Raw genomic sequence first — 113673 nt, forward strand, 5'->3', positions numbered from 1 at the left:
AGGTACGCAAGAAGGCCCGCGCGATCGTGGAGGTAGCCGATCGAGAAGTTGCCGACCCAGATCGCGTCGACGCTTGACGACTCATCGAGCACGTCGCCGACGCGGGCGTGCAGGCGCGGCGTCGCCGAGCAGCGTTCGAGCGCGTCGGCGTCCTTGTCGACGCACCACGCCTGGTGCTGGTCGCTCAGCCCGACCCAGGCCCGGCTCACGGCACCGCTGCCCGCGAAGTCCTCGCCCAACCGACGCGGCTCCCGGCCGTGGATCGCGCGGAGCAGGTCGACCACGTGCCGCGGGCTCTGGACGCAGGTCTCGTAGAGGTCCTGGGCGGTGGGGGCCTTGGCCTGCTCGCTCACGCCATGCGCACCCAGCGGACGAGCGTGCGGAAGTTCGGTGGCTTGCCGAACATCAGCATGCCCACGCGGAAGATCTTGCCCGCAAGCCAGATGGCAACGACGGCGCCGACCGCCGACACGATCAGGCTGAGCAGGATCTGCCAGAGGGGCGGCGGATCGTTGCTGGCGATGCGGAGCATCATGATGAAGGGATTGATGGGCGGGATGAAGCTCAGCGTGACCGACAGCGTCGAGTTGGGCGCCCGCGGCACGACGATCATCATGAAGTAGGGGATCATCATGAACATCATGATGGGCGTCATGAAGGCCTGGGCCTCGCGTAGGTCGTTCACCGCGGCGCCCGCGGCGGCCATGAGCGAGGCGATCATGCCATAGCCGGTCAGGAAGAACAGGAACATCCAGACGAGGTGCATGGGCGTGATGAGGTCGCCAAGCGCAAAGGCGATGAGCGCGGCGATGCCCACGCCCGAGTAGATCGCCAGCATGGACAGGCCCACGAGCATCTGCCCCAGGATCTTGCCGGCCATGAGCTGCGTCGGCGAGACGGCGCTGAGCAGCACCTCGACGACGCGGTTGGACTTCTCTTCGATGGTCGTGGTGAGCAGGTACTGCCCGCCGGTGAACACGGCGCCAAGGACGAGCAGCATCATGACGACGGGCAGGATGAAGCTCATCGCGCTCGTGGAGTCTCGCTCGCCCTCTTCGGTGACTTCGGTCGTGCGTGGGGCGGCGACGGTGGTGAGCGCCTCGATGGCATCGCTCTCGAAGCCGTTGGCCGCGTACCGCGCTTCGAGGACGCTCTCCCGGAGCCCGCCCCGGATCTCGTCGATGATGCGGTCGTCCAGCCGCGGCATGACGGTGAGATTGAACGCACCGAAGCGCTCCGCCTCGTCGGCCTTCATCACCGAGTCCGGTTCGATGAGCGCGACGGCGATCGTCGACTCGGGATCGTCTTTTACCGCTTCGCGGATGCGTTCCTTGGCGACCTCGAAGTCGGTGTCGGGCGGCAGCACCTGCACCGTGAGGTTCGGGGCTTCTCCGAGCACCATGTCCATGCCACGTTGCGTGGCCTCGGGCGAGCTTCCGGGAACCGATGGCATGATCTCGCTCGCGCGATCGGCGAGTTCGCCGCGGCGCTCGGCGATGGCCTCGGGCGCGAGGTAGTCGACCAGCCGCGGCGCGACCTGGCCGGTCGGATCGATCACCGCGACGGTGCCGACGATCGCCGGCGCCTTCTGCTGGCTGATGATGAAGATGATCACCGGGATCGCCACGGCCAGCACCGCCGGCACCACCACGGCGCCGATGATGAAGCCCTTGGTCAGCACCGTCGAGGCGAACTCGCGGCCGGCGATGTGCAGGATGCGGATCATGCCGACGCTCCTTCCAGGGCCTCGCTCTCGTCGCCCGAGCCCCGCAGCGAGTCGCGGACCTCGGCTTCCGTCGCGTCGCTGCCGCCGGCGACCTGCTCCACGAACACGTCCTCGAGCGTCACGCGCTTGGCCGCCACGCTGCGGACCGGGAGCGCCACCGCGATCTCGCGAACGGCGTGCGAGGCCGGCAGTCGATCGGGATCGACGTGGGCCGCCCACCCCTCGCGGGTTTCCTCGACCCGGACCACGCCGTCGATGCGCTCGACGACCCTCGGGTCCTCGCCCTCGACGGGCTCGAACAGCACCAGGCTCGATTCGTGCGTGGCGCGGATCTCCTCGATCGAGGCATCGAGCACCTTCTGCCCGTTGTTGATCATCACGATGCTCTCGCACATCTGCTCGGCCTGGAACATCACGTGCGTGCAGAGGATGACCGTGCGGCCCTGCTGGTGCTGCTCGGTCATCAGGCTCTGGAGCAGGCGGAGGTTGACCGGGTCGAGCCCGCTGAAGGGCTCGTCCAGGATGATCAGCTCGGGCTCGTGCAGCACGGCCGAGATGAACTGCACCTTCTGCTGCATGCCCTTGGAGAGTTCCTCGCACCGCTTGTTGGCTGCGTCGGAGAGCTCGACGCGCTCGAGCCACTCGCCGACGCGGGTGGAGAGGTCCGGGTCGGTCAGGCCCTTGAGCTTGCCCATGTACTTGAGGAAGTGGGTGACCTTCATCTTGCGGTACACGCCGCGCTCTTCGGGCAGGTAGCCGATGCGGTCCTTGCTCTGCAGAGCGCTCTTCTTGCCGAGCACCTGCAGGGTGCCCGAGTCTGGGAAGAGGATGGACATGAGCATGCGGATGGTCGTGCTCTTGCCCGCGCCGTTGGGGCCGATGAGGCCCGTCAGACTGCCGGCCTTGACGCGAAGGTCGAGGCCCTCGACGGCTACCTTCGGCCCGAAGGTCTTGCGCAGGTTCTCCATCACGACGGCGTCTTGCACGAGCGCGGCTCCTCTCCGGCTGGTCCGGTTTGGGCGGCAACTGTAGGGGCAGGCGGCCGCTCGCTCGTGTTGTTGGGGTTCGGCGGCGAGGGATTTACCCGTTGGGCGTCGAGCGCGGGCGATTCCAGGGCATCAGGCCAAGCAGCCGGGCCATGCCGCAGTGCCCGCTGATGCCCGCGAACACCAGGCCGCACCCGACGAAGGCGGGCACGATGAAGAGCCACGGGGTGAGCGCGATGCCCAGCAGCGTGCCGCCGGTGACGAGCGAGCCGGCCACGATCTGGACCTGCCGCATCACGTCGAGCTTGGGGCCGCCGATGGGATGCTCGACCGGATGGCCGAGCGACTTCCAGGCCTCGATGCCGCCGTCGAGGTGGAACGCCTGGATCCCCGCGGCGGCGAATGCCTCGTCGCAGCGTTCCAGGGCCTTGCCCGAGCGTGCGCCGCTGCGGCAGTGGAACACCACACGCTGGGCCGGAGACTCGGCCTTGAGCCGATCGGGATCGACCTGCGCAAGCGGCACGTGGCGGGCGCCTTCGATGCGCTCGGTCGCGTGCTCGAATGATTCGCGGACGTCCACCAGCACGGCGCAGCGCGAGTCGAGCCACGTTCGCAGCGTGCTGGCATCAACCGTCCGGTTGCTGCCGTCCATTTCTTGAAACTCCCCTATCGATCCGTAGACGTTCGGGCGATGCGTGCCTGGTCCTCTTGCCAGGCCGCGAAGCCGCCCTTCAGATTCACGACGTCGAACCCGAGACGCTGGAGATAGCCGCAGGCCCTGGCGGAGCGGACCCCCGCCTGGCAGTGGACCAGCAGCGTTCCGTTGGTTGGCAGTTCATCGAGCCGCGAGGCCAGCCGCGTGTGGGCGATGTTCTGCGCCCCCTTGATGTGGCCCGCGTCGTACTCGGTCGCGCGGCGTACGTCGAGCACCGACACGCTCGCTTCGGCTATGAGATCGGCGGCCTCGCTCGGCTCGACTTCGCGGACCTTCACGAGGTTGTCTTGCGAGGCGACGTCCTCCGGGTCGAGCCATCCGCGTACGCGGTCGAGGCCGACCCGGGTGAGGTCGCGCAGGATCTCGGGCAGGTCCTCAGCGGCCGCAATGACGTAGATGTCCTCGTCCTCGCGCACCATCGAGCCGACGTCGGTGGTGAACGAGGCCTGGACCGGGAAGCTCATGGACCCCGCGAGGTGTCCGTCGCGGAACGCAGGCCACGGCCTCGTATCGACGATGGCAATCTGGTGCGGGTCGAGCTCGGCGACGTCCGCGACGAGCGCCCGGCGAACCGGCGTGGGCTCGCCCAGCACCGGCGGTCCGTCGCGGTTGATGCGCTTCATCCTGGCAAAGTACAGCGGGGGCTCGGGCTGGCCCTCGAGGATGAGATCGACGAACCGGCGCTCGTCTGCGTCGGGGCCGATGGCCGAGCGCAGCGGCGCATTGAACCTCGTCTCGTAGCCGACGGTGCTCATGGGCACGGCCCCGAGCGCCTTGCCGCAGGCGCTGCCCGCGCCGTGGCCGGGCCAGACCTGGACGAATTCGGGCAGGCTGGGCAGCCACTTGGCGCTCGAGAAGAGCTGGCGTGCCCCGGGCTCGCGGGCGCCGACCTGGCCGGCGGCGGTTTCGAGGAGGTCTGGCCTGCCCAGGTCGCCCACGAACACGAAGTCGCCCGTGCACACGCCGATGGGCTCGCTCGCGCCCGAGCCGGTGTCGGTCACGACGTACACCATGTGCTCGGGCGTGTGGCCCGGCGTGTGGACGGCCCGGAACTCGATGTTGCCGATGCGGAAGGTCTCGCCGTCGCGGAGCGCCACGTGGTTGTACGCGCGGGCCCAGGTGCTCTGCCAGTCGTCGCCGCCCTCGCCCGAGACGTACACCGTGGCGCCGACGCGCTCGGCCATCTCGCGGGCGCCGCTCACGAAGTCGGCATGGATGTGGGTCTCGGCGACGGCCGTGATGCGGAGGTTGTTCTCGCGCGCCACCTCGAGGTACCGATCGACGTCGCGCTGCGGATCGATGACGATGGCCTCGCCGGTCCGCTGGCAGCCGATCAGATAGGCCGCCTGGGCCAGCTTGTCGTCGTAGATCAACCGCATGAACATGGGAACTACCTCTGCCGCGGATTGTAGTGGGGCGCCGTCGCGGGCGGTCAGGCGTCGGCCGGCGTGGCCGTCGAGCCGGCGGCCTGGCCCCACCGGTCGAGGGCGGGCGTATCGGTCAGGTCGTAGCGCAGGGGCGTGACGGTGACCGCCCGGCGGAACAGCCAGTCGACGTCGGTGCCGCTCTCGGTGTCCTGGAAGTCCATGCCGCCCGCGGCCGCCCAGTAGTAGGCCCGACCGCCCGGGCTCACGCGGCCCTCGAAGCGGTCGACGTGGCCGTAGGTGTTCATCGGGCACGCGACGATCGGCAGGCGTTCGTCGGGATCGGCCTTGTGCACGGTCGCGTCGTGTCCCTGGCGGGTGACGCGCGTGTCGGACTGGTCGAAGTTCGTCGGCAGGCCCGCGCTCGTGCGCTGGCGGCTGGCCTTCTCGCGCGCCTCGGGCGTGTCCTCGATCGGATCCTCGCAGCGCGGCACGTTCATGTTGAGCACTTCGTGGGGGCTCGGGAGCCCGCCCGCGAGCAGCGTCTCGATGGCCCGGCGCGCGTGGATGGCGCCGACGTCGAAGCGCGTCGATGCACGGCCCAGGTGCAGGCTGACCGCGATCGACGGGATGCCCAGGAACGCCGCCTCGATCGCCGCGGCGACGGTGCCGGAGTAGATGACGTTAATGCCGCAATTCGCCCCGGCGTTCATGCCGCTGATGACCAGGTCGGGCCTCGAGCCCTTGCCGAACTGCCCGGGCCAGATCTCGCTCAGCGCCAGCTTCACGCAGTCGGCGGGCCGGCCATCGACCGCCGTCCCGGTCATGCGCCCGCGGATGCGGCTGGGCTCGACCATGAGCGGCTCGTGGAAGGTCACGCCATGGCTCGTGGCGCTCTGGACGGTCGCCGGGGCCACCGTGTAGATCGTCTCGACGGGCGTGCCGGCGATCGAGACGGGCCCGCCCAGCGTGCCCTCGTGGCCCGGGATGGTGTCCATCAGCGCGTCGTAGAGGGCCACGATGCCGGGGGCCCGGATGCCGTCGTCGTTGGTGAGCAGGATCCTCATTGCGAGAGCGTAGGGCTTGGTGCGTGCGGCACGCGTACCCTTGCGGCTGATGACCGTCTCGGCCTGAACAGGTTTCTCGGCCCATCCGGGGCTCCCCGCCGCGCTCGAGCAGCGCCGGCGTGGTGCCGCTGCGCCCTGCCCGCGCGTTGGATGGATCGACCCCGCGGGCGACGTACCAGCCTGTTCATGACGGCCCCGCCGGACGCGCTTCGGCGAGACGGATCTACGCACACATGCCACGAGCACACCGCACCGGCGGCGAACGCGCCAGCCGTAGGGCTGATGAAAGCCACGACCGCGACGACCACCCGCCTCGCGCCCGCGGCAGCCACCACGGCCGCCGGAACGAATCGGACGGATTCACCTGCATCTGCTGCAGGGCCCGCGTGAGCGGCCGAGCCTGGGGCACGAAGCAGCGCAACCACTGCCCGGCCTGCCTGCACAGCAAGCACGTCGACGACCAGCCCGGCGACCGCGCGAGCGCGTGCGGCGGCGCGATGGAGCCCATCGCCGTCGCCGTGCGATCGAGTGGCGAGGACGCCGGCGAGTGGGTGCTTGTGCACCGCTGCAACCGCTGCGGCGTGCTGCGCGTCAACCGCATCGCCGGCGACGACAGCGAACGCGCCCTGCTCGCGCTGGCCCTGAGACCGCTCGCGCGGCCGGCGTTCCCGATCGATGACCCGAGGGACGCTTAGTCGCAGCCGGCGTCGAACGCATCCTGGAACGCCAGAAAGTCGAAGATCGTCAACTCCCCATCCCCGTCGAAGTCGGCGAGGGGGTCGCCGTCCTGGAAGAGGTTGAAGAAGGCGAGGAAGTCGAAGATGGTGAGGGCGCCGTCGGCGTCGAGGTCGGCGGGGCAGAGGATGCAGCCGAGGTCGTAGGCGTGGGCGACGCCGGTGGCGAAGCCGCCGGAGAACCCGTCGGGGGCACCGACGATCACCCGGTCGCCGTCGGTTGCCGTGGCGGCTCCGAATCGTCCGCCGCCGCCGGGCCCGGCTTCGGGGAAGCGGGCGACCTGCCGCCACACGCCGTCGGCGTCTTCCTGGAAGGCATACGCCGCGAGTTCGCCCACCGCACCAACCGTCATGAGGTCGCCAGACAGGCTCAGCCCGAAGCCGAGACGATCGCGTGCCTCGGGCTGGGCGTGCCCGATCGTTTGCGTGAGCGCCCACCGTTCGCCGTCGAATCGGTATGCGTACACGGCGCCCTCGCCGTCGTACTCGCCATCGGCGATGGGGCCGCCGGCCAGCAGCGTGCGGCCGTCGCTGGCCAGCGAGCTTCCCAGCCGGGGCCTGTTGACGCCGGCATCGGGCGGGACGATCTTCTGGGTGAAGGTCAAGTCGGCGCCGTCGCGCTGGTACACGTAGATCGAGCCCACGTTTCCGGCGATCATGTCATCGAGCGGCGCCCCGATGAAGGCCCAGTGCTCGGTCAAGACCATGGTCGCGCCGAACGCGCGAACGCCCCCGGGGGCATCCGGCGGCACCAGTCGATCCCGCAGCACCCACTCGCCGCCGTCCTTCTCGAACACGTACGCATCGAAGTCCTGCTCGATGAGCGCCACGTCGCCGTGGAGGGCGACCGTGGCACCGAACTCACGACCAAACCCAGGCGACGGCGGAAAGAACCGCCACGTCTCCTGCCACCGTCCGTCGATTTCCTCATAGATGTATGCGCCGCCCGCGCCCGGGACCGCGTAATCGGCGCTCGTCGCTCCAACGATGAGCCGCCCTCCATCTACATCAAACGATCGACCAAATCCAGCTCCAAACGAGATGTCTGGTGGCACCACGACTTGGTGATGCTTCCACGCTCCATCTTTGATGTCGAATTGAAGTACGTACAGCGCACCCGTCGCACATCCAAACGACCCGGAGCACAGCGTGGGCGCCTGGAAATCGGCGATGATTGCCCGATCACCGTCGAGATCTACCTCGATGCCAAAACTGCTGCCTGCTTCTTGTGGGGGCGGTGCGAGCATCTGCGGCTCGCACTGAGCCACGGCCGCGTGGCACGCAAGTCCAACGAAGGAACCGAATGTCGTCGCTCGTACCATCGTTCTCAATAGTATTCCAAGGCACGCCGTCCACAACGCGCTGGTGCACGACCCTAGTGACACGACCGCCGCGAACGAGGAGCGCGACGTCTGGCTCATCGACATAACCATGTTCAACGACTTGTTCGCTACCGGCGCCCGCCGCGTGGACATGAACACCGACGGCACGACCGACGCCATCCTCTACCAGGACGCTAACGACGCGGCGACCTGGCCGTAAGCGAAGCCGTCAATACGGTCAGAGCAACACGCTTGCCGCGCGGGGCCCGGATATCCGGGCCCCGCGTTCGTTCGTGATTGGATCATCGGGTGAGCGCGTCGCCAACGACCGAGAACCGCACTCGACGCACGTCCGGATACGGAAGCCGCCCTGACGCCCCCGAGAAGAGTTCCGAGCACGCCAGGAACTCTTCCGAGCGCGTCAGGAGCTCCTCCGGGCGCGTCCGGAACTCCTCCGGGCGCGTCAGGAACTCCTCCGGGTGCGTCCGGAATTCCTCCGGGTGCGTCCGGAACTCCTCCGGGCGCGGCAGGAACTCCTCCGGGTGGGTCCGGAACTCCTCCGGACGCGACGGGAACGCCTCCCGGCACGCTAGAACATCTTCCGGGCCCGCCGAGGATCGTCCATCCAGCGGTTCCCGGACGTTCCGTGGCCCCTAAGGGCAGCCGATATCGAACGCGTCGAAGTACCGCAGGAAGTCGAAGATCGTCAGCACGCCGTCGCCGTCGAAGTCGGCGCGCAGGTCGCCGTCCTGGAAGAGGTTGGTGAACGCCAGGAAGTCGAAGATCGTTACCTCGCCGTCGCCGTCGAAGTCGACCGCGCAGGGCGGGGCCGGGTCGAGCACGGCCAGGTAGGCCTCGGTGTCGCCATCGGGGTTCACGCCCGCGCCGACGACGACGACGCGGCCCGTGTCGGCGTGCACGCTGGCGTCGAGCGCGAGCGTGAGCGTCCAGCCGGTCAGGTCGAGGCCGAAGTCATCGACCAGGACGTCTTGCAGGGGGCGCATGCCGTCGGCCTCGGTCCAGATGAACGGGCGCAGGTCGGCGCCGTCCTGGGCCCAGCCGACGATGACGCCGCCGTCCTCGCTCACGCTGCGCGCGAAGATGCGGTCGCCCTCGAACTCGGTCGCGGTCGCGAGGATCTCCAGGCCGCCCTCGGTCCACCGGACCGCCGACTGCCCGTCGGCGGTGCGCACCCAGCCGACGATGATCGATCCATCCAGCGACATGCCCTGGGCCTCGCCCGTGACGAGCGACCCGGGCGGCACGGGGAGCTGCTGGAGGCCCTCGGCCTCGCTCCAGCGGAACGGCTGGCCCCGCTGGCCGTCCGGGCTGCCGTAGCCGGCGACGATCGTGGCGTCGCCGCTGATGGCGGTCGCGAGCGTGGAGGTACCCGGGCTCAGCCGCCCGAGCCCGGCCATGCCGCCCGAGGGCGTCCAGAGGAACGCCTCGTCGCCCAGCGGTCCGGAGATCGACCGGCTTGCGCCGACGACCGCGTCGCCGTCGGCCGACACGCCCCCCGCCTCGCTCTGGAACGGGCCGCCCGGCAGATCGCCCAGCGACTCCATGCCAGTCGCGGCGCGCCAGCGCATCGCCACGATGCCGCCGGGCGCCGACGCGCCACCGATGATGGTCGTGCCATCGGTGCTGATGCCCGCCGCGCTGCTGAAGAAAAAGCTCCCGCCGAGGTCGCCCAGGCCCTCGATGCCCCCGGCCTGCGTCCAGCGGAACGCTTCGGGACCGTTCGCGCCCTCGGCGTTGCCCGATACGACGAGGTTCGCGACGTCGCCGCCCGCCAGGTCGAACGAACTCACGCCGCTCGCCGACGACACGACCTGGCCCCCGGCCAGGTCGCCCAGCGGCACGAACGCGGACTGGCCGCTCGCTGCCTGCCACGTCGCCCCGGCGGCGATCGCTGCCGCGAGCGCGGAACGGTTGGATCCAGAAAAGACGCTGGCGCGCTTCATCGACATGGTCGCTCCCCCTCGATCGGCCGACGCTCCCGCGCCAGTCCTGAGCCAACGGTATCGTAACCGGGACGGCGGGATTCCGAGCATGAATGGGTATTCATGCCTCCCCCAACGGGGTCGCTCGCCTCAGGCCTTGGCGACCTCTTGGAGGAAGGCCCGGTGCTTGCCCAGCCGGAGATCGGCGACCATGGCCTTCGCGATCGTGCCGTCGGAGCCGAGCAGGTAGGTCACGCGCCGCGGCATGCCCAGCAGGCCGAGGGCGTCGATGGCCTTGAGGATCGTCTTGTCTTCGTCGGCGATGATGGGGAAGGGCAGCTCGTGCTTCTTCTTGAAGCGCTCGTGGCTCTCGCGGCCCTGCGGGCTGATGCCGACGACGCGCAGGCCCGAGCCCTCGAGCTCGGCGGCCAGCTCGCCCATCGTGTCGCGCATCGCGCAGGCCTGGCGGGTGCACATGGGCGTGTTGTCGGCCGGATAGGCGTAGAGCACGATCGGGCCCTCGGCCGCGAGGTCGGCGAGCTTCGTGGGCTCGTCGCAGAGCCCGGGCGTGGGGGGGATCGTGACGTCTGGGATCGAAGAGCCTTCGGCAAGCACGGGCGAGTTTAGGTCGATATCCTGCGGGCGATGATCGCCTCCAACGCCGTTGCAGACCGGTTGAGCGACTTCGGCTCGACCATCTTCGCCGAGATGACCGCCCTCGCGGTGCGTCATAAGGCCGTAAACCTGTCCCAGGGCTTCCCCGATTTCGAGGGCCCCGCCGCGATGCTCGAAGCGCTGGGCGAGGCCGCGGGCTCGGGCTTCAACCAGTACGCCCCGCTGGCCGGCGTGCCCGAGCTGCGCCGCGGCGTGGCCAAGTGGTTCAACGAGTTCGGCGGGTTCGAAGTCGACCCCGATACCTGGGTTACCGCAACCTGCGGCTGCACTGAGGCCATCGCCGCGAGCATGCTGGGGCTCATCAATCCGCGTGACGGCGTGGTCGTCTTCCAGCCCTGCTACGACAGCTACCAGGCGACGGCGTCGATGGCCGGCGCCACGCTCCTGCCGGTGACGCTCGAGCCCGACGCCGACGGGCGATTTGCCTTCGATGTAGACGGCTTGCGGGAAGCCTTCGAGCAAAAGCCCAAGGCCGTGCTGCTCAACACGCCGCATAATCCGACGGGCACGGTCTTCGACGAGGACCAGCTTGCGCTCATCGCCGAGCTGTGCGTGCGGCACGACGCCATCGCGATCAGCGACGAGGTCTACGACCACTTGGTGTACGAGGGCCGACACCACCGGCTCGCGGGCTTCGAGGGCATGGCCGAGCGCACGATCACGCTGGGCAGCATCGGCAAGCTGTTCAGCGCGACGGGCTGGAAGGTCGGCTGGGCGGTTGCGCCGCCGCGCTTGGGCCAGGCCGTGCGCAGCGCCCACCAGTTCCTGACGTTCTGCGCCAACGCGCCGGCCCAGGCCGCCTCGGCGAAGGCGTTGCTCGAGCACCTCGACAGCACGATCGAGCTGCGCGACAACATGGAGGCCAACCGCGACCTGCTGTGCGACGCGCTCGAGCGCGTCGGATTCAGGGTCTTCCGGCCGGCGTCGGGCTACTTCGTGATGTGCGACCACACGCCGGTGTCCAAGCGGCTGGGCATCGAGGGGCCCGATGCGGACGTTGCGTTCTGCAAGCACCTGGTCGAGCAGGTCGGCGTCGCGGCCATCCCCCCGGGCTCGTTCTACGTCGATCGGTCGATGGGCGCCAAGTACGTCCGATTCGCGTTCTGCAAGAAGCGTGCGACGATCAAGCGGGCCATCGAGCGGCTCGAGGCGCTCAGCGAATAAGGGCCTGGGCCTCGTCCAAGAGCGCGTTGGCCCGTGCTTCGTCGGGCGCCTCGGCGATCAGCCGCACGATGGGCTCGGTGTTGCTCGCGCGCACGCTGAGCCACGCCTTCTCGTCGTCCAGGTCGATCCGCACGCCGTCCTGCAGGTCGACCCGGCCGCGACCCTCGAAGGCCTTTCGAACCGCGTCGATGGCGGGCGTGGCGGCACCCTTGCTGGCGATGTCCTGCTTGCGCTTGACGATGGCGTAGCTCGGCAGCCCGTCCACGATCTGGCTCAGCGGCTTCTCGTGACGGGCCATGAGTATGAGCGTGAGACCCATCGCGACGACCGAGTCTCGCACGAACGAGACCGAGGGCCAAATGACCCCGCCGTTGCCCTCGCCGCCGAGCACGACGTTCTTGCCGTCGGCCAGCAGCTCGAGCACCCGGCCGACGACGTGGGCCTCGCCCACCGGCGTGCGCTCGACCCGCGCCCCGAACCGCTCGGCCACGTCGTCGATCATGCGGCTGGTCGAGAGGTTCGTGACGATAATCGCCTCGTCGCCTTCGTCTTCTTCGAGCTCGAGCAACGCGAGCGCCGAGAGCACGAGCGTGTACTCCTCGCCGACGTAGCGGCCGGTTTCGTCGACGATTGCGAGCCGGTCGGCGTCGGGATCCTGCGCGAAGCCGACGTCGGCGCCCACGCCCGGCACCACGCCGCACAGCCCGCCGTCCCCCGACAGGTTCTCCCTCGTCGGCTCGGGCGTGTGCGGAAACACGCCGCTGGGCGAGCAGTTGATCGGCACGATGTCGGCCAAATAGTCAAGGAACGGCACGCCGACGAGCGCCCCAGAACTGTTGACCGCGTCGAGCACGCACCGAAGCCCGATCGAGCCCGAATCGTCCCACCGCTCGAGCGCCCCGTCGGGCAGCATCGAGATCACGCGACCGGCCACGCCGGTCCAGTGGTGCTGCGAGGCCTTGCCCTCGTCGGCCAGGGGCTCGAAGGCGGTAGGCTCGGCCCACTCCGGGCCACGCTCGTACTGCTCGATGATCTCACGCGCGAGCTCGGCGGGCGGGGCGCACGCGAAGTCGAACTCGTGCTCGCCGCCGCCGGCGATGCCCGCGATGAGCAGCTTCAGCCCGTTCCACTGCTGGGGGTTGTGGCTCGCTGTCACGATGACCGCGCCGTCCACCTCGTCGAGCGCCGCCATGCCGATGGTGGGGGTGCTCGCAACGCCCAGCCGCGTGACCGAGCAGCCCGAGCCGAGCAGGCCCGCGACGGCCGCTTCGTAGATCGCCTCGCCGCCCCGCCGGCCGTCGCGGCCGATGATGACGTGCGGCGAGGGGCCCTGGGCGCCCAGGAACGTACCGAACGCCGCGGCGTATCGGAGGGCGACCTCGGGCGTGAGGCTCTGGCCCGTGATGCCTCGCATGCCGCTGACGCCGAGCATGAGGGGGGCGGAGGCTGAGTTCTCGGTCGAGCTTGTGGTGTTCTGGGCCATGGAGGCGAGGCTAGGCCCCGGACGGTGCGGCCTTCGGCGGTGTCTACTGGTATGAACCACCCGAGCAGGTCCGTGCAGACCGAGGAGACCTCCATGCGACACCGAGCGATCGCCGTCCTGGCCCTGAGCGGCTTGGCCCTTGCCTCCCACGCCACCGCGGCCGCCGCGCCGTCACCATGGTTCCTGTCACAGGCGGCCGGCCTGCAGCAGACCGCCGACCGCAACGCCGCCCTGGATTACTGGCGGCTCGTGAACACGACGTCGTACGCCGACGACCTGCCCGCGCGAGCCGGCGAGGCGTTCAAGCTCCTGCACCCGGATCCCGAGGGCGAGGACCAGGCGATCGAAGCGCCCGCCACGCTCCTGCCGGGCGGCGAACTCGCCGCGGAGCTCGCCGAGATCGCCGACTTCATGGACGACCTCGAGCGTGCCAGCCGAGAGACGCACTGCGACTTCCAGGTCCGCTACGAAGACGGCTACGCGGCCTTGTTGCCCCACCTGGGCCACATGCGCAACTTTGCCCGCCTGCTCGTCACCGATGCTCGGAGACTCGCGCTCGCTGGAGATACCACGGGCGCAGCCGATCGCCTGGCGACGTCGCTGCGCATGGCCCGTCACATCACCGGCGATCGAATCCTGATCAGCTCGCTGGTCTCGGCTGCCATCACCGACATGACGATCAAGGAAGCCTACTGGCTGTTCCAGCGCACGCAGGACGCACCCGAGATCAGGCAGATCCTGGGCAAGGCCGCCGATCGCTTCCCCGCCGATGATCCCCACAAGGTGGAGCTCGCCCTGCGAACCGAGCGCGACCTGGTAGCGTCGCTGGCACGGCAGTTCCGAGGGCCGACAGCCGGTCGTGAGTTTGCGAGCTTGTTTCTCCCGATGACCGGAGACAGCGAAGAACAGTCGGTCGAGTCCGAGCTCCAACGCCTGGACGGCGGGCAGTTCAAGTCCGAGGTCGAGAAGGCCGTCGACGCGTTCGATCTGGTGTTCGAGGCCTGGAACGCCGCCGACCCGCCGGCCGAGCTGCGGATGCTCGGCGAGCACTTCGCGAGCGGCGACTTCGGACCGGTAGCCGTCGTCGTGGTTCCTGCCTTCGGTCGTGCCTACAAGTCGGATGCGAGGGCGAGAGAGACACTCGAAGCGTTTCGAGCCCGTGTCAATGACGATGGCTGAGCACGCATCACACCAGAGCGACGAGCGCGACCGGATCGCGGAAGATCGGTCGCTCTTGCTTGCGTTCCACGCCGGCAGCGAGCCGGCGGCGCGAGAGCTCTGGGATCGATACGGGGGGCGGCTGCGGACGTACGCCCGAACATTGACAGACGACGGGTTCGCGGAGGACGTTGTCCAGGGCGTCTTCCTCGGCGTGCTGCGGCTCCGCCGCGGGAAGGTTCGATCCGTGCGTGATCCCGCGGCGTGGCTCTGCACGCTCACTCGACACGCCGCTCTCAACGCCAGGCGCGGCGAAGCGCGGCGTGAGAATCGCGAAAGGGCGGCGATCCGCGATCGTTCGGAAACTGCCACGGATTCGTCGCAGAGCCGGGATAGAGCCGAAGTCCTGCTCGAGCGGCTGCCGCAGCCGTGGCGCGAGGCCATCGTGCTGCGTCACGCGTACGGATTCACGCTCGAGCGTCTGGCCGATGCGCTCGGCGTCTCGCGCTCGACTGCCGCCGATCGCTATAGCCGCGGCCTCTCCATGGCGCGTGCATTGGCCGAACCGAGGTCAGCCCCGGTCCACGTTCATGAGGAGCAGGCAAGCCATGCTCGGTGATCACCAGTTCGATTTCTCTGCCGGACCATTGCCCGAGTCGATCACGCGTGCGGTTGCCCGGCGTCGCGTTGCCGTCCGCCTGCGCCGGGCGGGTGCCGTGGGCGCCGTGTTGATGGTCGCAGGCGTGGGAGCGTGGTTTGCTCGGCCAGGCCAAGCACCCTCGGCAGGCCGTTCCATGGCCCAGCATGACCTACTCACCGACGAACCCGTTGCGACGCGACTCGACTCGGCCTCGGTTCTCGCCCTCAGGCTGGCTGGCCCCGAGCACGCGACGGCGACGCCGGTTGCCAACCACCCGCGCGCCAACGAGACCGTCTTCGGTCTCCGGCAGAGGGAATTCGAGCGACTGCCGTCCCCGGCCTCATGAAGAACCCCCCCGCACCGGGCCGATAAGGCCTGGAGATGACCCCTCGGCCCATCCAACTCGCGATCATGGGCTTCGTGAGCCTCGTCGCGGCGTCGTTCGGTCAGATCCCCGAGGATGTCGCTGGCGAGTCCGTGGAAGCGGACAACTCGCCCTCGATCGGTCGCATCGTCCGCCACTTCGACTTCGAGGAGCGCGGCTTCAACGCTCTGGACATCCCGCTGTATTGGATCCGGGCCCAGCACGACCCGGAGGTCCGGGACCGGCCGGGCTTCCCCATTACGAACCTCGGTCGCCTCGATTACAAGGCGCCCACCACGAGCGGGTTCGGTGTGGTGCGGCTCGACACGACCGGAGGCAGCACCAGCCTCCGGCTCGAACCCGGCGTGGCCACGACCTTTCCGTCGGTGAAGTACGCCGTCGGTGCAATGGTCCGGGTCGAAGGGCTCACGCATGCCCGCCCCCGGCTCGCGGCTCGGCTGCTTGACGAGGAAGGCCGGCCGATCGACGGCACGTCAGCGCAAGCGGTGGTCCATCCCGATGTCAACGGGTGGTCCGACGGGTTCGTGCCCGTGCTCATCAAGCTTCCCTCGGCCCCCGCGCAGGCCGTTTCGCTGCAGATCGACCTCGAGCTCGTCCAGCCGCAGGAGTTCGCCCGTCAAGGCGAGCGGGCGTATGAGCTTTGGAGTGAGGACTACGCCGGCACGGTGTGGTTCGACGACGTCGTCATCGTGCAATTGCCGACCGCTTCGCTCGCGACGACGCGGCAGAGCAACACCTTCGTTGCCGATGAATCGCCCGAGCTGCTCGTCGCGGTGCGCGATCTGTCCGGTGACCCGATCGACCTCGAGCTTCGCGTACGCGACATCGACGGCGTCGTGGTTGCCGAGCGGAGCGACCAGTTCGGAGCAGGTGCGCGGGAGATCCGCTGGCGCCCCGATCTCGAGCGCCTGGGCTGGTACGAAGCCGAGTTGCTGTTGCGCGTTGGGTCGATCCCGATGCTCCGCCTCCGGGAACGATTCGTCTGGTTGCCCGGCGTCTCGGGCGCCCACCTCGCGCTACCGGTATCCGACGGGATCGCTCCAGATCGTGTCGCGCTGAGTGCGCTGAGCGATCGACGAAGGCTGGCCATGGTGGTCCCGCCCCACGACGACGAGCCGCTTACGAGTGCCGCGCGCGAGGCATTCGAGCGCAGCGGCTCGCGGACGCTGCTGGTCACGGTGCCGGTTTCGGGCTCTGGGGGGCCCGAGACCCAAGGGTGGAGCGAGCTTGCTCGAACCTTCACATCGCTCCGGTCTCGGCTTGGTGCGCAGAGCACGGTCGTCCTCGATGTAGCGGCCCACGAGGACGACGAGGCAGTTGGTCGGTCGAGCAGGGGTGACCTCGCCCTGGCCGCGTTCGACGACGGTGCACTCTGGGACGACGTGCTCGTCCCGCTGATCGATCGCCTCGCCGAGGGCGTTACCCGCTGGCACGTCGGTCCGATTGGCAGCGATGCGCTGGCGGCGACGCCATCGAGCGCGAACACGCTCAAGCGGATCGGCGAGCGATTGCATCGACTGGCGCCCGATCCCATGATGGGGGCCCCCTGGTGGGGCGAGTTCGACCCGGCAGCCGCGATGCTTCCCGATGGCCGATCGCAACGTCGTTCAGGGGGCACGATCGAGTGGTCACTGACCGTGCGCGCTCCGCAGGAAGCCAGCGGCGACTGGATCGAAGAAGCCACCGGAAAGATCGCAGCGTTGCTGGCATCGGGCTCAGCCAGCGAGGGCGTCCTCGTGCTCGAGCCTCTGGACGAATCGCTCTTTGGGCGTCACGCTGCCGTCGCGCGACTGGCAGAGCAGATGCTGGCGTTCTGGAGTGCGCTGCCGCAGCCCGAGTTTCCGCCGCTCGGAGCGACGCCGGCGTCGGAGTTACGGCTGGCGCTCACAGATGGCTTCCGGTGGAAGGCAGAGAACGAGCACGAGGATCCGGCGGGAACCGGCGAGCACTACCACCCGATCGAGGCGAGCGCGCAGCTTGCCGCGTGGCGAGCCATCGGCGACCGACTCGTCGGCCGGCGACGTGTGCATCGATTCGAAACTGCAGACGGCGTCGAAGCAAGCGTTTATCACGCCGTCGTGCCAAGGACAGCGGGCAGCGGCGGGCTCCTCGTACTCCACCCGCCCTCGACGCAAGGGCATGACGGCCACACGCCCTCGGTCTTCGAGTTCTACTTAGGTGAAGAGCCCGTCCGCGTGTTCGATGTATTCGGCAACGAACACGTCGTCGAGGCGATCGAAGCGCACGACGCCGCATCCGACGTCCCTCGGCTCGTCCACCGCATCGAACTCGGCGACTGGCCCGTGTTCGTCGAGGGCGTCGACGTGGACCTGCTCCTGTTCATCGCTTCCCTTCGACTCGAGCCTGGTCGCCTGCCCGCCATCGACACCGAGCACCAGGCCGCGCTGGTCATGCGAAATCCGTGGCCGGGCGTGACGAGCGTCCGCGTGCGAGTCGTTTCCCCCGGCGGCTTCGGTGGCCAGCCCGTTACGCAGCGATCGTGGGAGATCTCGCCGCGGCTGACGGAACTGCTGCTCGAGGGCGGCGTCGAGCGGCGCACTCCGATCAACATCCGGTTCCGTCGGAGCGAGCCCGCCGGTCGCAAGAACCTGGGTCTTGAGCTCGACATCCGAGGCGAGCAGGCGGCCCGCCGGGTCCGAGTCGACGTGCCCTTCGAGATCGGCCTCGAGTACCTGAGCGTGGTCGCTTCGGCAAGGCGGACGCCCGAAGGCCTGCTGGTGCAGGCCGAGGTCCGCAACCTGGGCGATCGGCCCATTACGCTCGAGGTCACCGCCATCGCCCAGGGCGCCCGACGCGAGCGGGCCATCATCGCGCGGCTGCCCGCGGGCGCGACGGCTCGGCGCGACATCCTGATTCGGGCCGCGAATGGCGTCGATCGGGTCCTGCTCGCGGTCGAAGATACCGACGTCGGCGGCCGGCTGAACTACGAGGTCGAGGTACCCTGATCGACTTGGGTCGCTGGATCAGGCCCGTCGGAGTAGCCAGATCGCGTACCCCGGTGCACCCTCCGCCAGTGGCTCCATCGACTCGCCCGTTTCGTCGGCGCAGCCAATGAGCTCGAAGCCAGATCGCGAGACGAGCGTGTCCCACTGCGTTCGGTCGTAGCTACGCAAGCCATAGCCGCTGGGGATCACCTGCGTGCCGCTTGGACGGGTGACCTCGAGCACGTTGTGCACGAGTTCGAAGCGGTCTCGTCCGCCGCGCGGAGGTGTGTACTGCACCACCTGCTTCACGCGGAGCGTGCCCCGTGCTCCTTCCCACACGTCCTCGCTTGGCTGCTCGACCCCGTAGACGCTCATGCTCAGGCCGACCGCGTAGACGCCACCAGGCCGCAGTGCCGCCCGTACACGCTCCAGGTGGGCGAGCATGGCCGCGTCGCTTTGGAGATGCCGGATCGAGTTGATCGGATTGAAGGCCAGCTCGAAGCGCCAGTCGGGCGCGAGCGTCTTGGCGTCGAAGCTCTCCATCGCTCCGACGCCGACGCGCCAGAGCGCCGAGTCGAAGCGCTCCAGCCCCTGGCGAGCATATTCAACCATCGCCTCGCTCTGGTCGAAGCCCGCGATGCGCACCCCGCGCGCCGCCGCGACGCGGAGGTACCGCCCGCTGCCACTCGCAGGCTCGAGCCACGGGCCGGTCGGGTCCAGCTCCAAGCGGTCACCGAGGCGTTGCAGCCCGGTCACCTCGGCGGCAGTGCCGGCGCCGTGCAGCACGTCGTAGAGCACCGGCTCGTCGTAGAATCCCCGCGCGACGTTCGCCATCGAGCCAGACTAGCACCACGGAGGAACTCGAATGATCGCACGCGTCTGGGGATTGCTTGCCGGGAGCCTGTTCTTGTTGCTCAGCGCCACGACCCTCGGGCAGGAGTCGACCGAGCCCGTGCACCTGTTCGACGCGTTCGGGGCCGAGGTCCTGATCGACGCCTCGGGCGAGGTGTTTTTCGAGGGGCAGCGTCTCGCGGTCGAAGGCCAGCCCGTTCGGCGGGCGGTGGGTGCGGTTGAACTCGGCGGGCATCTGCTGGTTGCCATCCGCGACGGCGCGATCCTCGTGTTCGAGCCCTCGGGTACGGACGATCTGCCACGGCTGGTTCAAGTGCTCGACGGGCTCGGCCGCGAGCTGCGGGCCATCGAGGTCGACGGGCGACTCGGTCGCGCGATCCTGCTCGCCGCGGGCACGACCGAACTCTTCGGCGTACACGTCCACGACGAAGAGGTCTGGCGTGAGGACGATCCGACGCGCCGCGCCTTCGTCGACCACGCGCGATTCCTCGAGGTGCTCCGCGACGATGAGGGAGGCGAGACCTCGGCGGCGGATGCACGCACGTTTGCCATCGGCCCGCGGTCGATCCTGCTGGCTACGGACCGTGGCCTGCTTGAGCTCCTGCACCTCAACCGCAGCTACGCCGTCCTCGCTCGCGCATCGCTGCCTGAGGGCGTTGCACGCATCGAGTCCCTCGCATTCGCACCCGATGCCGGCAACCAAGACAGCGTTGATCCGCGCAACGCGACGGGCCGTTGGCTCTTGGCAGGCTTGAGCAGCGAGGCCGAGTGCGTGCTCAAGTGGGCCGAGCACCCCGCCGGCCCGTGGCAAGATCTCGGCGTGGCAACGCTTGATGCCGCGCTCGCGGGTGAAAGCGAGCCCATTGCGTGGTTGCCCGGTGGATTCACGGTGGCGGAAGGAGTCGCGACGCTCTGCATCAGGGGCGAACGCGGCGCTGCCGTGAGCTGGGATGCTGGGGCGACCTCTCTCAACGACAAGGCGCTGACCATCCGCTGGCTTGATGACAAGGATGCAGATGATTCCAAGGCCGACAAGGCGGAAGCCGTCGATGCCAGCCGATAGCGACCGGCTGATCGAAGACGACATGATTTGAGCCGGACCCACGATGACCCGCAAGGGAAACAATCCGAAAGACAAGACCGGGTGCGCCGGCTGCGTCTCGTCGATCTTGCTGGCCACGTTCGCCATCGGCGTGGGGACGGTGATCGTGTTCTTGATCTCGGTGGTCGTGTTCTAGGGTGACGCTATGGGACGGATTCCGATCAAGGGCTGGCTGCTGCTCATGCTTGGGGCATCAAGGGCGCCGCTGTCTGCCGAAGAGGCACGTGCCATGCGGAAGTCCAAGACCCCCACAGATGCCGTCGAGAAGAAGACCGTGGTCGTGCCGCCGCCGCGACCAAAAGAGGGCGACGTGACTGGTCCCTCCGAGCAAGACGCCCGGTAGCCGCGAGGACGGTTGGTCCGGCGATCAGATTGTCGGCATGCCCCCGAAACCCCGGCCCGCTCCCGAACGTACCGAAGGGAAGCCGGGCCGGCCGGAGCCTCCAGCAACTGGGGGCCAATGACCCCACCGGGCCCAAACACTGCCACGCCGGAGCATGACAATCCGGGTCGGCACCAATAGACTTGAGGCCCAGCGGGGACCGGGCGTCCGGACCCCCATGCGGCTTGCCATGCCGGCAGGCCGCCCGACAGAACCCGATTCTTGATCTCCGGCCGTACGTCGGCCGGCAAGGCGACTCCGTCCGGAGCGCGACGAGAGAGCCCTTTCGACCAACCAGTCCGAACCAGTTACAGAGAAGGAACCCACTTCCATGGCCGAGAACCCCCAGCAGCAGCAGGTCCAGCTCCGCATCGACGAGAGCAAGATGCAGACCACCTATGCCAACACGATCCGCAGCAGCACGACCAACGACGAGGTCGTGCTCGACTTCGGCATGAACCTGCCCATGCAGGGCAATGACGGCAAGCCCGTGCTCAACTTCAGCGTCGGCAGCCGCATCGTGACCAACTGGGCCGGCGCCAAGCGCCTGGCGATCTCGATGGGCCAGATGGTCCGCCAGTACGAGGAGCGAAATGGCGAGATCCAGATCAACCGCGGCCAGCCCCAGCCCGGCGCCGAGGGCGGCGATGGCCCGCGCCTGAGCGAGTAACCCAGCCGGGGCGCACGCCGCGCCCCGCACGGAGGGCACGAGCCCTCCTCCCCGGAGGCCCGGCGACCGCATGAGCGCCTCGACGTCCGCATCATCCAACCCGTCGCTTCCCGGCAGGTCCTCGCCCGGTGGTTCACCCGCCGAGCGGGTCGCGGCTCCGGGTGCGCCCAGTGCGCACGAAGCCCTGAGCGACTACCTCGATCGGCTGCTCGGACAGCTCTGCGCGCTCTCGCGCGCCCAGGCGGGGTTGGCGTTCATCAAGCCTGGGCAGCAGCGGGCCGGCGGGCTCGCAGCGATGCACGTGCCGGGCGGCGAGCGATTGGCCGAGCAACTCAAGAATGATGCGCAGCTCCTCGCGCGGCTCTCGAAGCTCGCCGATCGAGCGGCCGAACTCGCACAGTCGCAAGCCCGTTCGCAGGTGCAGCCTGAAGCGTTGGCCGAGAGCGTGACCGTCGGCGGTGGAGCGCTCTACCACGCCCAGGCTACGCACCGAGCGACCGCCGTGCCGCTCGTGGCACTTGGCCACGCCGAGGGCGCGTGCGTCGTGCTCACTCCGATGGGCGAGCAGAGCAATGGTCTCGCCGATGGCGCATTGGTCGCGGCCGCGGGCGGATTCGAGGGGTTCCTCTGGAGCCAGCGCGCGATGGCCGAGGCCGAACGCACGGCCCGCCTGCGCGAGACGCTTGAGATGCTGGACGCCGCCCAGCGCGGTGCCTCGGCCAGGAGCATGGCGAGCCTCTTCTGCGACGAGCTCCGCCGGCGGTTCGGCTGCTCGCGCGTCTCGGTCGGGTTGGTGCAGGGCCACGACATCAAGGCCGTCGCCATCAGCGGAGCCGACACCATCGACCGGCGCAATCCGGCGGTCGAGGCGCTCGAGGCCGCGATGGACGAGTGCGCTGATCAGGACATCGAGGTGATGTTCCCTCAGAGCGACGAGCTGGCCCCCGCCGAGCGCCGCGTCGTACGCGCTCATGGCGAGCTCTCTCGGAGCTTCGGCCCTTCGAGCGTCGTAAGCCTGCCGCTGCGCGTGGATGGCGACCTAGTCGGCGTCGCCGTGCTGGAGCGCGACGCCGACGACCCGTTCCCGCCCGGCTCGCTCGGCTTGCTCCGCCTCGTCGCCGAATTTATCGGGCCCGCGGTGTGGACGAGGCGCCTGGCCGACCGAGGCATCCTGGCGGTCTCGCGAGATCGCGTGCGCGACCTGGGCTCGGCGATCGTCGGCCCGCGGCACACGCTGCTGAAGCTGGTCGGCGTGCTGGCGATCCTCGTCTTCGTCGTACTCGCGGCGCTTCCGATCCCCGACGTCGTGGGCGCTGAAGCCGAGACCAAGGCTTCCGTGCAACGGGCCCTGACGCCGCCGTACCAGGGCTTCCTCGCCTGGGTGGGCGTGAAGCCGGGCGACGAGGTCGTCGCCGGCCAGCTCTTGGCGCGAATGGACACGACCGAGCGCGAGGCGCAGCTCACCCAGCTCGACGCCCAGTATGCGGCGCTCCGCACGAACCGCGAGAACGAGCTCTCTCGCGGCCGCATGGAGGAAGCCCAGGTCTTGACCGAGCGGCTGCGCGAGATCGACGCCCAACTGGGCCTGCTCCGCCACCAGATCGACAAGGCACGGATCGTCGCCCCCATCGACGGCCGCGTCGCCGGCTCGGACCTCGAACCCTGGCTCGACGCCCCGATCGCTCCCGATACGCCTCTGCTGCGGATCGTGGGCGACCAGAACGTCGTCGTGCTCCGCGTGCCCGAGCGCGACATCGCCGCGGCGCAGCGCCGGCTCGGCGACGACGCCGAGCTGCTCGACGGGACGTTCGCGGCCCGCGCCCGCCCGGAGCAGCGCCTGCCGATGCGGCTGGTCCGCGTCAATCCGCAGGCCGAGCCGGTCAGCGGCGGCAACGTCTACCTGGTCGAGGCCGAGATCGACGGCCAGGCGCCGGCGTGGCTCAAGCCGGGCATGACTGGCCGCGCCCGCATCCGCGACGGCTGGACCACGCCGCTGGCGCGCCTCGTGCGGCCGCTGGTCGACCGGGCCCAGATGGCCTGGTGGTGGTAGGAGCGCAGCATGGCGGGCCAGCGCGGGCGTGACATCGCCTCGACATTCAGCGACCTGTGGTATCGCATCGGCCCGACCACGCCGCGGCTGAGCGCCCACGCCCGCGTCGTGCGCCAGCACTATGGCCCGACCATCGCCTACATCGTTGAGGACCCAGCCAGCGGCCAGTTCTACCGCATGAGCGAGAGCGCCCACTTCTTCCTGGGCATGCTCGACGGCAAGACGACCGTCGACCAGGCGTGGGAGGCGTGCAACGACCAGCTCGGCGACGCCGCGCCCACGCAGCGCGAGGTGCTCGATCTGCTGAGCCGGCTGCAGCTCTTCGGACTTGTGCTGGGCGAGAGCGCCCTCGACGCGGAGATGCTCGAGCAGCGGCTGGCCAAGGCAAGCCGCCAGCGCACGCAGAAGCGCACCGGCCGCTGGATGTTCCCGCACGTACCCATCGTCAATCCCGAGCCCTGGCTGCGCCGGCACGAGAAGATCTGCCGGGCCCTGTTCAGCCCGGTGGCCGGCGTGAGTTGGGCCATCCTCGTCTCGGTCGCGCTCGTGCTCGTGTTTGCCAATGCCGACCGCTTCGGTGATGCGCTCAACTCCGTTGCGCAGCTCGCGCCCTCCACGCTGATCACCATCGGTCTGATCTTCCTCGGTCTGCGCATCGTCCACGAGCTGGGCCACGCGATGGCATGCAAGGCCTTCGGCGGGCGGAGCACCGAGATCGGCGTCATCCTGATCGCCTACGTGCTGCCATTGCCCTACTGCGAAGCCAGCAGCGCCTGGCGGTTCGCACGGGTCTGGCCCCGGGTCTGCGTGTCGCTGGCCGGCGTGCTGGCCGAGACGGTGATCGCCGCCGTCTGCGCCATCTACTGGGCCATCGGCAGCGACGCGGTGCTGCAGAGCGTCGCGTACCAGGTCATGCTCGTGTCGGGTGTCAGCACGTTCGTCTTCAATCTCAACCCGCTGCTTCGCTACGACGGCTACTACATCCTCAGCGACCTGACTGGCACGCCCAACCTCGCGCAGCGTTCCCGCGAGATGCTGAAGTATCTCATCCAGCGATACCCCTTCGGCCTGAAGGGCGCCCGCGGCCCGGCCATCCGTTCGCTGGGCGAGGGCTGGCTGCTGGCGATCTATGGGCTCTTGGCAACGCCCTACCGCATCTTCGTTGCCGTCGCGATCCTTTTGGTCATCGCCAGCAAGTACCTGACCTTCGGCGTCGCGCTCGCGGTGGCGATGGGGGCGATCTGGCTGGTGTACCCCGTGCTCAAGTCCGCTGGCTTCGTGCTCAGCGACCCGAAGCTCGAGGGTCACCGAGGGCGGGCCATCGCGGTCTCGCTCGCGGCCCTCGCGCTCGTATTCGGACCGATCCTTCTTATCCCGCTCCCGACGCCGACCTATGCGGTCGCGACCGTCGAGCCCGCACGCCTGGACGGCCTCCGGACCCTGGAAGAGGGCACGCTCGCCGAGCTGCTCGTCGAGCCCGGCGATCGCGTCGAAGAAGGCCAGCTCGTCGCGCGGCTCGAGAACGTTGCCCTGAAGAGCGAGCTCGAGGCGGCGCTGGCACGGCAGGAGCAGGCGCGCACGCAGTATCGCGCCTCGCTGCAACGACCGCCCGCCGAGCAGGAGGAGTACCGCCAGGCCATCCGCGTGGTCGATGCCCAGGTGGCTCGGTTGCAGCGGCGGATCGAGCACCTGGACGTCCGTGCACCGGTCGCGGGCGTCGTCTCGCCGATCAGCGGGCAGACGTCGGCGGACCTGCGCTCGGTGATCGGCAGCTTCGTACCCCGCGGGACCGCCCTGGGCATGGTCGTCAGCGAGGACGACCTGCTGGTCCGCGCGATGGTGCCCGACCGCGACCATGCCTTCGTCTTCCGGGGTCAGAGCCAGGAAGACGTGCAAGCCGCCGTCCGCCTTGAGAGCGCGCCGGGGAGAGTGATCCAGGCCGACGTCCGCCGCGTCGCGGCCCTGGGCTCGAAGGAACTCACCAGCGCCTCGCTCGCGGCCGAGGCGGGCGGCGGCGTCACGACCGACCCGCGTGAGAGCGAGCGTTCCATCGCGTTGACGCCCAGCTTCGTCGTCGACCTGACCATGCAGCAGGCAACGCCCGCGGCCGCCCCGGGCGTGCGCGCATCCGTGCGGCTGGAGGGCCCGAGCAGGCCGCTGGGGGCGCGCTGGTGGCGGCGGGCCACGCAGTTCTTCGAAGGACGCTCGTGGTGGTAGGCCAGGCCGCCAGCGGCTCGGGCGCCGACCGACTGTGGCCCGCGCTCGTGCGCGGCGAGCGGCGTGAAGAACCCCTCGAGGGCCTCGACCGCATCGCCGCCAGCATGCAGGGCCGCGTGATCCGTCGGCGCATCTCGGCACAGGAGCGCACGCTCGCCGATGCGATCCTCGAGTCGGCCGCCGCCCTGTCCGACCTGACCGAAGCGGCCCTCGACGAGCGCGTCGTCGCCATCCGCGAGCACGCCCACCGCGTCGCTCGCCAGAACACCGACCTCAGGAGCGACGCGCTCCGCGAGGCCTACGCCGTGGGCGTCGAGGCCGTCCGGCGAACCACCGGGCTGACGCTCTACCCCGAGCAGGTCATGGGGGCGCTCGTGCTGCGGGGCGGGGCCGTCGCCGAGATGGCCACCGGCGAGGGCAAGACGCTCACGGCCATCCTGCCCGCCGCGCTCGCGGGGTGGACGGGCCGGGGCGTGCACGTGGCGACCGTGAACGACTACCTCGCACGGCGAGACGCCGACCTCTGCCGCCGCGCCTATGCCAGGCTGGGCCTGCGCGTGGGCGTGCTGCAAGACGGCATGAAGAAGGCCGATCGCCGTGCGCAGTACGACCTGGACATCACCTACGGCGCCGACAAGCAGTTCATCTTCGACTTCCTCCGCGACCGGTTGGTCCAGCCGCTGGCCCCCAGCGTGACCTCGAGCGTGCTCGACGTGGTCACCAAGGGCGAGCAGGACGACGCGTGGACGGGCGAGGTGGTGCAGCGCGGCCTGCACGCGGCGATCGTCGACGAGGCCGACAGCGTGCTCATCGACGAGGCCGCCACGCCCGCCATCATCGCCCTGCCCGCCGGCGAGGGCGTGGGCGTCGACGCGGCCGAGCGCTACGCCGCGGGCATCGAGCTCGCCCGCGCCCTCGAGCCGGGCCAGCACTACGCCGCCGACGTGCGCACGCACCGCGTGAACCTGACCCGGGCCGGCCGCGAGCGGCTGGCCGAGCTCGTGCAGGACCCCGCCCGCGAGCTGCCGCCCTTCTGGGCCGGTCCGCGCCGGCGCGAGGAGCTCGTCGTCCAGGCGCTCAGCGCCATCGTGCTGCACCGTCGCGACGACGACTACATCGTCCGCACCAACGACAAGGGCCAGCGCGAGGTCGTCATCGTCGACCGCTCGACCGGCCGCGTGCTCGAGGGCCGTCAGTGGCAGCTCGGCCTGCACCAGGCCGTCGAGGTCAAGGAAGGCCTCCAGCCCAGCGAGCGCCGCCACACCGCCGCCCGCGTCAGCTACCAGCGGTACTTCGCACGCTACAAGAGCCTCTCGGGCATGACCGGCACCGGCTGGGAGGTCGCGCCCGAGCTCTGGCGGACGTACGGCCTGCGCGTCGTCCGCGTGCCCACGCACCGGCCGATCGCCCGCGTTCAGGAGCGCGACCGCACGTTCACGACCGAGCAGGCCAAGTTCGACGCCGTCGCCGAGCGCACGCGCGAAGCGCACGACGCGGGCCAGCCCGTGCTCGTGGGCACGCGCTCGGTCCACGACTCCGAACGCGTCGCGCAGCTCCTGGCCGACCGCGGCCTGGCGTGCAAGGTGCTCAACGCCCGCCACGAGGCCGAGGAGGCGGCGATCATCGAAGACGCCGGCAAGGCCGGGGCCATCACCGTGGCGACGAGCATGGCCGGCCGCGGCACCGACATCAAGATCGACGACGACGCCCGCGAGGCCGGCGGCCTACTCGTGCTGGCGGTCGAGCGCCACCACGAGCGCCGCATCGACCGCCAGCTCTTCGGCCGCAGCGGCCGGCAGGGCGACGTCGGCCGGGCCGTTGCGTTCGTCAGCCTCGGGGACGAGATGGTCGTGCGCTACGGCCTCGGCCCGCTGCGCTGGCTCGCGCGCGTCGGCCCCGGGCCGCTCGGACGCACGCTCACACGCCTGCTCGTCCGCCAGGCCCAGGCCGCCGCCACGCGCCGCTGGATGCTGATCCGCGAGGAGGCCGGCCGGATCGACGCGTGGATCGACCTGGCCTTCCACCAGCAGAGCCGCTAGACGACCGGCGCGATGCTCGCGGGCCTACGGGCAGCCCGCGTCGAAGGCGTCCTGGAACGCGAGGAAGTCGAAGAGGGTCAGCGCGCCGTCGCCGTCGAAGTCGGCGATGGGGTCGCCGGCGTCGAAGGCGTCCTGGAACGCCAGGAAGTCGAAGATGGTCAGCGCGCCGTCGGCGTCCAGGTCGGCCGGGCACGCGCACCGGTTGAGCAGCACGCCGAAGGTGCCGCTGCGGAAGATGGTCACGGCCAGGTCGGGGTCGCCGTCGCCGTCCAGATCACCGACCGCGGCGGACCCGGTCCAGCCGCCCGCGTCGTAGGCCATGCTGCGATCGAAGACGCCGCCGCCATCGTTCAGCAGCGCGGTGACGCCCTGCCCGAGGCTCAGGTCGCTGTTCGTCACGAGCAGGTCGTGGTCGCCGTCGCGGTCCAGGTCGGCGATCGCCACGGACCGCGACTCCATGCCCGGGCCGTACGAGACGGCGGGCGCGAACGTGCCGTCGCCGTTGTTGAGCAGCACCATGGTGCCGTCCCTGGAGGTCGTGGCCACGGCCAGGTCGGCGTCGCCATCGTCATCGAGGTCGCCCATCGCCAGGCCGAAGGGCTCGTGGCCCGCAAAGTAGTTCACCGGGGACGCGAGGGTGCCGTCCCCCCGGTTCAGCAGCACGCTCACGCTGTCGAAGAGGCGGGTCCGGTTGGCAACCGCCACGTCGGCGTCGCCGTCGCCATCCAGGTCGCCGATGCAAACCGATATGGGGCCCTGTTCCACGGTGGAGCGCACCTCGGGCGCGAAGGTGGCGTCGCCGTTGTTCATCAGGATGCTGATGTCGTCCCTGCGCGCATTCGTCACGACCAGGTCGCCGTCGCCATCGCCGTCCAGGTCGCCGATCGCGACGGAAGAGGCCCATTCGCCGGCGTCGTAGAGCACGGCGTCCGCGAAGGCGCCGTCGCCCTCGTTGCGCAGCACGGCCACGGCGTCGAGTCCCTGGTCGGCGACGGCCAGGTCGTTGTCGCCGTCGCCGTCGAGATCACCGATCGCCACGGACCGGGGCAGCCACTGCGGGCCGTAGCGTGCCTCGGTCGCGAAGCCGCCCCGGCCGTCGTTGAGCCGCACGCGCACGTCCGGTCCGAAGAAGTCGGACACGACCAGGTCGGCGAGGCCGTCGCCGTCCAGGTCGCCCATCGCCACGAAGATGGGGTCGTCCCCCGCGGCGTACGTGGCCGGGGGCGCGAAGAGCTGCGCGGGGTCGCAGCCCTGGGCGAGCGCGGGCGCGGCGAGCCCGCCGGCCAGCGTGAGGCCGCAGCCGGCCGCCACCGCGGCGGCCCTCGCGTGAACATCATCGAGACGCATGGTGAGGTCCTCCCCTAGAACGGCGTTCCGCGGCGCGCCCGATGGGCACGCGTCCGGCGTTGGTACCCAGCCCGCCCCGGCGGGTTGCACGCCCGGCCCGGCCGCGCCCTAGTGGCGTCCGGCCGCGTCCCCGGGTCCTGCGAGCGTGTCCCTTGGCTCTCCGGCCGTCTCCCCGGGCCGTCCGAGCGTCTCCCCGGGCTCTTCGAGCGTGTCCCCGGGCCCTCCGAGAGCCCGCCCGGAGGGCCCGGGCGCGTCCCCGGGTCTTCCGGGCACGCTCGTTTTCCGGGCCGAGGCCCGCCCACGGGCCGCCAGAGCGGTTTCCCGGGGGCCGGGAACGTCGGCGGGGCCGGTGATCGAGTGGAGTCGCCCCGCGATCGTGCCGACGTTGGGGGTGCGACCCCGGCCGGCCGATCCGGCGGGGCGCGCCGCCGGCGCGTGGGCGCCTGTTGAAACTCCGAGCACGGCGAGGCAGCCCCGATCATGGCCAAGAAGCGAGCAACCGTTCCCAGCGGCGACCGGGCCTCGGTCGCCTTCACCCAGGCGCGTGCCCAGCGGTGGCGCGACCACGCCGCGCTGCTGGGCATCGGCGATGCCGCGGCCGACGCGATGGTCGCCGCGAGCGACGAGGCCGCGGCCGCCCTCAAGGCCCGCGCCGCCGCCGTGCGCGCGGCCGAGGCGGCGACGGTTGCCTGGCACGCCGCGGCGGCCAGGAACCGGGCGCTGGCCCAGGAGCTCGTCCGCACGATCCGCTACGCCGCCATCGGCGGCGAGGACCCCGCCGCCGTCTACGCCGCGGCGATGATCGACCCGCCCAGCGACCGGCGCGAGCTGCCCGAGCCCGCAGTCCCCGAGAAACTCGATATAACATTAGATTCGCAGGGCCGGGCGGTCCTGCGCTTCGACGGCTGCCGCCACGGCGGGACGGTGTGGCGCATCGAGCGACGCACCACCGGCGTGGACGGGACGCAGGGCCCGTGGTCGCTCGCCGGCGTCGTGCTCGCCCGCACCTTCGTCGATGGGGCGACGCCCTCGGGCGTGTCGTCGGTTGCCTACCGCGTGCGGGCCGAGCGGCACAGCGGGGTGAGCGCGTACTCGTCGCCCGCCACGCTGCCGATGGGCGTGCGGCCGGTGCAGGAGGGCGCCGCCGGCGCGATCGCGCCGGCGGGGAAGTTCAGGAAGCACGCGGGATAGCGCGACGCGAGCGCCGGGCGCGGGCTACCAGTGCTGCGCCAGCCGCGCCAGCAGGCGGGCGCTGAAGCCCGTCGGGCCCTTGACGTACGGCCCCTCGTCGCCGTCGACCGCGTGCGTGCCGGCGATGTCGAGGTGGCACCACGGGATCTTCTCGTCGACGAAGTAGCTGAGGAAGGCGGCGCCCTGGATGGGGTGGGCCTTGCGGTTGGGGTTGCTGTTGATGATGTCGGCGATGGGGCTCTTCATCATGTCCTTGTACTCCTTGTGCAAGGGCAGACGCCAGACGCGCTCGCCGCTGGCGTCGCTGGCGGCCTGCACCTTATCGCGGAGCTTGTCATCATCGCACCAGAGGCCCGCGAACGTGGAGCCCAGCGCGACGACGACGCCGCCGGTCAGCGTGGCCACGTCGACGATGGCGGCGGGCTTCTCCTTGTCGCACGCATAGCACAGGCCGTCGGCCAGGACCAATCGACCCTCGGCGTCGGTGTTGGTCACTTCGACCGTAACGCCGTTGCGGAAGGTCAGCACGTCGTCGGGGCGGTAGGCCTCGTCGCTGATGGCGTTCTCGGCCGAGCACAGCAGCGCGACGACGGGGACCTTCGGCTTGATGGTCTTGGCGATGGCGAGCATCGCGCCCATGACGCCGCAGCCGCCGTCCTTGTCGCGCTTCATGCCGACCATGCCGCCGCCGACCTTGATGGACAGGCCGCCCGAGTCGTAGGTCATGGTCTTGCCGACGAGCACGATCGGCTTGGCGGTCTTGCTCGCCTTGGCCGGGCGGTACTCGATGCGGATCAGGTGCGGCTCGTTCTCGCTGGCCTTGCCGACGTTGATGAGCCCCTCCATCTTCTCGCGCTTGAGGGCGTCGCCCTTGAGCGCCGTCACCTTCAGGCCGTGCTTGCTCAGCTTCTTGGCCTCGGCGAACATCCACGCGGGCGTGGCGACGTTGGGCGGCGTCTGGCTCAGCGTGCGGGCGAAGTTGGCGCCTTCGGCCAGCCCGAGGCCGAGCTGGAGGGCCTTGGTGCGCGCGGCCTTGGACTCGATGATCGCGAGCTTCGGCTTGGCGCTCGAGGGGTTCGCCGTGCCGCGGAAGGTCTCGCAACGCCAGCTCAAGAGGCCCAGGCTCTCGCCGACGGCGGCCATCGCGTCGCCCTCGTCCATCTTGGCGGCGGTCAAGGCATCGTCGAGCTCGAACCGAACGCTGGTCGCCTTGGTGGCTGAGAGCTGGCGTCCCGCGGCGGCCACGGCGTTGCGGATCGTGTCGGCCGTCAGCGTCGTGGCGTCGCCCAGCCCGAGCAGCAGCACCCGACCGGCCGGCTTGCCGCCTCCGGGAAAGGCCTGCGCGATCGAGCCCGCCTCGCCCGTCGACTCGGCACGCTTCGCCGCGGCCGCCAGCGACCCGTCGGCGTCCAGCTTCTTGGCGGCCGGGCCGAGGCCCTTGCCCTTGAGCACGCCCACGACGATCGCCTGGGGCTGGCCGGTCTTCTTCACGGTGATCGCGTCGAACATGGTCGTGGGCTCCTCTCTGCCGACGGTGCTGCTGATGCCTGGAAAGGGCCGGAGTGTAGGGAGCACGCCCGGCGCATACGCAAAGCGGGCGTGCGGTCCACGGAGGAACCGCACGCCCGCACCCGAGAAAGGAAGCTCGTCAGGACTTCTCCGCGCTCGGCCGAGCCGAGCTCGATCCACGAAATCGCTTACGGGCAGCCCGCGTCGAACTCGTTGGAGAACGTCAGGAAGTCGAAGATCGTCAGCACGCCGTCCCCGTCGAAGTCGGCGGTCAGGTCGCCGGCGTCGAACAGGTTCGAGAACGTCAGGAAGTCGAAGATCGTCAGGACGCCGTCGCCGTCCAGGTCGGCACGGCAGCCGGCGCTGGCCTCCACGAGCAGCACGTCGTCGATGTAGGTCGGGTTGGCGTTGGGGGCGTACAGATCGAGCACGTCGATCTGGGTCAAGCCGCCGCCAGACACGTTCTCGCTCCAGACCAGGTCTTCGGCGAACGCGACGCCGTTGTAGTAGATGTCGAACGTGTCATTATCGAGGTCGATCTCGGCCCGCAGCTCGACCCACTCGTCGAGGATCAGGTCGGTCGTGTTGCCATCGAACTGGCTCTCGACCGTCAGGTCGATCGTGCCGAGGCGAACCTGCATCGACCAGTTGCTGTCCACCGGACTGGCATCGTTGAACTGGTTGAGGATGATGACGTAGAAGTCGCCGACCGCGGAAGATGACATGAACGTCTGGCAGGAGAACGTCCACTGGCCGCTGGTCGCGATGGGCGTGCCGCCGTCGCGCATGCGATAGATGATGTCCGTTTCGAACTCGTCAGCCAAGAACGAGTTCGAACCCGAGGCGGCCTCAGCGTCGGAGACGAGCGCGTCGATACCGCCGGGCCACAGGTCCCAGCCACCCTGGCCGGCCACGCCCGAACCGGCCGTGTAGTCCTCGAATCCGTCGTTGATCAGCGTCGTCTGGGCCAAAGCCGGTGCGGCGATGCCGCACGCAAGAGCAATAGATATCGCAGTTCGCATGGCGAACCTCCCCTTTGTCGTGTTTCCTTGGAGAGGTCTTCAGCGTCCGCGATCGACGGAATCAAGGCCCTCGACGACGCCGAGCGGGCAGCACGACGTCCGACGAGGGACGCAGCGACGTGCGCCCCGATTCCAACACGATCGACCGACGTTCGGCAACCATACCGACATCTGAACAACTCCCCACGGCGGGACCGAGCATCCCCTTTACCAACCACAGTTTCCACAATCTTGCTCAAGAATCAATAGGTGATAACCCGCGTAGGACCAAAATCGTCGTGGGTGCGGTCGCTGCAACGGCTCCGTCTACACTGCGTACGTTGGCTCGGCCGTCGAGGAGCACCAAGGGGGGCCATGCCCGCGTGGCGGACGACGAGACCCAACTCATCCAGCGCGCCAAGGCCGGCGACGGTGCTGCTGCCGCAGAGATCGTCGAGCGCTTTCAGCATCGGATCTTCACGCTGTGCCTGCGGCTGCTGGGCAATCGGGACGATGCCGAAGAACTCACCCAGGAGACGCTGGTCAAGGCCCTCACGGGGCTCGAGCGGTTCGATGGCAGGGCGTCGCTGTCCACCTGGCTCCACCGGATTGCTACGAACGCCTGTTATTCGCGGATGCGTTCGGATCATGTTCGAAATCGGGGCCGCGTGCCCTGGCCCGAAGACGGGGAACCTGCGGCTGCCTCACGCGTCCAAAGTGGCGACGAGTCCGTCGATGCCGGCCAACGCCGACGCGACGTGGCGGCAGCGCTGGAGGGATTGCAAGCCGAGCACCGCGTGGTGCTCGTGCTCCGCGACGTGCAGGGACTGGAGTACGAACAGTTGGCCGACGTGCTGGGCGTGCCAGTGGGAACCATCAAGAGCCGGCTGTTCCGGGCCAGGGTCGCCCTGCGCGAGTCCATCGAGACGCTGGAGTCTGGTTCGACGGTGCGACGTGACCGCGCAGGCCGGGGAGACCGCTCGTGATGCACGCCGGCTTCGATCCAGATCGTGACGTGCCCGACGGCATGTCCGAGGCCGATCTGCTGGCGTACGTCGAAGCCGATGCAGCGCAGATCTCGGCCGCGCGTCCGGAGTCGATCCTCGGACGCGTTGAGTCGGCACGGCGGAGCGATGCGAGGCTCGCCGCGATGCTCGATGCCATGCGCATCGACCGCGCCGCGATGGGATCGCTCGACGCGCCCGCGCCATCGGAATCGGTCGCGATCGCCGTGCTCGAAGAGCACGAGCGCCAGTCGCTGCTCGCCCTTTCGGACATGGCAACACGCGGGCCCCGCGCGGCTCGCGAGCAAGACGACGAGTCGTTTTCCTTCTCCGCGATGCCGCGCTGGTTCAAGCCCTCGCTCGCCGTCGCCGCAGCGCTGGCTATTGCCTTCGGAGCGTGGCAACTCGGACCGCTGCTGCTTCCCCAGCAGCCGGTGACGCCCGGGCCGGCCGTCGCGATAGAGGACGGCGATACCAACGAGTCGCCTTCCGCGACGCCACCCGACGATCCAATCGCCATCGCGACGATGGAACGACAGGCTCCGATAGCTCCGGGCCCGCAGCCGTTGATCCCATCGGCCGAGCAGGTGCTCGCCGCGCGTCTCGACATGCCCGTATCCGACGCGCTCGAAGTGGCACGCGAGGGCCGTCTGCTCATCTTGGTCGACGTCAAGAAATCGGCCGTGGCGATCGACGCCGCATCGCGACTGGCCGAACGTCCGGTGGACGCGACATGGCGGCTGCGAGACGCCGACGGCGAGCTCATCGCGGCGATGGCCACGCCGGCCCACGCCCGAATCATCGGCCTGGAGGACGCCGGCGACGGACTGCTCGCCGAATCGCGGGGGCCGATTGGCCAGATCGAGGTCGTCATGGCTTCGGCCCCGATGGTCTCGATGGCCGAAGCATCGGCGTCTCCCGCAGCCATGCTCGCGCTTCTCGACGGGCTCGGGCACCTCGGCGAGAGCATCCGCGTCGTAACGCTCGATGAGCCCCTGCCCGGCGCGGGAACCATCGATCCCGCCGCCGATGACTTCAGCGTCCTGTGGTGGAACGACGACCCGGCGACGTGGCAACCCAGAGCGGCGATCCCAGTGCGCTTCGTCGAGTCCCGCTAGCCTGCCGCGAGATACGCGCTGGCACGCCTCGGCCAGCGGTTGCGACGCATCAACTTCGAGATCTGCGGGTCGGCCAGGTACATCCGCACCGCCTCCTCGGGGAGCGACCGCGATTGCTCGCTGGGTGCCGAAGATGGTGCCCGGTCTTCCAATTCTTTCGACGATCCGTGGTAGTGCCCCTCGCAGTACTCGACCGCTCGCGTGACGCGTGCCTTGTCCTTCGACAGGCCCCACGCCTTGAACAGCCGCGTAAAGAACCTGCTCGGGTTCGCCCGGAACTGCTCGAACGTCAACGGCGCGGATGATTCCGACCAGTGTGAGGCGAACGCCTTGTAGTGGTCAAGCTCGAAGTTCGGTCGCAGGGCGTCGGTCCAGCCCCGGGCGTAGAGGCTGTTGAGCCTCGTCAGAGGGTTCCGGGCCAGCCAGACTGCTCGATGCTCGGGAAAGGCGCGCCAGAACTGGGCGGGCGGAGGCCGAAGGTGAGGGTGCTTCACAACGATCGCTTCGCTCCCGTCCGCGATCTCGCCCAGCACGCGCGTTGCGAGTTCGATCGTCGCCGGATCTTCCAGCATGCACTGCCCGGCCAGGTGGGCCTTGACCAGTTCGGCCTGGCTTGCCGGGTAGTTGTATGGCTCGACCGTACGGTCCCAAGGCCCAAGCGGCTCGTCGGCCACCGGCCAGCCCAGAGCGTGCGCGGCGGCGTAGGCCGTGACCGATGAGCCGCTGCGCGGAAGCGAAAAGATCCAATAGGCACGCATGGCTTCAGTTGTAGGCCGCACAGTCGGGAAGCGTGCTCATTGAGTGGCGAGCGTGAGACGGCGACGCAGCAATTGGTCCGCCACGGCTTGGTCGAGTTCGTCGTCGATGTCGACGACGCCGCCGGGCTCGGTCGTGATGGCACGATGGTCCTTGCCAAGGAAGGCATGGGGTTGATTCGTCTCGGCTGCCGCCGCATCAAGTACCGAGCGACGCACCACGATCACGCCACCATCGGGCACGTAGGCAGGCTCCAGGTCCTGCCGCCGGTAGATTCCGCCGAACAGACGATCGCCCTGCCACGGCCGGACGATGCCGGATGCATCGACGCGCGACGTCCAAGTCGGATGATGCTTGCCGACCCGCGCATAGCTCTGCACGCTGTCGCATCCGCTCTCGCGGAACAACTCGATGGCATCAGCAACGAGGCCCGTCGGGCGGACCGGGACGTTCGCGTAGAGGATGACGACGGCTGCATCGTCGGGGACGCGCCCGCTGCCATCGGCGAGCGCCACGGCCGAGCGGGCCGCTGCATCGATCGTGGCGGTGTCGCTGGCAAGCTCGGCTGGCCGAGGCCAGATCTCGATACCGGTCTTCTCGGCAAGTTCGACGATTTCTTGGTCGTCCGTCGAGATGCCAATCCGCGCGAGCGACGGCGTGCTGCGGGCATGTTCGATGGTCCACGCCACGCACGGCTGGCCGGCAATCGTCGCCCGATTCTTGCCCGGGAGGCCCTTGCTCCCACCGCGTGCCAGGATCGCCGCGATCGCCGTATCGCCTTGCTGCTTCGTCATGCGCCACCCCCGACGCTGGCGGCGGACTGCGCTCGGGTCTGACGGTCTTCACGATCCAGCCGCCGCCGTGCAGCGGCGGGCAACGGCAGCGCTGCGAGCCGCCCAGCCCCAGCCGCAGGGTCGGGCACGATCATCGCCGCCCCGAAGCGCATGATCATCTCGGCGTACTGCTCGAGCAGCGTGGGAAGCATCGCGTCGTTGCGGACCAGCCGGGGCACGATCCATGGCGTTGCAAGCCCGCGCGCCGTGTCTGGCAGCAACTCCTCGATCGGCGGCGGGAAGTGGGGGTCGGCCACGTCCACGCTGATGACGTCGACGCCGGCGCGCCGAAGTCGCTCCAACTCCTCGTCGCCCCACGCCAGCGGCGTGCGAACGTGGACCGCGGCAGCGCCATGCCCCCGCAGTTCACCGGCAAGCTCTTGGGCGAACTCCGTGAAGCCGCATCGCTCGCAGTCGAGCGTGATCGCCGCATCGGTCGCGCCCTTGGCGAATGCAAGGACACGCTGCCGAAGATCGTCGTCGGGCTCATCACCCAGCACCGCACGCAGGTGCGTCGGTCGCTGTGGCGCCGACCGGGTGAGGTCAACCAGCATGCTCGTTGCCGAGGCACCACCCGCTGCGCGCTCGAGCGCGGGCAACAGCGCCGCCAGCCGGTCGTGGCTGTCGGGAATCAGACGCCTGCCGAGATCACGGAGCTCGGGATCGACCGTCACGCAGATCTCGCCCGCAATCGGGTCGGGGCGCGGAGCATGGGGCGTGTATGACACCAGCCCGCCGATCGTCGCCACGGGTCCTGCCAGCGGATTCTCGGCGATCTCGGCGACCGCGGGCCTTGCGAGCGCACATGCGGCAAGCCCTGCGGGCGCCTGCGCGAACGCGATATGACGCGCTGCGGGATCCACCAGCAGACGTTCGGCCACGCGATCGGTGATCTCGGCATCCAGCAGGGCCCAATCGCCGCCCAGCACGAGCGCCCCCGGGGCGTCGAGCTCGTCGACGATGGCTAGCGACGACACAGGATCGAACGCCTCGTCGTGCGGCGTGAGCGACGCAAGCCCGCCGCGGAAGCTGGAAGGACTCAACGCCCGTGCCGCGCCGATCGCTCGACGGCGATCGTCGAGGTCCTCGCTCGCTTGACGTACGTCGACGCGCAGTCCCCGAGGTGCCCTCTCGGCCAAGCGTGTTGCGAAGGCGACGTCGGGCGAGATGAGCGTGACGCTCGACACGCGCTCGCATCGTGCCAGGGTCGCCAGCGTGACGTCGAAGATGGACTTTCCGCCGATGACGGGAGCCGATGGGTCGGGTCCTCGAGTTCGATCCTGGTTCAGGCCGCCCGTCGCCGGATCGACCCGGACCAGCGCGGGCAATCGGCCCTGAACGTCTTCGGACATGGAGCAAACCTGGGGCTTGCCGTGCCCGTCCTCGGTTGATCTCAGGAGCGAGGCCATGCGATCGGCGGCGTCTGCGAGCCACGCCAAGTTCTCGGCGTCGCGCTCGATGCGCTGCGACTGCACGTCGCGCTCATCGGCACCCTCGAACTGGATCGCGATGGCCCTGTCCCGCTTGGCTCGACGCAGCCCACCGGTCTGGTTGAGCAGGTGGGTGAGCCAGAACGCGGGCTGCAGCCCCTGCGCCTCGTCACGAACGGCGTGGATCTCGCGCACCTGCTCGTTCATCTCCTGTGCATCGCCGAAGGCATCGAGGGATCGGACCATCTCTTCGGCTCGACGCGACAGCGTGGCTAACGTATCGCAGGTGCTTGCAGCCGATTCAAGAGCTCGATTGACCAGGGCCGCAGCGCTCTCGACCTGCGGATGCGGTGGAAGCGAGACCGGCTGTCCATAGCGATCGATCGCCTCGTCGAGCGCCATCGGCGTCGTGTGGGCCTTGGCCGCCCCGCGGCCGGCGTCGATGACCATCCGGCCTTGCTCTTCATCTTCTGCGAAGGCGTGCTCGAACTGCAGCAGGTACGTATGCAACTGCTCGTCCGTCGCGATCGGCAGGCCTTCCCGGTCGATCGCCTGGCGGAGCATTCGACGGGCCCGTCCGAGCCGCTCGGCCTCCATCATCTCAAGCGTCCGGAACTCGCCCAGCTCGCCCGCCCAGACGCCGTGGATCGCGGCGCCGGCGCCGTAGTACAACCCATCGGTGTACGCGAGATCCTGCCCGACCAGCACGACGGGGTCGCAACCAAGGTATCGCGCGAGGTAGTACGAAAGGTGCGCGACGGTGGCTCCGCCTTGCAGCTTCGCGTGCGATGAGTCACCCAGCACGCGATCGAGCACTTCGTCGGCTGGCATGCGCACCGCCCCGGGCCACGCGCGCAGGATCGCCGGGTTGGCCTTGGGTTCGGCTACCAGCGTGATGCCTTCGACGTCCGACGCGGTAAGCCCCTCGTAAAACCGGCGGCTGATGTCGTGGTGATCGAGCGCCGTGACGAAGTGCGGCTTGATCCCACGCTCGAGCAGCGGCTTGAGCACGGTCTGGGCCGCGATGATGCACGCGCGGTCGCGCACGCCGGGCCTCGCGAGCTCTTCAAAGCTCTCCGCCAGGCTTGGGCCGGCACTGACGACGATCGCAGGCGCGCCCGAGAGCGCATCGGCCAGGTCGTTGATGCCCGGGTTGGACGCGTAGGTCCAGGCGTTGGTCAGCGTGTTCTGTAGCGTCTTTTCGGTCTGCACGAGCTTGGTGACGACCGACGTCTTGGTCGCCGAGATGACCTCGACCAGCCGCTTGCAGAACCGCTCGCCCTCCTCGCCGAGACGGCCCGAGCTGGGTGGGTGGTTCAGGAACCGAACGCCGAGCGCAAGCACGCCCTCGAGCCCCCGCACGCCCGACGAGATCGCGTCGCTGCTCTCGGCCTGGTGCAGCACGACGACGTTTCCGGCCGCAAAGAGCTCGGCGTGGTCGACGCGTTCCAGCACGGCCCGCAGCAGGCCTGCGTCTGGCTCGAAGCAGAACACCAACCCCGCCTGACCGACGCGGCTTGCAATCGCCTCCACGTGGTAGCCAAGCCCGAACCCAGGGACGGCGAACAGCGCCGCCGCAAGCGGATCGGCCTGCTCGGCCAGCCTGTCGGCCTCGCGGAGCGGATGCCTCGCCGATGCCAGCAGCCGCGCCTTGCCCTCGACCTGGATTCGGCAGGTCGGCACGTCGTCGCGAGTCTCGAGGAACTCCGCGTCGGCCCGTGAGGTTGCTTCGGCAACGGCACGAGCCGCTGCCGGCGACGTGCGTGCGAGCGCGCGGAGATTGCGTTCCAGCAGATTTGAGTCGGCAGGCAGGGACATCGGTATCACTCCAGACCGCAAGGTCGTCTGGCCATGCATCGGCGTTCCGAGGGGATACGCTGGAACGTACGGAAGGGCGAGCGATCGCCTCCGACCCGCGAGAATCACGCATGAACGACCTGATCCAGGCGCCCTCGATCCAGCCCCTTCCCTCGCCTCCGCTGCTCGAGCGTTTCCTTTTCGAGCAGCCACTGATGCCCGTGATGGTCCTGGCCGTGATTGCGATCGTGGCCGCCGTCGCGTTCGCAAGGCTCGGCCAGCGCCGCCGCGGTCTCCTGGTTGCCGGCGTGCTCGCCGCGATCGCCGGCGGCGTGTATGTCACGGCCTCCCTGGTCACCACCCAGCGGGAACGCCTGCTCGAGCAGACCGAGGCCCTCATCGGGGCCGCCGCCACGCTCGATATCGCGACGCTCCAGGGCCTGCTGAGCGAGGACGCACGCCTGGCGACCTCCGGGGACATCGCAAGAGTGCTTCCCTCGATCGACGGCCGCGCCGACATCATCGATCAGGCCGAACGCAGCCTCCGAGGCCAAGCCCGGATCAGCGACTGGCAGATCCGCGATCGCCAGGCCACCATCGATGGTCCGAACGTCGGGCGCACCCTCGTCCGCGTGGGCGTCGATGGAGACGCCTTCAGTCGCACCCACTTCTCATGGTGGAGGCTGGACTGGGAAATGGGGCCCGACGGCCAATGGCGGTGCTACGTCGTCGACCCGCGATGGATCCAACTCGTCGGCTCGGCCGACTGAGCCTCAGCGAGAGGGAATGCGAACCAGCACGCTCCGCTGGGCCTGCGCCGCCGAACCCTCGAGCTTGACCGTCCGTTGGGCGCCGTTGAGCAGGTTGTACGGGAACTTCTGCTGCAGGTCGTAGAAGGCAGCGCTCCTTAGCCCGGTCTGCGGATCGACGTCGTCGGCCCGGAACAGCCCAACCGTGACGCTACTGAAATTGGGGCCGTGAAAGTAGAACGCCTGTTCCCCCTCGCTCCGAAGCGTGGCGACCGCCCGTTCGGCGGCCTGGCGAGCCTCGCGACGCTCGGATTCGCTCGGTTGACGCCCGTCGCTCCTTCCATAGCTGCCGATCTGCAGCGTGTACGCGTACTGCGCGCCAAATGCTTGCCGCACGTTCAAGAGGTCGTACTGCGGGTTCGATCCCGGCCTGGGCTGGGGTGGGGTCAGCAGGGCCTGCTCGAACGGCTTGACGTCTTGCCGCTCGATGTTTTGCAGCCGCTCAAGCTCGCTGGCTGCCCTCGGATCCCCCGGGCCTTCGAAGCGCCCGTAGGCGAGCACGATTGCGTCGCCTCGCTCTTCGAGCCGCGCCTCGGTCAGCCCGAACTCGCTCGAGACCCGGCCCAGGGCGAATCGAGCGGCCTGCGGTGCTTCTTCGCCCCGGAACGCGGCCAGCACGATGGTCCAGTCGCCCGCATCCCGACTCGATCCGCCGCCGCCGAACAGCGATCGCCCCTCGTCCGGATCGACGCCCGATGGCTCGGGAGAACCGCCAGCGCACCCGCCGATGGCCACCACGAGCCCGCCCAGCAGCACCGCCGCCGCAAGCGTTCCAGCCCGGAAAGAAGGCTCGCGACGAATGCCCGTACTTTTACCTATCATGCAGCACCCTAAATCAAAATAATTTGCGTCCGCGTTCGATACACCGGTCCCGCCTGAGCGGCCTCCAGGGGCGTCGGACCCCGCCTTACGGCACGATGGAGGCGACTTGAGACATTCTTGGCAGGCACGTCGAACTTTGTAGCGGTGAGAACGACTCGGACGATAGTGATGCCGTCCCAGGGATGGGACGATGGACGGAGAGAGCGGTGGTCGGGCGACGAGGGAACCGTCGCTCAAGCGCGAGACAGGGACGTCAAGTTCGGGGGGCTGCGTAGCCATCCGGCGCTGTGTCGTTGGCCGCCGCGAGAAGAGAGAGGGGTCGGATCGTTGATGCGTTCGAGAGATTCAGTCCGGAGACAACACCCCATGTCAGACATCGGCCACGTCCATTCGGGAGGTCATGCTCGCGACATCCAGCCGCGGCCGGCCGGCAGACCGCCCGCCGGCACCACGGAGCAGCCCGGTCGCGCTGCTGGCGCACCACGCCGCCAGCCCGACCGCGTCGATCTGTCGCCGCAGGCCCGGGCCGGCCGTGATGCCGGCGAGATCCGCGCCGACCTGGTCATCCGCGTCCGCGAAGAGATCGTTCGCGGGGTCTACGAGACCAGCGAGAAGCTCGACTCGGCAGTCGATGCATTGATTGATGACGCACGCAGGTCTGGCTGATCCGATTCACCGAGCTGCCTGCACGCGACGAAAGACTTTGGATTGGAGAGAGAGCGCGGCGCTGCGATGCCTTAGGGTGTCTCGGCGTCGTGCTTTTTCGTGCTCTCGGCTTCTTCGGCAGCGGGCGGATCCGCGAGCGAATCGATCGCACTGATGACCTGCGATACCGCTCTGGCGAACCGATCTCGATCGATGGTCTCCAGCGTGTCGTTGGCGGTGTGGTAGTTCGGGTTGCGGAAGTTGGCCGTGTCGGTCAGCATCGCGCCGGGCCAGCCGCGGATCAGGAACTCGGCGTGGTCCGATCGCATGAGGTCGGGCGGGGGCACGACGAAGAAATCGATCGCCAGCACGCCGGCTTCGGGTTCGGCCTCTAGCATCGCGGCCGCCAGGGCCTGCGTGAACGGCTGGTGACGCCTGACCCCGAGGATCGCGAGAAAGTCGCCGCGATCCGGCGGCCGGAACCCCTCCATCGGTGGCAGCGGCGACCGCTGGCTCCCGGGCTCGTCGCTGTAGTAGCCAAGCATCTCGAGCGAGATCGCGCCGTAGATCGAGAGCTCTCCGCGGTCGACCGCGGGCTCGAGGTGCTCGACCACGTGCTCGCGCGCGCCGATGAGCCCGGTCTCTTCGAGGGTCGTGAACAGCAGCCGGATGCTCCGCTGCCGGGGACGATCATGCAGCAGCCGCGCGGCCTCGAGCAGCGCGACGACGCCCGTCCCGTTGTCGTCGGCTCCGGGGCTGCCGAAGTACGCGTCCGTGTGCGCCATGACCACGAGCCACTCGGACGCAAGCTCGCCCTCACCCGGTAGATCAACCCAGATGTTCCGCGGCGTCGGTGCCTCCTCGGGGGTGATCTGCGCCAGACGCTCCGGCAAGGTCACTTCCTGGGTCTGGGGCTCGAGGCCCATCGCCCGGAGCTTGCCGAGCACGAGTTCCTCGGTGTCGCGCAGGCCCTGTGCGTCCTCGGGCGTGCGATAGCCGGCCCGCTGGGTGGGCAGCTCGGCGAGCAGCGCCATCACCGCGTCCGCGGCCACCTCGTGCCAGCGAGCCTCGGCGGGCTGGGCCTGTTGGCCATCCTGGGCCCGAAGCGGCTCCGCGAGCATCAGGACGCCCAAGAGCGTGGTCGTGGCGATGGAGAGCTTCCGAATCATGGCGTGAGCTCCTGCGGATCTTCGGACCTTGGTGGCGAAGAAAGTGTGCAATCTCGGGTCGATGCGGGTGGAACGGGCCGAAGCCCGCGCCCGGCCATCGTAGAATCGGCCGATTCACGGAGGTTTCGATGACCAGACTTGGCTCGGCGGTGTTCCTGCTCGGTTCACTCTCGCTCGCGGCGCCCGCGTCGGCGCAGCTGCGTGTCACGACGTGGAACCTGACCAACTTCAACGGCTCCGACGCCGGCCGCAACGACGACCTGCGCACCGCCCTGTTCGATGAGTTCGAAGGCCGCTCACTCCGGCCCGACGTCTTGGTCTTCCAAGAGATCACCGGCGCCTCGGCGGCCAGTCGCCTTCCGGGAATCTTGAACGCTGACCCGCGTGGTGGGCAGGATTGGGCCCTGGCCACGTTCATCGACGGCCCGACGACCGACAGCGCGCTGGCGTACCGCACGTCCCGCGTCTCGGTGCGCGACGTCGTCGTGGCCTCGCTCGGCGGTGGGCCGCCGCGCCCGCCGCGTAACACCATGCGCTACGACCTTGCGCTCGTCGGCTACGACGCTCCGGTCCTGAGCGTCTACAGCACGCACATGAAGGCCGGCACATCAGGCACCGACCGCGACCGCCGCGAGGTCGAAGCGCAGGCCATCCGTGCCGACGCCGAGGACCTACCCGAGGGCACCCACGTCATGCTGCTGGGCGACCTCAACATCCGTAGTTCGAACGAGGACGCCTACGAATCCTTGATCGAGAGCCGCCCGGACAACAACGGCCGCTTCTTCGACCCCATCGCCAGCCCGGGCTCTTGGAACGACAGTTCGCTGTTCCGCTTCATCCACACGCAGGACCCCGTCTCGCAGATGGACGATCGCTTCGACTTCATCATGGTCAACGACGACCTGTTCGATGGCGACGGCCTCGAGTACGTCGGCGACGTCACTCGGGCGTTCAGCCGCACGACGTTCGACGATCCAAACCACAGCTACCGAACGTGGGGCAACGACGGTACGTCCTTCAACGACCCCATCAGCCTGAGCAACGACATGGTGGGCCCGACCATCGCCCGCGCCCTGCGCGATGCGCCCGGTGGATCGCTCGGCCATCTACCGGTGTTCGTCGACCTGCTCGTTCCGGCCAAGATCGGGACGCTCGCCTCGCTCAACTTTGGTGAGGTCGACGTGGGCGAGGAGGTCACGCTCGACCTGCCCGTTGGCAACCTCGGCAGCGTCGCGTTGTGGACTGCAGACGGCATCCAGCCGCTGCGATTCACGGTTATCGCGCCGCCGCCGTTTGACACGCCGCTGGACCTGTTCGAAGTCCCCGCTGGCTCGCCTACCGAGTTCGTGCCCATCACGCTGCGCGCGACCTCGCCGGGCGACCTGGACACCGAATTACGCATCCTGAGCAACGACCCCGATCGGCCCGAGGCCGTCGTCCGCCTGACCGCGACGGTCGTGGGGGGCGCCTGCCGTGCCGACTTCGATGGGAACGGCCGCCTGGACATCTTCGACTTCCTCGCCTTCCAGAACGCGTTCGCTTCCGGCGACCTTGCGGCTGATTTCGACGGCGATGGGGCGTTGACGTTGTTCGACTTCCTGGCGTTCCAGAACGAATTCGGAGCGGGGTGCTAGCGTTCGAAGCCGCGTAGCTCGAAGGGGGTCTGAGTTATGAAGGTACTGACGCTGTTTGCAGTGGCGGGCCTGTGTGCTGCGGCAGTCGCCCAAGATGCGGAACTCGTCCGCCGTGCGGTGCTCGAAACGCACAACATTCCTCACGGCGACCTTCCCCGCCAGCGGCAGATCCATTCAGCGACCATCACAGAGGCTAACGACGGCACGCTGCTGGCAGCATGGTTCGGCGGCAGCCGCGAGGGCCGGGCAGACGTGGATATCTGGGTCGCCCGCAAGCCGATCGATGGCCCGTGGGCGGCGCCCACCGTTGCCGACGATGGTGTGTGCACCATCACTGGGCGCGACGGCCAAGAGCGGGGCATTGAGTACGCGTGCTGGAACCCGGTGCTGTTCACCGATCCCGATTCGGGCCGCATCTATCTGTGGTTCAAGATCACGGGCGAGACCGATCTGCCTGGGTACAAGAACTGGTGGGGCGCGGTGCGCACCAGCGACGATCACGGCCGGACGTGGTCGGAACGAATCTGGTTGCCCGAGATCAAGGAAGAGCAACGGCATGCGGTGTTCGAGCCATACGCCAACCGCGCGATCGGGCCGGTGAAGAACCGGCCCATCGTGATGCCGAACGGAGATCTCTTGTGCGCGTCGAGCACCGAGTCGCCCGTCGGCTGGCGTATCCACTTCGAGCGGTACCGGGCGGGGGACTGGACGGGCCAACAGCACGGCGTCGAGATCATCGGGCCGTTGCTGGAAGCGGATGCGAACGCTCCGCGTGGACCGGGCAACGCCCACGCCATCCAGCCCAGCTTCATCGTGCTCTCGCCCGAGATGGAACACCTGGCCGTCTTCGCACGCGAGAGCGCTTGGAGCGAATCACGCGATGGAGGTACCACCTGGTCGCCAATCGAGCGTGCACCCATCAATACCAAGGCGGGGTCGCACGCGATGACGACCTCCGGCGGCGTGCACCTCCTGGCCTATAACCCGCCGCCAAGCCGCCGGCCGCTCTCGCTCGCTCGATCGTTCGATGGCCAGCGATGGGAGGTGCTGATCGAGGACGTCTCGCAGAATCGAGACCAGGCCGATTACCCGACCATCATGCAGGGTGCCGACGGTCGCATCCACATCGTCCACAGCCACGGCCGCGAGCACGTCCGACACATCGTGCTCGATCGCAGCGTGGTGGAGACAAGCAACGAGCAGTAAAGCCAGTCAGCCAGCCGTCGACACGGCCCCGCCGCCCTTAAAGATCCGTCGGATCAGCCCATACAGCACCGGGATGAACAGCACGCCGACGGCGGTCGCCAGCACCATGCCGCCGAAGACGGCCGTGCCGATGGCCTGGCGGCTGTTGGCGCCCGCGCCGCTGGCGATCAGCAGCGGGGCCGTGCCCAACACGAACGACAACGCGGTCATGAGGATCGGACGAAGCCGTAGCCTGCTCGCCTCGATCGTCGCGTCGGTCACGGACCTGGCTTCCTTCTTGCCGTCGCCACGCCTGAGTTGCTCGGCGAACTCGACGACCAGGATGGCGTTTTTGCACACCAGCGCGACCAGGAGCACGAGGCCGATCTGCGTGTACACGTTGTTGTCCATGCCGCGCAGCACGGTCGCCAGGAGCGCGCCGAGGATCCCGATCGGGATCGTCGCCATAATCGTGATCGGCAGGATCCAACTCTCGTACTGCGCCGCTAGGAACAAGTACACGAAGACGATCGCCAGCGCGAACACGATCGGGGCGAGGTTCCCAGACTCCTTCTGCTGGTAGGCCGTGCCGGTCCATTCGTAGCCGAAGCCCGATGGCAGCGTCGCCGTCGTGAGAGATTCCATCTCACGCATCGCTTGCCCGGTGCTCACGCCCGTGGCCGGGTCGGCCGTGATGCGAGCCGATGGATACAGGTTGTAGCGGTAGATGGTTGCGGGCCCCACGGTCTCGCGCAGGGTCGCCACCGACGAGAGCGGCAGCGTCGCGCCATCGCGGTTGCGTACCTTGAGCAAGAGCACGTCGCCGGGGTCTTGCCGGAACGCCGGCTCGCTCTGCACGCGGACCTGGTAGGTGCGGCCGAAGGCGTTGAAGTCGTTGACGTAGGCCGAGCCCATGTTGCCCGACAGCGTCGTAAAGATGGTGTCCAGCGAGACACCCAACTCCTGGGCTTTCGTGCGATCGAGGTCGAGGAAGAGCTGGGGCGTGCGGGCGCTGTAGCCGGTAAAGACGTTCTGCAGCCGGCCCGTCTCGCTGGCCCGCGCGATCACGTCGCCGCTGACGTCCTCCAGCACGTCGAGCCCGAGCCCCGCACGATCCTGGATCTGGATTTCGAAGCCGCCGGCCGAGCCCAGGCCCTGGATCGAGGGCGGACGGAACGGAAAGATCATTGCCTCGGGAATGGCGCGCAGCCGTGGCGTCAGGTCGGCCAAGATGCCCTCGATGCGCAGCGTCGCTGTTTCGCGCTCTTCCCATGGGTCAAGGATGACGACGCACGTTCCGCTGTTGGACTCGGCGGCGTTGGTCAGCAGCGAGAATCCGCCGATGCTGACGACACCCGCGACGCCGGGCGTGTCTTGCAGCTCCGCCTCGACTTTCCTGAGGACGTCGTCGGTTCTCGCGACCTTGGCCGCCGGCGGCAGGCTCACGTTGACGAAGAAGTACTTCTGGTCTTCGAGTGGGATGAAGCCCGTAGGCGTCGATCGTACGAGGAACACCACCGCCACCACCATGCCCGCAAATGCAATGACCGCGAGGAAGGAAAGCCGCAGCGCCTTGGTGACGGTCCACCCGTACATATCCGTGAGCTTGTCCATGCCGGCGTTGAACGCGCGGAACGCGATGAAGGGCTTTCGCGTCCGCTTGCGGAGCAAGACGCCGCAAAGGGCAGGGCTGAGCGTGAGCGCGTTGACGCTCGAGAGAACCGTGGCGACCGAGAGCGTCACGCCGAACTGGCGGTACAGCTCACCCGTGATGCCGGGAAGTACTGCCGTGGGAACGAACACGGCCAACAGCACCAGCGTCGTCGCGATGACCGGGCCGGTAATCTCCTGCATCGATCGCTTGGCGGCGGACTTGGAGTCAAGGCCCTCTTCCTCGACCAGGCGTGACGTGTTCTCGACCACCACGATCGCGTCGTCGACCACGATGCCGATCGCCAGGACGAGGCCGAAGAGCGTCAGCATGTTCATGCTGAAGTCCAGCGCAAGCAGCACGGCGAGCGTGCCGACGATCGAGACCGGGATGGCCGCACCGGGGATGAGCGTTGCCCGGAAGTCCTGCAAGAACACGAACACGGTTAAGAACACCAACACCGACGCGATCACGAGAGTGATGACGACTTCCTTGATCGAGGCGCCGACGAAGTCGGTAAAGTCGTAAAAGACCGGTGACTCAAAGCCCTCTGGAAAGTCTGCCGACAGTTCGTCGAGCGCCTCGCGAACACCCTTGGAGACTTCCAGGGCGTTCGAGCCCGGAAGCTGGTACAGGCCGATGACCGGTGCCTCCATCCCGTTGAAGCGTCCGAAGCTGTCGTAGCTCTGGCTGCCCAGTTCGAGCCTCGCGATGTCTCTGAGGCGGATCTCGCGCTGCTCTTCATCGACACGCAGGATGATGTCGCCGAACTCTTCGGCGGTGCGAAGTCGGCCCTGCGTGGTGATCGTGAGCTGAAAGCCCGAGTCATCGGCGGTTGGACGTTGACCGATCTTGCCGGCGGCCACCTGCACGTTCTGCTCGCGCATTGCGCCGATGACCTCGGCCGTCGTTAGGTCGCGCGCCGCCAGCTGCTGCGGATCGAGCCACACGCGCATCGCGTAGTCCTGGGCGCCGAAGATGGTCACCGAGCCCACGCCTGGCACGCGGGCGAGCCTGTCGACCATGAAGATGCGGGCGTAGTTGCTGAGGTACAGCTGATCGAATCGGCCGTCGGGCGAATGCGGCGCGATCACCATCAGCAGGCTGGTCGACTGCTTGCTCGTCGTCACGCCCTGGGCCCGCACCGGCTCGGGCAACCGAGGCTCGGCCGCCGTCACGCGGTTCTGGACGCGCACCGACGCCATGTCGACGTCGGCGCCAGACCGCAGCGTCACCGTCAGCGTGTACGATCCGTCGTCGGCTGCGATCGAGGACATGTAGATCATGTCCTCGACACCGTTGACCTGCTGCTCGATGGGCGCGGCGACCGTCTCGGCCACGGTCTTGGCGTCGGCGCCCGGATACACCGCCGTCACGCGCACGGTCGGCGGCGCGACCTCGGGATACTGCTCGACGGGCAGCACGAACGTCGACAGTGCGCCCGCCAGCACCATCACGATCGCAACAACGGCGGCAAAGATCGGTCGGTCGATGAAGAACTTCGAGATCACGACCCGGGCTCCGGATCGCCAGCAGCAGCTTCGTCCGCAGCATCCGAACCACTCCCAGAAGCCGCATCGGTCCCATCCTGAGACTGACCAAACGGCTTGGGCGACACCGGCGCACCCGGGCGCGCCTTCTGCAAGCCACGAACGATGTACGTCTCGCCGGGCTGCAATCCCTCGAGTACGACGATCGTGCCGTCGTCCTGTCGCTCGCCGAGCGATACCGGTCGGCGCTCGACCACGTTGCTTTCACCGACGATCAGAAGGTACTTGCCTTCCAGGCCCGTGCCCACCGCTTCCTCGACGACGCAGAGTGCATCCTCGCGTTCCTGCCATGGCACGCGGATCCGCGCGAACAAGCCCGGGTAGAGCTTGCCGGTCGGGTTCTCGAGCTCGGCACGCACGAGCAACGTGCCAGTCGATCCGTCCAGCTGGTTGTCCACGAAATCGACCTGGCCCTCGTGCGGGTAATCTTCCTCGTCGGCAAGCGCCAGCTCGATGGGCGGGTAACTCGGCCCAGCCTCGCCACGATCGCCCTGATCCAGATACTGCAGCGCAATCGCCTCGCTGACGTCGAAGCTCACGTGGATCGGATCCATGGTGACGACGGTGGCCAGCAGCGTGGCTTCACCCCCGCCAGCGAGCTGCGCCCCCACCAGGTTGCCGCGATCAACAAAGTGACGATCGATGCGTCCGGTGATGGGCGAGGTCACGTCGGTGTACGAGAGGTCCAACTCGGCTGACTTCAGCGCTTCGTTGGCTGCGTACACGTCGGCCTCGGCCTGACGCAGCTTGGCCCGCTCCTCGAACAATTCCAACTCATTGGCTGCGCCGCTCTCAAAGGCATTCTCGAGCCGCTGGAAGCGTACATCGGCCAGCTCGCGGGCCGCCTCTGCCCGCTCGAGCGACGCCTTGGCCTGGCCGACGGCGAGTTCATAGGGAGCCTTTTCGATGGTGAACAGCACGTCGCCGGCTTCGACGTTGCTGCTTTCCTGAAAGTGGATGGTCTCGAGTACCCCGCCAACGCGAGCACGGATCTGCACGAAATCCACCGGCTCGAGCGTCCCGGTATAGAAGAAGTACTCCGTGATCGTGCGCTGCGTTGGTGACGCTACCTCGACCACGGGTGGGGGCGGTTGCTGGGACGCTTCGGAGCGATCGCAGCCGAAGTTCAAAGAGACGACCAGAGACGCGGTCGCGGCGGCTGCGCTGGCCACCAGTGCTCGGGTCGCACCAGACGTGCGTACCCGACGAGTGATTGGTCTTGCCACGGGTGTCCCCTTGCCAGAGCGCGATCAATATGGATCGTGGCCGATGCTAGCCGCTCGTCCGTTTCGGCAAGCAATGGAAAAACCCGCTCGTGAGCGGGTTCGGAAAGGATCTGGGGATCGGGTCAGGCCCCGGCTGGCCTCGCGTGCCCGGCCAGTACTTCGAGCAACTCTCGATTGATGTCTCGCACGCCTTCGAAGGTGCGGCGTGCGGCGGCGATCACGCGCTGACGGCAGTCGCCACTCAAATCGAGGGTGTCCAGACGGCTCTTGAAGCGGGCCCAGGTCTCGCGTTGGGCGGGGCCATAGCTATTTAGGTAGCGCAGTCCATCCCCCTCGAGGCCCAGAGCGGGACCGATCTTCTTGGCGATGAATCCGTTGCCGTTCGTCGAGCCCTCGAGGACGTACTGGACGCCGATGAGCGCCGTCGGGTGCTCGCGGGCGGTGTCCTCGATCCAGCCCATGAAGCTATGCGTTGCAGGCACGGGCTCGACGTCCGCCGGGTCGACCGAGAGGAACGCCAGGTCGGCCTCGAGCTTGCCGGTGTGATGCAGGTCTTCGCTGTTGAGCGCCTTGACCTGCTCGCACGGCGCGCCGTCGAGGCAGCCCTCGAGCGTTCGATGCACGAGGTAGAGCTGGCCCAGGTGGGCGGCGTACTCGTGCTTGCCGAGCTCGCCCTTAACCAGCCGCTTCTGGAGGTCGCCGCTCTCGGCCTGCTGGTGCAGGTCCCAGGTGCTGTCCTTCAGCGTGGCGGCGAACCCAGTGGCGGCCTCGGCGTTGCCCGTGTGCGTGGTTGGGTGTTGCATGCGTGACTGGCTCCTATGGAGGCGGATCGTAGGGGCTCAGCCCGCGTCGAAGGCGTTCTGGAAGGCCAGGAAGTCGAAGATGTCCAGCGTGCAGTCGCCGTCGAAGTCGGCCAGGGGGTCGCCCGCGTCGAAGGCGTTCTGGAAGGCCAGGAAGTCGAAGATGTCGAGGGCGCCGTCGCCGGTCAGGTCGGCGTCGTCGATCGCGATCACGGTCAGCTCGAGCCGCGGCGAGTAGCCCAGGATGGGGCTGATGGCGTTCTCCTTCGTAAAGAACGAGGGATACTCGGTCGAGCCCAGCTCGGCGCTGTGCATGCTCGTTACCGTCAGGTTGACCTTGCCCGCGTCCAGCGATGCATCGAAGAACGCCGCGGCTCCGGGCGCACACGTGTCGATGTCGAACGTAAAGACGGTCTCGGCGGGCACGAGCTCGCCCACGGCTACGTCGTTGGTCTTGCCGATGGCCAGCGGCGTGCTCTCGATCCGCTCGCGCACCTGGCGCGAGAGGTCGACCACGTCATCGACGCCCGCGTAGAACGCAGCGAACGCGTTGCGGGCGCCCTCGGCCGGCGGCACCGTGGGGAAGCCGCCGAACTCGCTGGTCTCCTGCCAGCTTTCGATCGTGAATCCGTTGCGATAGCCCGTGGCGTACAGCTCGATGGGCCGTCCTGGCGTCGCGTCGTCGACGTAGTCGGGGTCATCGATCGGGAAGAAGCTGGCCAGTGGGTCCGCCGAATCGTCGTAGACGAACTGCAGGTCGTTGTCGATCACCAGCGTCACGCGCGCCGACACGACGCGGAACGCGCCCGCGCCGAGGCCCGTGGGGATCTCGCCCGCGGTGTCGAATCCGATGACGAACTGCGCGTCGCGATCATCGAAGCCCTCGATGCCCGTGGCCCCGAAGATGCTGGCGTTTGTCCGCGTGCCCGGCGTGGCGCTGAACGGGTAGTTCCAGCGGTCGCGGGCCGGCTCGTCGAAGGACAGCGAGGTCGGGCCGCTCTGGGCCAGCGTGGAGCCGGCGAGTGCGAGCAGGGCGGCGGGGGCGATGGCAGCACGTGGCATGGGCGGGCCTCCTGGATAGCCGGACTTGAGATTCAGCCCGGAATGTTGTTGCGATTGAGTCTCAGTTGCGTAGTATTGGGCTTGCCTCGCTGTCGGTCAAGAATAATTCTGGTTTGACAGGAATCATCCTCAGAGCTATGGCACATGTCCGCCGTCACAACGTCGCCTTCACGCTGATCGAGTTGCTCGTGGTCATCGCCATCATCGCGGTCCTGATCGGCATCCTGCTGCCGAGCCTCGGCGCCGCCCGCGGTCTGGCCAAGTCGACCCGCGAGCTGGCGGCGGCCCAGCAGACCATGATCGCCTTCCAGCTCTACGCCCAGGACAACGACGGCCGACTGCTGCCCGGCATGCCCGAGGTCGGCGACGTGCGAGGCCGCGACGCGCCGCTGGACGACCGCGGCGAGCCCATCACCGATCCACGCATCGCCCAGCGCTACCCCTGGCGGCTGGCTCCCTACCTCGACTACGACTTCCGCGGTCTCTACGACGATGCGGCCCTAGCGACCCTTCGAGGACGTCGAGCCGACTTCCAGTACGTCGTGAGCCTCTACCCGAGCCTGGGCATGAACGTGGCCTACGTCGGCGGCAGCGTCAATCACCTTGGCGACCGAACGAGCCAGCGCGTCTTCGGCAAGGTGTTCCTCGAGCGAGACGATCAGGCGACGAGGCCGACCGAGGTCATCGCCTTCGCCTCGGCCCGGTTCCGGGGCCCGGGCACGATCGAGGAGCTGCCCGACCCCGAAGGCTTCTTCCGCGTCGAGGCCCCGACGTTCGGCGCCGGCTGGCAAGAGAGCTACGACGACCGCGCCACCAATCCCGGCCTGAACAGCGGCTTCGTCAGCCTGCGGCATCCCGGTGGCAGCGGCGGGAAGGCCGTGGCGGCGATGCTCGACGGCCACGCCGAGGTGCTGGGCTGGCAGGAGCTCCGCGACATGCGGCGGTGGGCCGATCAGGCGACGAGTGCGGATTGGCAGCCCGAGCCGCGGTAGGCACACGTGCTTTCGACCCGCTGTTTCGAAATAGCTTGCTTACATTCAGGCACTTTCCGTTACCATGATGAGCACGGCCGATTCACCCTGCCTAAACGTGGCAGGCGGCTACATTGGGAGGTGCGGCGATGAGGGCGATGCACGGTCGGGTCGGACTGGCCGCTCGGTCCTTGCTTGCGATCACGTGTGGTTGCGGGGCATCAGTTGCTCTGGCGCAGACACCCGTCGGCGGCCCGATTCTCGACGATGTGACGTGGACCGCCGCTGGCAGTCCGTACCAGGTCGTCAGCAACATCATCGTGGGCGACGACGCCACGCTGACGATCGAACCGGGCGTCACCGTGGAGTTCGACGACGACTTGGGTATAGAAATTGGGTCGGCCTCGTTTGGTACCGGCACGCTTATCGCCCGCGGCGCCGTCAGCGACCCGATCGTCTTCAGATCGAGCGCGCCCGATCCCGCGCCTGGTCAGTGGCGGGGCGTCTTGTTGACGCAGTTCGCCGTTGATGGGCAGATCGACCCGGATACAGGGGCCTATCTCAGCGGGTCGATCGTGGAGCAGGCGGAGTTCACCTTCGCCAACAACGCGCTCCGATTCGAGAGGGGTGTGGCCGTCGTGCGGGACACCGAGATGCGCGATTGCAGGTTCGCTATCGGCGCCACTCTCGATGTGGAGCAGCAACTCCACATCACCGATGTCCAATCGCGTGACGGCCTCCAGGGCATTCAGATCAATCGTGGACGAGGGCACGTCCTGACCAGGGTGAACATTTCCGGTGGCAGTATCATGCTGTTTATCTCAGATGCGCCGGACGTGACCATTCGTGGCGGGCTACTGGAAGGCGCGACATCCGTAGGGCTAAGTACGAATCGCACAGATCGCCTCAAGGTCGAGGCGGTTCAATTCGATGGCAATCCTGCCAGGGGCATGAACATAATCGACAGCGAGGATGTTGAGATCCGCGAGTGTCTATTCATCGACAATGGAGATAGCGGTGCGGTCATGTCCGATGTCCCGCGGCTGCAAATCATCGATTGCGAGTTCCGTGGCAATGTGTCTCCTGGAACTGGTTTTCCTGCCGCCGCTGGCCTTTCGATCTTCAGGGGCGAAGACGCGATCATTGAGGGATGCGTGTTTGAAGCGAATGACACGCAGCAGCAACTACTTCCCCGAGGCGGTACGCTCATGCTGCGGCTCAGCGCGCGAGTCACAGTGACGGACGTGGACTTCATCCGCAACGAATCCCGGGTTGATGGCGGGGCCGCATTCATCGAAGAATCCCCCGGTGCTGTGTTCTCGAATGTACGCTTCACGGGCAACCTCTCGGCAGAGCGCGGTGGGGCGGTCTACGTTCTCGAGAGCCCGGACGTGGCGTTCGAGGCCAGCACCTTCGAGAGCAACACGGCCAGCGACGGGGGTGGTGTGTTCGTCGATGCCGGTTCGACGGGCATCAGCTTCGCAGGCGATCCGGATGCCCGCCGGTTCAACGTGTTCGCCGACAACGTGGCCGATCGTGGCCAGGACATCTTCAATGGACTTCCGTTCGACGTCCTCGTTTCTGGAGACGTCGATGCCAGCAACGTTTGCTGGGGTACGCTGGTGCAGTTCGAGGTGCAGCAGCGCATCTGGGATGGCTTCGACGATCCGCTCCTGGGGTTTATCGTCGCAAACCCGCTGGCCGACTGCACGGCATGCCGTGCCGATATCGATGGCGATGGCGAGCTCACGATCTTCGACTTCCTTGGCTTCCAGAACGCCTTCGATGCCGGCGACATCTCGGTAGCCGACTTCGATGGCGATGGGGCGCTCACGATCTTCGACTTCCTCGCCTTCCAGAACGAGTTCGACGCGGGGTGTGGGTAGCCAGGCGGGCCCGGGCCATCGACCATACCATCACGGCCCATGCCCGAGACCTCGAACAAGATCGACCTGCTCGACGAGCTCCGCTGGCGGGGCCTGCTCCACCAGTGCACCGACGAGGAGGGGCTCGCCGAGCACCTGAACGAAGGCCCACGCCGGATCTACTGCGGATTCGATCCGACCGCCGACTCGCTGACCATCGGTAACCTCGTGCCCATCATGACCCTGGTCCACGTGGCCAGGGCCGGGCACGAGCCGATCGTCGTCATGGGCGGGGGCACGGGGCTGGTTGGCGATCCCTCGGGCAAGAGCGCCGAGCGGAGCCTTATCAGCCGCGAGGGCATCGAGGGCAACGTGGGTGCCCAGCGGCCGATCTTCGGCAGCGTGTTTGCCGGCGCAGGCCTTGCCGAGCCGCCCATCCTGAACAATCTCGAGTGGCTGGGCAAGGTCAGCTTCCTCGACGCCCTGCGCGACGTGGGCAAGCACTTCAGCGTCAACCAGATGATCCAACGCGACTCGGTCCGCGACCGGCTGCACGGCCGCGAGCAGGGCATCAGCTACACCGAGTTCAGCTACATGATCCTCCAGGCCCTCGACTTCGCCCACCTCCACCTGACGAAGAAGGTCACCGTCCAGTGCGGCGGCAGCGACCAGTGGGGCAACGTCGTCTCGGGCATCGACCTCATCCGCCGTCTCATGGTCGAGCTCCCCATGACACGCCAGCGGCCCGCGTGGCTCAGCACCGAAGCGGGCGACACGGTCGTTCGAGAGGAGCTCGAGCGTCGCGCAGCCGTGTTCGGCTTCACGGTGCCGCTCGTCACCAAGGCCGACGGCACGAAGTTCGGCAAGAGCGAGAGTGGGGCCGTGTGGCTGACCAAGGAGCGCACGAGCTGCTACGAGTACTCGCAGTTCTGGCTCAACACCGCCGACGCCGACGTCGAGCGGTTCCTCAAGATCTTCACGCTGCTCGGCCGCGGCGAGATCGAGGAGATCATGCGCCGCCACGAGCAGGCGCCAGGCCGCCGGTACGCCCAGAAGATGCTCGCGAGCCAGGCCGCCACGCTCCGCTATGGCGAGGACGAGGCCAGCAGCGCACTGCGCGCGGGCGAGGCGCTGTTCTCCGGCGACCTGTCGTCGCTGGATGCGGACGGGCTGGAAGCCGCTATCGCCGACGCGCCGAGCATCAACCACCCGCGTGCCGACCTGGCCGCGGGCATTCTGCTCATCGACCTGCTCCTGGCAACCGAGCTCGCCTCGAGCAAGCGTGAGGCGCGCGAGTTCCTGGCCGCCGGCGCCATCCGCGTCAACGGCGCGCCCCACGATGGCTCGTCCCCGATCACTACCGGCGATCTCCTGCACGATCGACTGACCGTGCTCAAGCGCGGCAAGAAGAAGCAGGCCGTGGTGCGCTGGGTCGACTAGCCGGCCGGCTCGCGCGTTGGGTCATCCCGGATCACCCTCAGCGATGCGACAACGGAATGGCCTTTGCCAACCGTGGGGGGTATCCTGCGGAATCTAGTTTAGAATCATTCCAGATGACTGCCTCCGGCACGCGGCGGCAAGGGGCGACCGGGCGTCGAGCCCAGCACGAAGGAGACCACGAGCATGACCACCATGGACACTTCGTCCCGTTCCACCGGCCGCGGCAACGACCAGGGCTCCGGCAAGTGCCCCTTCCGCGGCGGCCGCGTGGGCGGCGCCTTCGGCTCGGGCCCGACCATCAGCGACTGGTGGCCCAACCGCCTGCCCGTCGAGTTGCTCCACCAGAACCCGCCGCAGGCTAACCCGCTGCGCGACGTCGACTACGAGAAGGCCTTCAAAGCCCTCGACCTCGACGAGGTCAAGGCCGACATCCGCACCATGCTCAGGGACAGCAAGAGCTGGTGGCCGGCCGACTACGGGCACTACGGACCGCAGATGGTGCGCATGGCGTGGCACGCGGCGGGGACGTACCGCATCGCCGACGGCCGCGGCGGCGCGAGCGCGGGGCTGCAGCGCTTCGCGCCGACCAACTCGTGGGACGACAACGGCAACATCGACAAGAGCCGCCGCCTGATGTGGCCCATTAAGCAGAAGTACGGCGCGGCGCTGAGCTGGGCCGACCTGATGATCCTCACCGGCAATGTCGCGCTCGAGGACATGGGCTTCGAGACCTTCGGCTTCGGCGGCGGACGCATCGACGCCTGGGAGCCCGACCGCGGCATGTACTTCGGCAGCGAGTTCTGGGATGGCAAGGGCGTCGCCGAGTTCGCCCGCGAGAAGGACGCCAACCCGACGTTCCCCGGCCCGCACCCCGGCGAGATGGTCACGCGCACGAAGCGCTGGACCGGCGAGCCCGGCGATGCCGAGTACGACCTCGAGGCCCCGCTGGCCGCGAGCTTCCAGGGCCTGATCTACGTGCATCCCGAGGGCCCGATGCGCGACGGCGACCCGTACTCCGCCGCCGGCGACATCCGCGAGACCTTCGCCCGCATGGCCATGAATGACGAGGAGACCGTCGCGCTCATCGCCGGCGGGCACGCCTTCGGCAAGAGCCATGGCGCCGTCGACCCCTCGAAGGTCGGCCCCGCGCCCGAGGGCGCCCCCATGAGCGCCATGGGCATGGGCTGGAAGAACACCGAGGGCACCGGCTACGCCAAGTACGCCATGACCAGCGGCATCGAGGGCGCCTGGACGCCCGAGCCGACGAAGTGGGACAACGCCTACCTCGAGAACCTGTTCAAGTACGACTGGGAGCTGACAAGGAGCCCGGCCGGCGGCATCCAGTACAAGCCCGTCGACCCCGATGCGCCCAAGACGCCCGATGCGCACGAGCCGGGCCAACAGAACGAGCTCATGATGCTCGCCACCGACATCGCGCTCAAGGTCGATCCCGCGTACAACGCGATCTGCCAGAAGTTCCTCGCCGACTTCGACTACTTCTCCGACTGCTTCGCTCGTGCCTGGTTCAAGCTGACCCACCGCGACATGGGCCCCAAGAGCCGCTACCTCGGCCCCGAGGTGCCCGCCGAGGACCTGGTCTGGCAGGACCCGATCCCCGCGGTCGACCACGACCTGGTGAACGAGAGCGACGTGGCGAACCTCAAGCAGGCGATCCTGTCGAAGGGACTCAGCGTCTCCGAGCTCGTCTCGGCCGCCTGGGCATCCGCTTCGACCTACCGCGACTCGGACAAGCGCGGCGGCGCCAATGGCGCCCGCGTCGCGCTCGACCCGCAGAAGGACTGGGCCGTGAATCGCCCGCAGGAGCTGACCAAGGTCCTCGACACGCTCCGCACGGTACAGTCCGAGTTCAACGGCTCGCAATCGGGCAACACCAAGGTCTCCCTGGCCGACCTCATCGTGCTCGGCGGCTGCGCGGCTATCGAGAAGGCGGCCAAAGACGCCGGCGTGGACGCGACCGTGCCCTTTACGCCCGGCCGGACCGACTGCCTGGCCGAGAACATGGACGAGCACACCGACGCGGAAACCTTCGACTGGCTCAAGCCCGTCGTCGATGGCTTCCGAAACTACGTCGACACCAGCATCAAGATGGACGTCGCCCCCGAACGCATCTTCCTCGACCGCGCCAACCTGCTGACGCTCACCGCCCCCGAGTGGACCGTGCTCGTCGGCGGCCTCCGCGTGCTCGACCAGAACTTCGACCACTCCAGGCACGGCGTCTTCACCGACCGGCCGGGGGTGTTGTCGAACGACTTCTTCACCACGCTGACCAGCATGGACTACGCGTGGGAGGCCGCCGACCCCATGGAGATGGGCTTCTACCTCAAGGATCGCGAAACCGGCGAGACCAGGTACACCGCAACGCGGATGGACCTGATCTTCGGTTCCAACGCCCACCTGCGCAACCTGGCCGAGGTCTACGCCGCCGCCGACGGCCACGAGCGGATGGTGCACGACTTCATCGCCGCGTGGAACAAGGTGATGATGCTGGATCGGTTCGAGGTGGGCTCGGGCGCAGCGGAGGCATGAACCAAAGCAAGGCCGCCCGGGCGACTGTCCGGGCGTTTCAGTGCGTGGGCGAGGCGGCATCGAGCGCGCCAGCCACGCGGGCCGGCTGGCCCAACATCCGGGCGCGGCAATTCGTACATCTGTGGGTTTTGCTCAGTCGGACAGGGACTTCCCGTGACCAGTGAAACACGCGTTTGACCGGCATCGTCCGTGGAGCTAGCTTTCAAACAGCCGTATGAAACGGGTGTTTGAATGAAAGCCACGATCGGTCCTCACAAGCCGCACTCTCTAGCCCGCGCCGATGACACTCGGGAACGGCTGTTGCACGCTGCCGGCGAGGAATTTGCCGCGGTTGGCTTCCGGGCGGCGAGCGTCCGGGCGATCTGCGATGCCGCAGGGGCCAACGTCTCGGGCGTGAAGTACCACTTCGGCTCCAAAGAGCGCCTGTACCTGGCAGTGTGGGCCGTCGCGGCGGAACAGATGGTGTCTGCCGAGCCCATGCCACGGCTCGCAGACGAGATCGATCCACGCGTTGCGTTGCGCAAGCTCGTTGCGTGGTTCATGCGGCTCGTCCTGACCGAAAGCGAATCGCACCCCTGGGCGGGCCGGCTTCTTGCCCACGAGACGGTCACGCCTACGCCCGGCGCGCTCGACATGTTCGTGCAGCATTGCGCCGGCCCGATCAAGGACGAGATGTCGCGGGTCGTCCGAGCCGTCGTCGGACGGAAGCTCGGCCGGAAGACGCACGACGATCTTGTCTACGGCGTCATCGCGCTTTGCGTGAACGCGAAGCACAGCCGCGAAATCCTGACGCTGCTCGGGCACCCGCCCCCAACCACGAAGGCTGGAATCAACCGCATGGCGGCGACGCTCGCAGAGTTCGCGATCCGTGGCCTCGATGGCTTCGTCGATGACGCCAAGGCGCAGGAAGGACCGGCCTGATGCTCCGAACGGCGCTACGCATGCTGCTGGGAGACTCCACCAAGTGCCTTGGCTTGGTGTTCGGCGTGGCTCTAAGCACGCTGCTCGTGTGCCAGCAGGTCTCGATCTTCTTCGGGTTGCTCGGCAGAGCTTCGAGCGTCGTACGAGACGTCCGCGAAGCCGACGTCTGGGTGATGGACCCGAGCGTCAAGACGGTCGACGCGCCATTCCCGCTGCGTGATACCGCCCTCCAGCGTGTCCGCGGCGTGGAAGGCGTTGCCTGGGCGGTTCCGTTCTTTCGCGCCAACGTGCAGGTCCGCACGCGCGAGGGCACGCTCGAGAATGCCATCATCTTGGGTATCGACGACGCATCGCTCGTGGGCGTCCCCGATGCGTTCCTGTTCGGCTCCATCGAAGACCTGACGATGCCGGACAGCATCGCGGTCAATCCTGCAGGCTTCCGGTTGCTCTTTCCCGGGCAAGAACTGGACGTCGGCAGGGTCATCGAACTGAACGACCAAAGGGCTCGGATTGCGGCGATCGTCGACGCTTCGCCGGCATTCAGCGCGAATCTCACGATCTACACCCGCTACAGCCTGGCCACCCAGTACACCAACAACGGACGCAACCAGCTCAGCTTCGTGCTGGCCAAGGCCGCCGATCCGGAGCAGCGAGAAGCCGTGGCCGCGGCCATCGCCGAGCAGACGGGCCTGAAGGCAGTCACGAGCGATCAGTTCCGGCTCGAGTCGATCATCTACATCCTCAAGAACACGGGCATCCCTGTGAGTTTCGGGACCGTCGTGTTCCTGGGCGTGCTCATCGGGATTGCGATCGTCGGGCTGACGTTCAACCAGTTCATCTCGGAGAATCTCCGGCAGTACGCGGCGCTCAAGGCCATCGGAGTTCGCAACGGACGGCTTCTGCTCATGACGCTGTTCCAGGCCGCGTTCGTTGGCGCCATCGGCTATGGGCTCGGCCTGTTCGCCGCCTCGCAGTTCTTCAACTGGCCGTCCAAGAACGTGGACGCCCTGCGTGGGTTCTACTTGCTGCCAGAGGTCGCCATTGGCGTTGCCGTGATGGCAACCGTGATCGTCTTCAGCTCCACCATCCTCAGCATGCGGCGCGTGCTGGTGGTCGATCCCGCCACGGTCTTCCGAGGATAACGCCATGACCATCGCCACCCTGCCACACGAGAAGTCCGCGGGCCCGACGCTCGCCGTGCGTTGCACTGGCATCGAGAAGTCGTTCCGCGCCGGCGAAACACGCATCAAGGTGCTTCGTGGCACCGACTTCTCGGCCGAGGCGGGCAAGATGACCTTTCTCGTCGGCCCCTCTGGCTGTGGAAAGACGACGCTCATCTCGGTCATCGGCGCCATCCTTTCCTGCGAGGCTGGCGAGCTCGAGGTGCTCGGCAAGGACCTCCGCGCGATGCGCGGTGGACGGCTGGCGGACTTCCGCCTCGCCAGGCTCGGCTTCATCTTCCAGCAGTTCAACTTGCTGCCCGCGCTCAACGCCGAAGAGAATGCCGCGCTCCCGCTCGTCGCCCAGGGCGAGTCGACCTCAAGGGCCGAGAAGAAGGCCCGCCAGTTGCTCGAGCGGCTTGGTCTCGAGGACCAGACGCGGAAGATGCCCTCGCAGCTTTCGGGCGGGCAGCAGCAGCGAGTCGCCATCGCTCGGGCCCTCGTGCATGAGCCAAGCCTGCTCATATGCGACGAGCCGACGGCGTCGCTCGATGCCGCATCGGGTCACACCGTAATGGAACTGCTCCGCGACGTCGCGCTCGCGGGCGACCGATCGGTCATCGTGGTGACGCACGATAGCCGCATCTTCGAGTTTGCCGACCGCATCAACCACATGGCCGACGGCCGCATCACGCGGACCGAAACACCGGAAGAGGATTCGCGATCATGAGTACCCGATCAAGGCTCCTGACGTGGGGGCTGCCGCTCGTCGGTCTCACGGCCCTGGTGATGGGAACCGGGCTGGTGGTGAAGAACCGGCCCATCACGACGGACGAAGTGCCGCCCCGCCAGCCGACGACCGCCCCGGCCGCGTCCGACGCTGGCGTCGGCACGGATGGGAAGGCCTACATCGGAGCCATCGGTACGAGCGAGCCGCCGGGCGAGGCTCTGGCGATCGCGGCGCACACGGCCGGGGTGATCACGGACGTGCACGTCGACGTTGGCGATCAGATCCGCAGGGGCGATCCGTTGTTCACGGTCGACACGAGCCGGGCGGAGGCCGAAGTGGCGCTGCGCGAGGCGGAGATCGAGGTGGCGACCAGCGATCTCGCGTCGCTGCGCGCCGCCATCCCGCCATTGCGTGCGTCGGTGCGGTCGGCCGAGGCGTCGGCGCAATCGGCTCGGGCCGACTTACGGGTGGCCGAGGCCGACCTGGCCGACAAGCAGAACCAGCTCGCCATCGCCCAGGCAGTCGACGATCCGCGTGCGATCTCGCGAGAGGAGGTCGATCGCCGGAGTTTCGCCGTCGCGCAATCCGAGGCTCGCGTCGAGACGGCCCGCGCCGCCATCGAGCGCGCCGACGCGAGCGTCGCTGCAGCACGAGCCGAGCTGCAGCGGTTCGTCGACGCGGACAGGGCGGGAGACGGCCCGGAAATCCTCGCTGCTGAGTCCCGCGTGACCCAGGCTCGCCGGGCAGTAGCGCGGGCTCGTGCGGATCTGGCGTTGCTCACCGTCCGCAGCCCGGTCGATGGCCGCGTGCTGCAGGCCAATGCAAGGCAGGGCGAGTTCGCACCCGCGTCGGTCCCCAACGAGGGGCTGTTCGTCTTGGGTCGCGAGGGCTCGATGCACTTGCGCGTCGAGATCGACGAGGTCGACATCCCTCGCTTCTCGCCGAGCGCTCGCGCATGGGCGTCTCCGCGTGGCGATGCGGAGCAACGAGTTGCGCTCGAGTTCGTGGCCATCGAGCCGCTGGTGGTCCCGAAGCGAAACCTCTCCGGCCGCACGAGCGAGTTGATCGACACGCGCGTGCTCCAGGTCGTCTACGCGCTCGACGAGTCGTTCGAGTCGCCCGGCATCGGCCAGCAGTTCGACGTCTACGTCGAGGTCGAGGGAGAGGGATCATGAGCCGGCACGCGTCGGTCGTGTTCGGGCTCTCGGCTGCGATCGTGACTTCGGGCTGCGTGGTCGGTCCGGACTACGAACAACCCGAGCCGGCGGAGTTGCTTCCCGAGTCGTGGGCGGATGCCGAAGTGAGCGAGCCCGAAGCCGACTTGGGTGAATGGTGGTTGCGATTCGAGGACGAGGAGCTCACGTCCCTGATCGAGCAATCGCTCGCCTCCAGCCTCACGCTCGCCGAGGCCCGAGAGCGCCTCGTCACCGCGCGCGCCCGCCGCGGCATCGCCAATGCCGAGCGCCTCCCGACGCTCGATGCCCAGGGCTCGTACACCCGTACCGAGTCGGGCGACGAGGCTCCGAGCTTCGGCTCTTCGCAGGCGATCCAGGATGGAGACCTGTACTCGCTCGGCGCCGTCGCTGGATGGGAGCTCGACCTGTGGGGCCGCGTGTCCCGGTTGGTCGAGGCCGCCGACGCCGAGATCGAGTTCGCCACCGAAGACCTGCGGGCCAGCCGCGTGGCGCTGGTGGCCGAGGTCGCGCGCGAGGTCATCGCCGTCCGCGCCATCGATCGCGATCTCGCGATCGTGCGGTCAACGATCGAGACCGACCGCGACGCGCTCGACATCGCCATCGCGCGATCGGCCGCCGGCTTTGCCGACGAGCTCGACGTGGCCCGGGCTCGGCGGGACCTCGAGTCGAACCAGGCGTTGATCCCGGGGCTGGAGTCCGACCGACGCGCGGCCGAGTTCCGCGTGGCCGTGCTGCTGGGTGTGCCGGCGGGCTCCGTTACGATCGCGGAGCGCGGCTTGCCCGAGGGCGTAGTCGTGCCGAGCCGCGGTGTGCCGGCCGACCTGCTCATGCGTCGTCCGGATCTCCGGCGGGCCGAGCGCGAGCTCGCCGCCGCGACGGCGCGCATCGGCGCGGCCGAGGCCGAACGCTTCCCACGCGTCACGCTGCTTGGCTCCATCACGCTCCAGGGACCGGATGCGAGCGACGCGGTCAACCCCGAGGCGTACGTGCTGCAGGCCGGGCCGACGATCTCGCTGCCGCTCTTCCAGGGCGGCCGCATCGACGCCCGCGTGCAGCAGGCCGAGAGCGAGCAGCGGCAAGCATTGATCCGGCTGCGGGCCGCCGCGCTCGGGGCGCTCGCCGAGGTCGAGACCGCCGGCGTCCGCCGCGCCCGGGCCGAGGCTCGGGCGGAGCGCTTCCGCCAGGCCGAGGTCGCCGCCCGGGACGCCGAGACGCTCTCGCAGGACCGCTTCTCGGCCGGCCGCGTCGACTTCCTGGACGTCACCGAGGCCCGCCGCGCGCGGCTTGCCATCGAGCGGAGCGTGGTGCGCGCCCGGCGCGATGCGTTGCTCGGGCTGATCGACCTCTACGCCTCGCTCGGCGGTGGGTGGGACGCCCCGGCCCTCGACGGCGTCGCGTCGACCACGGATCCCGACGCGTAGGCGCGCGACCGCCGGCGGCTGGGGGGTTGGAAGCACGGGGGGGAAGCGACGGAGCGACGAAGGCACGGAGCGACGAAGGGTCCGGATGGAGCACGCCTCCGTCCGAGCCGGTTGCGTAAGCAACCGGACCTCTTCGGCCGGTCGCCTGGTCGACGATCGTTCGTGGTTTCACTTCGCGAGCGGGGCCCTGCCCTCCGAGCATGCACGCCCGCGCCCGCCGCTCACGCCCGTGTTCGCGCCGCCCCCGCCAGCGGGCACGCCTCGCGCACCGGTGTTATTGCCACCGAGAGTCGTGCGGATGCCGTCCGTCCTGGTGTTGGTGGCTCGGGCACCGGTGTTGGCGTTGCCCGCACTGGTGCGGGCGGCTCCGGCACTCGTGTTGACGCCGTCGGCAGGGGTGCGGACGCCATCCGCAGCGGTGCGGCTGCCTCCCGCAGGGGTGTGGATGCCGTCCGCAGGCCTGCGATTCTCAATCACACCCCTGCGATTCTCAATCACACCGACAACGATCCGGCCGATGTTCGGGAGCCACCCCCGCCCACGCGTCGCCAGGGGGCCTAACGCGAACATCGACCGGATGGGGAGGGCGGCGGTTTCCCTCTCCCTCGGGGAGAGGGCCGGGGTGAGGGTCCGAGATTCCGCTTCCCAAGTGCTGACGAGCCCCCGCGGTGACGCGGGGGGCCCACTCCGTGGGGGGCTCACACGCTCTCCCGTTCCCAGCGGGGGAGCTGCCGAGGTCTTCCGAGGCTGAGGGGGTCTTGGCTCCGCTTCGCGGGTCGGACGAGCCCCCGCCGTGAGGCGGGGGGCACCCCGCGAGAGTCGATCTACGCGATGTCGCGTGTGCCCTTGCAGGCCGGGTAGCGCGTGCAGCCCCAGAACTCGCTGCCCGCGTTGGCCCCGCGGCGCGCGAGCCGGCGTTGCATCGCCGCGCCGCACGTTGGGCAGGCCGGCGGCTGCGACGCGACATCACGCTCGGCTTCCGGTTGCGACGGCTGCACCGCCTTGATCATGCGCAGCAGCTCGTCGCCATCGATGAGCCGCAGCGGCTGGCCCTGCCGCGTCGCTTGATCGGCAAAGCCGATGGCCTCCTTCGTGAATCCGCCCGAGGCGACGACGATGCCCGCGTGGGCCCGCTCGGCCGCGACGACGCCCAGCAGCTCGCGCACGATGGGCGCGCCCGCCTTGCCCTTCCAGTGCTTGCACTGCACGAGCGTTGCCTTGCCGTCGCGTGACAAGCGAACGTCGACGCCGCCATCGGGGCCGCCGCCGTCCTTGCGCCGCACGGCGTAGCCCTCGCGCCTGAATGCCTCGGCCAGCAGGGCCTCGAAGCGTCGCCAGCCGAGGGCTCGCACGTCCTCGATGTTGCGCACACGGTTCAGCGTGCGCTTCTCTCCGAGCCGCTGCGCACGCGCGAAGAGCCACACGGCCATGATCGCGATCGCGAGGAAGACCGCGCCCGGCAGCGCGATTCGCATGAAGCTCTGCTGCGCCGGCAGGGCCATCTGCAGCACGATCGGCAGTACAATGCCCACGATCGCGAACGCCTTGACGGCAAGCACCGGCCCCAGCCACGCGGGGCCGTCGCGCAGGATGTCGAGGAGGGGGAAGCTCTGGGATTGCTTGGGCATGGCAACGCGGCTCTGCTATTCCTGGAGTGGATCAAACAACCCCTTGTCTTCGCCCAACTCACCTCCATCAAGGCCCGCGATGAGCCAGTAGTGGCCCTTCCTGCCTTGTTCGTAACCCCTTCGCTGCATTTGCACGACCATTGGCGTATCTAGGTGGAATGCACCGGTGTAGCGATTAGCCCGCCGTCGGATCATCGGATCGATGCAGCGGAATCGCTGCACGCCCAGTTGGCTGGGTTCCTTCGGCGCGAGAAACTCCATAGTGCCGTTTCCAGTCCGTCTATTGATGCGAATAAACTTCACGGCTGCTGAAATGATGCCTTCGTCCTCCGGATCCAGCACTGGAGGCTCATACGGAGTAATAAGTGCCGTACGGTCAGCCTGCGTAATGGTGATGGGGCTGTCCGTCTCGGCCAGCTTGGCCACGACGTCTGCTGCCGACGACTGAAGTGGTGCAGTAGCGTCGGCCAGCGAGGATGCCACCGAGGCAAGGTACCGCTCGGAGTTCTCTCGGTTACGCGTTATTCGAAGGGCATGCTCCTTTGCTAGGCGTTCAATTTCGTCTATAGCATCATCCTCGGTAACGTGCTTCTGTCGAAGGTGAACTTGCGATTGGATCATAGTGGCGACCCATGGCCATCCTCGCTTGGCGAGTTCATAAGCGCCGGCACCGATGACCCCCGCTGCGGAGGCGTTACCAAACCAGAGTACCGCATCAACAAGAAAGGAACTCTTTCTCGCTCCGAGAACGCGCAATTCCGAGATTCGAACAGCGCCCGGTGGTGCCGGTTCGAGCCGGCCTAAGGCCTGTGCGTACATCGCTAAGTGGAGCAGACGATCCCAGCCCTCAAGGGATTGAGCAAGTTCGGCTGCGGGAACTTCACCACGAGCTGCGAGTGAGCCATCGTACTTCAACGTAAGTGCAAGTCGATGCTCTTCATTGCCATAACGCTTGCTTACACGCTTGGCCATCGTACGCTCCCTTCGAGATCAGTATCTCCCTATATGCTACGAGATCGCCTCCTCGACGATGGCGGTCTCTTCGTCGGTCAGGCCGTAGAGCTTGTGGACTAGCAGTTCGATCTCGCGGTCGGTCGCGGAGAGTCGGCTCTCAAGGACGCGGCGCTCTTGGGGGGTTAGCCTGGTGCCCTCGTCACCGTGGAGCCGCCGATTCATGTTGAGCATGGACTGGACGAGTTCAACCATTTGATTGTGGTGAGCTACATCAGTCGCGTCATCAACGTCAATACGCCGAATGGGAAGACGAGAAACCGAATTCCAAAAGTACTCAAGAATGCCGCCGCTCTTGAGCTTTCCAATGTACCGAAAACGAAATGTCATGACCCGTGAATTCAAAATGCCTAATATGTACAGCAGATCCTCGCCCTGGTCATTATCGAACAACACTGTTGTATCGGTAAGTCCCAAGAACCTATTGTCAAAGTCTGGCGCGAATCGATTTTCGTTCGCGAGGTAGGGACAATACAGCTTGCGCCGCTTATGCCATTCAGCGTGAAGCGGCCAAGTATATCTCCACCAGTCGCAGTCACCTCTTACATACGCGGCACGCTTCTTTAGTTGAGATTCGGCAGATAGAAGGTGAGATTGTACCGCTGCCGGCAATTCTTCAAAGGTGTCTACTTCTTCCAAGTACAGTAGCTTTTCACCGCTATCGTGAATGCTGTATCGCTGGATGTCAGAATTGCGGGCCCGCGTATAAACAAGCTCTTCGGGTACGCCCCAAGACGCCATCAGATGGTCATTAAGCTTGCCGAAGACACCATTTCGGCCGGTTTCCATCCCTTTACCAATAAGTAGGACTCGGTCGACTGGGTCTCCAGCGTTGTCTAACTTGTCTAAAAGGCCTTGGATACGGGAGGTTCCAAAGACCCAAGGCTCCGCACCCAAACGTGCTTGCGGCACGTCCACAGTGGCAAACGCGTCCATGCAGTCTAGTGCAAGCGTTCGCACCTCAGAGCGTTGGCTTGATTGCAGCCGCCTGAACGATGCTATAGGGACTGTCTCGCTTTGGACAAGCTTAATAATCGCGGTAGTTATCCCTACTCCCTGAAATACATTGTAATCTCGAAGATCAATAACATGATCAATGTCGGCCTCTCTGGCCAAGAATCCTCGTAGGCCATCAGCCTTGTATGCTTCTAGGAAAGCTCGAGATACGATAAACATCACCGTTGCGCTTCGTAACGCCACCGACCGAGCTAGAAAGTAGAAGAGGATGTCGGTTTTGTCACGATAGACATGTGGGTAAGCACGTTTGAGATATGCGGCGCGAGGATCGCCCTTGCCCCAAGTGTCGTCTACGTTGAAGTACGGCGGGTTCCCGATCACCGCATCAAACCCACCGTCTTCCGTGACTTCCTCGAACCCTATGTGCCAATCAAACGCGTTGATTCGATACTGCTCCTCGTCGTCGAACATGCCCGATTGCCGGCCGGTGTAGAAGTCGCTGCCGATCAGTGAATTGCCGCACTTGATGTTGTCGCTCAGGTCGGGCAGGGCTCGTTCGTGTCGATCAAAGATATTCCATTGGGTTTCCAAGGTTGCATCGCTCACACCTTCGAGAGTCTTCAGCAGAAGACTGAGCTTGCTGACCTCAACTGCTTGGGAATCTATATCAACGCCAAACACATGGGATACCAGGATGCGTTTGCGTTCTACCAGCGTAAGCGCCCAGGTTCCTCTTGTGTCTTCCGTTGGCCCGCGCTGCCTAGACCGTGCGCGATCTGTCTGCGCGGCGACCGGTGGGCGAGGTAAAGCCGCCCAGGACTCTGGGTCGTTGTTGACGTAAAAGTCCAAGTACCAGTCCAGCAGCCGTTGGTAAGCACCTAGCAAGAAGGATCCAGAGCCACAGGCTGGATCTAGCACGCGAAGCGGCTTGTTCATTACCGGCCCGCGAGCCTTGCCACGACCCTTCATTACGATCGTGCGGTCCTCAAGCAGTCGACCCACGGTCTGCTCGACGATGTAGTCGACGATGTATGTTGGTGTGTAGTAGACACCTCCGGCCTTGCGGACTTCAGGCTTTGTCTCGACCTTGGCGGTCTTGCCGGTTTTGCTCAACGATATGACGCTGCCCAGGAACCGCTCGTAGATGTGGCCGAGTAAGTCAGCTGACAATACCGCGAAAGCGTACGGAGATTGTGGGTAGTAAAGATTGTCGATGATGTCCTTGAGCACCGAGTCTCCGACGTTCAGCGCCGGCGTGAGCGTGTCAGGATCGTCGCGACCTCGCTCGCTGTCAAAATGAAAGAGCCCCGAGTTGTATTTGGCGTCCGCCGCTCGAAAGTGCTTGAGCAGCCCGGCGTATACGTCCTTGCCTTTGGCAATGGTTCGGAGCGTTTCTGCGACTTCAACGCCACGGTCTTCGCAGATCCGCAAGAACACGATGCGATCAATGATGAGCTGCACGGCGTGGTTGAGCTGTCGAGTGGAAAGGCTGTTGTTGCGCGCGAGGGCTTGGGCTAGCTTGGCACGCCATGACTCCAGAAGTTTGAGAAAGTCGTCGTCGGGCTCGGTTGTGCCTCGCTTGCCGGTTGTCTTCGTAGCATACTTGTCGAACGCGCCCCTTAGGATCGACGACTTGGCAAACACAGATGCGATCTCGTGCCACCTGTCATCGTACTCGTCGTAGGTAATGTAGAGGAGACGCGCAGTGGCGGGGGTGTCGTTCGGCTTCGGCTTAATCTTGCAGTCGTAGACCGCGAACTCCTCGAAGTCTGTCAGGATCGAGAGCGGGAGCTTGGCCGTCCACGCGTAACTCCGCAGCTGGTACGCTGGCCGCCGTTCGCCTTTCACGTCGACCGATGGTTTCTTGGCCTCGACGAAAAACTTGCGCTGGCCGCCGATGCGGAAGGAGTAATCGGGGGCTTGGGTCGTCCCGCTCGTCCTCAAGGCCGCCTCGTGAACGACGTCCTTGTAGCTACCGGCGTAGCCTTTCTCGTTAAAGACGTCCCAGCCGAGAGCTCCGAAGAATGGATCTAGGAACTCGCGGCGGAGCTGCGTCTCGTTGTAGTTGCCACGCTTGTAGGCGTCGATGTGCTCGGCGAAGCGGGCGACGAGGTCCTTGACTTCCTTGGGTGCGGGCATTGCTACATCCGTATGAACGAGGGCCCAACCTATCGGTCATCGCATTACGATGAGGGCCCATCCTACCCCAACCCCCTACAAACGTCGCCAGAACGCGAGAAGGCGAAAGACCCCCTCCGACCTCGGCAGACCTCGGCCACGAATCCTCCACGGAGTGGCCCCGCTGGGAGCGGGGGAGGGGATGACCCCCCACGGAGTGGGCTCCCGCGTCACCGCGGGGGCTCGTCAGAGTCCGAAACGCGACCGTCGCACGACGCCCCCCGCGGAGCGGGTCCCAGAACCCCGCACCCCCGGGCCATCCCCCTCGTCCCATAGAGAAACCGCCCTGGCGCCCCTCAGAAAGACTTTGGGTCGAGCGTCAAGAGTTTTTGAGCCTTCGGAAATCATTTCCAAGGCCTCGGAAATCATTTCCGAAGCCTCAAAGATCGTTTCCGAAGCCTCGGAAATCGTTTCCGAAGGCTGTTCAAGAGTTTCCGAGGCCTCGGAAATGGTTCTTGGAGGCTGTTCAAGCGTTTCCGAAGCTTCGGAAATCGTTCCCGGAGGCCGTTCAGGAGATTTCGCGGCCTCGGAAACCGTTTTTGAGGCCGCAAGACTCGCTCCCGACGCTCCCCCAACGGCCCATCGGGCACCGTCGCCAACCGGCGCGACCCTAAGAGCGACTTGCGAGAACCGCGCCCGAAGCCCGGGCCGATCGCCGCTACCGTTGGCCACGCCGCGGGGGACGGGACGGGCCACCGGAGGAGCACGGTACATGCAGGCCAAGGACCAACACGACGTGCCGCGGCGGAACGCGCGGCCGGCCAGGCTTGCGATGCTCGCGCTGCCGGCCCTGTTCGTGGCGCACCTCGTCGTACCGGCGGGCTCGAGTGGATCGCCTACCAGGTCGCCACCAGGCTCACGACCAGCGTCGTCAGCGACTGGAGCGACGAGAAGACCTTCAACTTCGGCACCATCGGCAACCAGAACCCGGCGTCGACCTCGGCGCCCACGAGCAGCGGGCCGGACGGCGGCGAAACGCTGACCATCGAGGATGCCCAGCAGCTCAAGGACGCCCAGACCGCCAAGGGCGCCGACAAGGCTGGATAAGGACGGCACGCCACGATTGCACGCGATGGGCGGCCTCGGCCGCCCTTTCTCGTGCGCCTGCGTGCGGCCAGCGGCCCCCGGGCCACGCCCGATCGCTCCCCTGCGTACGCTGCGCACGCGAGGAGCATCGGCCTGCACGGCAGGAGGGCACGCGTGTTCCAACCCGATCCCGGTTCGTACTGGTCGCTCGCGCTCGACCGGCTGATCGGCGTGTCGCCGATGCTGGTCGTCGCGATCGTGGGGCTGTGCTTCGGCCTGGCCGCCCTCCGCCGGTCGCGCGGGGCGGGCGGCCTTGTGGTCGTCGCGTGCGCCCTGTCGATCGCCAACGGCCTTGGCTCTCCGCTCGGGCAGGCGTGGCTGTCCCACCGCATGTACACGGGCGGGTTCATCGAAGACCTGCGGCCCTGGATGATCGCGCTCAGCCTCGCGACCATCGTGATCCACGCGTGCGCGTTCGGGCTGCTCGTCATCGCGGCGCTGTCCTGGCGCACGGCGGGCACGCCGGCGGTCCCAGCGCGGGGGGCCGATGCCACGCTCCCGCACGGCCCGTCGACGCCGATCTCCAAGGGACTGTTCCTCGGCACGATCTACGGGGCGAGCATCACCGCGTGGGTCGCCATGGTCCCGATGGTCGTGCTGATGATCGAGGGGGATCGCGACATGGTCGGCGTCGCGCTGGCGCTGATGGGGCTGGTCGTCGTGCTCGTGATCGTCAGTACGGTGATGCTGATGGTCCTGCTGTACAAGCTGTGGGCGTCGATCCAGCCCACGCGCACGACGGCGGGCAAGGCCGTCGGCTTCCTGTTCATCCCGCTCTTCAACCTGTACTGGGTTTTCCGGGCCTACCGCGGCTGGTCGGTCGAGGCCAACCGCTTCCTCCTCGAGCACGGCATCGAGGCGCCGCGTTCGAGCGTCGGGCTGGCGACGGCGCTGTGCGTGCTGCTGGTGCTGTCGGCGGTGCCCTACGCGGGGCGCCCTTCGGGCTGGTCGCGTCGGTCCTGGCCTTCCTGCACCTGGGCCGCGCGATCACGATCGCCAACGCGATCCGCCGGCTGCGAGTTCCCGGCGGCCCCGCTGGCCAGGCGCCTTGACGAACCGATCCGCCCGCGCAGCGCCAGCCCGAAGGGCGCGGCCCCGCCGGCGAGGCGACAGGATCAATCCCTCGGCCCCCGCCACAGGAACACGACCAGCACGCCCACGCCGATGATCAGCCACAGGTCGGCAAGGTTGCTGACGTAGGGCCAGACCTCGCGGCCGCTCCAGGGCGTCTCGATGCCGAAGGGATAGTTGACGCCGGGCAGGGGATGCAGGAAGTCGCGCACGCAAGCGAAGCGGACGCGGTCGTAGAGGTTGCCCAGGCCGCCCGAGATGACCAGGCCGATCGCGGCGTGGGCCCACCGGTCGCGCGGGCCGGTCCACCGGGCGAACATCCAGAGCGCGAAGGCGATCGCCAGCGTCGTCGCGATGATGAAGAACACGCGCTTGCCGGCGCCGATGCCGAAGACGGCACCGGGGTTCAAGACCAGCTTGAACTCGAGCACGTGCGGCACGAGCACCGTTGGGTCGTGGCGGGGGATGAGCGTCTGCAGCTCGGTCGCGTCGATGACGTCGCGGCGGTCGATGGCGACCGGCGACGGCGCGAGCGTGTTGAAAGCGATGGTCTTGCTGGCGAGATCGATGACCGTGCCCAGCACGACGACGACGAGCAGCACGAGCCACGCCTTGCGGCCGGGGCGAGACTTCTTCCCCGCGTCCGGCTTGGCGGTCGGCGCATCCTTGTCCTTCGAAGCGGCCTTCGATGTCGCGGGCGTGGCCACGGCCTACCGCTTGCCCTCGAGCTGGCGGGCGGCGTCGATCGAGTAGCGGGCCCAGGGCAGCTCCTGCAGCCGCTCCTTGCGGATGGGCTTGCCGGTCGCCACGCACAGGCCGAAGACGCCGTCCTCGATGCGCTTGAGCGCGGCGTCGATTTCCTTAATGAGGTTCCGCTCGGCGGCCGCCAGGTCGAGCGAGAGCGTCTGGTCGGCGGCGTCGCTGCCGGCGTCGGCCATGTGCTGGGGCGTCTTGCTCAGGTTGCCCGAGCCCCCGCCCGTGAGCGCGCCGCCCTCGAGCCCGGTCACTTCGCTCAAGACCTCGTTGCGCTTGCGAAGCAGGATGTCGCGGAACTTCTGCAGCTCGCGCTTGTTGAACGGGCTCTTGGTCGGATACTTCTCGGCCTTGGCGTTCTCGTCGGGCTCAACCCGCTGGCTGGACGAGATGAGCGGCTTGCGCGCCGGGCCGCCGGGGCTGAGAAGGCCTCCGATGCCCTCGGGCATGACCGCCGCGGGCGGCTTGGGTCGCTTGGGCCGGCTCGGCCGCGCGGGCTTCTGGTTGGCGCTCGCCGGTGGGGGCGGCGGCGGCGGTGGGGGTGGAGGCGGCGGGGCGGCCGCCTTCGTCGTGGTCTTCTTGCTCGTTTTCTTCGACGGCACCTTCTTGGTCGAGGGCTTCTTCGTGGAAGTCTTCTTGGCCGGGGCCTTCTTCGTCGTCTTCTTCTTCGACGTCTTCTTGGTCTCGGCCTTCTTCTTTGGCGCCGTCTTCTTCACGGCGGCGTTCTTGACGGGGGCCTTCTTCGTCGTCTTCTTGGTGGTCGTCTTGGCGACCTTCTTGGTCGTCTTCTTGCCGACCTTCTTCGTGGTCTTCTTGCCGGCCTTCGTGCTTGTCTTCTTGGGCCCGCCCGACTTCGATGCGGCGGCAGCGCCGCCCTTGGCCTTGCCGGCCGCGGAGGGCTTCGCGGGAGTGGTTTTCTTCTTGGCCAAGGCGGCTCCGGGGGCGCGAGAACACGGCCGAAGACGAAGGCACGCGGCTACCCCGGCCGGAGGACGCCAAGAGTAGGGGGCGTCTTACCGGTCGTCAAAAGAGGCAAGCCGCGAAGTTCGTGGCCCCGGAGACCCCCGCCAGGGCCCTCAGGAGGCCGATCCGCTGGTTTCGCCGGTGGATTCACCGGTGGCTTCGCCGTTTCCGGCGGGCTCGGCGGCCGGCTCGGGCTCGGCGACGTCGAAGCTGCCCAGGCGGCGGTACCGCTGGTAGCGGGCCTCGAGGAGGTCCTCGGGGCCGATCTCGGTCAGCTCCTCGAGCTGGGCGACGATCCAGCGTTCGAGCTTCTTGGCCGCCTCGGCCTTGTCGCGGTGGGCCCCGCCGGCGGGCTCGTCGATCACGGCGTCGACCACCCCCAGCTCGAGGTTGTCCCGGGCGGTGAGCTTCAGGGCCTGGGCGGCCTGGCTGTTGGTCCGCTCGTTGGCCTGCTTCCAGAGGATGGCCGCGCAGCCCTCGGGGCTGATCACCGAGTACCACGCGTGCTGCAGCATCGCGACGCGGTCGCCCACGGCGATGCCCAGCGCCCCGCCCGAGCCGCCCTCGCCGATCACCACGCTCACGATGGGCACGGGCAGTGCGCTCATCTCCTTCAGGTTCACCGCGATGGCCTCGGCCTGGCCGCGCTGCTCGGCCTCGAGCCCGGGGAACGCGCCGGGCGTATCGACCAGCGTCACGATCGGCACGCCGAACTTGGCCGCCAGCTGCATCTTCATGAGCGCCTTGCGGTAGCCCTCGGGGTGGGGGCAGCCGAAGTGGCAGCGGAGCTTCTCCTGCGTGTCTCGGCCCTTGTGGTGGGCGACGACCAGGCACTTGAAGTCGCCGATGCGGCCGAAGCCGGTGACGATGGCGGGGTCCTCACCGCTCCGCCGGTCGCCGTGCAATTCGGTGAAGTCGCGGCACATGGCCTCGATGTAGTCGCGGCCCTGCGGGCGGTTCGGATGTCGTGCGACGCGGACGGTGTTCCACGGGCTGAGCTGCTTGTACAGCTCGTCCATGGTCTGGCTGTGGCGGGCCAGGCGGTCGGCCAGCGCGTGCTCGGCTTCAGCTAATTCGGCGGGGTGGGCGCCCGCGGCGGCGTCGCCCTCGCTCGTGAGCGTGTCGACGCGGCGCTTGAGCTGGGCGATCTCGTCGTCCAGGGCCCGCAGGGGCTGCTCGAAGTCCAGGGTGTAGTACGTCGCCATGAATCCTCCAACATCCGCGGGCCGATTCTAGTGGCCGGCCGTACCGTGTGCCATGCGCGACACGCCCATCCAGCCAGACACGCCCACGAAGCACGTTGACGTCTGCCCGCTCCTCGTCGTCGGCGGCGGCGCGATGGCCAGCGCCATCCTGTCGGGCGCGGCCGGGGCAGACCTGCTCGACGGGCCGTGCGTCGTCGCCGAGCCGGACGCGGACAAACGCAAGACGATCGGCACGCTCTCGCCCTCGATCGACGCGGTCGAATCGATCGCCGACGCCTTCGATGCCCTGCCCTACGACGACGCGACGGTGCTCCTGGCCGTCAAGCCGCAGATGCTCGGGCAGGTCGCCGAAGAGATCGACGCGTGCGTGGGCGAGGCGATGCTCGAGGGCCGTTGCGTCATCAGCATCCTCGCGGGCGTTACGATCGAGAAGCTTAAGGGCACGCTGAAGGCCCGCATCGTCCGCGTCATGCCCAACCTGCCGATCTCCGTCGGTCAAGGCGCCACGGCCATGAGCGGCGGGCCCGATGCGACGGGCGAAGACCTCGATCGCGCCCACCGCCTCTTCGGCGCCGCGAGCCAGGTCTTTGACCTTCCCGAAGACGCCATCGACGCCTTCACCGCCGCGGCCGGCAGCGGGCCGGCGTACGCGTTCCTGCTGGCCGAGGCGATGGCGGCCGGAGCCATCGAGGCCGGCAACGACCAGGGCCTGAACGAGACGACGACGCGGGCCATCATCGCCCAGACGCTGAGGGGCGCCGCCGAGATGCTGGCCCGCCCGTGCAACGGCGAGCTGGCCGACCCCGCCGCCCTGCGCGCCGCCGTCACGAGCAAGGGCGGCACGACCGCCACGGCGCTCGACGTGCTGGAGGCCCGGGGCGTGCGGAACGCCGTGCGCGAGGCGGTGCTGGCGGCGGCGAAGCGGGCGGGGGAGCTGGGGAGCTGAATGGTGTTCCGCTGGAGCAACCGGGCTTGCGGGGCACCGTACAACGGGGCCATGATGCAACGCACGATGGCACGCAAACGGATGCTCGCGCTCGCGCTGCCCATCGCGGCGATGCTCTCGCCCGGCTGCGGGGAGGCGCCGGCCACGCACCCGGACGCCGAGGCCCTGCTCGCCGAGCCATCGCCCGCCGAGCCCAGGACCGAGGCGGCCGTCGTCGCCGCCTTCGACGGCTATCGCCTCGCCGCGGCCGATGGACGCGGGGCCGATGCGCTCGAGTACGTGCACGAGCCGTACTACGACCTCGTCCGCCATCACCTCGACCTGGTGCTCGACGCCGACCGCGACGACGTCGAGGCGCTGTCCTTCGCCGACCGCTACATGGTGCTGTCGCTGCGGATGCGTGTCGCGCCCGAGCGACTGCGCACGATCACGCCCAGGGCGCTGGCCGAGCTCGCGATCGAGGAGGGCTGGTTGAGCCAGCTCGCGCTGACGCACGCCGAGGTCGATCGGGTCGTCCTGCTGCCCGAGGGGCACGAGTCGCCCTGGCGTGCGGAGATCTTCCTCAGCGCGCTGGGACAGCAGGGCCGCACGCCCATGCCGATGTTCTACGAGGGCGGCGGCTGGAAGATCGACCTCAAGACGCTGTTCGAGCGCGCCGCCCCGCAGCAGGAGCGGATGGCCGAGATGCTCGGTCCGGATGCCGACGCGATCATCCTCCGCGGCATCGCGGCCAAGGACGGCATCGACGTTCCCGAAGACGTCTACGCACCGATCGGGCGGGAGTGAGCACGATGGCTCGTGGTGCGACATCCGTTCGACGCATCAAGCTCATCTGCATTGCCGTGTTCCAATTGCTCGTCGCGGGGTACCTGTGGCTCTACCTGCTCGCCATGGGCGCGAAGGCCAATCGGTACCAGTCGACCGAAGCGGCCAGCGCGATCATCGACGCGCTCCAGGCCCGGGGCGAGCTGGCCGTCCCGCAGGCTCGCGATGAAGCGAACGATCAGCTCTTCGTGATCGCCAACATCGTCATGGAGCCTATCGTCGACGGACGGGTCCCGCTCCTGTGGGCGACCGTCGCGCTGGCGAGCTTCGGTCTGCTCTTTCTCCTGCTCGCCCTCCTGCCCGATTGCTGGCTCCAGCGCTCGCGCCCCTCCGACGAACCCCTCGCGTGAGCGAGGGGGCACCGGCGTAGCGGGAGTCGTCGGATAGGCCATGCCCCCCGGCTCACGCCAAGGGTTCGTCAGAAGATCGCGCGTGTCGATGCGGTCTCTCCTGCCGAAGGCTGCGCTCTACGCCGCCACCGTGCCGAACCTGACGTCCACGGCTTCCGCCGGCGTTCCGACCTTGTCCCCGCGCACCGGCGTCAGGCGGTATGCAACCTCGCGCGTGCCCTCCGGCAGCGTCTCGTCCCTGTACTCGTTCGTGCCGCTGGTCCCGAGCAGCTCGAAGCGGCCCGACCCGTCGAGCATGCGCTCCACGCGCGTGAAGGCCCGGGCGTGGGGGCGGGGGCGGGTTGCCTGCCAGGCGAGCACGATGGCCCCGTCGTTGTCCACGTGCGTGCGCACGCTCGTGGGCGAGGAAGGCCTGGGCGTCGGGCGCGGGGCTTTCTCTTTGGGAAGCTCGGCCAGCACGAGGACGCCCGGATCATCTTCGCTCTTCGCCTTCGCGCGGATCACCGAGATCAGCCGACCGCCCCGGCGGCGCAGAACATACTCGAGCCGGCGTGCTTCTCGTGCGGCCGCGCGTGCCTTCGCCTGGTACCGCTGGTTCTCCTGCTCGGCCGCGCGTGCAGCCTCCAGCGCCGCACTCAAGAGCGCCGCGTCCTGGTCCGTCAGGCCGATCTCCCCGGCCCGCTGGGTCCACTTGGTTATCCGCGAGCCGAAGAAGGCAAGCGCCCCCCTCCGCCCGCGCGGCACCGTTGGCATGGCGCACGGCCTCCCGTTGCCCCCCGGGATTTGCAGGTGAGGGGCTGTTCTCCTGGGTTTCGGCATCGTGGTGGGGGGTCTTGAGGGATTTCTTGCCCGGGCCACGAGAAGAGCCCGGTCTTCCGTTCCCGCGGCGCGCAACGCACGCCGTGCGCTGCGGGCCCGGGGGGCCCAAGCCCGGTCCGGAGCGATGCACGCGCGCAACGCAGAGCCTGCGCTGCGCGCGCCGGGAGCCCAGGGGCGGGCTTCGTGAGCCCGGGCGCGCAACGCACGGCGTGCGCTGCGCGCCCCTATCTTCCACGGCTCCGTTGGCGTCTTGAGGATGAAGGGCCGGGCGGACCGGGACGAGTCGGCGGTTCCTGGGAGGCGCATCGTGGGCTACTGGGTGCGATACACCGACGATCGGGAGGAGCGGTTGGCCTCGGGATACCTGCGCACCGCCGGGCGGGCCCGCAAGGCCGGCGTGCCCAGGGACGCGGCCAAACGGGCGCTCAAGAAGGTCAACGCCCAGGGCATGGCGATGGGTTTGCTGTTCGGCACGACGATCGTGGTGGTGCGCGCGTTGGCCAACGCGTGGTCGGGCCCGGGCGGGTTTCAGGGCGGATATCTCGTGGCGGGCGTCGTCGTGGTGCTCGTGGCACTCGCGCTGCACCCCTTCGTCGTGCCCCGCGCGATCCGAGCCCACAAGCGCGGCTTCCTCGACGAGGGCTACTGTCCGGCGTGCGGCTATTCCATCGCCGGACTCGAACTCGAAGAAGACAACTGCCGCGTCTGCCCCGAGTGCGGCAGCGCGTGGAAGCTCGAGGTCGACGCAACCCCTCCCTCTTCGTGACCCTCGCGGCCCAGGCGCCCGACGCCGGCCACCGATCAAGCCGGTCCGGAGAGCGGCCGATGCTTGGGCATGATCATCCTCTCCATGGACACGCGGGTGATGGAGCGCCGCGTGGGGGACGTGGCGATGGCCTGCCCGCTGCGCCGCGTCGTCGTCGCCTTCGAGGTGTTCGAGGCCACGTCGTACGAGCGGCTGTGGTGCGTACGCCTGACCCGCGGCGAGGTAGTCCGGCGCGATCTTCGCGATTCCAGGGGTCCGCGGACGCTCGCGGGCTCGCTGCTGCCGCGACGCAAGACCCCGCCTGTGCTGCCCATCGACGGCCCGGCGCCGCACACCGTTCGCCGCTGGAACGACCTGGCCGAGCTCGTCGAGAAGACCAACCCCGGCGCCCCCGAGGACGCCGAGGCCATGGCAGCCCAGGATGCCGCGCTGCGTGAGGAGCGCGAGGGCAGCCAGGCCCGCCTGGCGGCGATGGTCGACCGCATCGTGCTGGCCGACTTTGCCGCCCAGCGGGCGAGGGCCGAGGGCACGGGCCAGGCGCTCAACGCGCTCATGCTGCTGGCGTCGGCCGCGGCGACGCTGGTGGGGCTCACGGCGCTGGCCGTCGGGCAATGGTGGGCCTGGCTACTGCTGGCGCCCGCCGCGGTGCTGGCCGCCAAGGCGGTGCACCGCTCGTACCTGGGCGGCCGCGGCGTGGCGCGACGGGTGGTGCGAGGCGTGCTGGCCGAGTCGCTCGCCCACCTTGCGCCCAGCGAGGCCGAGCTGCGCGACGCCCTGGACGTCGCGGCCGCACGCCGCAGCGACGCGGCGCGATACCTCAAGGACGCCGACGTAGGCACGATGCTGGGCGTCGACCGGCCGATGGCCGCCTGAAGACGCGGCACGCGCCCGCCAACAATGCCCCGTGCCACGGGGGATGCCATGACGCGGCTGCTCGGTGAGGGCGTGTTCGTCGCGGGGCGGCCCGTGCGCGATGACCGCGGCCGGTGCGGGCGAGCGTCCGACGCGGGCCGTGTGACGGCGGCCGACGCTCGGCGTCATCCGGGCGTGATCGGCTGGCTCGCGTTCGTCGCGCTGGTCGTGGTAGGCGGGAAGATCTGGCGGTGGAGCGAGGGCCTGGTCGCCGGAGCCGCGGGCTGGGCGCTCGGTGGCACCGTCGCGGTGGCGGCGCTGCTGGCCGTGACGATGCTGCTCTCGGTGTCGATCGATCGGAGTCGGCGCGCGCGAGCGCGAACGCGGAACCGTGCAACCAAGGCGTCCCTGGACGCCGCGGAACCCGATGGCACGCCCGAACGAATCGGAGAGGCATGCGGGCGGCGGTGATCACCGACGGGCGGGGCGAAGAGCGCGAGGCCGCCGGCACGCTGCACACGCCGCCGCTGGGGCTCAAGGACCGCATCGGCCTGGGCCAGGCGCTTGCGCTCGCCGCTATCGCCTTCGCGCTGCTGATCGCCGGGCCGCTGGGCTTGTTCGTGATGGGCGGATGCTTTGCGATCTGGATGCTGTGGTGGTTCATCGCAGGGCGGCAGCAGGCCGCCGACGAGCTCATCGCCAGGGGCACGTGCGCGTGCTGCGAGTACGAGATCGCCGGGCTGCCCATCGAGCACGACGGATGCGTCGTCTGCCCCGAGTGCGGCGCGGCGTGGAAGGTGATGGACGCTTCCTCAGCCTGACCGCTCGCAGATGATGGCCGTGGCCTTCTCGCCCAGCCGCAGGACGAACACGACGAGGCTCCGATCACCCTTGCCACGCAGCGTCTTCTGCAGCGCATCGGGGTCGACCAGCTTCGCGCGCGTCTTGATCGTCACGATGCCGGCGCCCAATTGCTGCAAGCGCGAGCGCACGGCCTTCGTGCGCCACGGCATGGCCTCGAGGACCTGGTAGCCCGTCAGCCACGGGCTCCGCACCTCGGAGTCGCCCGTCAGCACACCGACCGCGGGGTGGATGGGCCGCAGTCCGACCGACTTCGCGAACGGCCCGAGCAGCCCCGACCGTTCGAGCGAGGCGTCGGCCTCGAACACGGAGCCCAACACGGGCGTCGCGGGACCGTCGGAGTCGTACCACGCGTCGGCATCGATGAGCGGGCCGGGCGCGGCGGCGAACGCCTCGCCCGATGGCAGCAGCGTGGCGAGCCGATGGCCCGCTGCGACGCCCGCGCCTTCGGCGAGGCTCCCCGTCCACAACAATGCCTGGGTCAGCCTGCCGTGCTCGCTGACGAACTCGAGCTGCGACCGCTCGTGGCGAGGCAACATCGAGAAGTCGACGCCCGGCCCGAGCTTGACGCACGCACCCGCCGCACGCCCGACGACCGCCTCGACCACGTCCGGCCCGGGCTGGTAGCTCGCGTAGTCGTGGCGGCGCTTCGAGCCCGCGCGTCGGCTGGGGTCGAGGTGCACGAGGGCGCCTTGAACGTCCGCGAGCACGCCCTCGGATCCGACATCGGCGACGCGTGCCTCGCATTGCGCGTTGTGGCCGGCCATCCACGCGCGCGTCGGATCGAGGTCGACCGCCGTCACGCCTACGCCCGCACGGATAAGCTCGAAGGCGTCGGCACCGATGCCGCAGCACAGGTCGAGCGCCGCGCCGCCAACCCGCGCAAACCGCGCCGCCTTGTGACCCGCGGCCAGGGCCGACGACGCGACCATGACGCCCTCCTCGTCGGCGACCAGCCTCGAGACGAGGTCGGACGCCAGCTTGCTCGCGGCGCGGTTCCGGGCTCGGGCATTCTCGACCGCGACGGCGACGACGCCCTGGGGCCAGTCCTTGCGCAGCAGCGCGAGGTCGGCAACGGTCGGCCGTAGCGGCGCGGCGAGCAGCTCGTCGGCGGGGCCGCTGGCCGCGTAGGCCTGCCAGTCTTCAAGCGGGAAGTTCACGCGGCCATCATTGACCGCCGCGGCGGCCAAGGATGCGCTATGGCAACCACCCGCGTGCTCGTGACCGGCTTCGAGCCCTTCGGCGGCAGCGACGACAATCCGTCGATGCGGATCGTGCACGCGCTGGCCGGCGATCCGCCGGCGGGCATCGAGCTGGCCACCGGCGTGCTCCCGGTCACCTGGGCCGGCGCATGGCCGGGCGTGCTCGAGCTCATGAGCCAGCACCGGCCCGACCTCGTCCTGATGCTGGGCCAGAGCGGCAAGCGATCATCGGTCACGGTCGAGCGATTCGCGCTGAACTTCGGGCGCGGCCGCATCGCCGACAACGACGGCGTCGATCGTCCCGACGGCGCGCTCGTCGAAGGCGCACCGCTCGCGCTCGCTTCCACGATCGACGTCGACGGTGCGGTCGAAGCCATGACGAACGCCGGCACTCCGGCGCGTCCGAGCCACGACGCGGGCGCGTGCGTGTGCAACCTCGTGCTGTTCCAGTCACTGCTCCGCGCCACGCCCGGCCAGCGCGCGGGCTTCATCCACGTGCCCATGCTGCCCGGCCAGCAGGGCACCGAGAACGGCGAGCCCACCATGGACGCCGCCGAGAGCGGCAGGGCCGTGCGCGCGGCGATCGAGTTCCTGAGCGCATAAGCCTGCCTGCGAAGCTCCTGCACTGCGACTTCCGCACGCGACGGGATCCTCGTGAGTGTCGCCCATCTCATGCGCTCTCACTCTCAACAGGCCTTCACGCGTCTTCCAGGACGGACGGCCCGTTGGCCGCCGGCGCGAGGCGAGGCCTGGCAACAGGAGTGAGTCATGCGAAATGCAATAAAGAAGGGAATCCTCTCCTCGGCGATGGCGATGGCCGTTCTTGCCGGCGCACCGACCGCCGACGCGGACGATTGCTGCCGGTGGGAGCTGAAGGTCAAGCGCAAGGCCATCCTCTCGGACAACTTCGAAGTCGAGCTGTGGGCGCACTTTCCCGACGACAAGCACGCGTTCGCGGGCGCCAAGCTCGACATCCTGAGCAACGGCGTCGAGTGGGTTAAGGTCGGAGACCCGTGCATGCTCGGGCTCGGCATCGGCGAGGTGGGCGACGTCGTCGGCGACGACGTCATGGACATCGTGGTGGGCCAGATCCACTTCCCCGCTGGTTCGCTGTTCGCCGATACGGACAACCCCATCCGGGTCTGGTGCGGCGAGTTCGAGGCCTCGGGCGGGGCACCCTTCCGCAGCATCTGGACGCAGACCGACATCTTCGAGTACTACGAGGAAGCCGACTCGTCGGTGAAGGGGTCGTGCGATCCCTCCGAGGCGTTCCGCTCGGTCTTCGTCGGTCCGATCGTCGTCGATGACTGGATCGCCGCGACGTTCGACGGCACGAGGGGCGTTCGGCGTGGCGACAGCCTGGTCCTTTCGACCGCTCCCGGCGCTCCTCCGCAACCCGGCGTCGCGTTGACCGATGAGACCGCGCGTTGGGGACCCCGCTCGCGCTTCGAGCACACCATCGACGTGGGCGGCCTGCCCGACGGCACGACGGTCGACCTCGAATGGTTCCCGTGGTGGAACTGCGGCGGCTTCTTCCGCGAGACGCTCTCGGCCCGCATGGTCAAGACGCAGGCCCCCGGCGCCCCGACCATCATGGAGGTCACGCCCGACTTCGGCGACGTGGGCGTGCCTCGCGTCCCGATGCGTTTCCTGCTCGATGGCCGCGAGGTCGGCGACCCCATCCTTGGTTCGGGCGCCTCGTTCCGGCTGTTCAACTTCTGCTTCGAGCTCACCTGGTGCTACGTGCTCAACAGCAACGACCAGCTCGTGCTCGTGCTCAAGTGCGACAACCCGTTCGAGGTCGAGGTCGGCAGCCGTCGCTACACGGTCGACACCATCCAGCTCGATCCCGGCTTGGGTTCGGGCCAGGTGGGCGGCCTCGACCGCGCCGAAATCCACGCCGACGGCGCGCAGGCGATGATCATCGCCGGTGCTGGCTTCACCGGTGGCTGCCGCGCCGACTGCGACGGAAGCGGCGACCTGAACATCTTCGACTTTTTGTGCTTCCAGAACCTCTTCGCCAGCGGCGACCTTGCGGCCGACTTCGACGGCGACGGCCGGCTGACCATCTTCGACTTCCTGGAGTTCCAGAACGCCTTTGCAACCGGGTGCGATTGATCAGATCGCCCCGGAGCAGACATCGCGGGCCATCGGACCGGCGACTTCTCAGGCCGTCAGGAAACGCCCCTCCGCGAGACCCCTCGTAACGCCGCTACGGGCCATCCCGTAGCGGTTGTTGTTGCGAGGCGGATTCAAGCTCAAGGAGAGATCTCGATGCGTACCCCGACCATGACCTCTGCCATGCTTGTCGCGGCCCTTGCCGGCCTTGCCTGCACCAGCACCGCCAGCGCCCAGACCTTCGTCGAGGGCGTCAACCACGACATCCCGCGCCTGACCACCTGGACCGCAACGCGCGGCCATGAGCAGGCGTTCCGCTGGACGGCCCAGAGCGACTTCGACATGATCCAGATGCTCTGGCACACCAGCGCGATCGCCGACGGCGTCATCCGCCTGCGCGAGAGCGACTTCGGCCGCCCGGGCGACGTCCTCCGCGAGGTTACGTTCAGCACGACCAGCATGGGCTGGGGCGGGGCCGCCTTCAGCGAGCCCTTCTCCGTCGAGGCCGGCCGCGAGTACTTCGTCACCTTCACCAGCCTCACCTCAAGCTACCGCGACTTCGTCGCCGTGGACGACCCCAGCGCCGTGCAGATGACCTACTTCTGGCAGCCCTTCGATAGCGGGGATAGCTGGAACGGTCCCTTCTCGGGCGATCCCGGTCGCCGGCCGATCATGTTCTACGAGCCCGACTCGGTCTGCTATCCAGACTTCGACGGCGACGGCTCGCTCACGATCTTCGATTTCCTCGCATTCCAGAACGCCTTCGACACCGGCGACCCGTCGGCCGACTGCGACGGCGATGGAGACCTGACGCTCTTCGACTTCCTCTGCTTCCAGAACCTGTTCGATGCCGGCTGCGGTTGAGCCGGTCGCTTCGACGGGGAGGCCGTGCATCGACCGCGCCCGACCCGGTGCCGGACGTCATCGCCTTGGCTAATTGGTGGCGCGGAAAGGACGTGTAGCATGAACTTCGGTCGTTGTCGTCGAGCACGAATGCGTGGCGTCGTGGGCTCTGCAGTTGCACTCACAGTTGCCGCCGTCGCGGGCACGGCCAACGCCGATGAAATGTGGGGCGTCGACGCCGGGGGCGACGGCCTCTACCTGTGGGACAGCGATACGGCCCGCGTCAAGTACTTCATCGGGCCGCTCCACCCCGATCCGGCTCGGTTTACAACGCCGGTCTCGATGGCCGTGAGCGATCGGCGCGTCATCTACGTCCAGAACAACTCACCTCCAGGCGACGCGGGCCTGTGCACGGTCGATCCGCGCACCGGGCGCGCCACCTACATCGGTCCGGGGCTGGGCGTCGAGGGCGCCATCAGCTTCGGGCCCGGCGGGCGGCTGTATGGGTTCGATGCGCTCAAGCGCCTCTGTACCGTCAACCTCTCGACCGGCGCCGTGACCCGAGTGCCAGGGGCGCCACGGCTGCCGATCGTGTACGGCATGGACTACGACCCGGGTACGAACCGCTTCTACGCCATCACGTCGCCGTCCTCGGGTGCGACGCCCGACCTGCTGCAGATCGATCCGGCAACGGGCATCATCGTGAGCATCCGTGACACGGCGGTCTCGATCGTTGGCGTTCCAAAAGGCCTCTCCTTCAACGTCGACGGCGACCTGGTCATGACCAGTTCGGTGGCCGTTGCCTACGTGCTCGATCCGGCAACGGGGCAGGTGATGGAAGTCATCCGCGGCGCGCGACCCGAGCCGCAAGGGGTGGGCCTCGCCTGCCGTGGCGATTTCAACAAGTCGGGCAACGTCAACTTCCTGGACTTCCTCTCGTTCCAGAACGCGTTCGACGCCGGCGACCTCGCGGCCGACCTCGATTACGACGGCGTCCTGACCGTCTTCGACTTCCTCGAATTCCAGAACGTGTTCGCAGAGGGCTGCCGGTAGCCGGGTTCTCTACGGAACGATGATCGATGAAACAATCGAAACGGGCCGCATGTGCGGCCCGTTTCGTTCTCGCTTGGCATACGTACTCGTCAAGGCCTCGGATTCGGGTAGCTCGGCATCGTCGAAACTCCCCGATAGCTTCACACCCGAATCTTCGTCCAGGTTCCTTGTCCGAAGCGCACCGCAAAGACGATGCCACGGATGATGAGCTCGCTGCACAGGGCCAACCACAGGCGGGCGAGGCTCGGCTCCCAATCCAGGAACTCGCCCATCGGGTTGAGCAATTCTCCGCCGCCGAGAACGTCCGGCAACGGGAGGCGTACGCCGCTGACGAGGTACGCAGCAGGAAGGCGGATGCCGTACGTCGTGAACCAGGTCAGCCCCATGACCACGCGGACATCGCCCACGCCGCGAAGCGCCTGTCGGAACACGATCGCCAACGCGAAGGGAATCTGCACGACGCCGCAGATCATCAGCAGCGTCGGGACGACCTCGCGGTGCTCGGGCACCGGCGTCAGAACGTTGGTGATCTGCGTCGGAAACAAGAACATCAGCACGCCCAGGGTGCCCATGAGCAGCGACGCGAGCCCGGCGCAGGCCAGCACGCCGCGGATGGCGTGGCGGGGGCTCCCGGCGCCGAGGTACTGGCCCGCCAGCGTTGCGGCAGCGATGCCCATCGCAAAGCCCGGCAGGAAGCTGATGGCCTCGATGCGGATCGCCCACATGTGCGAACCCAGCAGGCCCGCGCTCTGGCCCGGCGTCGACTCGGCGAGCGTGCGCAGCGAATCCTTCGCGGCACCGGCGACCGAGAGCTGGGCCACGAAGAACACGATCGCGAAGTTGCCCACCCACATGCCCAGGGTCTCGAAGTAGTTGGGCAGCCCGAGTCGCACGAGGCGACGGATGGTGTGCCAGTGCGGGCGAAGCCGCCGAACGCGGAGCTTGACGCCCGAAGCGCCCGCAAAGCAGTAGCCCAGGATCATGAGCGCGCCAACCGCGTCGCCCGCGACCGTGCCGATGGCGATGCCCACGATGCCCAGGTCGAACGAGAACGGGTTGGCCAGCCCCGGCAGGTCGATGCCGCTGAGCGCCCAGCTCATGACGATGTTCACCACGTTGCGCGCGATCATGGCCCACAAAGGGCGCACCGAGTCTCCCGCCCCGCGCAGGCACGCGATGCCGCCGAACAGCAGCCCTGCCAGCGGCGTGCCCGCCGCGATCACCAGCATGTAGTACCGGAACGCCTTGGCCCCCGGCTCGCTCAGCCCCATGAACCCAGGGATCCAGGTCGTGCTGATGGCAACCAACGCGCCCACCGCGGCAGCAAGAATGGCGCCCAGCAGCAGGCACTGGGCCATCGCGGCGCCGGCAACGCCCATGCGGCCGCGACCGACCGAACGGCTGATGAGGCTCGTCGCCCCCATGCCCAGCGCCATGAACGTGAGCCCGATGAACCACATGATGTAGCTGGCGGCGCTGATCGCGTCGACGGCGTCGACTGCCGACACGCCCAGAGCACCAAGTCCGTCCTCGCTGCCCGAGCCGATCTGGCTCGAGAGCACCGTGTCGGTCAGGCCGACCAGGGCATTGAGGGCACTCTCGACGAGGATCGGCCAGCTGAGCACCCAGATTGCCATGGGCATGCTCAGGCCCTTGAGGCGGCCCGACCGCAACCGGCCGTGGGCGTCCAACCCCTTCGCTTCGGCCGGCGGGCCGCGCAGGATGTCCACAACGCCCATGGCATTACGCCAGTCGAGGGAGCCGGCGATGCGAGCGAGCGTGCTGGAGCGGGTGGGCGTCATGGCAAGACTCGAAACCAAGGCGGCCGAGAGGCCGTAACGGGAACTGGGACGTTAGGGAGCGTCCGACCCCGAGTCGGCCCGCCATGCTCCCGACGGGGCGATCCCCGCACCATCGTCCGACAATCCCGGCCCGGAGGGACGCTCCGAGGCCGGCGACCCTGCCCGCGTACAACCACCGCGACCGAGCGATGCACACGAGGAGCCCACGATGCCCGACGTACGAGCCGTTGCCACACTCCTCCTGGTCGTCGTTGCAACGATCGCACACGCCGGTCCGCAGGCGCTCGAGCCGCGCGAGCCATTCCGGAAGTTCGAGTTGGCCGATCGGCCCATGCACCCGCACCGCCTCGTGGTCAAGTTCCACGACCACGTCGGTGCTCGGACAACGGGAGATGGCACGCTCGCGAGCATTCGCGGCATCGATCTCGGTGGCCTGATCGCGACGCTGCGGGCCTCGACCGACGTGCCCGTGCGCTTCGAGCCGCTGGTCGAGCTCACCGAGGCGCAGCTCCAGCACGTGCTGGGCGACGCCGCGGCCAAGAGTGGTCGCGCCCAGCCGGACCTCGGCGCGATCATGGTCGTGCGAGTCGACGACGCCGACGTCATGAACGTCGCGCGGACGCTCCATGCCAGCGACCTGGTCGAGTACGTGCACTTCGAGCAGCTCTGGCCCGAGCCGCCGAGCGGACCGAACGCCTGCAGCGACATCGCACCGGCCACGCCGCAGATGTCGCAGTTCCAGGACTATCTGGACGAGGCGCCGGGCCTGGGGATGGATGCCGCCTGGGCGCACCCGGGCGGTGATGGGGCCGGCGTGCGCATCGCAGATTGCGAGTACTGGTACCGGCCCGACCACGAAGACCTGTGCGACGTGATTCCCGAGCCGGGGCAACTCCCCAATCCGGACATCATCGCACGGGGATGGCACGAACACGGCACGGCCGTCCTGGGACAGCTCGTCGGCGGCGATAACGCCTACGGCGTGCGCGGCATCGCGCCCGAGGCCGAGGCATGGTTCTTCCCCGAGTCTTCGGCCAGCGATCCGTTCCGGCGCGTCGCGGCGGTCACCAACGCCATCGCCACCATGGACGCGGGCGACGTCGTGCTCCTGGAGATGCAGGCCTTCGGGCCGGGCGGAGACTTCGCGCCCGCCGAGATCGACCCGAGCATCTGGCAGGTGACGCGGGTGGGCGTCGATCGTGGCGTCGTCGTCGTGGCAGCCGCCGGCAACGGCAACCAGAATCTCGACTCGAGCTCCTACGCCGAGTACCGGTCACGGGGCAACAGCGGCGCCATCATCGTCGGTGCCGGTACATCGACCTCGGCCCACAGCAAGCTTGGCTTCAGCACCTACGGCAGCCGCGTGAACGTCCAGGGATGGGGCCAGAACGTGTTCACCGCGGGCTACGGCGACTTCGCCATCGTGGGCGGCGATCGGGACCAGAGCTACACGGCTTTCTTTGCAGGCACCAGTTCGGCCTCGCCGTTCATTGCTGGGCTTGCCGCGTCACTCCAGGGCATCTCGAAGGCCGCCACCGGCGAGCCGCTCGCCCCGGACGAGCTACGACAGCTCTTGATCGATACCGGCAGGCCGCAGGGCGGGGGTGGTCATATCGGACCTTTTCCAGCCGCGGCCGCCGCGGTCGATGCGCTGCTCGCCTCCCTCTGCCGGGCAGACTTCGATGGTGACGGGGAGTTGACGCTGTTCGACTTCCTTGCCCTCCAGAGCAGCTTTGCCTCGGGAGAAGCGCGGGCAGACTTCGACGGCGACGGTTTGCTGACGATCTTCGACTTCCTGGCGTTCCAATCGGCGTTCGAATCTGGCTGTCCCTAAGGGCTCCAAACGCAGGAAGCTGACAGCAAAATTCTGGGTTTCATGTATGCAAATGGGCTTCCATCCTGACCCGAAATCGGGTATACCTATGGGAGAGGACCGCGCGCGACCCCCAGGGGTGGGGCCGGCGACGGTCCGTGTCCGGCCGCCGATGGCCTTCACTGGCCGACGCGCCGGGACCTTGGCCGCTTGAAGACAAGCCTAAGGAGAGGTGATATGGATCGCATCGCTTCGACCGTTTCTGTTCTTGCGCTGCTCGCCGCCAGCGGCATGGCCCTTGGCCAGCACACCGACGGCGCCACCCTGACCGAGGAGGCGGTGCCGTCCGACCGGGCCGGCTGGCTGGCCCTCGGCGACGCGTTGTTCACGCCAGAGAACGTGAGCATCCTGACGGGCGACACCGGCAACCTGGGCATCGAGTTCGCCTGGGGCTACTACTGGGTGACCCACAACGGCGCCTTCGCCACCGGCACTCAGGTGCTCGTCCAGTTCGACTCCGACTGGAACGAGGTCGAGAGCTACCTGCAGCTGACCAACTCGCCCTCGTGGGGCCAGCGCGACGGTGCCTCGATCGAGAGCGAGAACCTCCTGTTCTTCGGCGCCGAGGGCGGCGAGCTCTGCGAGTACGTGTTCGATCCGGGCACGCAGCGCCTGGACCTCGGCGCCTCGACGCTCGGAACCTCGGGCGCTCTGGGCACCGTCCGTGCCCTGGCTTACGACCCGACCCGCGAGCAGTTCTACACCAAGAACTTCGGCGACACCATCCAGATCCTCGATCGTGATGGCTTCCTGCTGGACCTGATCGCCGCCGACCCGTCGGCCTACGGCGCCGCGTACGACGCCGTCAACGACACGGTGTGGTTCTACTCCTACATCGACGTGGCCGCGGGCACGACCATCCCCAACACCCGTGCGGTCGAGTGGGATCCGGACACCCAGGTCCTCACCGGTCGTGAGTTCGACGCGGTCGGCTCGTCGCCGTCGGCGACGATCGTGTACCACCTTCCCGGTGGTTTCGACATCCACACCGAGGGCGATTGCACCTACGCGATCGCCATGAACCAGGGCGGCGACGACGACGGCCTCGGCGGCACCGTCGACCTCGACTTCGTCAGCTTCTGGGAGATCGCCGGCGATTGCGCCGGTGGCGGTTGCCGCGCTGACCTCGACGGCGACGGCGAGCTGACGCTCTTCGACTTCCTGACCTTCTCGAACCTGTTCGACGCCGGCGACCTGACCGCCGACTTCGACGGCGACGGCGTGCTGACGCTGTTCGACTTCCTGACCTTCTCCAACGAGTTCGACGCCGGCTGCTGATCGACCCCGGGTCGTTCGACATCCAGTAACACACACGCGGCCCCGAATCTCTATCAGATTCGGGGCCGTGTTGCGTTCATGATCGGTCTCGGCGTAGCAGCATCTTGCTCCCGACGCCGAAACGTCGCTTGGTCGTGAAACTCTCGCCGTCCCGTTGGCTAATGGCACAGTGTCCGTGTTGCCATGGCCTCGGCTACGCGTCCGGGGAGGGACGAGGGAGGCCTTCCTTTTCCCCAGAGGGAGGATCATCAGATGTATTCAAAGATTGCAGTTCCCGCGGCGTTCACGCTGCTCGTTGCCGGCACGGTCCAGGCCGATCCGGTGCGTCTGTCGCACAGCGTCGAGGAGTTCCTCGTCACCGGCGGCACCGCCATCGCCTGTGCCTCGACCGGCACGCCGCAGACGTCCAGCGATAACCAGTTCTGGCGGGCGTTCACGCTGAGCGATTTCGGCATTACCGAGGCCGTCACGATCGAGAACCTTGAGATCGGCATCGAGAATCTCGCGCTGCCGACGCTCATCGAGCTCGATGTCACCATCAATCTCTACCAGGCGCCCGGCGGTTCAACTCCGGCGTTCGGGCTCGATCTCGTTGGCACGACGGTCGCGACGCTCACGGACCGTGCCCTTGAGGTCATCACCGTCGACGTGTCCGGCGTTGTCAACGCCGACAACGCTCTCATCGTCGAGATCAACGTGCCGAACCTCCAGGACCTGTCGGGCGGTCTGACCGGCGACGTGTACTTCCCTGGTGCCAACTCGTTCGGCGAGACCGACCCGAGCTACATCAGCTCCACCGGCTGTGGCACGGCCAGCCCGACCGCCTACGGCGACATCGGCTTCCCTGACGTTCACCTGATCATCATCGCCAATGGTGAGACCGGTGGCGTTGCCTGCCGCGTCGATCTCGACGGCGACGGCGAACTGACGCTCTTCGATTTCCTGACCTTCTCGAACCTGTTCGATGCCGGCGACCTAGCCGCCGACTTCGACGGCGACGGCGTGCTCACGATCTTCGACTTCCTGACCTTCTCGAACGAATTCGACGCCGGCTGCCCGTAAGCCGCGACACCGTTCTCGTTCATCACGCAAAGTCCTGGTCAGCCATCATCCTCCCCGAGGCTGACCGTTCCGGGCGAGTTCCGCATCGCGGGCTCGCCCGGGCTTGTTGCGTTCTTCAGACCGCTCGACTCAGACGCGAGATGAGCACCGCGAGTAACTGGCAGCGCTCAACGAGGCTCGCCAACTCGATCCACTCTGTAGGAGTGTGCAGCCCGCCGCCTCGCACGCCGAGCGTGTCGATCGTCGGCAGCCCCGCGTCTTGCAGGATGTTGCCGTCGCACACCCCACCGGTACTAGCGAACGGCAGGCTCTGTCCGAGCACCTCGGCGACGGACCGGGCGTGGAGCGCGAGTGCTTCGGTCGCTGCAGTCAGCGGCTTCGCCGGACGGTTGAACGAGCGTCGGACGATGATGGCGGCTTGGTCGTGTTCGCAGGCCGTGTTCGGTGTTGCCAAAACGTCGAGAGCGGCACCCATGCGATCGCCGACTTCCTGATTCGGGTACCGCGCATTGCCCCAAGCTGCGGCGTGATCGGGGACGGCGTTCGTGGCGGTTCCTCCCTCGACGGGGCCGACGCTCATGATGTACGAGCCTTCCTTGGTCGGGTCGGCCATGTCGCCGACCGCGGCGATCGCGCGGGCCAATGCCGTCACGGCACTCACGCCTCCGCGGAAGTCTCGCCCGACGTGGGATGAGCGCCCGAGGGCCTCGATCATGAACTGGCCGCTGCCCATCCGCTCGATGGCGAGTTCGCCACCGGGAAGTGCGGGCTCGAGTGCGAGGCCGAAGTCATGCTGGTTTGCCTGATCGCGCAGCGCCGCCTCGCTGTGGTAGCTGCCGGTCTCCTCGTCGGCGTTGAGCAGGTACGTCCAGCTCGCGGGCACGCCGGCTTCTTCCAGGCTCTCGAGCGCGCACGCGGCGATGACGAGCCCACCCTTCATGTCGACGCAGCCCGGGCCGACCGCGGTTGCGCCGTCCTCGGCGACCGTGAGTTCTTGGAACGGGCCGCCGGCGGGGTGCACGGTGTCGAGGTGGCCGGCGATGAGGACTCGACGCATTCCGGGCCGCAGCCGACCCAACACGGCGGTTGGTGGCACGCCGTCCGCGGCTGCGCCGCGTAGCCAGTCGGGCCGGTCGTCGCCCGGAACGAGTGTTGAGGTCGCGCCGAGCTTCGCCATGCGTTCGGTGAACACCTGCCTCGTGGCCTCGATGCCCTCGCCGCCGCCGGGGCCCGTCGGCGTCTCGACGTGGCGCCTCAGATCGTCGAGAAGAAAGCCGGCCTTCGACTCGATGATGTCGCAGGCGCTTCGTTCTTCTCTGGTCAATTCAATCTGGGTCGCTTCTCGTTCGGTCTTCACGGTGACAGCATAGCCGCCGGCGAACGGCTCCAGTCTCCATCGAACACGAAGGTCGCCGGTCCGGTCTGACGAACGACGCCGTCGCCGCCGGCTGATTCTGGCTTCCACGACACGCGCAGATCGCCGCCCGGAAGGGAGAGCACCGCCTCGTGGTCGAGCAATCCCGCCAGCACGCCGGCGACCAGCACGGCGCACGCGCCGGTGCCGCATGCCCGTGTCGGGCCCGAGCCGCGTTCCCAGGTGTGGACGATCGCGTGGGCTCGCGAAACGATGCGAACGAGGTGTGCGTTGGTTCGTTCCGTAAACGCCGGATGGTGTTCGATCACCGGTCCGAGGCGGCGTGACTCTGCGGCGAGATCTTCCCCGAGCCATCGGTTGTCGGACGCGAAGGCCACGGCGTGCGGATTCCCCATCGAGACGGCGGAGAAGACCAGTAAGCTGCCTTCGACGTCGATGCTCGGTGGGCCCTGGGACCGAAGCGATGATGCGTCGACGTGACAGTCGGCGAGCGCGAGGCCCGGCGTGCCCATGTCGACGCAAGCCCGGCCGTCTTCCAGTGGTTCGCACTGCAGCACACGCCGGCCCGACTCGATGCGGAGGGTGGCGGTGCGCATGCCCAGACGCTCGCGCGCAAACCGGGCAACGCACCGCGTGCCGTTGCCGCAAGCGTCCGACTCGCTCCCGTCGGCGTTGAACGTTCGCATCCGAGCGTGGTTGATGTCGTGCCTTGGCGGGCAGATGAGGATGACGCCATCACCGCCGATGCCGGTATGCCGATCGCTCAATTCGATCGCGAGGGCCGGCCAATCCATGTGCTCGAGCGCGGGCTCGGTCAGCGCGTCGACATAGACGTAGTCGTTGCCCAAGCCGTGCATCTTGGTGAACCGCATGCCGCCCTCCATGCGCGAGCGCGTGGTCAAAGCGAGAACCAACCCTGCCACAGGCCGACCAGCATGACGGTCCCCGCGATCGCAAGCGTCGTGAGCGTAGCCAGCCGGAGCGTGAATACCCGCCGGTCAACCGGGAGGCGCCGGCTGGGCAGGCCAGCCAGACGCGCGAGTGCCCGCTGGCGTTGACGGACCGAGCCGTGGCGAAAGCCCCAGCGGTTCGGATCAACGCCGTTGAGCGCACACACGCGGTCGAGTGCGGCGGCCATCGAGTCGGGGCCGCCCTGGTGCACGATTGCCGGGTCGTCTTCGTTTTCGCGGGCGATGGCCGTGCTCAGGGCGACGGCCGCCCGTGCGTCGGCGTGCCGCTCGATGAGCCGGCTGATGGCCCCGAAGCCCAGCACGGCTGCGGTGGCGACGAGCAGCAAAGCTGACAGTTCCGCCAGGCCGCGCCCGAGACCGGCGTTCTGGCCGAACCACGCGAGGGCGGGCTCGACCAGACCCAGGGCGGTCACGAGGGCCAACATCGCCAGCACGATCCACAGCACGTGGTGCTGGCGGACGTGCGCGAGCTCGTGGGCGACGACGGCGTCGAACTCGTGCCGGGGCATGCCCTGCAGCAGCGGCTCGGTGACCAGCATGTAGCGAGCCCATGGCAGGAGGCCCAGGATGGCCGCATTGGCCGACGGATGGGCCCACAGCCGCACGCCCGTGATGCGCGCCCCCATCTGGTCGCACAGCGTGGCGATGCGTTGGCGGGCCTCTCCATCGCCGAGCGAGCGGGTTCCGAGCACGCGCACGATGATGGCAGGCGAGAACGCGACGATGGCGATCGTGCCCGCGATATCGATCGTGCGCCAGGCGAGCGCCGGCTGGCCCCCGAGCACGTACTCGACCGTCTCGTGCCAGCAGACGATCAGCAGCACCGGTACGAGCGGCATCGCCAGCATCGCCCGGGCTCGGCTGATGGTTGCCTCCCAGCGCGTCGGCGGACGCTCGACCAGGCCTCCCGCATCGAGCTCGCGGACGAGCATTGCCTGCCGCATGCGGTCGTGCAGCGGATGCTCGGCCCAGGTAATCGCAAGCAGCGCGAGCAGCGGGGGGGCGGCGGCGGCCATCTCGTCTAGACCGATCCACGCTCCCATCAGCGACTCGACGGCGCCGAGGCCGTTGGACGTCACGCTCCAGATTGCGAAGGGCAGGACGACGAGCCAGCGGAGCTTTTCGCTCAGGCCGAGCCCGCGGCGAAGCAAACGCCACGAACCGCGATAGGCCGCCGCCCGCGCGCATGCGGGCAGGGCGACGAGCGCCACGGACGCCACCAGGAACGACCACCCGGCGGCGACCACGAACTGCCACCCCGAGCCCTCGCTCGCGGCGCCACGCGCGGCGGCGAGGTCGTTGCCCAGCAGCAGGCCCACGAGGATGATCAGGACGTGGATGCTGGGCACGAGGCGGGGCCGATCAGTTGCCGTTCATGATGGACGGCACGCGTGGCAGGGCGCCCAGGTCGACGCTAGCGGGCGCATCGATGTAGGCGTCGACGTTCAGCTCGTCCTCGTTGATGGAGGTCATGACCACGCCCAGGCGGCCCTGGGCGCGGGCTTGGGCGAAGTCTTCGGCGCTCGGTCCGGCGAAGCGGCTGTTTCGCTTTCGCATCACGTGGAAGTGGTACATCGCCAGGGCCCGCACGCTCTGCTCGACCATGTCAGAAGACGCAACGAACTGGTCGTCGCCCTTGCGATGCTGCGGTCGAGGCGGGTACATCTGGGCGACGAACCGGCCCGAGCCATCGACGAACAGCAGCCCGCCGTACTCGGTGGTGTCGTCCTCGCGGTCCATCTCGACCTGCTCGAAGATGCGGCGCATGACCTCGGGATCGTGCAGCGCGACGTCGACGGCGAGCATGCCCAGCAGGTCGCCCCAGGTCAGCATGGGCGCGCTCACGTCGAGCGAATCTGGGATGCCGCGGAGCTCGCGCGTGTCGGCGCGGCGTGGGGTGGTCTCGCGATCGCCGATGCGCGCCCGGAGGCGGCCCTCGAGCTGCAGGCGCGTATCGCGCATCCAGGGCTCGCGGTAGACCGAGGCCCACCGCACGGCTTCGAGGTTGCGCAGCTTCAGGCCCTCGGCCTGTTCGGGGCTAAGCCGCGCCACGGCCTGGGCGGTCTCCTGCCACCACGGACCGTCGGCGTCCTGGTACAGCGTCATGAGCCAGCGCAGTTCCTCGCCGTTGCGGGGCACGACGCCCAGCTCGCTCAGGCCGCGCCGGATCGCCCGCAGCGTCTGGGCGCCTTGCTGGTCGGTGGGCAGGTCGGCTCGGGACAGGACTTCGCGTCGCGCCTCTCCGCTGGGGTCGAGCCGCGCGAGCAGGTCCCAGGCCGCCTCGCGGGCGCGGGCGTCCAGGTCGATCGATCCGAGGGTGCCCTGCCGCGGACTGAGGAACACGCGCGTGGCGATGAGCTCGAGCGAGGCGTCGGGGTTGAGCGACTCGAGGATCACCCGCTCGACGCGGTCCGCGTCGGCGATCTCGGCGTCCTCGATGGCATAGGAACGCACGAACGCGGCGGTGAGGTCCTGCCAGCCTCGCGAGACCGCCTGGCGTCCCATCCGGCGGATGACCTGGTAGTCCTGCTCGGTGGGCACGCGGGCGCGGATAAAGTTCTCCGAGTCTTGCAGGCCCGACCACGAGTCGTCGCTCATGAGCAGGTCGACGGCGGCGTGTCGGAGCTCCTGGGGCGTCTGGGCGCTCCAGACGAGGTCCTTGAGCGGGCCGCGGATGGGCCGGCGGTTGCCGTCGGCCTCTTCCCAGGCCACCCGCATCGCCGCCACGCGGTCGGGCACCCGCAACTCGGGATTCTGGAAGTCGGTGAGCGGGTCGCCGCTGACCTGCTGGGTGCGGCTCGCGCACGCCGGAAGGAGGATCGTGGCCGCGGCGAGCAAGCCGAGGCAGACGCTGAGAAATACGACGTTCGGTGCTGCGGATCGCTGCATGGTGCAATACTATCGGTAGGCGAACGCCGATCGTCCCAGCCTGCGGGCGAGATGGCCCAGGGGCGTGTCCCGCCTCGCCGCCGACCCACGGAGGACCGCCAGCCTTGGCCAAGGAACACAGCCTGCCCCAGGCCGATCAGAACGCCTCGAGCCGAGGCCCGGGCGGCCCCGCGCCCTCGGGCAGCTCGGAGGAGCGGGTGCGGCAGGTGATCGAGCAGATCCGCCCGAGCATCCAGGCCGACGGGGGGGACGTGGAGTTCCTCGAGTTCACCGGCGAGGGCGTGGTCCGCATCCGGCTGCACGGGGCCTGCGTGGGCTGCCCCAGCAGCAGCCTGACGCTCCAGATGGGCCTGGAGCGGAACCTCCGCGAGCACGTGCCCGAGGTCGAGGCGGTCGAAGCCATCGACTGAGGCCCGCCCGGCACTCGGGCCAACATGAAACGACCCCGAGCGACGGTCGCCGAACGTCTTGCCCAGATTGACAGACACCGACCGGCTGGCTCGCGCTAAGTCGTTGGACGCCAGCGATCTGCGCGTTATCGGGGACGAACGGGGGGCCGCGGACGAAATTTCGCGCGATTGATGGGCCTGTCGGTTACACTCGACCGTTGTTGGCCCGTATGACCGGTGGTGGGATCGCGGATCCTGGGATGGACCCGGGTGCCGCGGGTCATTGAGTCGGAGTGGGAAGAGGGATGGCGGCCCATGGTGGGGCCGCCGCGGACCGGCAGGAGAGGCCGGCCTCCGCAAAAGAGCCGCATGGTGGTGCTGCGATGCTTGTGATCACGAGGCGTGAGGGCGAGGAAGTGGTGGTCGGCGACCCGAAGAACCCCATCGGGGTCGTTCGGATCGCCTCGATCAAGGGCGACCGCATCCGGCTTGCCTTCGACTTCCCCAGGACCATCGACGTGCACCGGCGGGAGGTCGCCGAGCAGATCGCGGCCGAGGGCGACGACGAGACGCCCGCGCCCGAGATCGAGGTGCGCATCAAGGACGCTGCGGCGCCGGCGTAGCGAGACTTCCAGATGGCACATGGCCAGATGGCAGATTCCGGAATCTGCCATCTGGCCATGTGCTATCTGGAGATCTTCTCTAAGGGCAGCCGGCGTCGAAGGCGTTCTGGAAGGCGAGGAAGTCGAAGATGGTGAGCGAGCCGTCGCCGTCGAAGTCGGCGAGCGGGTCCATGAGGTCGAAGAGGTTCTGGAAGGCGAGGAAGTCGAAGATGGTGAGGTCGCCGTCGCCGTCGAGGTCGGCGCGGCACGCCGCCATCGGCCTGGTCCACACATGCGCCGCTTGGGTGAACGTCCCTCGCGCCTGGCCCACGACATACAGCGTCTGGCCGTCGTGCCAGATATCGGTGGTGGCCACACGATCGAACCCATCGGGGATCGGCAGCAATTCACGCGACGCGGCGGTGCCGTTCCAGACCACGGGCAGGGTGGCATCCACGCCCACCTGCCACCCATCGTGCATCGCGTAGATGACGCCCGTGCCCAGGTTCTCCCACGACTCGGCCGTGCCACGCCACAGGGCCGCGTGCGGCACGCCATCGATCCACACCTCGCCCCCCTGGACGCCCGCGTCGGCGGCGTTGGCCGAGGACCGCGAAGCGCCGGCGGGGTGGAGGTCGACCCAGGAATCGGCGGTGCCCCGCCAGAGCCCCGCGCGCCGCGTCTCGTCGAACAGCGCGCTGCCGACCTGCACGCCGTCGTGGACGCCCAGGGCCAGCGACACCCGGGCGCCCGCGGGCATGAGATCGACCACCGAGGCCGCCGTGCCGGTCCACAGCGCGGCGCGCTCGGTGACCGGCTCGGTCCAGGTCCAGCCGACCTGCTGCCCGCCGTGGGTGGCAACCGCCGTGGAGTGCGAGATCCCGTGGCGATCCTGGGTGTGCAGGCTGACCCACGTGTCCGCCGACCCGCTCCACAGGCTCGCACGATTCTCATAGATCCCATAGAACGATCGCAAGTAGTTCACTGACCCGACCTGCTGTCCCTCGTGCGCACCCAGGCACTGCGAGCCGTGCTGCAGCGACGGGGGCTGGAGGCTGACGAAAGAATCGGGCGCGTACTCGCTCCAGAACCCGGCCTCGCCGTTGCTGCCCACCGGGACGCCGCCGTCGATCCCATGCACGGACGCAAAGGGCTCGCCGGGCACCTGCAAGCTGGTGTACTCCCATTGGCCGCACGCGACCGACGGCGCGAGCGCCAGCGTTGCGATCCCCGCTCGTGCCATGCGAGTCCTCGCTCGTGCCATGCGAATGCCCTCCTGCGTCTCTGGCCGGACCCCGAGCGATCCCACGCTCGCCCCCACGCCCCCACGCCCACCGCGCCCACCGCGCCTTGCCCCTCGCCAGGGCGGCCCCTCTCGATCTGGCGAACAAGTCTATCACCGGCCCGAGGGCAACGCCCTGGGATCACGCCCCAAGCCCCGGCGGCCGCATCCGCCCGAGCGGGCGTGGGCGGGCCTCGCACCAGGGCCGTGATCGCCCGGGGGAGCACGACCCGGGCGTGAAGAAGCATCACGGGGGCGTGGAGGGCCACGACACCAGCGTGAACCGACGCGACGAGGGCGTGAGGGAACACGACCAGGGCGTGAACCGACACGACCAAGGCGTGATGGGACATCATGAGAGCGTGGACCAACACGACCAAGGCGTGAAGGAACATGACCAAGGCCTGAAGGAACATGACCAAGGCGTGAAGGAACACGACCTCGGTGCACGCCACGATGACCTCCGGCGTCGGTTCTGGGACGGCCGTGCGTGGTTCTTGGACGAAACCCAGCGGTTCTAGGACGCGCCGTGAGTTTTTTTTGGGTTGCGCTGGATGGCGCGCTCGATCGGACCCGTGGATCGGGCGATGCAACGCTCGGACGCGGGCGATGGTCGGCCGCGTGCACGGATGCATCAGCAACCACGAGGTTCGCCATGAATGCACGCATCGCGATCGTCCTTTCTCCGTCCGCACCCTGCACGCCCGTCCTTCGCACGGCGTGCGTCCTGGAAGGCGGTGCGTCATGAGCGTGGTGCCAGATAGCCGCAGCGACGCCATCGACTGGTTCACCAACCGCCTGAGCGCCTGGAGCGCCGACCCGGCCGGCATCGGCCTCACCGAGGCCCTCGTCAACGAGCTGGCCGCAGCGACTGCCGCGGCTTCTTCGGCCAGGACCACCGCAGAGCAGGCCAACGACGCCAAGCTCGCGGCCTCGCAGAACTTCCGCAACCAGACCGACGCCATGCGCGAGATCGGCGTCGGGCTCGTGCAGAAGATCCGCGGCTTCGCCAAGGCGACCGGCGACGAGTCGGTCTACGCCACCGCGCTGCTGCCCGACCCGGCAACGCCCGAGCCCACCCCGGCCCCGGGCACGCCCACGGACTTCGAGGTGTCGCTCCGCCAGGACGGCTCGGTTGAGCTGGCCTTCCGCTGCGACAACCCCGGCAACGTGTTCGGCGTGACGTACGACGTCTGGCGCCAGGACGAGCCGCAGGGCAACTTCAACTACCTGCTGACGGCCGGCGAGCGCCGCTTCACCGACAGCACCGTGCCCGCGGGCACGGCGGTGGCGACGTACCGCGTGCAGGCCCGCCGCTCGACCCAGGCCGGCGGCCCGGCGCTCTTCGCCGTGCGCTTCGGCGTGGGCGGCAACGGGCAGGCGACGGCGGAAGCGGCGTAGGCCGAGGCGTGTTGCACGTCCACCGCCCCGGCGGAGCGCCCCGAAGACGGGTCGCTGCGCCGGGGCTCGTCTATGTAGGTTGTTCTTGAGGCGCTCGCGTTGCTTGCTTGCGGGCTGCGCCCGGGCGGCCGGGGGGCCGCCGCGCCTGCGCATGCGCTGTCGCTCGAGGACTCGCTCGGCGGATGCTGCGGCGGTGGGCGCTGTGGGTGCAGTGGGCGGTGGGCGCCGGGCCGTCGAACTACTCCGGCGAGCCGCTCGAGTAGTCGTACACCCACTGGCTCATCGCGCGCTCGTAATCGAGGACTTCGCCGTCCTTGAAGAACAAACCCAGCTCGCGCTTCGCGGCCTCGGGGCTGTCGCTGCCGTGGATGAGGTTGAAGCTGTTCGACACGCCGAAGTCGCCGCGGATCGTCCCGGCGTCGGCCTTGGAGCCGAACGTCGCGCCCATCATCGAGCGGCTGATGGCGATGGCGCCGATGCTGCGGATGGCCATGACCAGCACCGGGGCGCCGGTCATGAAGCGGACGAGGCCGTCGTAGAAGGGCTTGCCGGCGTGGTCCTTGTAGTGCTCGGCGGCCAGCTCCGGGCTGATCTTCATGAGCTTGCAGCCGACGACCTGGAGGCCCTTGTCCTCGAAGCGGCTGATGATGCGGCCCATGAGGCCCCGCTGGACGGCGTCGGGCTTGAGGATGATGAGGGTGGTTTCCATGTCGGTGGGGCTCCTGTCGGGCTGATCGGGGTGGGGTCGCGAGTCTCGGTTCGGGCCGCAAGGGTAGGGGGCGGCGCGGGCTCGCAGCGGTTCCGTGAGAGGGCGACGAAAGGGCCACAAGAAGGCCGCCCGGGGCCTGGTTGGGCCCCGGGCGGCGATCGATGGGAACAGGGATTCTCTTTTGCCCGCCGGACCGGGCTACTTCGCGGCCTTGCCCAGCAGGCCGGCCAGGGTTGCCAGCCGAGCGGCCGTCGTCGCGCCCTTGAGCAGCGTGCCGGGACCGACCAACAGCGCGAGCACGCCCACGCCGGCGGCGAACGCGGCGGGGTGGTCCTTCACGAACTGGATGGCGGCCGACGCGAGGTCGCCGCCATGCGAGTTCGAGCCACTGTCGTGACGGCGGGCGGCGGCGATGCGGAGGTTGAGCTTTGCCTCCTCGATCGTTTGCGGCTTGACGCGAGCGCTCGAGCGGATGGACTCCTGCCGGGCGGTCAGCCGGGCGCGGGCCGTGCTGGCGGCGGGGTGGCGTCGCGCGCTGTGGGGGTGCTGCGGGCGGTTTGGTTCGGGCGTGTAGCCGCGCTGGGAGATCATGACGGATCGCCTCCAGCGGCGCGCATGCGGCTGCGGGCGACTCCTGCGAGCGCACCGCCGGTGATGAGCGCCGCGCCGCCGATGATGGCGAGCGCCGCGGCGATGCCCAGGGCCTGCGCGAGCGCCCACGTTGCACCGACGAGCACGGTGGCGACGCCGAGCATCGACAGCGTCGAGGCGCCCACGATGACGACGCCCCAGAAGGCCAGGTCGGCGCCGGTGCGGCGGAGCTGCCTGCCCTCGGCTTCGAGCAGCTCGACCGCGGCGATGAAGGTGTCTGCAGCCTTTTCGAGCATGGTCTGGCCCCCCAGTGGGCTCGATCGAGTTCCGTGACGGAGCACGCCGCCCCGAGTCGAAGTTGGCGGCCCCCCGCTCGCGCTCGAGCGGGGGGCGTAGGAGAGAGACAAACCGGTTGCTAGCGGCGGACGCCCCGGGCGATCAACGCGCCCGCCACGGCGGCGCCGGCGAGCCAGAGCAGGGGGCGCTGGGAGACCTCGAGCGCGAGCCGGTCGTGGGCCTCGGTCGCTTGTTCCCTGGCGGCGTCGGACATCTCCTGGGCCTTGGCGGTGGCGGCGTGCGCGACGTCGGTCGCGCGTTCCGTGCCGCGCTGGGCGACGTCGTTGATGAGGGCGGCGACGTCGGCCTTGAGCGACGCGAGGTCATCGCGGATGGCGTCGACGTCGGCCTTGGGGTCGGCGGTGCTGCTGCGGTTGCTGGACATTGGTGCCTCCTGTTCTCGATCGCCCGGCCACGTGCGTTCGGGTGCGTTCGGTCGCCGGACACTGAGATATTCCCGGGCCCCGCTGACCGCATGGTGAAGCGCGAATGAATCGTGGCTCATTCGGCGGCGGTCGGGCCTGGAAGAAGCGAGTTTGCGGCGCTAGTTCTCGCCCCGCAGCCGGGTGATGGTCTCGGCGAGCTTGGTCTTGATCTGCGGATCGGCCCCGACGTGGCGATCGACGATCACGCCGTTCTGGTCGACGACGACCATGGTCGGAATGCCGGTCACGTCGTAGTCGGCGGCGGCCGCGTCGCCCCCGAGCAGGAGGAGGTACTCGAAGCCCTTCTCCTTCATGAGCGCGGCCGGGTCGCCGTTTTCCCAGGCGTTGACGCCCATGACGACGACGTCCTGGTCCTTGAACTGCTCGTGGACCTCTTGCAGCTTGGGCATCACCATGAGGCACGGCGCACACCAGGTGGCCCAGAAGTCGAGCACCACGATCTTGCCGCGGTAGTCCGAGAGCGTGTGCGTGTTGCCTTCGGGATCCTGCAGCGTGAAGTCGGGGGCGGGGATGTTGAGCGCGGGCTCGGGTCGTCCGGCCGCCTGACGTTCGTCCGCGGGCGGTTCGAAGGCGATGGCCTCGAAGCCTTCGGGTGTCGGAAGCGAGAATGGCTGGGCGGGATCAAGCAGCGTGGAGAGCGGGGCCGCGCCGGGCTCTGCCCAGTTCACCTCGTCGAGCAGTCGCGAGGCTCGAGCAACGGCGGCCGACGTGTCGGCCGGGCTGGCCAGCGGCTCGATGCTGGTAATGGTCGTCCGCGAGATGCCGTCGCCGACGCTTCGGTTGTCGTCGCCTCGCACGTCGTAGTAGACCAGCTCGTTGCGCCGGGGCAGGTGGTCGTCGACGCCGAGATACCACCACGCGCCGAACGCGTAAGTCTCGGGAAACTCGGCAAGGTCGACGTAGATTGCGTCGGTGACTTCTTCGCCGATGAGCACGCGGCCATCGTTGATGGGCGGCACACGCGGCTCTCGATCGACGATGGGACGGCCGACGAGCATCTCCCACTCCGAGAGCCACTGCAACGCCATCCAGGCGCCCGAGCCGGCAAGCAGCATCTCGGCGTGCTCGTGCTCGGCCTCGACGACCGCGCGTTGGCTGGCATCGATCATGCGGACGGCCTCGTCGTCCATGGCGAAGGCGAAGGGGAGCGGCGTGCCGTCGCCGTCTGGATTCGCGGCAAGCCCGAAGGCGACGACGTGCCATTGCGGCCGAAGGTCTTGGCTGAGCAAGCCAGCGCGATCGGCCGTGCTGCTTCGGGCGAGCACGAGCCGAGCGGTGGTGTAGGGTTCGCGTGATGCCTGGGCGCCGACACCCTCTCGGGTGATGGAGATCGCGAGTGCGTCAGCGTTTCGGAGCGCGTGGTCGGCGGACCGAAGCAGCGTGAGCCCGTCAGCCCTCTCTTCGCGGGCCTCTTGCAACGCCTGCAAGCCTTCCTGCGAGGCCCGCGTGGACGAGACGGGCTCACAGACAAAGACGCACGCGATCGTGGAGAGGACTACGCGGCGTGTGAGCGTGTTCATGGCGATTCCCCTCTCTCACGATGCTCCGAAGGTCGACACCGATGATATGCGAGGGGCAGACGCGCAAAGGCGAAGCGGCCACCCGGCTGAATGCCGGGGGGCCGCCCGCTGGGGGTTGGGATTGGACTACTTGGCTTCGGCGATCAGCCGCGGGCGTCGCGCATGTCGCGGATGGTGTCGTGCGTCTCCTTCACCGAGGCGTACTGATCGGTGAGAACCGCATTCAGGGGGCTGCCAGCGGTTTTCTTCAGGACGTCCTCGTAGGTGCCCTTGATGGAGTCTTCGCCGCGCTCTGCCTCGGCCAGCACGGCGTGTTCGTCGCCGTTCTGGATGGTCCCGCGAAGGCTCAGCCACCACCGGTGGATAGATCCCGTCGCGGTGCCGCTTTCAGGTGCGTCGGCGTTGTTGACGTCCACAACCCGCTTGAGCTGATCAGCGAACTGCGCGCGACGCGTCGAACACTGGTGGAAGTAGCCTGCAATGTCGGCGTTCTCGATGTTCTCCGCCGCGGTCTCGAAGCCCTTGCTTGAATCGATGTTGATCTCGATCAGTGACTTGATCCCGTCGACGGTGTCCTTGTCGAGGTTGGTAATGGTCTCCATCGTGGATGCCTCCTTGGGAGCATTCTGCGTTGTTTCGTTGGCGTTCTGCGCCGTGCCTCTTGAAACGACTGCCGATCAACCGAGATCGTCGACGGTGTCGTCCACGGCATCGGCCGCATCATCGACAGCATCGTCCACGGCGTCGCCGGCGTCTTCGATGGCATCTTCGGTGTCATCGGCCGCGTCCTCGCAGCCGACCATCGTCGAAGAAAGCCCGAAGAGGGTGATGGCCGATGCGGTTGCGAGGCTACGAGCGATCAGGCGAGTGTTGAATCGATTGGTCATTGGGTACTCCTTACGTGTTGTGTCGTGTTTCGGTCTCGTCGTGTTGATTCTAAGTCGCTGCAGAGCGCGGAAGCGGCTCGGTGCGACCGCAATCTCTCACGCCGCGCTCGCCTTTCCGCGACGCACCAGGCCGAAGATGAGCGACAACACGAACAGCACGAGGAAGAGGAAGAAGAGGATCTTGGCGATCGCTGCCGCTCCGGAGGCGATGCCACCGAAACCAAAGATGGCCGCCACGATCGCGATCAAGAAGAAGGCCAGTGCCCAACCCAACATTGTGAATCTCCTACGCTGCGTACCGGGTTCTCGAACTGGGCTCGCTTATCGGTGGTACGCAACCGGTGCAAGCCATCGTTGATACGCCCATAGCTTCTCCCCCGCGCGTGAATCGGTCGTTGGCGGCGGGTGAATCCGGCGTCATCTTGCAATTGCTGCGTTTGGGCGTTGGCCGGAGGAGTGCGGCTTCCGGGCTCGCAGCCGCTTTCTTGACCGCTTCGGCATCGTGGCTATGCTCTGCCCGACATGCATCAAGAGTCCCGGGATGCCTCACAAGGTCCCGGGCGGCAACCGAGCGGGTCAGCAGACCACGCCACGGTGCCGAGGCCAGCCCCGGCGTGGGGAACGATGCGGTCGAGGCCGTCCATTTCGGACGACGCTCGGCAAAACAAGCGGCGATGCTCGCCGCGTCCACGCCAGCACTGGAAGCTCTCGATGCTGTGAAGGAGTTCACGGCATGGGACACGCATCCACTCACGACACGCTCGAACCGTCGACGCTCTGCCCGGGCATCGGTCGCGGTGCCGGAGACGGGGCGTCGCTGACGACGCCGATCGTCCAGAGCACGACGTTCTGCCGCGAGGGCGTAGGAAGCGATCCCGCGCACCAGTACTCGCGGGTCAGCAATCCGACCGTCGCCGTGCTGGAAGAGGCGCTGGGCGCGTTGGAGGACGCGCCGCCGGCGGTCTGCTTCGGCACCGGGCTGGCGGCGGAGACCGCGCTCTTCCTGGCGGTGCTCCGCGCCGGCGATCACGTCGTATGCGGCCGATCGGTCTACGGCGGAACGGTCCGTTTGCTGCGCGAGGTCTTGCCGACCCTTGGCATCGAGGCGACGTTCGTCGACACGACCGACCTGGACGACGTGCGGCGGGGCCTGCGTGGCAACACGAGGCTGGCGTTCGTCGAGACGCCGAGCAATCCGGTGCTCGAGGTCAGCGACGTCGAGGGCATCGCGGGGATCGCCCGCGCCCACGGGGCGCTGCTGGCGGTCGACAACACGTTCCAGACGGCCGTGCTGCAGCGGCCGCTGGACCTCGGGGCCGACGTCTCGGTGTACTCAACGACGAAGTTCATCGATGGACACTCGCTGGCGCTCGGCGGGGCCCTGGTCGCACGCGACGAGGAATTGCTCGACCGCATCCGCTTCATCCGCAAGTGCACGGGTGCGATCCAGTCGCCGTTCAATGCATGGGCGACGATCAACGGACTGAAGACGCTGCCGCTGCGGCTGGAACGCCAGAGCGCGACGGCCCTGTCGATCGCGCGATGGCTGCAGGCGCACGCGGACGTCGAGGTGGTCAACTACCCCGGGCTCGCGGGCGGTCGGCGCGAGACGCTGGCAGACCGCCAGCACCGGGCCGTGGGTGAAGAAGGACCATGCCACGGTGCGGTACTGAGCTTCGAGGTCCGCGGCGGGCTCAAGGCGGCGCGAGTCGTCGCCGAGTCGCTGGAGCTCTGCACGCTGGTCGAGCACGTGGGCTCGGTTGAGACGCTGGTGACCCATCCGGCGACGATGACTCACGCCGACGTGCCAGCCGAGCACCGCCGCGCCTGCGGCATCGCCGATGGGCTCTTGCGGCTGAGCGTGGGGCTCGAGCCGGCCGCGGCGATCATCGCGGACCTCGAGCACGCTATTTCGAAGGCGACAGGCGTCGCCGAGCGATCGGAGGAGGTGGTCGCATGCGCCCGGGCGTGATCGTGCTGAAGTTCGGCGGGTCGGTGCTGACCGATGAGGATGACCTGCGCATCGCCGTCCACGAGGTGTACCGCTGGCGTCGGCTGGGCTGGCGCGTGGTCGCCGTGGTCTCGGCGTTCGCGGGCCGGACCGATGCGCTGCTGGCGTCGTATCGGCTCGAGGGCGTATTCGCCGATCCGCACGCAACGGCAGCGATCATGGCCTGCGGCGAGCGGGAGAGCGCGGCCAGGCTCGTTGGTTGCCTTGATCGCCTGGGCGTCCCCGCGGTGTTGCTCGATCCCTGTGCGATCGGCCTGAGAGCGCGCGGCGGGGCCCTCGACGCGATGCCGCTGGGGTTCGACCGTTCGTTGGTGGCGGGTTCGCTCGAGGCAGTGGGCTGCGTGGTCGTGCCGGGCTTCTTCGCGTCCGACGGGGCGGGCCGGATCGTCACGCTCGGGCGAGGGGGATCCGATCTGACGGCGCTCGTGGTGGCCGATGGACTGCGGGCGGATCGCTGCGTGCTCGTCAAGGACGTCGACGGCCTGTACGAGCACGATCCGGCGGCGGACGGGCCCCGGCCGCGGTTGTTCGAGCAGGCCTCGTACGAGGACGTGCTTGAACTCGATGGCTCGATCGTGCAGCACAAGGCGGTGCGCTTTGCTCGTGACCGGGGGATCGGGTTCGAGGTCGGGTGTGCGGGCGGGGCGAGCACGACGCGCGTCGCAGCGTGTCGCTCGGTGCTTGCGAGCGAGCGGTGCCGGGTTCGACCGACTCGCGTGGCCCTGCTGGGGCTCGGCGTCGTCGGTGGGGGCGTGCTCGAGTTGCTCTCGCACATGCCCGACCGGTTCGAGTGCGTCGCGGCGTGCGTTCGAGATCCTCGAAAGCATGCGGAGTCGCGCGAGCGCCTGGGGATCGCGCTCTCGACCGACGCCGTCGAGGTCGCCAGTTCCGGCGCCGACGTGGTTGTCGAGGCGATCGGGGGCGTCGAGACCGCTCGGCAGTCCATCGAGGCGGCGTTGCTTGCCGGCAGCCACGTGGTGACGGCCAACAAGGCCGTGTTGGCCCAGCACGGCCGAGAGCTGCAAGAACTGGCGAAGCTGTGTGGACGAGAGCCGCGGACTTCGGCGGCCGTCGGCGGCGGAACGCCGATGCTGGAAGCTGTCACCCGGCTCGACGCGACCAGCGTCCGCGGCGTGCTCAACGGCACGGCCAACTTCGTGCTCGAGCGGCTGCGTATCGGCGAAACGCTCGAAGGCGCGATCGCCGAGGCGCAGCGATCGGGGCTGGCCGAGGCCGATCCGTCGCGCGACCTGGACGGACGTGACGCGCGCGACAAGCTCCGAGTGATCGCGCAAGCGTGCGATCATGCGATCGATCGGGTGGACATCAGTCGGGCTGACGTGCGCTCGGCGCGACCTGGCGTCCGGAGCCGGCAGATCGCGTCGCTGTCTCCTGACGGCGTTGCCCGAGTTGCGATCGAGGAGGTCGAGGCCGGTGATCCGCTGTTCGAGGTCCCCGGCGAGTGGAACGCGGTGAAGATCACGGGTTCGGATGGGCGGTCGTGCGTGGTTCGGGGGCGCGGTGCGGGGCGGTGGCCGACGGCCGAGGCCGTCATCGCCGACCTGCTCGACCTCCAGCGTGAAGCAAGCTTCACGCGGAAGCGAGGCCGGAGCCTCGCCACGGCCTGATGACATCGCTCCGCTACCCTTTGGACACCATTGCTCACCAGGGAGGGTTGCATGCTCACACGCAAGATCGGAAAGCTGATTCGTGGCAAGGTCACGCCGGTACAGGTGAGCATGGCCTGCGTATTGGGCGCCATGATCGGCTTCGTGCCCAGTGCGAAGACGTCTCCTGCCCTGCTCTTGTTCTTGCTCGCGTTGCTTCTCATTCTCAACGCAAACCTGTTCGTGGCGACGGTCGTGGCGGCGGGTAGCAAGGTACTGAGCTTGTTGATCATGCCGGTGCAGTTTGGCGTGGGGCGTGCGGTACTCGATGGTCCGCTGGGGGGGCTGATGGGCTCGCTCATCAACGCGCCGGTGCTGGCGTGGTTTGGCTTCGAGTACTACGCGACTAGTGGCGGCCTCGTGCTCGGCGTGGTCGTCGGCGCCATCGCGGCGACGGCGATGGTGCTGGCCATCGGCCGCCTGAGACGAACGCTTGCCGGGCTCGAGGAAGGCTCGGACCGCTACAAGCGGACAACGAGCAAGAAGTGGGTCCGCGGCCTGGTGTGGGTGTTCTTCGGCAAGCAGAAGAAGACGTACGCCGAGCTTGCCGAGAAGCGGGTCGGGCTGCCCGTGCGGCCGCTGGGCATCGTGGTTTCGGTGCTCATGGTCGGGCTGGCGTGGATCGCCACGATGTTCCTGGCCGAGCCGGTGGTGACCTACGCGCTCAAGACCGGTCTGGAGCGCGCGAACGGTGCGACGGTCGACGTGGGCAGCGCCGATATCGATCTCTCTGATGGTCAATTGATCGTGACGTCGCTGGCCGTGGCCGACCCCGAGGACCTGACGACCGACGTCTTCCGGGCCGCGCGGCTCGAGGGCAATTTCAGTAATGCCGATCTGCTGCGCAAGCGCTTCGCGATCGATCGGCTCGTCGCCAGCGAGGCCTCGACCGGCGAGCAGCGGGCGACGCCGGGCGTGCTGGTCCGTCCGCGGCGGGAGCCGCCCGAGCCCGAGGGCGAGGGCAAGACGCTCGAAGACTACCTCGAGCAGGCCGAGAAGTGGCGCGACCGGCTGCGGCAGGTCCGCGAATGGCTTGAGAAGGCCAGCGACAAGAAGCCGGGAGAGGAAGACGCGGGCCCCGGTGCTCCGCCCGAGGAGGAACAGGAGACGTTCCGCGATCGCCTCGAGCGAGAGATCGCCGAGAAGGGGTACGCGTTCGTGGCCGCCGACCACCTGGTGGATGACGCGCCGACGTTCCTGGTGCGTGAGATCGTGGTCGAGGGCATGACGTCGGCCGACGTGCCGGGCGAGGTCTTCGACGCTCGCGCCGAGAACGTGTCGACCCAGCCCTGGCTCGTCGACGGGGCGCCCAAGGTCACGGTGCGGAGCCGGTCGGGTTCCTACGAAGCCGACGTCGCGCTGGGCTCGGCGGCTCGCGGCGGGGGAAACTCGACGCTGCTCCTCGCGCGGCGGGGTATTCCGGCCGACTCCGTCTCAGCCGCCCTTCGCGCTGGTGGCGACCAGCCGTTGCTGGCGGGCGGGACCGTCGACGCGGTGATCGAGGGCGCCTTCCGGCCGGATTGGATCAGCCTTCCGCTCAACGTCTTGGTCCGGGGCTCGACCATCACGCTGCCGGGCGCGGGCTCGGCGCAGGTCGACGAGTTGCGGTTGCCCATCGGCGTCACGGGTCCGCTCGATGCGCCCGTGCTGGACATCGACACTCAGGCGTGGAGCGATGCGCTCGTGCAGGCCGGTGCCACGCAACTCGCCAACGAGCTGCGCGGCGAGGTGCAGGAAGAGATCGATCGTGCCCGCGAGAAGGTCGAGGAGAAGATCGGTGACGAGGTGCGCGATCGGCTGGGCGGCCTGCTGCCGGGTCGCAAGAAGCCTGAAGACGGTGGGGGCTGAGCCGTGAGTGCCCGTACATCACCGCTGCAGGAGTCGACGATCGCGGTCGTTGGTGCTTTTGGGCTCGTGGGCCGGGAGGCACTCTCGATCCTGGCCGAGCGGAGCGTGCCGCGCGAGCGAGTGCGTGCCCTGGGTTCGTCGCGATCGGCCGGCACGGTCTTGCCGTATGCGGATGCCGAGTTGACCATCGCAGAGCTCCGGGAAGGTGTGCTGGAGGGCTGCGACGTCGCGATCTTCTGCGCCGACGCCGACACGGCAAGGTCGCACGTGCCGGCCGCCATCGACCATGGCGTGCGCGTCGTTGACAATTCGTCGGCGTTCCGCCTCGACGAGTCGACGCCGCTGGTGGTGCCGGAGGTCAATGGGCACCTCCTCGACACTGCTCCCATGCTGGTCGCCAACCCGAACTGCTCGACCATCTTGTTGTTGCTCGCGGTCGAGCCCATCCGCCGGGCGTTCGGCGTGGAGGCGGTGCTGGCTTCGACTTATCAGGCGGTCTCCGGGGCCGGCCGGGCAGCGGTGCGAGAGCTGTTCGACCAGACGCGAGACGTGCTCGACGGCCGGGCGGCCGAGGCGAGCGTCTTTCCTGTGCCCTGCGCGTTCAACGTGTTCCCGCACGAGTCTCCGGTTGACATGGAGACTGGGCTGAACGTCGAGGAGTCGAAAATCATCGCCGAAAGCCGAAAGGTCCTTGCAGAGCCCGATCTGGACGTCGTGCCGACGTGCGTGCGGGTGCCGGTCGAGCGATGCCACAGCCAGTCGATCACGCTCGACCTGGCGCGGACGGCGACGCTTGGAGCGGTGGCTGAGGTGTTCGGCGCGTTTCCAGGTGTCGCCTTCAACGGCGACCCGGCCGCGCTAATGACGCCGCGCGACATCGCTGGCACCGACCTTGTTTCGATCTCCAGGCCTCGGCTGTCGCGGAGCGGCCGGAGGCTGGGCGTGTGGACGTGCGGCGACCAGTTGCGCAAGGGCGCCGCCCTGAACGCCGTGCAGATCGTCGAGCGGCTGGCGGGTGTGGCCGTCGGCTGAGGCCACAGCGCGGGCCAGAGGCACGAAAAAGCCCGGCCGAGAGCCGGGCTTGCATCATCGATGGATTCGAACGATCAGAAGGGGTTGGGGTAGGAGCTCAGTCGGCTGGGACGATCGACGTACCAGACCTTGCGCCAGTCTGCCCGCAGCATGCGAGTGTTCTCGCTGTTCATGATGGCATACTCGTTGTCAGCGTCGACCCACCGCTTGTCGAGCGTCTCGAGCTCCGGGGCGACGTTCCAGCGGAGGTAGGTGTGGCGGCCCGTCGATCCGCAGCCGGCCAGCAGCGACACGCCGGTCGCGGTCAGCAGGGCTGAGATCAGGACGCGGCGGGTGGTCTGGCTGCGGGTCATGAGGGCCTTCCTTTGCGGTCTCGCATGGCGGCGGTCGGGGCCGCGGACACTCTCGTCGAATCCTACCGGCCACGCGCTTCCGGGGTTGCTCCCATCGACGCGGCAGGCCGCTGTTGTACGTTGCTGCGGCGGCCCGGTCAAGCCCCACGGGAGCCCGTTCGAAGACCAGTGATCGGCGGTTCTGGTCGTTCTGGGTCGATTTTCGGGCCGGCTCGTTCCCCGTGATCGGGAAGGGTTTGGGTCGGTCGCCGCTTCTATTCGAGCCGGGCTCCTAATCGGCCGAAAATGGCTTTATGACAGTGCCCAGCCTCATCAACGCCAGCGTCGGCAACTCGGTCAGCATGGCGGTGGCCAGCAAGCAACTGGACGCCGCCCGAGCCGAGGGTCGGGCCGTCAACGCCCTAATCGAGAGTGCAGCAGAGGTCGCACGGGCCAGCCGCGGAGCCGTCTCGGCGACTCCCGGCGCGAGCGAGACCGGCGGCCGCGTCGACGTGACCGCGTAGCGGCCGCCTCTGCCAGTCCGGCAGCCAGGCACGCCCGACTGACCATGTTCGAGCCCTGGAACCCGATTGATTGGCCCTCCGGTGGGGTCCGAGTGTTCGGCGCGCCCTTTGTACGTTGGTTCTCCGGATTCGGAGGACCCGCTCATGACGCCCGACAAGCTCACCACCGCCGCTCAACAGGTGCTCGCCGCTGCTCAAGCTTCCGCTCTCGGATACTCGAACCCCGAAGTGGGATCGCTGCACGTCTTGGCCGCCATGCTGGAGGACCAGCATGGACCGGCCCGATCGGTGCTCGACAAGGCCGGCGTGCGAGCCGACCGCGTGCTCCAAGTAGCCCAGGCCGAGCTCAAGAGCCTGCCGACGACGTCCTCGGCCGCCGGCCAGACCGGGCGCGAAGTCATGGGGCTGCTGCAGAAGGCCGACCAGCACGCCAAGGCCATGGGCGACTCATACATCGCCACCGAGCACCTGCTCCTTGCGTGCGCTCAGGAGGGCGGTGCCAAGCGCGTGCTGGATGCGGTTGGCGCCTCGGCCAAGGCAATCGAGCAGGCCATCAGAGACGTGCGCAAGGCCAGCGGCGTGCAAAACGTCACCGATCAGAACGCCGAGACCACCTACGAGGCCCTGAAGAAGTACGCCGTCGACCTTACCGAGAAGGCCCAGCAAGGCAAGCTCGACCCGGTCATCGGCCGCGACGAGGAGATCCGCCGCACGATGCAGGTGCTCAGCCGGCGGACGAAAAACAACCCCGTGCTCATCGGTGAGCCGGGCGTGGGCAAGACGGCGATCGCCGAGGGGCTTGCGCTGCGGATCGTGAACGGAGACTGCCCCGAGGGCATGCGCGATAAGCGGATCATGGCTCTAGACGTCGGCCAGTTGCTCGCCGGCGCCAAGTACCGCGGCGAGTTCGAGGAACGGCTGAAGGCGGTGCTCCGCGAGGTGACTGCCAG

The 113673-nt window shown here is 68.2% G+C and carries 101 protein-coding genes (2 of these 101 cut by a window edge); 55 read left to right on the forward strand and 46 right to left on the reverse strand.

Annotated features, from left to right (window positions below; translation table 11 throughout):
• The 6 genes from RIA68_02010 to surE all read right to left on the reverse strand — a co-directional run.
• A protein-coding gene (locus RIA68_02010; GenBank protein ID MEQ8316206.1) for a class I SAM-dependent methyltransferase crosses the window boundary here: on the reverse strand, window positions 1-353 show its 5' portion. It extends 454 nt beyond the left edge of the window; 353 of the gene's 807 nt are visible here — the first part of the coding sequence; the start codon lies at window positions 351-353; its stop codon lies off the left edge, out of view.
• Window positions 350-1726, reverse strand: coding sequence for an ABC transporter permease (locus RIA68_02015; protein ID MEQ8316207.1), 1377 nt, complete (start codon window positions 1724-1726; stop codon window positions 350-352). Before RIA68_02015 ends, RIA68_02010 begins: the two co-directional genes overlap by 4 nt.
• Window positions 1723-2712 carry an ATP-binding cassette domain-containing protein gene (locus tag RIA68_02020; GenBank protein ID MEQ8316208.1) on the reverse strand — a complete coding sequence of 330 codons (990 nt, stop codon included), beginning with the start codon at window positions 2710-2712 and terminating at the stop codon, window positions 1723-1725. Before RIA68_02020 ends, RIA68_02015 begins: the two co-directional genes overlap by 4 nt.
• 94 nt (window positions 2713-2806) lie before the next feature.
• Window positions 2807-3364: a rhodanese-like domain-containing protein gene (locus RIA68_02025; GenBank protein ID MEQ8316209.1), complete on the reverse strand. Its 558-nt coding sequence runs from the start codon at window positions 3362-3364 to the stop codon at window positions 2807-2809.
• 14 nt (window positions 3365-3378) lie between these two features.
• The gene (locus RIA68_02030) at window positions 3379-4812 is read right to left on the reverse strand and encodes an MBL fold metallo-hydrolase (protein MEQ8316210.1); all 1434 of its coding nucleotides are present in this window, start codon (window positions 4810-4812) and stop codon (window positions 3379-3381) included.
• A gap of 47 nt (window positions 4813-4859) precedes the next feature.
• Window positions 4860-5858: a 5'/3'-nucleotidase SurE gene (surE, locus tag RIA68_02035; GenBank protein MEQ8316211.1), complete on the reverse strand. Its 999-nt coding sequence runs from the start codon at window positions 5856-5858 to the stop codon at window positions 4860-4862.
• Between the two features lie 233 nt (window positions 5859-6091).
• Here surE and RIA68_02040 point away from each other — a divergent pair, with 233 nt between their 5' ends.
• Complete coding sequence (locus RIA68_02040; GenBank protein ID MEQ8316212.1) at window positions 6092-6553, forward strand: RNHCP domain-containing protein; 462 nt, start codon at window positions 6092-6094, stop codon at window positions 6551-6553.
• On the opposite strand, the gene RIA68_02045 is transcribed toward RIA68_02040, so the two are convergent.
• Window positions 6550-7650 (reverse strand): GC-type dockerin domain-anchored protein, encoded by a 1101-nt coding sequence (locus RIA68_02045; GenBank protein ID MEQ8316213.1) that lies wholly within the window; start codon window positions 7648-7650, stop codon window positions 6550-6552. The two genes, RIA68_02040 and RIA68_02045, sit on opposite strands and share 4 nt — an antisense overlap.
• Window positions 7651-7957: 307 nt before the next feature.
• Between RIA68_02045 and RIA68_02050 the strand changes: the two genes are divergently transcribed.
• Entirely contained in the window at window positions 7958-8134 is a 177-nt protein-coding gene (locus RIA68_02050; GenBank protein ID MEQ8316214.1) for a hypothetical protein, read from the forward strand.
• A gap of 433 nt (window positions 8135-8567) precedes the next feature.
• Here RIA68_02050 and RIA68_02055 read toward each other — a convergent pair whose 3' ends face one another.
• Complete coding sequence (locus tag RIA68_02055; protein MEQ8316215.1) at window positions 8568-9884, reverse strand: GC-type dockerin domain-anchored protein; 1317 nt, start codon at window positions 9882-9884, stop codon at window positions 8568-8570.
• A 123-nt stretch (window positions 9885-10007) separates the two neighbouring features.
• Complete coding sequence (locus RIA68_02060; GenBank protein MEQ8316216.1) at window positions 10008-10472, reverse strand: peroxiredoxin; 465 nt, start codon at window positions 10470-10472, stop codon at window positions 10008-10010.
• A gap of 30 nt (window positions 10473-10502) precedes the next feature.
• Here RIA68_02060 and RIA68_02065 point away from each other — a divergent pair, with 30 nt between their 5' ends.
• Window positions 10503-11696 (forward strand): aminotransferase class I/II-fold pyridoxal phosphate-dependent enzyme, encoded by a 1194-nt coding sequence (locus RIA68_02065; GenBank protein ID MEQ8316217.1) that lies wholly within the window; start codon window positions 10503-10505, stop codon window positions 11694-11696.
• Here the strand turns inward: RIA68_02065 and RIA68_02070 are convergent.
• Window positions 11686-13179 carry a hypothetical protein gene (locus tag RIA68_02070; GenBank protein MEQ8316218.1) on the reverse strand — a complete coding sequence of 498 codons (1494 nt, stop codon included), beginning with the start codon at window positions 13177-13179 and terminating at the stop codon, window positions 11686-11688. The two genes, RIA68_02065 and RIA68_02070, sit on opposite strands and share 11 nt — an antisense overlap.
• Before the next feature lie 93 nt (window positions 13180-13272).
• Here RIA68_02070 and RIA68_02075 point away from each other — a divergent pair, with 93 nt between their 5' ends.
• The 3 genes from RIA68_02075 (at window position 13273) to RIA68_02085 (ending at window position 18328) form a co-directional block, all read left to right on the forward strand.
• Complete coding sequence (locus RIA68_02075; protein ID MEQ8316219.1) at window positions 13273-14358, forward strand: hypothetical protein; 1086 nt, start codon at window positions 13273-13275, stop codon at window positions 14356-14358.
• Complete coding sequence (locus RIA68_02080; GenBank protein MEQ8316220.1) at window positions 14351-14956, forward strand: sigma-70 family RNA polymerase sigma factor; 606 nt, start codon at window positions 14351-14353, stop codon at window positions 14954-14956. Before RIA68_02075 ends, RIA68_02080 begins: the two co-directional genes overlap by 8 nt.
• A gap of 402 nt (window positions 14957-15358) precedes the next feature.
• On the forward strand, window positions 15359-18328 hold the full coding sequence (locus RIA68_02085; GenBank protein ID MEQ8316221.1) for a hypothetical protein: 2970 nt from the start codon (window positions 15359-15361) through the stop codon (window positions 18326-18328).
• Between the two features lie 18 nt (window positions 18329-18346).
• On the opposite strand, the gene RIA68_02090 is transcribed toward RIA68_02085, so the two are convergent.
• Entirely contained in the window at window positions 18347-19141 is a 795-nt protein-coding gene (locus RIA68_02090; protein ID MEQ8316222.1) for a class I SAM-dependent methyltransferase, read from the reverse strand.
• A gap of 31 nt (window positions 19142-19172) precedes the next feature.
• Here RIA68_02090 and RIA68_02095 point away from each other — a divergent pair, with 31 nt between their 5' ends.
• The 7 genes from RIA68_02095 to RIA68_02125 all read left to right on the forward strand — a co-directional run bounded on the left by RIA68_02095 (window position 19173) and on the right by RIA68_02125 (window position 27619).
• On the forward strand, window positions 19173-20222 hold the full coding sequence (locus RIA68_02095) for a hypothetical protein (protein ID MEQ8316223.1): 1050 nt from the start codon (window positions 19173-19175) through the stop codon (window positions 20220-20222).
• Window positions 20223-20265: 43 nt separating this feature from the next.
• Entirely contained in the window at window positions 20266-20397 is a 132-nt protein-coding gene (locus RIA68_02100) for a hypothetical protein (GenBank protein ID MEQ8316224.1), read from the forward strand.
• A 9-nt stretch (window positions 20398-20406) separates the two neighbouring features.
• Complete coding sequence (locus RIA68_02105) at window positions 20407-20604, forward strand: hypothetical protein (GenBank protein MEQ8316225.1); 198 nt, start codon at window positions 20407-20409, stop codon at window positions 20602-20604.
• 370 nt (window positions 20605-20974) lie between these two features.
• Window positions 20975-21313: a DUF3467 domain-containing protein gene (locus RIA68_02110; protein MEQ8316226.1), complete on the forward strand. Its 339-nt coding sequence runs from the start codon at window positions 20975-20977 to the stop codon at window positions 21311-21313.
• A 70-nt stretch (window positions 21314-21383) separates the two neighbouring features.
• Complete coding sequence (locus RIA68_02115) at window positions 21384-23363, forward strand: GAF domain-containing protein (GenBank protein MEQ8316227.1); 1980 nt, start codon at window positions 21384-21386, stop codon at window positions 23361-23363.
• Between the two features lie 9 nt (window positions 23364-23372).
• Window positions 23373-25580, forward strand: a complete 2208-nt coding sequence (locus tag RIA68_02120; GenBank protein MEQ8316228.1) for a PqqD family peptide modification chaperone — start codon at window positions 23373-23375, stop codon at window positions 25578-25580.
• Window positions 25574-27619, forward strand: coding sequence for a hypothetical protein (locus RIA68_02125; protein MEQ8316229.1), 2046 nt, complete (start codon window positions 25574-25576; stop codon window positions 27617-27619). Before RIA68_02120 ends, RIA68_02125 begins: the two co-directional genes overlap by 7 nt.
• A 24-nt stretch (window positions 27620-27643) precedes the next feature.
• Here the strand turns inward: RIA68_02125 and RIA68_02130 are convergent, their stop codons facing one another.
• Window positions 27644-28966 carry an FG-GAP-like repeat-containing protein gene (locus RIA68_02130; GenBank protein ID MEQ8316230.1) on the reverse strand — a complete coding sequence of 441 codons (1323 nt, stop codon included), beginning with the start codon at window positions 28964-28966 and terminating at the stop codon, window positions 27644-27646.
• 480 nt (window positions 28967-29446) lie between these two features.
• Between RIA68_02130 and RIA68_02135 the strand changes: the two genes are divergently transcribed.
• Window positions 29447-30157 carry a hypothetical protein gene (locus tag RIA68_02135; protein ID MEQ8316231.1) on the forward strand — a complete coding sequence of 237 codons (711 nt, stop codon included), beginning with the start codon at window positions 29447-29449 and terminating at the stop codon, window positions 30155-30157.
• A 24-nt stretch (window positions 30158-30181) separates the two neighbouring features.
• Here the strand turns inward: RIA68_02135 and RIA68_02140 are convergent, their stop codons facing one another.
• Window positions 30182-31666, reverse strand: a complete 1485-nt coding sequence (locus RIA68_02140; GenBank protein MEQ8316232.1) for a leucyl aminopeptidase family protein — start codon at window positions 31664-31666, stop codon at window positions 30182-30184.
• Between the two features lie 188 nt (window positions 31667-31854).
• A complete protein-coding gene (locus RIA68_02145; GenBank protein ID MEQ8316233.1) occupies window positions 31855-32688 on the reverse strand; it encodes a GC-type dockerin domain-anchored protein in 834 nt (277 codons plus the stop codon).
• 362 nt (window positions 32689-33050) lie between these two features.
• On the opposite strand from RIA68_02145, the gene RIA68_02150 reads away from it, so the two are divergent.
• Both RIA68_02150 and RIA68_02155 read left to right on the forward strand, forming a co-directional pair.
• On the forward strand, window positions 33051-33653 hold the full coding sequence (locus RIA68_02150; GenBank protein MEQ8316234.1) for a sigma-70 family RNA polymerase sigma factor: 603 nt from the start codon (window positions 33051-33053) through the stop codon (window positions 33651-33653).
• On the forward strand, window positions 33650-34789 hold the full coding sequence (locus RIA68_02155) for a hypothetical protein (GenBank protein MEQ8316235.1): 1140 nt from the start codon (window positions 33650-33652) through the stop codon (window positions 34787-34789). Before RIA68_02150 ends, RIA68_02155 begins: the two co-directional genes overlap by 4 nt.
• On the opposite strand, the gene RIA68_02160 is transcribed toward RIA68_02155, so the two are convergent.
• Genes RIA68_02160 through RIA68_02170 form a run of 3 tightly spaced genes read right to left on the reverse strand, consistent with a single transcriptional unit; the run spans window position 34786 to window position 39626 of the window.
• On the reverse strand, window positions 34786-35547 hold the full coding sequence (locus RIA68_02160; GenBank protein ID MEQ8316236.1) for a hypothetical protein: 762 nt from the start codon (window positions 35545-35547) through the stop codon (window positions 34786-34788). The genes RIA68_02155 and RIA68_02160 overlap by 4 nt on opposite strands.
• A gap of 36 nt (window positions 35548-35583) precedes the next feature.
• Window positions 35584-36339 carry an NTP transferase domain-containing protein gene (locus RIA68_02165; protein ID MEQ8316237.1) on the reverse strand — a complete coding sequence of 252 codons (756 nt, stop codon included), beginning with the start codon at window positions 36337-36339 and terminating at the stop codon, window positions 35584-35586.
• The gene (locus RIA68_02170) at window positions 36336-39626 is read right to left on the reverse strand and encodes a DUF115 domain-containing protein (protein MEQ8316238.1); all 3291 of its coding nucleotides are present in this window, start codon (window positions 39624-39626) and stop codon (window positions 36336-36338) included. The genes RIA68_02165 and RIA68_02170 overlap by 4 nt, the downstream gene beginning before the upstream one ends.
• A gap of 110 nt (window positions 39627-39736) precedes the next feature.
• On the opposite strand from RIA68_02170, the gene RIA68_02175 reads away from it, so the two are divergent.
• A complete protein-coding gene (locus RIA68_02175; protein MEQ8316239.1) occupies window positions 39737-40375 on the forward strand; it encodes a hypothetical protein in 639 nt (212 codons plus the stop codon).
• A 3-nt stretch (window positions 40376-40378) separates the two neighbouring features.
• On the opposite strand, the gene RIA68_02180 is transcribed toward RIA68_02175, so the two are convergent.
• Complete coding sequence (locus RIA68_02180; protein MEQ8316240.1) at window positions 40379-41236, reverse strand: hypothetical protein; 858 nt, start codon at window positions 41234-41236, stop codon at window positions 40379-40381.
• A 366-nt stretch (window positions 41237-41602) separates the two neighbouring features.
• Between RIA68_02180 and RIA68_02185 the strand changes: the two genes are divergently transcribed.
• Entirely contained in the window at window positions 41603-41902 is a 300-nt protein-coding gene (locus RIA68_02185; protein MEQ8316241.1) for a hypothetical protein, read from the forward strand.
• A 71-nt stretch (window positions 41903-41973) separates the two neighbouring features.
• Here RIA68_02185 and RIA68_02190 read toward each other — a convergent pair whose 3' ends face one another.
• Window positions 41974-43050, reverse strand: coding sequence for a M20/M25/M40 family metallo-hydrolase (locus RIA68_02190; GenBank protein MEQ8316242.1), 1077 nt, complete (start codon window positions 43048-43050; stop codon window positions 41974-41976).
• A 128-nt stretch (window positions 43051-43178) separates the two neighbouring features.
• Here RIA68_02190 and RIA68_02195 point away from each other — a divergent pair, with 128 nt between their 5' ends.
• The gene (locus RIA68_02195; GenBank protein MEQ8316243.1) at window positions 43179-44684 is read left to right on the forward strand and encodes a GC-type dockerin domain-anchored protein; all 1506 of its coding nucleotides are present in this window, start codon (window positions 43179-43181) and stop codon (window positions 44682-44684) included.
• 36 nt (window positions 44685-44720) lie between these two features.
• Window positions 44721-45890 (forward strand): sialidase family protein, encoded by a 1170-nt coding sequence (locus RIA68_02200; protein ID MEQ8316244.1) that lies wholly within the window; start codon window positions 44721-44723, stop codon window positions 45888-45890.
• A 6-nt stretch (window positions 45891-45896) separates the two neighbouring features.
• On the opposite strand, the gene RIA68_02205 is transcribed toward RIA68_02200, so the two are convergent.
• The 4 genes from RIA68_02205 to RIA68_02220 all read right to left on the reverse strand — a co-directional run bounded on the left by RIA68_02205 (window position 45897) and on the right by RIA68_02220 (window position 52158).
• Window positions 45897-49031: a multidrug efflux RND transporter permease subunit gene (locus RIA68_02205; GenBank protein ID MEQ8316245.1), complete on the reverse strand. Its 3135-nt coding sequence runs from the start codon at window positions 49029-49031 to the stop codon at window positions 45897-45899.
• Window positions 49028-50242 carry an efflux RND transporter periplasmic adaptor subunit gene (locus tag RIA68_02210; protein MEQ8316246.1) on the reverse strand — a complete coding sequence of 405 codons (1215 nt, stop codon included), beginning with the start codon at window positions 50240-50242 and terminating at the stop codon, window positions 49028-49030. Before RIA68_02210 ends, RIA68_02205 begins: the two co-directional genes overlap by 4 nt.
• Window positions 50243-50418: 176 nt before the next feature.
• A complete protein-coding gene (locus tag RIA68_02215) occupies window positions 50419-51099 on the reverse strand; it encodes a biliverdin-producing heme oxygenase (protein MEQ8316247.1) in 681 nt (226 codons plus the stop codon).
• 36 nt (window positions 51100-51135) lie between these two features.
• Window positions 51136-52158, reverse strand: a complete 1023-nt coding sequence (locus tag RIA68_02220; protein ID MEQ8316248.1) for a GC-type dockerin domain-anchored protein — start codon at window positions 52156-52158, stop codon at window positions 51136-51138.
• A 137-nt stretch (window positions 52159-52295) separates the two neighbouring features.
• Between RIA68_02220 and RIA68_02225 the strand changes: the two genes are divergently transcribed.
• The 9 genes from RIA68_02225 (at window position 52296) to RIA68_02265 (ending at window position 64409) form a co-directional block, all read left to right on the forward strand.
• Window positions 52296-53150: a type II secretion system protein gene (locus RIA68_02225; GenBank protein MEQ8316249.1), complete on the forward strand. Its 855-nt coding sequence runs from the start codon at window positions 52296-52298 to the stop codon at window positions 53148-53150.
• A gap of 128 nt (window positions 53151-53278) precedes the next feature.
• A complete protein-coding gene (locus tag RIA68_02230) occupies window positions 53279-55015 on the forward strand; it encodes a right-handed parallel beta-helix repeat-containing protein (GenBank protein MEQ8316250.1) in 1737 nt (578 codons plus the stop codon).
• Window positions 55016-55054: 39 nt separating this feature from the next.
• On the forward strand, window positions 55055-56434 hold the full coding sequence (tyrS, locus tag RIA68_02235) for a tyrosine--tRNA ligase (GenBank protein MEQ8316251.1): 1380 nt from the start codon (window positions 55055-55057) through the stop codon (window positions 56432-56434).
• 183 nt (window positions 56435-56617) lie between these two features.
• Window positions 56618-58981, forward strand: a complete 2364-nt coding sequence (gene katG, locus RIA68_02240; GenBank protein MEQ8316252.1) for a catalase/peroxidase HPI — start codon at window positions 56618-56620, stop codon at window positions 58979-58981.
• A gap of 300 nt (window positions 58982-59281) precedes the next feature.
• The gene (locus tag RIA68_02245) at window positions 59282-59902 is read left to right on the forward strand and encodes a CerR family C-terminal domain-containing protein (protein ID MEQ8316253.1); all 621 of its coding nucleotides are present in this window, start codon (window positions 59282-59284) and stop codon (window positions 59900-59902) included.
• A complete protein-coding gene (locus tag RIA68_02250; GenBank protein MEQ8316254.1) occupies window positions 59902-61044 on the forward strand; it encodes an FtsX-like permease family protein in 1143 nt (380 codons plus the stop codon). Before RIA68_02245 ends, RIA68_02250 begins: the two co-directional genes overlap by 1 nt.
• Before the next feature lie 4 nt (window positions 61045-61048).
• A complete protein-coding gene (locus RIA68_02255) occupies window positions 61049-61792 on the forward strand; it encodes an ABC transporter ATP-binding protein (GenBank protein MEQ8316255.1) in 744 nt (247 codons plus the stop codon).
• Complete coding sequence (locus RIA68_02260; protein ID MEQ8316256.1) at window positions 61789-62967, forward strand: biotin/lipoyl-binding protein; 1179 nt, start codon at window positions 61789-61791, stop codon at window positions 62965-62967. Before RIA68_02255 ends, RIA68_02260 begins: the two co-directional genes overlap by 4 nt.
• Entirely contained in the window at window positions 62964-64409 is a 1446-nt protein-coding gene (locus tag RIA68_02265) for an efflux transporter outer membrane subunit (protein MEQ8316257.1), read from the forward strand. Before RIA68_02260 ends, RIA68_02265 begins: the two co-directional genes overlap by 4 nt.
• A gap of 824 nt (window positions 64410-65233) precedes the next feature.
• Here RIA68_02265 and RIA68_02270 read toward each other — a convergent pair.
• Genes RIA68_02270 through RIA68_02280 form a run of 3 tightly spaced genes read right to left on the reverse strand, consistent with a single transcriptional unit; the run spans window position 65234 to window position 70144 of the window.
• Window positions 65234-66037, reverse strand: coding sequence for a restriction endonuclease (locus RIA68_02270; GenBank protein ID MEQ8316258.1), 804 nt, complete (start codon window positions 66035-66037; stop codon window positions 65234-65236).
• Window positions 66038-66052: 15 nt separating this feature from the next.
• A complete protein-coding gene (locus tag RIA68_02275) occupies window positions 66053-67009 on the reverse strand; it encodes a hypothetical protein (protein MEQ8316259.1) in 957 nt (318 codons plus the stop codon).
• Window positions 67010-67045: 36 nt separating this feature from the next.
• A complete protein-coding gene (locus RIA68_02280) occupies window positions 67046-70144 on the reverse strand; it encodes an Eco57I restriction-modification methylase domain-containing protein (GenBank protein MEQ8316260.1) in 3099 nt (1032 codons plus the stop codon).
• Window positions 70145-70804: 660 nt separating this feature from the next.
• On the opposite strand from RIA68_02280, the gene RIA68_02285 reads away from it, so the two are divergent.
• Together RIA68_02285 and RIA68_02290 are read left to right on the forward strand one after the other, a co-directional pair.
• Complete coding sequence (locus RIA68_02285) at window positions 70805-71230, forward strand: hypothetical protein (protein MEQ8316261.1); 426 nt, start codon at window positions 70805-70807, stop codon at window positions 71228-71230.
• Between the two features lie 153 nt (window positions 71231-71383).
• The gene (locus RIA68_02290) at window positions 71384-72469 is read left to right on the forward strand and encodes a hypothetical protein (GenBank protein MEQ8316262.1); all 1086 of its coding nucleotides are present in this window, start codon (window positions 71384-71386) and stop codon (window positions 72467-72469) included.
• Here the strand turns inward: RIA68_02290 and RIA68_02295 are convergent.
• The 3 genes from RIA68_02295 to RIA68_02305 form a co-directional block, all read right to left on the reverse strand.
• Window positions 72385-73047, reverse strand: a complete 663-nt coding sequence (locus tag RIA68_02295; GenBank protein MEQ8316263.1) for a signal peptidase II — start codon at window positions 73045-73047, stop codon at window positions 72385-72387. The two genes, RIA68_02290 and RIA68_02295, sit on opposite strands and share 85 nt — an antisense overlap.
• Window positions 73048-73050: 3 nt before the next feature.
• Window positions 73051-74022, reverse strand: coding sequence for a TraR/DksA C4-type zinc finger protein (locus RIA68_02300; protein ID MEQ8316264.1), 972 nt, complete (start codon window positions 74020-74022; stop codon window positions 73051-73053).
• Window positions 74023-74169: 147 nt separating this feature from the next.
• On the reverse strand, window positions 74170-75261 hold the full coding sequence (locus RIA68_02305; protein MEQ8316265.1) for an acetyl-CoA carboxylase carboxyltransferase subunit alpha: 1092 nt from the start codon (window positions 75259-75261) through the stop codon (window positions 74170-74172).
• Window positions 75262-75313: 52 nt separating this feature from the next.
• Here RIA68_02305 and proC point away from each other — a divergent pair, with 52 nt between their 5' ends.
• From proC to RIA68_02320, 3 genes are read left to right on the forward strand one after another with little or no spacing between them, the layout of a single operon-like run.
• Entirely contained in the window at window positions 75314-76207 is an 894-nt protein-coding gene (proC, locus tag RIA68_02310; GenBank protein MEQ8316266.1) for a pyrroline-5-carboxylate reductase, read from the forward strand.
• A 51-nt stretch (window positions 76208-76258) separates the two neighbouring features.
• On the forward strand, window positions 76259-76993 hold the full coding sequence (locus RIA68_02315; protein ID MEQ8316267.1) for a hypothetical protein: 735 nt from the start codon (window positions 76259-76261) through the stop codon (window positions 76991-76993).
• A 5-nt stretch (window positions 76994-76998) separates the two neighbouring features.
• Complete coding sequence (locus tag RIA68_02320) at window positions 76999-77382, forward strand: hypothetical protein (protein ID MEQ8316268.1); 384 nt, start codon at window positions 76999-77001, stop codon at window positions 77380-77382.
• Window positions 77383-77499: 117 nt separating this feature from the next.
• On the opposite strand, the gene RIA68_02325 is transcribed toward RIA68_02320, so the two are convergent.
• On the reverse strand, window positions 77500-78135 hold the full coding sequence (locus RIA68_02325; protein MEQ8316269.1) for a hypothetical protein: 636 nt from the start codon (window positions 78133-78135) through the stop codon (window positions 77500-77502).
• A gap of 373 nt (window positions 78136-78508) precedes the next feature.
• On the opposite strand from RIA68_02325, the gene RIA68_02330 reads away from it, so the two are divergent.
• The 4 genes from RIA68_02330 (at window position 78509) to RIA68_02345 (ending at window position 80640) form a co-directional block, all read left to right on the forward strand.
• Window positions 78509-78967 (forward strand): hypothetical protein, encoded by a 459-nt coding sequence (locus RIA68_02330; protein ID MEQ8316270.1) that lies wholly within the window; start codon window positions 78509-78511, stop codon window positions 78965-78967.
• Window positions 78968-79036: 69 nt separating this feature from the next.
• Window positions 79037-79840, forward strand: a complete 804-nt coding sequence (locus tag RIA68_02335) for a hypothetical protein (protein MEQ8316271.1) — start codon at window positions 79037-79039, stop codon at window positions 79838-79840.
• Between the two features lie 48 nt (window positions 79841-79888).
• Entirely contained in the window at window positions 79889-80290 is a 402-nt protein-coding gene (locus RIA68_02340) for a hypothetical protein (protein ID MEQ8316272.1), read from the forward strand.
• Window positions 80275-80640: a hypothetical protein gene (locus tag RIA68_02345; protein ID MEQ8316273.1), complete on the forward strand. Its 366-nt coding sequence runs from the start codon at window positions 80275-80277 to the stop codon at window positions 80638-80640. The genes RIA68_02340 and RIA68_02345 overlap by 16 nt, the downstream gene beginning before the upstream one ends.
• On the opposite strand, the gene RIA68_02350 is transcribed toward RIA68_02345, so the two are convergent.
• Window positions 80632-81840, reverse strand: a complete 1209-nt coding sequence (locus RIA68_02350) for a class I SAM-dependent methyltransferase (protein ID MEQ8316274.1) — start codon at window positions 81838-81840, stop codon at window positions 80632-80634. The two genes, RIA68_02345 and RIA68_02350, sit on opposite strands and share 9 nt — an antisense overlap.
• 39 nt (window positions 81841-81879) lie before the next feature.
• On the opposite strand from RIA68_02350, the gene RIA68_02355 reads away from it, so the two are divergent.
• The 4 genes from RIA68_02355 (at window position 81880) to RIA68_02370 (ending at window position 85896) form a co-directional block, all read left to right on the forward strand.
• The gene (locus RIA68_02355; protein MEQ8316275.1) at window positions 81880-82485 is read left to right on the forward strand and encodes a pyroglutamyl-peptidase I; all 606 of its coding nucleotides are present in this window, start codon (window positions 81880-81882) and stop codon (window positions 82483-82485) included.
• A gap of 165 nt (window positions 82486-82650) precedes the next feature.
• Window positions 82651-84000, forward strand: a complete 1350-nt coding sequence (locus RIA68_02360) for a GC-type dockerin domain-anchored protein (protein ID MEQ8316276.1) — start codon at window positions 82651-82653, stop codon at window positions 83998-84000.
• Between the two features lie 156 nt (window positions 84001-84156).
• Window positions 84157-84864 carry a GC-type dockerin domain-anchored protein gene (locus tag RIA68_02365; GenBank protein ID MEQ8316277.1) on the forward strand — a complete coding sequence of 236 codons (708 nt, stop codon included), beginning with the start codon at window positions 84157-84159 and terminating at the stop codon, window positions 84862-84864.
• A 129-nt stretch (window positions 84865-84993) separates the two neighbouring features.
• Window positions 84994-85896, forward strand: a complete 903-nt coding sequence (locus tag RIA68_02370) for a GC-type dockerin domain-anchored protein (protein MEQ8316278.1) — start codon at window positions 84994-84996, stop codon at window positions 85894-85896.
• A gap of 140 nt (window positions 85897-86036) precedes the next feature.
• Here the strand turns inward: RIA68_02370 and RIA68_02375 are convergent, their stop codons facing one another.
• Window positions 86037-87698, reverse strand: coding sequence for an MATE family efflux transporter (locus RIA68_02375; GenBank protein MEQ8316279.1), 1662 nt, complete (start codon window positions 87696-87698; stop codon window positions 86037-86039).
• 208 nt (window positions 87699-87906) lie between these two features.
• Between RIA68_02375 and RIA68_02380 the strand changes: the two genes are divergently transcribed.
• The 3 genes from RIA68_02380 to RIA68_02390 all read left to right on the forward strand — a co-directional run bounded on the left by RIA68_02380 (window position 87907) and on the right by RIA68_02390 (window position 91911).
• Entirely contained in the window at window positions 87907-89532 is a 1626-nt protein-coding gene (locus RIA68_02380; GenBank protein MEQ8316280.1) for a S8 family serine peptidase, read from the forward strand.
• 216 nt (window positions 89533-89748) lie between these two features.
• Window positions 89749-90849 (forward strand): GC-type dockerin domain-anchored protein, encoded by a 1101-nt coding sequence (locus tag RIA68_02385; protein ID MEQ8316281.1) that lies wholly within the window; start codon window positions 89749-89751, stop codon window positions 90847-90849.
• A gap of 252 nt (window positions 90850-91101) precedes the next feature.
• Window positions 91102-91911, forward strand: coding sequence for a GC-type dockerin domain-anchored protein (locus RIA68_02390; protein ID MEQ8316282.1), 810 nt, complete (start codon window positions 91102-91104; stop codon window positions 91909-91911).
• A 115-nt stretch (window positions 91912-92026) separates the two neighbouring features.
• On the opposite strand, the gene RIA68_02395 is transcribed toward RIA68_02390, so the two are convergent.
• Genes RIA68_02395 through RIA68_02410 form a run of 4 tightly spaced genes read right to left on the reverse strand, consistent with a single transcriptional unit; the run spans window position 92027 to window position 97146 of the window.
• On the reverse strand, window positions 92027-93268 hold the full coding sequence (locus RIA68_02395) for a M20/M25/M40 family metallo-hydrolase (protein MEQ8316283.1): 1242 nt from the start codon (window positions 93266-93268) through the stop codon (window positions 92027-92029).
• Window positions 93265-94158 (reverse strand): diaminopimelate epimerase, encoded by an 894-nt coding sequence (gene dapF, locus RIA68_02400; protein ID MEQ8316284.1) that lies wholly within the window; start codon window positions 94156-94158, stop codon window positions 93265-93267. The genes RIA68_02395 and dapF overlap by 4 nt, the downstream gene beginning before the upstream one ends.
• Window positions 94159-94184: 26 nt before the next feature.
• Complete coding sequence (locus RIA68_02405; GenBank protein MEQ8316285.1) at window positions 94185-95606, reverse strand: M48 family metalloprotease; 1422 nt, start codon at window positions 95604-95606, stop codon at window positions 94185-94187.
• A 13-nt stretch (window positions 95607-95619) separates the two neighbouring features.
• Window positions 95620-97146 (reverse strand): hypothetical protein, encoded by a 1527-nt coding sequence (locus tag RIA68_02410; GenBank protein ID MEQ8316286.1) that lies wholly within the window; start codon window positions 97144-97146, stop codon window positions 95620-95622.
• A 104-nt stretch (window positions 97147-97250) separates the two neighbouring features.
• Here RIA68_02410 and RIA68_02415 point away from each other — a divergent pair, with 104 nt between their 5' ends.
• Window positions 97251-97556: a NifU family protein gene (locus tag RIA68_02415; GenBank protein MEQ8316287.1), complete on the forward strand. Its 306-nt coding sequence runs from the start codon at window positions 97251-97253 to the stop codon at window positions 97554-97556.
• A 362-nt stretch (window positions 97557-97918) separates the two neighbouring features.
• Window positions 97919-98158 carry a carbon storage regulator gene (locus RIA68_02420; GenBank protein ID MEQ8316288.1) on the forward strand — a complete coding sequence of 80 codons (240 nt, stop codon included), beginning with the start codon at window positions 97919-97921 and terminating at the stop codon, window positions 98156-98158.
• 79 nt (window positions 98159-98237) lie between these two features.
• Here RIA68_02420 and RIA68_02425 read toward each other — a convergent pair whose 3' ends face one another.
• Window positions 98238-99380: a GC-type dockerin domain-anchored protein gene (locus RIA68_02425; protein MEQ8316289.1), complete on the reverse strand. Its 1143-nt coding sequence runs from the start codon at window positions 99378-99380 to the stop codon at window positions 98238-98240.
• Window positions 99381-99655: 275 nt separating this feature from the next.
• Here RIA68_02425 and RIA68_02430 point away from each other — a divergent pair, with 275 nt between their 5' ends.
• Together RIA68_02430 and RIA68_02435 are read left to right on the forward strand one after the other, a co-directional pair.
• The gene (locus RIA68_02430; protein MEQ8316290.1) at window positions 99656-99940 is read left to right on the forward strand and encodes a hypothetical protein; all 285 of its coding nucleotides are present in this window, start codon (window positions 99656-99658) and stop codon (window positions 99938-99940) included.
• Window positions 99941-100163: 223 nt separating this feature from the next.
• The gene (locus RIA68_02435; GenBank protein MEQ8316291.1) at window positions 100164-100820 is read left to right on the forward strand and encodes a hypothetical protein; all 657 of its coding nucleotides are present in this window, start codon (window positions 100164-100166) and stop codon (window positions 100818-100820) included.
• A gap of 238 nt (window positions 100821-101058) precedes the next feature.
• Here the strand turns inward: RIA68_02435 and ndk are convergent, their stop codons facing one another.
• From ndk to RIA68_02475, 8 genes are all read right to left on the reverse strand, one after another.
• Complete coding sequence (gene ndk / locus RIA68_02440; protein ID MEQ8316292.1) at window positions 101059-101529, reverse strand: nucleoside-diphosphate kinase; 471 nt, start codon at window positions 101527-101529, stop codon at window positions 101059-101061.
• A 198-nt stretch (window positions 101530-101727) separates the two neighbouring features.
• Complete coding sequence (locus RIA68_02445; GenBank protein ID MEQ8316293.1) at window positions 101728-102120, reverse strand: hypothetical protein; 393 nt, start codon at window positions 102118-102120, stop codon at window positions 101728-101730.
• Window positions 102117-102416, reverse strand: coding sequence for a hypothetical protein (locus tag RIA68_02450; protein ID MEQ8316294.1), 300 nt, complete (start codon window positions 102414-102416; stop codon window positions 102117-102119). The genes RIA68_02445 and RIA68_02450 overlap by 4 nt, the downstream gene beginning before the upstream one ends.
• A gap of 119 nt (window positions 102417-102535) precedes the next feature.
• Window positions 102536-102841 carry a hypothetical protein gene (locus RIA68_02455; protein ID MEQ8316295.1) on the reverse strand — a complete coding sequence of 102 codons (306 nt, stop codon included), beginning with the start codon at window positions 102839-102841 and terminating at the stop codon, window positions 102536-102538.
• A 159-nt stretch (window positions 102842-103000) separates the two neighbouring features.
• Window positions 103001-104422 (reverse strand): TlpA disulfide reductase family protein, encoded by a 1422-nt coding sequence (locus tag RIA68_02460; GenBank protein MEQ8316296.1) that lies wholly within the window; start codon window positions 104420-104422, stop codon window positions 103001-103003.
• A gap of 143 nt (window positions 104423-104565) precedes the next feature.
• Window positions 104566-105024, reverse strand: coding sequence for a PA2169 family four-helix-bundle protein (locus RIA68_02465; GenBank protein ID MEQ8316297.1), 459 nt, complete (start codon window positions 105022-105024; stop codon window positions 104566-104568).
• Between the two features lie 75 nt (window positions 105025-105099).
• The gene (locus RIA68_02470; protein MEQ8316298.1) at window positions 105100-105309 is read right to left on the reverse strand and encodes a hypothetical protein; all 210 of its coding nucleotides are present in this window, start codon (window positions 105307-105309) and stop codon (window positions 105100-105102) included.
• 96 nt (window positions 105310-105405) lie between these two features.
• Entirely contained in the window at window positions 105406-105585 is a 180-nt protein-coding gene (locus tag RIA68_02475; GenBank protein MEQ8316299.1) for a DUF1328 family protein, read from the reverse strand.
• 457 nt (window positions 105586-106042) lie between these two features.
• Between RIA68_02475 and RIA68_02480 the strand changes: the two genes are divergently transcribed.
• The 4 genes from RIA68_02480 to RIA68_02495 are packed head-to-tail and all read left to right on the forward strand — an operon-like array spanning window position 106043 to window position 111867.
• Window positions 106043-107281, forward strand: a complete 1239-nt coding sequence (locus RIA68_02480; GenBank protein ID MEQ8316300.1) for an aminotransferase class I/II-fold pyridoxal phosphate-dependent enzyme — start codon at window positions 106043-106045, stop codon at window positions 107279-107281.
• Window positions 107266-108948, forward strand: coding sequence for a hypothetical protein (locus RIA68_02485; protein ID MEQ8316301.1), 1683 nt, complete (start codon window positions 107266-107268; stop codon window positions 108946-108948). Before RIA68_02480 ends, RIA68_02485 begins: the two co-directional genes overlap by 16 nt.
• A gap of 51 nt (window positions 108949-108999) precedes the next feature.
• Window positions 109000-110835 (forward strand): hypothetical protein, encoded by a 1836-nt coding sequence (locus RIA68_02490; protein ID MEQ8316302.1) that lies wholly within the window; start codon window positions 109000-109002, stop codon window positions 110833-110835.
• Between the two features lie 3 nt (window positions 110836-110838).
• Window positions 110839-111867, forward strand: coding sequence for an aspartate-semialdehyde dehydrogenase (locus RIA68_02495; protein MEQ8316303.1), 1029 nt, complete (start codon window positions 110839-110841; stop codon window positions 111865-111867).
• A gap of 74 nt (window positions 111868-111941) precedes the next feature.
• Here the strand turns inward: RIA68_02495 and RIA68_02500 are convergent, their stop codons facing one another.
• The gene (locus tag RIA68_02500; GenBank protein ID MEQ8316304.1) at window positions 111942-112220 is read right to left on the reverse strand and encodes a hypothetical protein; all 279 of its coding nucleotides are present in this window, start codon (window positions 112218-112220) and stop codon (window positions 111942-111944) included.
• Between the two features lie 293 nt (window positions 112221-112513).
• On the opposite strand from RIA68_02500, the gene RIA68_02505 reads away from it, so the two are divergent.
• Entirely contained in the window at window positions 112514-112723 is a 210-nt protein-coding gene (locus tag RIA68_02505) for a hypothetical protein (protein ID MEQ8316305.1), read from the forward strand.
• Window positions 112724-112867: 144 nt separating this feature from the next.
• A protein-coding gene (locus tag RIA68_02510; GenBank protein MEQ8316306.1) for an AAA family ATPase crosses the window boundary here: on the forward strand, window positions 112868-113673 show its beginning. Its footprint extends 1906 nt past the window's final position; only the first 806 of its 2712 coding nucleotides appear in the window; the start codon lies at window positions 112868-112870; its stop codon lies beyond the right edge, outside the window.

It is taken from the genome of Phycisphaerales bacterium, from assembly GCA_040217175.1.
Lineage (GTDB): Bacteria > Planctomycetota > Phycisphaerae > Phycisphaerales > UBA1924 > JAHCJI01.

Excerpts from the sequence above, each read along its gene's own strand:
- RIA68_02015 (MEQ8316207.1), bottom strand. The coding sequence starts at position 1,726 with ATGATCCGCATCCTGCACATCGCCGGCCGCGAGTTCGCCTCGACGGTG.
- RIA68_02025 (MEQ8316209.1), bottom strand. The coding sequence starts at position 3,364 with ATGGACGGCAGCAACCGGACGGTTGATGCCAGCACGCTGCGAACGTGG.
- RIA68_02030 (MEQ8316210.1), bottom strand. The coding sequence starts at position 4,812 with ATGTTCATGCGGTTGATCTACGACGACAAGCTGGCCCAGGCGGCCTAT.
- surE (MEQ8316211.1), bottom strand. The coding sequence starts at position 5,858 with ATGAGGATCCTGCTCACCAACGACGACGGCATCCGGGCCCCCGGCATC.
- RIA68_02040 (MEQ8316212.1), top strand. The coding sequence starts at position 6,092 with ATGCCACGAGCACACCGCACCGGCGGCGAACGCGCCAGCCGTAGGGCT.
- RIA68_02055 (MEQ8316215.1), bottom strand. The coding sequence starts at position 9,884 with ATGTCGATGAAGCGCGCCAGCGTCTTTTCTGGATCCAACCGTTCCGCG.
- RIA68_02065 (MEQ8316217.1), top strand. The coding sequence starts at position 10,503 with ATGATCGCCTCCAACGCCGTTGCAGACCGGTTGAGCGACTTCGGCTCG.
- RIA68_02070 (MEQ8316218.1), bottom strand. The coding sequence starts at position 13,179 with ATGGCCCAGAACACCACAAGCTCGACCGAGAACTCAGCCTCCGCCCCC.
- RIA68_02075 (MEQ8316219.1), top strand. The coding sequence starts at position 13,273 with ATGCGACACCGAGCGATCGCCGTCCTGGCCCTGAGCGGCTTGGCCCTT.
- RIA68_02080 (MEQ8316220.1), top strand. The coding sequence starts at position 14,351 with ATGGCTGAGCACGCATCACACCAGAGCGACGAGCGCGACCGGATCGCG.
- RIA68_02085 (MEQ8316221.1), top strand. The coding sequence starts at position 15,359 with ATGACCCCTCGGCCCATCCAACTCGCGATCATGGGCTTCGTGAGCCTC.
- RIA68_02090 (MEQ8316222.1), bottom strand. The coding sequence starts at position 19,141 with ATGGCGAACGTCGCGCGGGGATTCTACGACGAGCCGGTGCTCTACGAC.
- RIA68_02095 (MEQ8316223.1), top strand. The coding sequence starts at position 19,173 with ATGATCGCACGCGTCTGGGGATTGCTTGCCGGGAGCCTGTTCTTGTTG.
- RIA68_02100 (MEQ8316224.1), top strand. The coding sequence starts at position 20,266 with ATGACCCGCAAGGGAAACAATCCGAAAGACAAGACCGGGTGCGCCGGC.
- RIA68_02105 (MEQ8316225.1), top strand. The coding sequence starts at position 20,407 with ATGGGACGGATTCCGATCAAGGGCTGGCTGCTGCTCATGCTTGGGGCA.
- RIA68_02110 (MEQ8316226.1), top strand. The coding sequence starts at position 20,975 with ATGGCCGAGAACCCCCAGCAGCAGCAGGTCCAGCTCCGCATCGACGAG.
- RIA68_02115 (MEQ8316227.1), top strand. The coding sequence starts at position 21,384 with ATGAGCGCCTCGACGTCCGCATCATCCAACCCGTCGCTTCCCGGCAGG.
- RIA68_02120 (MEQ8316228.1), top strand. The coding sequence starts at position 23,373 with ATGGCGGGCCAGCGCGGGCGTGACATCGCCTCGACATTCAGCGACCTG.
- RIA68_02130 (MEQ8316230.1), bottom strand. The coding sequence starts at position 28,966 with ATGCGTCTCGATGATGTTCACGCGAGGGCCGCCGCGGTGGCGGCCGGC.
- RIA68_02135 (MEQ8316231.1), top strand. The coding sequence starts at position 29,447 with ATGGCCAAGAAGCGAGCAACCGTTCCCAGCGGCGACCGGGCCTCGGTC.
- RIA68_02140 (MEQ8316232.1), bottom strand. The coding sequence starts at position 31,666 with ATGTTCGACGCGATCACCGTGAAGAAGACCGGCCAGCCCCAGGCGATC.
- RIA68_02145 (MEQ8316233.1), bottom strand. The coding sequence starts at position 32,688 with ATGCGAACTGCGATATCTATTGCTCTTGCGTGCGGCATCGCCGCACCG.
- RIA68_02160 (MEQ8316236.1), bottom strand. The coding sequence starts at position 35,547 with ATGCGTGCCTATTGGATCTTTTCGCTTCCGCGCAGCGGCTCATCGGTC.
- RIA68_02165 (MEQ8316237.1), bottom strand. The coding sequence starts at position 36,339 with ATGACGAAGCAGCAAGGCGATACGGCGATCGCGGCGATCCTGGCACGC.
- RIA68_02170 (MEQ8316238.1), bottom strand. The coding sequence starts at position 39,626 with ATGTCCCTGCCTGCCGACTCAAATCTGCTGGAACGCAATCTCCGCGCG.
- RIA68_02175 (MEQ8316239.1), top strand. The coding sequence starts at position 39,737 with ATGAACGACCTGATCCAGGCGCCCTCGATCCAGCCCCTTCCCTCGCCT.
- RIA68_02180 (MEQ8316240.1), bottom strand. The coding sequence starts at position 41,236 with ATGATAGGTAAAAGTACGGGCATTCGTCGCGAGCCTTCTTTCCGGGCT.
- RIA68_02185 (MEQ8316241.1), top strand. The coding sequence starts at position 41,603 with ATGTCAGACATCGGCCACGTCCATTCGGGAGGTCATGCTCGCGACATC.
- RIA68_02190 (MEQ8316242.1), bottom strand. The coding sequence starts at position 43,050 with ATGATTCGGAAGCTCTCCATCGCCACGACCACGCTCTTGGGCGTCCTG.
- RIA68_02195 (MEQ8316243.1), top strand. The coding sequence starts at position 43,179 with ATGACCAGACTTGGCTCGGCGGTGTTCCTGCTCGGTTCACTCTCGCTC.
- RIA68_02200 (MEQ8316244.1), top strand. The coding sequence starts at position 44,721 with ATGAAGGTACTGACGCTGTTTGCAGTGGCGGGCCTGTGTGCTGCGGCA.
- RIA68_02215 (MEQ8316247.1), bottom strand. The coding sequence starts at position 51,099 with ATGCAACACCCAACCACGCACACGGGCAACGCCGAGGCCGCCACTGGG.
- RIA68_02220 (MEQ8316248.1), bottom strand. The coding sequence starts at position 52,158 with ATGCCACGTGCTGCCATCGCCCCCGCCGCCCTGCTCGCACTCGCCGGC.
- RIA68_02225 (MEQ8316249.1), top strand. The coding sequence starts at position 52,296 with ATGGCACATGTCCGCCGTCACAACGTCGCCTTCACGCTGATCGAGTTG.
- RIA68_02230 (MEQ8316250.1), top strand. The coding sequence starts at position 53,279 with ATGAGGGCGATGCACGGTCGGGTCGGACTGGCCGCTCGGTCCTTGCTT.
- tyrS (MEQ8316251.1), top strand. The coding sequence starts at position 55,055 with ATGCCCGAGACCTCGAACAAGATCGACCTGCTCGACGAGCTCCGCTGG.
- katG (MEQ8316252.1), top strand. The coding sequence starts at position 56,618 with ATGACCACCATGGACACTTCGTCCCGTTCCACCGGCCGCGGCAACGAC.
- RIA68_02250 (MEQ8316254.1), top strand. The coding sequence starts at position 59,902 with ATGCTCCGAACGGCGCTACGCATGCTGCTGGGAGACTCCACCAAGTGC.
- RIA68_02255 (MEQ8316255.1), top strand. The coding sequence starts at position 61,049 with ATGACCATCGCCACCCTGCCACACGAGAAGTCCGCGGGCCCGACGCTC.
- RIA68_02260 (MEQ8316256.1), top strand. The coding sequence starts at position 61,789 with ATGAGTACCCGATCAAGGCTCCTGACGTGGGGGCTGCCGCTCGTCGGT.
- RIA68_02265 (MEQ8316257.1), top strand. The coding sequence starts at position 62,964 with ATGAGCCGGCACGCGTCGGTCGTGTTCGGGCTCTCGGCTGCGATCGTG.
- RIA68_02270 (MEQ8316258.1), bottom strand. The coding sequence starts at position 66,037 with ATGCCCAAGCAATCCCAGAGCTTCCCCCTCCTCGACATCCTGCGCGAC.
- RIA68_02275 (MEQ8316259.1), bottom strand. The coding sequence starts at position 67,009 with ATGGCCAAGCGTGTAAGCAAGCGTTATGGCAATGAAGAGCATCGACTT.
- RIA68_02280 (MEQ8316260.1), bottom strand. The coding sequence starts at position 70,144 with ATGCCCGCACCCAAGGAAGTCAAGGACCTCGTCGCCCGCTTCGCCGAG.
- RIA68_02305 (MEQ8316265.1), bottom strand. The coding sequence starts at position 75,261 with ATGGCGACGTACTACACCCTGGACTTCGAGCAGCCCCTGCGGGCCCTG.
- proC (MEQ8316266.1), top strand. The coding sequence starts at position 75,314 with ATGCGCGACACGCCCATCCAGCCAGACACGCCCACGAAGCACGTTGAC.
- RIA68_02315 (MEQ8316267.1), top strand. The coding sequence starts at position 76,259 with ATGATGCAACGCACGATGGCACGCAAACGGATGCTCGCGCTCGCGCTG.
- RIA68_02320 (MEQ8316268.1), top strand. The coding sequence starts at position 76,999 with ATGGCTCGTGGTGCGACATCCGTTCGACGCATCAAGCTCATCTGCATT.
- RIA68_02325 (MEQ8316269.1), bottom strand. The coding sequence starts at position 78,135 with ATGCCAACGGTGCCGCGCGGGCGGAGGGGGGCGCTTGCCTTCTTCGGC.
- RIA68_02335 (MEQ8316271.1), top strand. The coding sequence starts at position 79,037 with ATGATCATCCTCTCCATGGACACGCGGGTGATGGAGCGCCGCGTGGGG.
- RIA68_02340 (MEQ8316272.1), top strand. The coding sequence starts at position 79,889 with ATGACGCGGCTGCTCGGTGAGGGCGTGTTCGTCGCGGGGCGGCCCGTG.
- RIA68_02345 (MEQ8316273.1), top strand. The coding sequence starts at position 80,275 with ATGCGGGCGGCGGTGATCACCGACGGGCGGGGCGAAGAGCGCGAGGCC.
- RIA68_02355 (MEQ8316275.1), top strand. The coding sequence starts at position 81,880 with ATGGCAACCACCCGCGTGCTCGTGACCGGCTTCGAGCCCTTCGGCGGC.
- RIA68_02360 (MEQ8316276.1), top strand. The coding sequence starts at position 82,651 with ATGCGAAATGCAATAAAGAAGGGAATCCTCTCCTCGGCGATGGCGATG.
- RIA68_02365 (MEQ8316277.1), top strand. The coding sequence starts at position 84,157 with ATGCGTACCCCGACCATGACCTCTGCCATGCTTGTCGCGGCCCTTGCC.
- RIA68_02370 (MEQ8316278.1), top strand. The coding sequence starts at position 84,994 with ATGCGTGGCGTCGTGGGCTCTGCAGTTGCACTCACAGTTGCCGCCGTC.
- RIA68_02375 (MEQ8316279.1), bottom strand. The coding sequence starts at position 87,698 with ATGACGCCCACCCGCTCCAGCACGCTCGCTCGCATCGCCGGCTCCCTC.
- RIA68_02380 (MEQ8316280.1), top strand. The coding sequence starts at position 87,907 with ATGCCCGACGTACGAGCCGTTGCCACACTCCTCCTGGTCGTCGTTGCA.
- RIA68_02385 (MEQ8316281.1), top strand. The coding sequence starts at position 89,749 with ATGGATCGCATCGCTTCGACCGTTTCTGTTCTTGCGCTGCTCGCCGCC.
- RIA68_02390 (MEQ8316282.1), top strand. The coding sequence starts at position 91,102 with ATGTATTCAAAGATTGCAGTTCCCGCGGCGTTCACGCTGCTCGTTGCC.
- dapF (MEQ8316284.1), bottom strand. The coding sequence starts at position 94,158 with ATGCGGTTCACCAAGATGCACGGCTTGGGCAACGACTACGTCTATGTC.
- RIA68_02410 (MEQ8316286.1), bottom strand. The coding sequence starts at position 97,146 with ATGCAGCGATCCGCAGCACCGAACGTCGTATTTCTCAGCGTCTGCCTC.
- RIA68_02420 (MEQ8316288.1), top strand. The coding sequence starts at position 97,919 with ATGCTTGTGATCACGAGGCGTGAGGGCGAGGAAGTGGTGGTCGGCGAC.
- RIA68_02425 (MEQ8316289.1), bottom strand. The coding sequence starts at position 99,380 with ATGGCACGAGCGGGGATCGCAACGCTGGCGCTCGCGCCGTCGGTCGCG.
- RIA68_02435 (MEQ8316291.1), top strand. The coding sequence starts at position 100,164 with ATGAGCGTGGTGCCAGATAGCCGCAGCGACGCCATCGACTGGTTCACC.
- ndk (MEQ8316292.1), bottom strand. The coding sequence starts at position 101,529 with ATGGAAACCACCCTCATCATCCTCAAGCCCGACGCCGTCCAGCGGGGC.
- RIA68_02445 (MEQ8316293.1), bottom strand. The coding sequence starts at position 102,120 with ATGATCTCCCAGCGCGGCTACACGCCCGAACCAAACCGCCCGCAGCAC.
- RIA68_02450 (MEQ8316294.1), bottom strand. The coding sequence starts at position 102,416 with ATGCTCGAAAAGGCTGCAGACACCTTCATCGCCGCGGTCGAGCTGCTC.
- RIA68_02455 (MEQ8316295.1), bottom strand. The coding sequence starts at position 102,841 with ATGTCCAGCAACCGCAGCAGCACCGCCGACCCCAAGGCCGACGTCGAC.
- RIA68_02460 (MEQ8316296.1), bottom strand. The coding sequence starts at position 104,422 with ATGAACACGCTCACACGCCGCGTAGTCCTCTCCACGATCGCGTGCGTC.
- RIA68_02465 (MEQ8316297.1), bottom strand. The coding sequence starts at position 105,024 with ATGGAGACCATTACCAACCTCGACAAGGACACCGTCGACGGGATCAAG.
- RIA68_02470 (MEQ8316298.1), bottom strand. The coding sequence starts at position 105,309 with ATGACCAATCGATTCAACACTCGCCTGATCGCTCGTAGCCTCGCAACC.
- RIA68_02475 (MEQ8316299.1), bottom strand. The coding sequence starts at position 105,585 with ATGTTGGGTTGGGCACTGGCCTTCTTCTTGATCGCGATCGTGGCGGCC.
- RIA68_02480 (MEQ8316300.1), top strand. The coding sequence starts at position 106,043 with ATGGGACACGCATCCACTCACGACACGCTCGAACCGTCGACGCTCTGC.
- RIA68_02485 (MEQ8316301.1), top strand. The coding sequence starts at position 107,266 with ATGCGCCCGGGCGTGATCGTGCTGAAGTTCGGCGGGTCGGTGCTGACC.
- RIA68_02490 (MEQ8316302.1), top strand. The coding sequence starts at position 109,000 with ATGCTCACACGCAAGATCGGAAAGCTGATTCGTGGCAAGGTCACGCCG.
- RIA68_02500 (MEQ8316304.1), bottom strand. The coding sequence starts at position 112,220 with ATGACCCGCAGCCAGACCACCCGCCGCGTCCTGATCTCAGCCCTGCTG.
- RIA68_02505 (MEQ8316305.1), top strand. The coding sequence starts at position 112,514 with ATGACAGTGCCCAGCCTCATCAACGCCAGCGTCGGCAACTCGGTCAGC.